Below are 115,343 nucleotides of genomic sequence, written 5' to 3'. Positions count from 1 at the left end.
CCGCCCGGCTACCCGCCGTACCCGAAGGCCACCTGCATTTCCGTCAACGACGTCATTTGTCACGGCATCCCCGGCGATAAGGTCGTCAAAAACGGCGATGCGCTCAATATCGACATCACCGTCATCAAAAACGGCTACTTTGGCGATACGAGCCGGATGTTCATTGCAGGCGAAGGCTCGATCCTGGCAAAACGCCTCATCCAGACGACATACGAATGCATGTGGCTCGGCATCGAGCAAGTGCGCCCCGGCGCCCGGCTCGGCGATATCGGCCACGCTGTTCAGCGTCACGCGGAAGCTCAGGGTTATAGCGTCGTGCGCGAATACTGCGGCCACGGCATCGGCACGGTCTTCCACGAAGATCCGCAGGTGCTTCACTACGGCCGCCCCGGCACCGGGCTCGAGCTTCAACGCGGCATGATCTTCACCGTCGAGCCGATGATCAACGCCGGGCGCCGTGATATCCGCACAATGCCGGACCAATGGACCGTCAAGACCCGGGACCGCAGCCTGTCAGCGCAATGGGAGCACACGGTGCTCGTCACCGAGACCGGCTTCGACGTGCTGACGGTCTCCGCGGGCACGCCCGAACGGCCGCGCCTGCCCGTCGCCGCTTCGTCCTGAGCCGGCATCGGCGCCACGCATGGCGAACCGGCCTGCCGGATGTACCGCGCGCGGCAGGCCGGTTCGCGCTTTCGCCTGATTTGTCGTCGGGCCTTTCGTTAGACGCATCCGAATCACCACGCTTATGAGCGTCCCCGCTGCCCGGCCCGATCCCATGTCGCTCAAAGCGGATTACCGCGTCGCCAAAACCGCGTTGCTCGAACGCTTCGAGGCAGCCAGCAACGTCGACAGCGCGATGCGCGCACTGTCACGCGCCACCGACGATGCACTGCGCCGCGCCTGGCGCACCTGCGATCTGCCCGCCTCGCTCGCGCTCGTTGCTGTCGGCGGCTACGGACGCGGCGAGCTTTCGCCGTACTCCGACATCGACATTCTCGTGCTGATGCCCGAGCCGCCGGCGCCGGAACTGGAAGCGCGCATCGAGCGCTTTATCGGCATGGCATGGGACCTCGGGCTCGAATTGGGCAGCAGTGTACGCACGGTCGGCGAATGCATCGACGAGGCCGAGCGCGATATCACCGTCCGCACTTCGCTGCTGGAGGCGCGCCGCATTGTCGGCAGCACGACCGTCTTTCAGCGCTTTGCACTGCGGTTCAACGAAACGCTCGACGCTCGCGCATTCTTTCAAGCGAAAGTGCTCGAAATGCGTCAGCGTCACGCGAAATTTCAGGATTCGCCGTACAGCCTGGAGCCGAACGTCAAGGAAAGCCCGGGCGGCTTGCGCGATCTGCAATTGATTCTTTGGATCGCCCGCGCAGCCGGGTTCGGCAGCAGTTGGCGAGAACTCGACGAACGCGGTCTGATCACGGCGCGCGAAGCGCGGGAACTGCGCCGCAACGAGGGTTTTCTCAAAACGCTGCGCGCCCGGCTGCACATCATCGCGGGGCGGCGCCAGGACGTGCTCGTCTTCGATTTGCAAACCGCCGCTGCAGAGAGCTTCGGGTACGGCTCGACGCATGCCCGTCGCGCAAGCGAACAGCTGATGCGCCGTTATTACTGGGCGGCCAAGGCCGTCACTCAGCTCGCAACGATTTTGATCCAAAACATCGAAGCGCAGCTTTTTCCACGCACAAGCGGAATCACGCGCGTGCTGTCGGAGCGCTTCGTCGAAAAGCAAGGGATGATCGAAATCGTCAGCGACGACGTATTCGAGCGCACCCCCACGGCCATTCTTGAAGCGTTTTTGCTGTATGAAGCGACGCCTGGCACCAAGGGGCTCTCCGCACGTACGCTGCGGGCACTTTACAACGCGCGCGAAATCATGGATTCCCATTGGCGCAAGCACCCGGAAAACCGGCGCCTTTTCATGGCGATTCTGAAGGAGCCGCAAGGCATCACGCACGCATTGCGGTTGATGAACCAGACCAGCGTGCTCGGACGTTATCTGCTCAACTTTCGCCGCATCGTCGGGCAGATGCAGCACGATCTTTATCACGTCTACACGGTCGATCAACACATTTTGATGGTGCTGCGCAATCTGCGCCGCTTTGCCATCGCCGAGCACGCGCACGAGTATCCGTTTTGCAGCCAGTTGATGGCGAACTTCGAGCGGCAGTGGGTGCTGTACGTCGCCGCGCTCTTTCACGACATCGCGAAAGGACGAGGCGGCGACCACTCGACGCTCGGCATGGCCGATGCACGGCGTTTTTGCCGCGAGCACGACATCGTGGGCGATGACGCCGCGCTTGTTGTCTGGCTCGTGCAGCAGCATCTGACCATGAGCCAGGTCGCGCAGAAGCAAGACACGAGCGACCCCGCCGTTATCGCGCAATTTGCGGCGCTCGTGGGCACGGAGCGCCGTTTGACCGCGCTTTACCTGCTCACGGTTGCCGACATCCGCGGGACCAGCCCAAAAGTATGGAACGCCTGGAAGGGCAAGCTGCTCGAGGACCTTTATCGAATGACGCTTGCCGTGCTCGGTGGGGCACGGCCCGATCAGCACTCCGAACTCAAAACGCGCCAGGAAGAAGCGCTTGCGCTGTTGCGGCTCGAGACCGTGCCCGAACATGCGCACGACCCGCTATGGGAGCAGCTCGATGTGGGCTACTTCCTGCGCCACGATGCGGCCGATATCGCCTGGCAAACGCGCGTGCTCTATCGCCACGTCGCAGCCGACGCGCCGATCGTGCGGGCACGGCCGTCGCCCATTGGTGAAGCGCTGCAGGTGCTCGTCTATGTGCGCGACCGGCCGGACCTCTTCGCTGGTATCTGTTCCTACTTCGAGCGAAACGGCCTGTCGGTACTCGACGCGCGTATCAACACCACGCGTCACGGCTACGCACTCGATAACTTTATCGTCGCCCAACCCGAAGGCGACGTACAGTATCGCGACATCGCCAACCTCGTCGAGCAACAGCTGTCCGGTTGGCTGTCCTCGGGCACGCCGTTGCCGGAGCCGTGCAAAGGCCGGCTGTCGCGGCTGTCGCGGACTTTTCCGATTACGCCGCGCGTCGATTTGCGTGCCGACGAGCGCGGCCAATATTACATCCTGTCGGTGTCGGCGAACGATCGCCTGGGCCTGCTCTATTCGATCGCACGCGTTCTGGCCGATCATCGGGTTGGCGTGCACGCTGCGCGGATCGACACGCTCGGCGAGCGCGTCGAAGACGTTTTTCTACTGGACGGGCGCGAGCTGTCGGATAACCGACTCCAGATCCAGGTCGAAACCGAGTTGCTGCGCGCGATCGCGCTCTAATCCGTTTTTCAGGCCGCCAAGCAGCCAGGCGGCCAAACGCTTTTTCTCGAGACTCTATGCGCGTCAAACTGACAGCCAAGCATCCGCGACCGGCCACCCCGGATCGCGCCCCCGTTCGCCCAGGCAACGCGCCCGCGCGCAAGCCGGCGCGGTCAGCACCAGCGCGGCCAGCCGCGAGCGTACGGCCAGCCGCTACGAGTGCGCCTTCGACAGCGAAAGTGCCACGGCCCGCCGGAAAAGACGCCGAGCGTCGCTCGTCTCCGAAAAGCCCCGCAGGGAAAACGGGGAATGCGGCGCGAGGAACGGACACGCGGGCGGAACGTAGCGAGCAAGTCGATCGTAACAAGCGCACCGAACGCGAAGACTGGCCAGCCAAGGCACCAAGGACTAACCGAGCCGATCAGGCATCGGCGGGAAAAAACGCCGAGCGCCGCGAATACGGCGAACGTGGCCCACGCGTGCGCAGCGAAGGCGGCACGCGCAATGCCGCTGCGCCCGCAACTGGCAAGCGCAGCAGCAGCCCCCGAACGCCCGGCGCCGACCGACCCGCTGGGCGGTCATACAACGACCGCGCCACATCGAGCGCAACGGGCGAGCGACCCGCCCGGCGGGCCGCGCCGCAGGCTGGTGCGAGCGCGAGCGGCGACGCATATGGTCCGCGTGCCGGCAGCAAGTCAAGCGGGCCCGTAAAGCGCGAAACCACAGAGCGCGCGCCGCGGACCTCACCCTCGGGCCATGCCGCGCGCCGAACGCGGGACGAACCCGCCACCGCTCAAAGACGTCCACCGCGCGGTGGGCCCGCATCCGCGGCACCCGTAGCCGTAGCGTCAACCGCACGAGGCAAGCCGGCCGCGCCCCGCCGGCCCGCGACAAACCGCGAGCAACCGAGCAAGACGCGCGTCGCAGTGGCAGCGCCAGCCACATCCGCCCCAAGGCCAGACACCGACGACACGTTGCGTCTATCCAAACGCATGTCGGAACTCGGTCTTTGCTCGCGTCGCGAGGCCGATGAATGGATTGAGAACGGTTGGGTGCGCGTGGACGGCGTGCGCGTCGATACACTGGGCGCACGCGTGCGGCCCGATCAGCACATCGAGGTCACCCGTGATGCGCAGGTGGCCCAGGCCCGGCAAGTCACGATTTTGCTGCATAAGCCGGTCGGCTACGTTTCGGGCCAGCCGGAAGCCGGCTATGATCCCGCCGTCACGCTCGTCACAGCCGACAGCCACTGGGATGGCGACGGCTCCACCCAGCGCTTTTCGCCGAGCCATTTGCGCGCGCTCGCGCCCGCGGGCCGTCTCGATATCGACTCGACTGGTCTGCTTGTGCTGACACAAGACGGCCGTATCGCGAAGCAATTGATCGGCGAGCAGTCAGGCGTGGAAAAGGAGTACCTCGTGCGTGTCAGCTACGGCGAGCATACGACCGATGTCTCCCGTCACTTTCCCGCCGACAAGCTCGCCCTATTGAGGCACGGCCTCTCGCTCGACGAGGTCGCACTCAAACCGGCCAAAGTGAGCTGGCAAAACGGCGAGCAATTGCGTTTCGTACTGCGCGAAGGCAAGAAGCGGCAGATACGGCGCATGTGCGAGTTGGTCGGGCTGCAAGTGGTGGGGCTAAAGCGTGTGCGCATCGGACGCGTAGCGCTCGGGCCATTGCCGCAAGGCAAGTGGCGGTACCTTGCGGCGGACGAGGCGTTTTGACGGCGATGGCGCGCCAATTCCTCCAGGAACGGCGCGCCGGCGACTGATTCAATCGTCGCTGTTGGGCTCCAGGTCGGGGAACAACACGTCGGTGAAGCCGAATTTAGAGAAATCGGTGATCCGCATTGGATACAGCTTGCCGATCAAATGATCGCATTCGTGCTGGACCACGCGCGCATGGAACCCTTCGGCCACCCGATCGATCGCCTGCCCGTATTGATCGAACCCGTGATAGCGAATCATCGAAAACCGGCCTACCACGCCACGCATGCCCGGCACGGAAAGACACCCTTCCCAGCCCTCCTCGGTATCTTGCGACACCGGCGTAATCGTCGGATTGATGAGCACCGTCTCCGGTACGGGCGGCGCCTCCGGGTAACGTTCGTTGTACCCAAAACCAAAAATGACCACCTGAAGATCGACGCCGATCTGCGGTGCGGCAAGCCCTGCGCCGTTCGCCGCATGCATCGTTTCGAACATATCCGCAATCAACGCGTGCAGTTCGGGGTTGTCGAAATGGTCGATGGGCTGGGCGATGCGCAGCAAGCGCGGATCGCCCATCTTGAGAATTTCGCGAATCATGGGTTATGGCCCTCCAGGAGCTTGCGCATACCGTCTTCGTCGACTACAGGGACGCCGAGTTCCTCGGCTTTTGCGAGCTTGCTGCCCGCCTCCGCCCCCGCCACCACGTAATCCGTCTTTTTCGACACGGAGCCGGACACTTTCGCACCGGCCGCCTCGAGCATTTCCTTCGCTTGCTCGCGTGACAGGCTAGGCAATGTACCCGTCAGCACGACTGTTTTGCCGGCCAGCACGCCCGGCGGTGCGCGCGGGGCGGGCGGACCTTCGGGCCACGTCACCTTGTCAGGCGCGCGCAACTGCTCGATGACCGTTCGATTGTGTTCTTCGGCAAAGAACTGATGAACCGACTCGGCGACGACAGGCCCCACATCGTTCACTTCGAGCAGTTCTTCCGTCGACGCGTTCATCAGCGGATCGAGCGCACCAAAATGGTGGGCCAGATCTTTTGCCGTCGATTCCCCCACGTGGCGAATCCCGAGCGCGTAGATAAAGCGGGCCAGCGTCGTATGCTTCGCTTTCTCGAGCGAATCGAGCAGATTCTGTGCGGATTTTTCCGCGAACCGCTCGAGCTGCGACAGCGTGGCAAAACCCAGGTTGAAGAGATCAGCTGGGGTGCGTACAAGGCTCTGTTCGACGAGCTGATCGATGATTTTCTCGCCAAGCCCGTCGATATCGAGTGCGCGCCGCTGTGCAAAATGCCAGATGGCCTGCTTGCGCTGGGCCGGGCAGACGAGCCCGCCGGTGCAGCGGGCGACAGCTTCATCCGGAAGCCGCTCCACCCGCGAGCCGCACACGGGGCAGGTGTCCGGCATCACGAATTCCCGCGCGTTCTCGGGACGCTTGTCGAGCATAACCGAGACCAACTCAGGAATGACATCGCCCGCGCGCCGCACGACGACGGTGTCACCAATGCGCACGTCTTTGCGGCGCACTTCGTCCTCGTTATGCAACGTTGCGTTGGTCACGGTAACGCCGCCAACGAACACCGGCTTGAGGCGCGCCACCGGCGTAATGGCGCCAGTGCGTCCGACGTTGACATAGATGTCGAGCAACTCCGTCATGGCCTCTTCGGCAGCAAATTTGTGTGCCAGCGCGAAACGCGGCGCGCGCGAGACGAAGCCGAGCCGGTCTTGATCGTCGCGCCGATTGACCTTGTATACGACACCATCGATTTCGTACGGCAGCGACCGGCGCTTTTCGCCAATACGGCCAAAAAATTCGAGCAGCCCCTGGGCACCTGCGACGACGGCGCGCTCGGCGCACACCGGCAGCCCCAGTTCGACATACCACTCGAGCACCGCGCTATGTGTCTTGGGCATCTCGATTCCGTCGAGTTCGCCGATGCCATATGAAAAAAACGACAAAGGCCGCTGCGCGGTGATTCTCGGGTCGAGCTGCCGAAGACTACCCGCCGCAGCATTGCGCGGATTGGCGAACTCGCGCTGGCCCGCTTCGCGCTGACGCGCGTTGAGCTTCTCGAAATCGCGCTTGAACATCAACACTTCGCCGCGCACTTCAACCACCCGCGGCAGGTGTGCGCCCTTTAGCTTGAGCGGGATAGAGCGGATCGTCCGCACGTTTTGCGTCACGTCCTCGCCCGTGGCGCCATCGCCGCGCGTCGCGGCGCGCACCAGCCGCCCATCCTCGTAGCGCAGCGCAATGGCGAGCCCATCGAACTTCAGCTCGCACGCGTATTCGACATCGGAGCGGCCGAGTGTCTCTGCGTTACGTCGGTCGAACGCCCTCACGTCATCGTCGGCGAAACCGTTGTTGAGCGACAGCATCGGCACTGCATGAATCACTGGTGCGAAACCGCTAGCGGCCTGGCCACCGACGCGTTGGGTCGGAGAATCAGGGGTGATCAGGTCTGGATGCTCGTTCTCGATGCGCTGGAGTTCGAGAAACATCCGGTCGTACTCCGCATCGGGCAACTCAGGCTGGTCGAGCACGTAGTACTGATGATTCGCGCGATCAAGTTCCGTGCGCAACCAAGCTGCGCGTTCGGCGGGTTTGTCTGTGGGCGGTTCGACGATCGTTCGGGCCATGCTGGGAGCGCGTTTGTTCGCATTGCGGATAACCAGGGCATTATCGCAGCAAGGCGCGCGATGCGCGCACGGCCCGTCAACTCATTGGCTAAACAGCCTACGCGTCGCAGGCGAGCCCGCAGGAATGCCCGCCTCCTCGAGTTTCGCGTAAAGCGTCATCAACTGTTTTTCGATCGCAAGCAGTGCCGTTTCGGGCAACGGCCGGCACTGATCGTCGACAACGCGCCCCCCGATGCGTTCGGCCAGCGACTTCGCGTAATCGCACATGAGCCTGAATGGCAGGATGTCTTCGTCGGCAACCGGCACATCCAGGATCAGGGTGATCATCTGCCCACCCTTGTAGGTGAGATCGTCGCGCAGAAAGTTGGTGTCGCCGAATTGCAGCATGAAAACGGGGCTTTGCTTCGCATCGAGCTTGACAAAGCGCGTGCCGTCGCGCGAAAGCAGCAGACCGTCTTGTGAGGCGACCGCCTGCACGTAATTCGCTGACCACGGCGCACCGTCCGAGAGGACGTTGACCGAGAGTTGCGCGTCGCATTGCGCGGCGAAGCCATCGAGTTCGCGCGCCATCGACACCGTCTCGAGCATGTCGGGAAACTCCGGCGCACCATCGATCGCATCGGCGAATTGCTGCACCCCCGAGACGAATTCCGAAAACTCCAGCTCGTTCAGCGCACCACTGCGGTTGGCCAGTTGCACCGCCGCGCGCAATTCGTCGTAGCGCTGGCCGCTTTGCAGCAACTCCCACCCGCTTTCCCCGTCGGGCCTGCCTTCGACGTACACGGGCTTGCTACCCGCGCGACGCAGCCGCTGCGCCAGCGGCATTGCCTTGTCGCCGGCAATCGGCGCACCGAGCCTGATCTGTACAACGGAATCGATACGGCGGTCCACCACGTGCGGCGGCGCCGACGAAATCGTCGTGGCGGCAGGCGCGATCGGCTCTTCGGCATGCCCCGCTTGCCCGGCATCCGCGCCCGGCGGGGCCGTCGCCGCGTCGGGCGCTGTGGCTTCGGCCTGCAAATCCGCCGCGGTGTCCGGCGGGGCGATACCGAAGCTAGGCTCGACGCGCGCCCCGCCGTCCGCTGCAGACGTGTCCGACAGCGCTGGTTCGCGGCGCACGCTTGCGCGCGCCGGTTCGATAAACGGCCGCTCCTCCTCGTGGTCGTGGCGCGCAAGCGCCTCGGCCGCATCGGTCGGCATCGCTCTTGGCATCCTGCGGCGCACCTTCGCCCCCTGCCACGCGTTGTATCCGACCACTCCCACCACCACCACGGCGCCTGCGCCGATCAATCCGAGTGTCAACTCGTCCATGCACGCTCCATGAATCACATTCCGCTCGAGTTCGCTTGGGTTCGCTCGAATTCGTTCGAGTCCGCTTGGGTCCGCCTCGGTCCGCGCACCGGCGGCGCAACCGGTGCCGCTTCGTTGCGCCGCGCCCGCTCGTTCAAGCCGTATTCTGGGCGAAACCCGCAGCGGTTTCCATGTCCACGGCCACGATGCGCGAGACCCCTTGCTCCTGCATCGTCACGCCAATCAGTTGCTGAGCCATCTCCATCGCGATCTTGTTGTGCGAGATGAAGAGAAACTGCGTCTTTTCCGACATCGCACGTACGAGATTGGCAAAACGCTCGGTGTTCGCGTCGTCGAGCGGCGCGTCCACCTCGTCGAGTAGACAGAAAGGCGCCGGATTGAGCTGGAACATCGCGAACACGAGCGCCGTCGCCGTTAGCGCTTTCTCGCCGCCCGAAAGCAGGTGGATCGTCGAATTCTTCTTGCCCGGCGGTTGCGCCATCACCTGCACGCCAGCATCGAGAATCTCGTCGCCCGTCATGATCAGCTTTGCCTGCCCACCACCGAACAACCGCGGGAACAGCTCGCCGAAATGCCGGTTGACCTCGTCGAACGTGCCTTGCAGCAACGTGCGCGTCTCCTGGTCGATCTTGCGAATAGCGTCTTCGAGGGTATCGATGGCAGCGGTCAAATCCGCCGATTGGGCATCGAGGAACGTCTTGCGCTCGCCGGCGGCCGCCAGTTCGTCGAGCGCCGCCATGTTGACCGCGCCGAGCGCGGTGATCGCATTGTTGATGCGCGTCACCTCGCCCTGCAAGTAAGACGGCTTCATATCCGGCGTCAGCTTCGCTTGCAACTGTGCCTCGTCGACGCCCGCTTCGTTCAGTTGCTCGACAAACTGTTCGCCCGCGATGCGCGCGGCCTGTTCCTTGAGCTGAAGCTCGGTGATCCGATCGCGCAGCGGCTGTAACGATCGTTCGGCCGTCAGGCGCATCTCGTCGGCATGGCGCAGCTTAGCGGTTAGATCGTCGAGCTCTCTGCGCGCCGCGCCGAGTGCCGCCTCTTTCGCGGCGCGAATCTCGAGCGCGTCTTGCAGACCCGTGTGCGCCGTCTGCTCGTTGATGGTTTCCAATTCCGCACGCGCATCCTCGAGTGACGCCGCCACACGCTCGCTTTGCTCGTGCGCCACCTGGATGCTGCGCGTCAGTTCGTCGATGCGATTCGCCATGTTGCGCGCCGCGAAGCGCGCATCGGTGGCCGCCCGCTCGAGATCGCGCGCCTCGGTGCGCGCCGCGCTCAACGATTCGTCGAGCGCTTCGAATGCAAGCTGATTGTCTTCAAAGCGCGCTTGCAAGCCGGCGAGCTCACCATCGTGGCGCTCGAAGTTGGCCTCGGATTCCGCCCGCTGCGCACGCTGCTCCTCGATTTGCGCCGTGATTTCGTCGAGTTCCTCGCGAATTTGCGAGCTGCGTTGCGTGTAGCGCTCGTGGGCTTGTGCAAGCTTGAGAACGTCTAATTGCAGCGCGTGCACGCGTTGCGTCGCGCGCTCGGCCTGTGCTCGCGCATCGGTCAACGTCTGCGCGGCTTGGGTGTGAGCTGACTCCGCGCGAATGGCGGCTGTCTTGGCTTCATCCGCCAGCAGTGCTTGCGCACGCAATTGGCGCGCAAGGTTTTCGATCTCCTGCTGGCGTGCCAGCATGCCTGCCTGCTCGGAATCGGCAGCATAAAGCTGCACACCCACCCGCGTGACCACATGCCCCGCCTTGACGACAAGCGCACCACCTTCCGGCAGTTGCGCCCGCATCGCAAGCGCCTGCGGCAGATCGTCGGCGACATAGACGCTCTCGAGCCAGTCGGCAAGCACGGCACGCAAGCCCGCATCGTCGATGCGCACGAACGAAAGCAGCGGCTGCAGCCCGGCCGGCACCTCGCGCGGTGCCGCAGCCGTTGGCGGAGCATAAAAGGCGAGCTTGGCGGGCGGCGCATCGGTCGCAAACGCCTTCACCCAATCGAGATTCGAAATTTCCAGCGCAGCCAGGCGCTCGCGCAGTATCGATTCGAGCGCCGTTTCCCAGCCCGCTTCGACGTGCAGCTTTTTCCATAGGCGAGGCAGACCGGCCAGTTCATGCTTGTCGAGCCAAGGCTGGATCTTGCCCTCGGTCTGGACGTTTTCCTGCAATTGCTTGAGTGCGACAAGCCTCGCTTCCAACTGATGAATCTGCGCCGTTTCGGCCTGCACGCGCTCGTGCGCCTCGCGGCGCGACGCATCGAAGCCCGGCAGCGCGTCCTGCGCGTCGGCAAGCCGCGCTTGCGCCTCGCGCAGCACTTCCTCATGCTCGGCAAGCTGCATGCGCTGCTCTTCGAGCAGCGCTTCGTCGGGTGCGTCGAGCCCGCCCGCCTCCGCCTTCAGCCGCTCATGGCGCTGCTGCAACTGCTGCAACTGCTGATCGGCGTTGCGCTGATGCGCCGCTTCGAGCTTCAGCGCCTGCTCGGTCTGCGCGATGGCGCCACGTTCGTCGTTGAGCCGCGCCTGGGCATCGCGCCAGCTCGCTTCGAGCGCAGGCAACGCGTCGTGCTTGGCGGCCGCCTGGTCTTCGGCAAGCGAGGCCTTTTCTTCGGCGATGGCAAGCTGCGTCTGCGCGTCTTCGAGATCGCCGCGCGCCTTTTCGGCCTGCATCAGCCACTGTTCGCGCTGCGCCGTCAGCGCAGCAATCTGCGCCTGCACGCGATTGCGCGATTCGATGATGAACTTGATCTCGGCCTCGAGCCGGCTCACTTCCGCATTGGCTTCATACAGCGAGCCTTGCGCACCTTGCATCGCGTCGCTCGCGGCGTAGTGCGCCACGCGCAGCGTCTCGAGCTCCGCCTCGACCTCGCGCAGACGCGCCGTCTGTGCTTCGAGGTCGATCTGCGCCTCGGCGATCGCCCGCTGCTGGCGCGCCTGTTCGCCGGCCGCCTCGTTCTTGCGCAACAGCCACAAAAGCCGCTGCTTTTCCTCGCCTTCGGCCTGCAACGTCTTGAATTTGGTTGCGACCACGGCCTGCGCTTCGAGCTTTTCCAGATTGGCGCTCAGCTCGCGCACGATATCTTCGACGCGGATCAGATTCTCGCGCGTGTCGTGCAGCCGGTTCTCGGTCTCGCGCCTGCGCTCTTTGTACTTCGAGACGCCCGCCGCCTCTTCCAGGAATACGCGCAGCTCTTCGGGCTTCGCCTCGATGATGCGCGCGATCATGCCTTGCCCGATGATCGCGTAAGCACGCGGGCCAAGGCCCGTGCCGAGGAAGATGTCCTGGATGTCGCGCCGGCGCGCGGGCAGATTGTTGATGTAGTAGCTCGAGGTACCGTCGCGCGTGAGCACGCGCTTGACGGCGATCTCGGCATACTGCCCCCACTGGCCGGCTGCACGGCCGTCGGCGTTATCGAACACGAGTTCGACGCTCGCCCGGCTGCCGGGCTTGCGCGAAGTCGAGCCGTTGAAAATGACGTCCTGCATGGACTCGCCACGCAGCTCGGACGCGCGCGACTCGCCCAGCACCCAACGCACGGCATCGATGATGTTCGATTTGCCGCAACCATTGGGGCCGACGACACCGACGAGCTGGCCGGGTACCTGGAAATGGGTGGGATCGACGAAGGACTTGAAGCCAGCGAGTTTGATCGAGGTCAGACGCACGGCGATATCGCTGTTTGAGTGTAACGGTCGAACGGATCGCGCACGGATAACCTCCCCGCCGCAATGCTCAGAAATCAGGCTGCGGGCCATACGCAGACGGCAGATCGCAATCGGCGCCGGGCTCGCGAGCAAATGGCAATCATACCATCGCCTACGCGCGCGTCTGCTCAGGATCGGTGTTCGAGCAACGCCTCGCCGGGGCTCGAGGCGGCTATAATGGCCCGCTTCATGCCGCTGTATGCGTTTGTCGTACGCAAGCGCGCTTTGTTCGCGCGCCGCCAGCCTTCTTCGGCATTTCCCGCATTTCGCCCGCACCGCCGAGCCCAACGTGAATCCTCGACTCGACCGACTCCAACCGTATCCATTCGAAAAGCTGCGCGCGCTGCTCAAGGACGCCACGCCGCCCGCCGCGTCGACTCACATCAGCTTCGGCATCGGCGAGCCCCGGCACGCCACGCCAGCGCTCGTCACCGAGGCCATCGTTGCCTCGCTCGGCACGCTGTCGAGCTACCCGGCCACGGCTGGCTCTAGCGCGCTGCGGGAAGCCATCGCGCATTGGGCCACGCAGCGCTATGGCCTGCCGGCGCTCGATCCGGCCGCGCAGGTGTTGCCCGTGTCGGGCTCGCGCGAAGCACTTTTCTCGCTTGCGCAAACGGTGGTGGACGGCTCGCGGCCCGGCGCCATCGTGCTCTGCCCGAACCCGTTCTATCAAATCTATGAAGGCGCGGCGTTGCTCGCCGGCGCCGAGCCTTACTTCGTGAACAGCGATCCGGCTCGCAACTTCGCCTGCGACTACCGAGCGGTGCCGGACGATATTTGGTCGCGCACCCAGCTGCTGTACGTTTGCTCGCCGGGCAACCCGACCGGTGCCGTCCTCACGCTCGAAGACTGGCACGAGCTTTTTGCGCTAGCCGACCGGCATGGCTTCGTGATCGCCTCCGACGAGTGCTATTCGGAAATCTATTTCGACGAGGGCAAGCCGCCGCTCGGCGGGCTCGAAGCCGCGCACCGCCTGGGCCGCGGCTTCGAGCGGTTCATCATGTTGTCGAGCCTCTCGAAGCGCTCGAACGTACCGGGCATGCGCTCGGGCTTCGTGGCGGGCGACGCCGAACTGCTCAAACGTTTTTTGCTCTATCGCACTTACCATGGGGCCGCGCTCTCGCCGGTCTACCAAGCCGCGAGTATCGCCGCGTGGAACGACGAAACGCACGTGCGCGAAAATCGCGCGAAATACGTCAGCAAATTCGCGAAGGTCACGCCGATGCTGACCGACGTGCTCGACGTACGGTTGCCCGATGCGGCGTTCTACTTGTGGGCCAATGTCGCGCGCACTGGCCTTTCGGATACCGAATTCGCTCGGCGCCTTTACGCCGACTATAATGTGACGGTTTTGCCCGGCTCGTATCTCGCGCGCACTGCGCATGGCACGAACCCTGGCCGCGATTTCGTCCGCCTTGCGCTCGTCGCCGGCGTGAACGAATGCGTCGAAGGCGCGCAACGCATCGTCGATTTCTGCCGTTCGCTCGCGCCTTGAGCCTGCGCGCTGCGTCGAGCAACCCATCCCGACTCCCGAGTCCATCTAGCGAAAGAAAGAGAGACCATGTCGCAACAACTTCAGCACATCATCGACACCGCCTGGGAAACCCGCGCCGAGCTTTCGCCGAAGGCCGCATCGACCGAAGTTCGCGAAGCCGTCGCACACGCGATCGAGCAACTCGATAAAGGCGCGCTGCGCGTGGCCGAAAAGAAGGACGGTCAATGGGTCGTCAATCAATGGCTGAAAAAAGCCGTGCTGCTGTCGTTCCGGCTCGAAGACAACGTGCCGATGCCCGCAGGCGGCTACTCGCAATTCTACGACAAGGTGCCTTCGAAATTCGCCAGCTATACGGCTGAAGACTTCGCTGCCGGCGGCTTTCGCGTCGTCCCGCCGGCCATCGCGCGCCGCGGGTCGTTCATCGCGAAAAACGTCGTGCTGATGCCGTCGTACACGAACATCGGCGCCTATGTGGACGAAGGGACGATGGTCGATACCTGGGCCACCGTCGGCTCGTGCGCGCAGATCGGCAAGAACGTCCATTTGTCGGGCGGCGTCGGCATTGGTGGCGTGCTCGAGCCGCTGCAAGCCAACCCCGTCATCATCGAGGACAACTGCTTCATCGGCGCACGCTCGGAAGTGGTGGAAGGCGTGATCGTCGGCGAGAATTCGGTCATCTCGATGGGCGTCTATCTCGGCCAAAGCACGAAGATTTTCGATCGAGAGACGGGCGAAGTCAGCTACGGCTATGTGCCGCCCGGCTCCGTCGTCGTCGCCGGCAACCTGCCATCGAAGGACGGCACGCATAGTCTCTATTGCGCCGTGATCGTCAAGAAGGTTGACGCTAAGACGCGTGCAAAAGTCGGCCTGAACGAGTTGCTGCGAGGCGATTGATGAGCGCGGCGCGCACCGTCGTCTACGGCATTCCGAACTGCGACACCGTGAAAAAAGCGCGCGCATGGCTGGAGGCGCGCGGCGTGTCGTTCGAGTTTCACGATTTCAAGAAGGCCGGTCTCACCGCCTCGCTCGTGTCGGCGTGGCTCGCCGACGTGCCGCTCGATGCGCTCATCAATCGTCACGGCACGACGTGGCGCGGCCTGTCGGACGCAGCGAAGGCAGCCGCGCAAAGCGAAGCGGGTGCAATCGCGCTGATGGTCGAGAAGCCGTCCGTTGTGAAGCGGCCCGTGGTGGTCGTCGACGGCAGCGTGAAAACACTTGGCTTTTCGCCCGAACAGTACGAAACGCTGTTCGACTGACCGAACTGCGCGACCGCCGCATGGCATGCAGTTGCCGGCCGTTGCAAGCCGGCATTTTTTATTGATACGGGTCACATTCATGTCCGGCACCCTCGCCCTCACCGAAGAACTGATTGCGCGCGCGTCCGTGACGCCCGACGATCAGCATTGCCAGCAATTGTTGATCGACCGCCTGAGCGCGATCGGCTTCGACTGCGAAACGATTGCATCGCACGGCGTCACGAACCTGTGGGCCGTCAGGCGCGGCACCGACGGCACCAACGGCAAGCTGCTTGCATTCGCCGGCCACACTGACGTCGTCCCCACGGGCCCGCTCGAACAATGGAGTTCGCCGCCGTTCGTGCCGACGCACCGCGACGGCAAGCTCTATGGCCGCGGCGCCGCGGACATGAAAACGTCGATCGCCGGTTTCGTCGTCGCCACGGAAGAGTTTGTCGCCGCGCACCCAGACCACCGTGGCTCGATCGCGTTCTTGATTACAAGCGATGAAGAAGGCCCCGCCGCCTACGGCACCGTCAAGGTCGTCGAAGCACTGAAAGCACGCAATGAAAGGCTCGACTATTGCGTCGTCGGGGAGCCGACGTCGGACGCCACGCTTGGCGACGTCGTCAAAAATGGTCGGCGCGGTTCGATGTCCGGCAAGCTCACGGTCAAAGGCGTGCAAGGCCATATCGCTTATCCGCATCTCGCGAAAAACCCGATCCATTTGCTCGCGCCCGCCCTTGCCGAACTGGTGTCAGAGCATTGGGACGCCGGCAACGAACACTTCCCGCCGACCACCTGGCAAGTGTCGAATTTGATCAGCGGCACCGGTGCCAGCAATGTGATTCCCGGGCGAGCGGAGTTGACATTCAATTTTCGTTTTTCGACGGCGAGCACCGTCGACGGACTGCAGCGTCGTGTGCATGCGATGCTCGATAAGCACGGCCTCGATTACGAACTCGACTGGACTGTGAGCGGGCTGCCGTTTCTAACCCCGCGTGGCGACCTGTCGAACGCGCTCGAGCAGGCCATCAAGGACGAGACAGGTCTCACGACGGCGCTCTCTACGACAGGCGGCACATCGGACGGCCGCTTCATCGCGCAGATCTGCGAGCAAGTCGTCGAGTTCGGGCCGCCCAACGGCAGCATTCACAAAATCGACGAGCATATCGAGTTGGCCTTCGTCGAGCCGCTCAAGAATATCTATCGGCGCGTGCTCGTTGCGCTGGTCGCGTAATGCATCACGCGTCAAACGTATAGCGTCAAGGGAGCCATCATCATGACCACGCCGTTCACTACCGTACGCGACCTGCTGCGCTATTCGGTTTCGCGGTTCAACGCGGCCGGGCTCGCGTTCGGCCATGGCAGCGCGAACGCTTACGACGAAGCCGCCTATCTGATCCTGCATACGCTGCATTTGCCGATCGATACGCTCGAGCCGTTTCTCGATGCACGTTTGCTGCCAAGCGAAATCGACGAGGTGCTCGGCATCATTACGCGTCGCGCCGACGAGCGGCTACCCGCCGCCTACCTCACGCACGAGGCATGGATGCATGGCTGCCGCTTTTACGTCGACGAGCGCGTGATCGTGCCGCGTTCGTTCATCGGCGAATTGCTTGACGACGGATTGCAGCCGTATGTCGCGGACCCGGATGAGGTGAGCGCGGTACTCGAGCTTTGCACGGGCTCCGGCTGCCTCGCTATTTTGGCGGCGCACGCGTTTCCGAACGCGGACGTCGATGCCGTCGATATCTCCGCCGATGCGCTCGAGGTTGCCCGCATCAATGTCGCCGAGTACGGACTCGACGAGCGCATCGCACTGTTCGAGGGTGACCTTTTCGCACCGCTCGCGCAACGGCGCTACGACGTCATCATCGTGAATCCGCCTTACGTGAACAGCACTTCGATGGACGCGTTGCCAGCCGAATACCGCCACGAGCCGGCGCTCGCGCTGGCGGGCGGCGAAGACGGCATGGATGTCGTGCGCCGTATCATCGACGAAGCGCGCGGCTGGCTTACCGACGAAGGCGTGCTCGTCGTCGAGATCGGCAACGAGCGCACCAACGTGGAAGCGGCGATCGGCGGTCTCGATCTCGTTTGGCTCTCGACGAGCGCCGGCGAAGACAGCGTATTTCTGATCCAGGCAGGCGACTTGCCGGCACACTGACGTGCCGTCCATGCGCCGACCCACGCCGGAGCCTAAGCCACAGCCATACGCCGAAGCTCGCGATCAGGCGCAACGCCTTTGGTTCATCGCGGGGGCGGCGGCGCTCGCCTATGGCGTGTCGCTGCGCGATGCGCCCTATCCCGATCAGGCCGCGGCAAAAGTGCTGATGTGCGCGCTGCTCGTGCTCGCGGCAGCCCGTCACACGCCAATGCGAGAGCGCCGGTGGTTGTGCGCTGCGCTCACCGCCTGCGCGATAGGTGACGCACTGCTGGCGTTGCCGCAGTTGCCGCTTTCGTTCATCGGCGGTCTCGCCGCCTTCGGGCTCGCCCATCTCGCTTACAGTGCGCTGCTTTGGCCGCTCGCCAGCCCTTGGCGCGCCGTGACGGGCTGGCGGCGAGCCGCGCTGCCGTTGCTGTGGCTTGTCGCGCTCGCACTCTATGCCTGGTTCTTTCCGCATCTGGGCGATCTCGCGCTGCCGGTGGCCGCTTACATGGCAGCGCTTTGCCTGATGGCAAGCCTCGCCGTCGCGGCGCGCTTGCCAAGCGCCGTTGCGGCATTCGGCGGCCTCGCTTTCGTCGCCTCAGACACGATGATCGGCATCGAGCGCTTCATCGGCCCATTCGCCGGCAGCGCCTACGCCATTTGGGCAAGCTATGCGGTCGCACAGCTCGCATTGTCTCGGGGGATACTGCTGAGCCGGCAGCGTTAGGTAAGATGCAGGCACGCAAGCGGCTCGAAGCGGCTCGCTCGCGCGGCAATGAACGGACGGAACCGGCTGTCTCACGCACTCTCATGCACTTCGAATTCAACTGGCTTTCTCTCGGCAGCCTGATTTTCGCCGCCCATGCGCTCGGCGCGATTGCGGCTTGCCACGCGATTCTCAATACGCGGACGTCGCAAGGCGCTATTGCGTGGGCAGTCTCGCTCGTGTCGATGCCCTACTTCACGTTGGTCCCCTATCTCTTTCTTGGCCGCAGCAAGTTCTCGGGCTACGTCGACGCGCGCCGGCTCGAAAACGAGTTGTTGCGTTCGCGTGCGCATCCGAGCGCCTGGGATACGCACGGCTCGACTGCCGGACGCCCCGCACAAGCGCTTGGACACAATGTCGTACGCTCGCTGGCCGGACTGAGCGGCATGCCGTTTCTGCCCGGCAACGCTGTGCGCACGCTCGTCAACGGGGATGCAACCTTCTCGGCGATCCTCGACGCGATCGAACAGGCACGCCATTACGTGCTCGTGCAATTTTTTATCGTGCGCGACGATTCGCTCGGCGAAATGCTGAAGAACCTGCTTATCGCGAAAGCGGCCGCGGGCGTGCGCGTGTGCTTCCTTTACGACAGCATTGGCTCGTTCGACTTGCCGCAACGGTATGTCACAGCCCTGCTTGCGGGCGGCGTCGAAGTCCATCCGTTCGCCACGAGCAAGCGTTTCGTGAACCGCTTTCAGCTCAATTTCCGCAATCATCGGAAGATCGTCGTCGTCGACGGTGAGCGCGCGTTTGTCGGCGGCCATAACGTCGGCGTCGAATATCTGGGCGGCAACCCGCGGCTCTCGCCCTGGCGCGATACGCATATCGAACTGCGTGGGCCGGTCGTCGCGAGCGTGCAATTCGTCTTCATCGAAGACTGGCATTGGGCGACGCAGCAGTTGCCGCATCTGGAGCCGTCGCAAGCCGAAACGCCTAAAGCGGCGGACGCTGCCGATATGCATTGCTTAGTTGTCGCACCGGGGCCGGCCGACAAGGAAGAGACGGGTTCGCTCTTCTTCGTCGCGGCGATCAACGCCGCTCAAACGCGTATTTGGATCACCACGCCTTACCTCGTTCCCGACGAAGCTGTATTTTCGGCGCTGCGTCTTGCCGTCATGCGCGGCGTCGACGTGCGCATTCTGATTCCATGTCGCCGCGATCACTACGTCGTCTTCGAGGTATCGAAGTTATACGCCTACGAACTCGTGCGCGCCGGTGTGCGCATCTTCCGTTACCAGCCCGGGTTCCTTCATCAGAAGGTGGTGCTGATCGATCAGGTGGCTGCCGCCGTCGGTAGCGCGAATCTCGACAACCGGTCCTTTCGACTGAACTTCGAAATCATGGTGCTGACGGTCGACGATGCATTCGCCGCCGAGGTCGAAGCGATGCTGCTGCGGGACTTCGCCGAAGCACTCGAGGTCGACCGCCAAGAATATCGCGATGCGCCCGCGCTGCGGCGGGTGCTGATGCATGTTGCACGGCTTTTCGCGCCGATCCTCTAAACGCCCAAGCACCGGCGCCGGCGCCGGCGCCGGCGAAGCGATCGACCAATCTACAACAGCGATTCGATATCGTCCTGCAACGCTTCGGGCTTCGTTGCCGGCGCGTACCGCTTGACCACGCTGCCACGACGATCGACCAGAAACTTCGTGAAGTTCCACTTGATCCATTCGGTGCCCAGCACGCCGGGCGCTTCACCGGTCAGATAGCGAAAGAGCGGATGTGCATTCGGCCCCTTGACATCGACCTTGTCGAACATCGGAAAACTGACGCCGTAGTTCGTCTGGCAGAAGCTGCCGATCTGCGCGGCGTCACCCGGTTCCTGCGCGCCGAACTGGTTGCACGGAAAACCGAGGATTTCGAAACCTCGCGCCGAATAGCGCTCGTAGAGTTGCTGCAAGCCGGCATATTGCGGCGTGAATCCGCACTCGCTTGCCGTGTTCACGATCAACAAAACCTTGTCGCGATAACGGTCGAGTGTGACTGTTTGTCCGTCGAGCGTGCGGGCCGAGAAACCGTAAAGCGCATCCAACGACATTTCGTTTCCCCTTGTACGAAAAGATGCAGTCTATGTGAAACAGCGAGTAACGTGAATGCCATCCGCAGCAAGCCCGTGCGCGCGGCGCTTCGAATTCGCCGAGCCGCAACTTGCCCGCGCCGTCTAAAATAGCGCTTTTCGAGCCGCCAAGCCCTTCCGTGATCCGTTTCAATCAATTTAGTCTCGCCCGCGGTGTGAAGCCGCTTTTCGAAGCCACGACGTTCGCGCTGAACCCGGGCGAAAAAGCCGGCCTCGTCGGTGCCAATGGTGCCGGCAAATCGACCCTTTTCTCCGTTTTGCGCGGCGAGCTTCATGCCGACGCCGGAGATTTTTCGCTGCCGCCCGCCTGGCGCATCGCGCACGTCGCGCAAGAGACGCCGGCGGCCGAGCGTTCCGCGCTCGACTACACGCTCGATGGCGACGCCGCACTGCGTGAAATCGAAATGTGCATGGCCGCCGCCGAAGCCGCACACGACGGCGAAACGCTCGCCCACGCGCACACTGCGTTTGCCGACGCCGACGGCTATACCGCACCCGCACGCGCCGAAGCGCTGCTGCTCGGGCTCGGCTTTACGCTGGCGCAAACGCGCGAGAGCGTGGCGAGCTTTTCAGGCGGCTGGCGCATGCGGCTGAACCTGGCGCAGGCGCTGATGTGCCGCTCCGATTTGCTGCTGCTCGACGAGCCGACGAACCACCTCGATCTCGATGCCATCGTCTGGCTCGAAGACTGGCTGCATCGTTATCCCGGCACGCTCGTCGTCATTTCGCACGACCGCGAGTTCCTCGACTCGATCTGCAACGTCACGCTGCATCTCGAAAACCGGCAGATCAAACGTTACGGCGGCAATTATTCGCAGTTCGAGATCCTGCGCGCGCAACAACTTGCGTTGCAGCAAAACGCTTACGAGAAGCAGCAAAAAACGGTGGCGCATCTGCAAAGCTTCATCGACCGCTTCAAGGCGAAGGCGACAAAAGCCCGCCAAGCCCAAAGCCGGATGAAAGCGCTTGAAAAGATGGAGCTGATCGCCCCGGCGCACGTGGCCTCGCCTTTCACGTTCGAATTTCGCGTGCCCGACGCCGCGCCGAACCCGATGCTCGTGATGGAGGACGTGCGCTGCGGCTACCGGAGTCATAGCGGCAATGACGGCGATCAAGGCAACGACGGCGCCGAGATTCCGATTCTCGACGCCGTCTCGCTGTCGATCCAAAATGGTCAGCGCATCGGCCTGCTCGGCGCCAACGGTCAGGGCAAATCGACGTTGGTGAAGACGCTCGCCGGCACGCTCGCCCCGCTTTCGGGATCGATGCGACAGGGGCGTGGGCTCAAGATCGGCTACTTTGCCCAGCATCAGCTCGAAACACTGCGGCCCGACGATTCGCCGCTCGCTCACTTGGCGCGCATTGCGCCGCAAGCACGCGAGCAGGAGCTGCGCGACTTTCTGGGCGGGTTCAACTTCTCGGGCGATATGGCCAGCGCGTCGATCGCACCGTTTTCAGGCGGTGAAAAAGCGCGGCTTGCACTGGCGCTGATCATCTGGCAAAAACCGAATTTGCTGTTGCTCGACGAGCCGACGAATCACCTCGATCTCGAAACGCGTCACGCGCTGACGATGGCACTGGCGCAGTTCGAAGGTACGCTGATCCTCGTGTCGCACGATCGGCACTTGCTACGCGCGAGCACCGATCAGTTCATGCTCGTTGCGCATCATCGCGTGCAGCCGTTCGACGGCGATCTGGACGATTACCGCGATTGGCTCCTCGAGCATGCCGCGCAGGCGCGCAGCGCGGCCAAGGCGGCCGCCGCCGAAACAACCGATTCGGCAACGAACGGCGCCGGCGCGCGCCGCGATCAGCGCCGCCAGGAAGCGCAGACGCGACAGAAACTGGCGCAGTTGAAAAAGCCGCTGCAAACGCGGATTGCCAAGATCGAAAAAGATATGGAAGCATTGAACGCGAAGAAGTCGACGCTGGACGCGTTCGTTGGAGACCCAGCCAGCTACACGCCCGAGATGAAGGCCAAGCTGAGCGCAACGCTCGCCGAGCAGGGCAGCGTGCAGGCCCGGCTTGCCGCGCTCGAAGCCGAGTGGCTCGAAGCGCACGAGGAATTGGAGCAAATCGGGGAGCAAGCCGGCTAGCACGCGCGCCGATCGGGCACGGGCGCTGCGCCATCATCGACCGACAGGAGGTTTAGTTGACGACGCATGCTCCGCTACAAGGTCTGCGTGTGCTCGATCTCACGCGGCTGCTGCCCGGCCCGGTTGCGACGCTGCGGCTGGCGGAGCTCGGTGCCGACGTGCTCAAGATCGAAGAGCCCGGCGCCGGTGACGGCGCGCGCTCGATGATGCAAAGCGCCGCCGACCGGGCCGCGGGCAAGCCAAGCGCCTTTTATCGCCTCGTCAATCGCGGCAAGCGCGAAACACGGCTCGATCTGAAGACCGAAACAGGCTGCACGGTGTTGCGCGCGCTCGTGAAGGAGTCTCACGTGCTCGTCGAGAGCTTCCGGCCTGGCGTGATGGCAGGCCTGGGGCTCGACTACGCGAGCCTCGCGAAGGTCAATTCGCAACTCGTCTATTGCGCTATTACCGGCTATGGGGCGCACGGTCCGTTTGCGCATCGGCCCGGACACGACATCAACTATCTCGCGTACGCGGGCGTGCTCGATCAGATGGCGGCAGCCGACGGCAAACCCGTTATCCCGAACGTTCAGATCGCGGATATCCTCGGCGGCGCGTCGACGGCCGTCGCGCAGATTCTCGCCGCACTTTGGAAAGTCTCGCGCGGCGGCGACGGCGCATTCCTCGATATCTCGATGACGCATGCTATCCGCGCTTGCAATATCGTCGCGCAAGCCTCGCTCGACAACGCGCAGAACGAGCCCACCGCGCTCGCACATTTGCGCGCGGGCCAGGGGCTCCTGAACGGCGGCGCGCCCTGCTACAACGTCTACCGCACAGCCGACGAGCGATGGCTGGCGCTGGGTGCGCTGGAACTCAAGTTTTGGGAGCGGCTATGTCGCGCGCTAGGGCGCGAAGACTGGACGACCCGTCACTGGAGCCTCGGGCAGGCAACCGGCGGGCCCGATGCAGCCGCGCTGACGCGCGAGTTGGCCGAACGGTTTGCCACGCAGCCGCTGTCGGCGTGGCTTGAGCTACTGGAGCCGCTCGAGTGCTGCGTGTCGCCCGTGCTGAGCGCCGAGGAGGCGCGCCGCCACATGCTTTTCGCCGAGAATGGCGCCGAATAGCGGAATAGCGGAATAGCGGGACTGCCACATAGCCGAACCGGCCACCCGAGAGCGACGCTATTCGAGTTCCCTGACCCGATCGATCGCTTGTTCGATCCGCTCGACAGCCACGACCTGTAAACCGTCGATTGGCTGCTTCGGCGCATTCGCCTTCGGTATCAGCGCGGCGGTAAAGCCTAGCTTGGCGGCCTCCTTGAGCCGCTCCTGGCCGCGCGGCGACGGCCGAATTTCGCCCGCGAGGCCCACCTCCCCGAATACGATCAACCCCTTGGGCAGCGGCTTGTTGCGCATCGAGGAATGAATCGCGAGCAGCACCGCCAGATCGGCAGCCGGCTCGGCGATCTTCACGCCCCCGACGGCATTGAGAAACACGTCCTGATCGAAGCACGCGATGCCGGCATGCCGATGCAGCACGGCGAGCAGCATCGCGAGCCGGTTCTGCTCGAGACCCACCGCGAGCCGCCGCGGGTTAGGCACGTGCGCCATATCGACGAGCGCCTGGACTTCGACCAGCAACGGCCGCGACCCCTCCTGCGTCACGAGCACACACGAACCGGGCACGACCTGCTCGTGCTGCGACAAAAAGAGCGCCGACGGATTGGCGACGCCACGCAAGCCGCGCTCCGTCATCGCAAATACGCCCAGCTCGTTCACCGCGCCGAAACGATTCTTGAAGGCCCGCACGAGCCGGAACGACGAATGCGTGTCGCCTTCGAAGTAGAGGACCGTGTCGACGATGTGTTCGAGCACACGCGGCCCGGCGAGACTGCCCTCTTTCGTCACGTGCCCCACCATGACGATCGTGGTGCCCGTTTGCTTGGCGATGCGTGTGAGCTGCGCGGCGCATTCGCGCACCTGCGCGACGGAACCCGGCGCGGACGTGAGCGCCTCCGAATAAATGGTTTGGATTGAATCGACGACGGCGACATCAGGCCGCTCCTCGGCGATGGCCGCTTGAATCTTTTCGAGCTGGATTTCAGCGAGCAGTTGAAGCTCGGACGCCTTCGAGCCGGGCTCGAGCAACGCGAGCCGCTGCGCGCGCAGGCCGATTTGGGCCGCGGACTCCTCGCCGCTGACATAGAGCGCGCGCCGATCCTCGGCCAGCGAGGCCAGCGACTGCAATAACAGCGTCGACTTGCCGATGCCCGGGTCGCCGCCGATCAGCACCACCCCGCCCGCCACAAAGCCGCCGCCCAGCACGCGGTCGAATTCGCCGATACCGGTGGAAAACCGCGGTACATCCGCCGCTTCAATATCAGCCAGGCGCTGCACCGGTGCACTTTTGGTCAGCGATTGAAAGCGATGCGCGCCGGCTGCCGGCGCCACCGTCTCCAGCAGCGTGTTCCACGCCCCGCAGGCCGGACATTGGCCTTGCCACTTGGGCGATTGGCCACCGCACTCGCTGCACGTATACGTCGTTTTTTGTTTTGCCACCAATCAAGCCTTATTCTGCGCGTACGGGCACGCGTTGGGCCACGGCGCACATCAACTCGTAGCCGATCGTCCCGCATGCGCCGGCGACGTCGTCGATGGGCAGCTGCGCGCCCCACAACTCCACGCGGGAGCCGACGCCTGCTGTCGGGCACGGGCTCAGGTCGACCGTGAGCATATCCATCGAGACCCGCCCGACCACGCGCGTGCGCACGCCGTCGACAATGATCGGCGTGCCTTCGGGCGCGCAGCGCGGATAGCCGTCGGCGTAACCGCACGCGACGACACCGATCCGCATCGGGCCGGGCGCCGTGAATATCGAGCCATAGCCGACCCGCTGCCCGGCGCTCAGCGTCTGCACGGCGATCAGCTCGGAGGCGAGCGTCATGGCCGGCTGCAAACCCAGGCCGGCGATGGCCGCCGTCACGCCCGAAGGCGACGCGCCGTACAGCACGATACCGGGACGAACCCAATCGAAATGGGCCTCCGGGTGCCAAAGCGTCGCGGCGGAATTGGCCAGGCTGCGGCTACCCGCGATACCTTCGGCGCCCCGCTCGAACACCGCCATTTGCTCGGCTATGCCGCGCTCGGCGTCGGCGTCGGCAAAGTGCGTCATCAGGACGATTTGCCCGACGCCCGGGCACGCGCGCGCGCGCTCCCACGCGGCGCGGAACTTCTCCGGCGTGTAGCCGAGCCGGTTCATCCCCGTGTTCATCTTCAATTGCACGTTGATCGGCTTCGAAAGGCGCGCCATTTCGAGCATGCGCAACTGCTCGTCGCAATGCACCGTCGTGGTCAGGCTGTAGCGGTCGATCACATCGATATCAGTGGGCCGGAAGAAACCCTCGAGCAGCAGGATCGGCCCGGCCCAGCCGAGCTCGCGCAACTTGGCCGCTTCTTCGAGATCGAGCAGCCCGAAACCGTCCGTGGCGCGCAAACCGGGGAACGCGCGGGCAAGCCCGTGGCCATAGGCATTGGCTTTGACAACTGCCCAGACCTTCGAATTCGGCGCGTGGCGGCGGGCAACGGCGAGATTATTGGCTAAGGCGGCGGTGTGAATCGTGGCGAGAAGCGGGCGCGGCATGGACGTTTTCGTAAGAACTTAAGGGTAAAACGGGCGCCCACGGCGCTCCTTTGGCACGGGCGAACGGCTGCGCGCGAAAATTGGGGCAATGCGCCGGCCGTCCGAAGGCACCTATTTTCGTGATATAAAGCCGTGCGCACAACCCATTTCGAACGGCATAGGCCTAAATGCGTCCCTCGCGGACGCCTGCTCACGAGGCGCAGCGAGGACAGCACTGCATCAGATGAAAAAAGGTTTTTATTCCATCATGGCCGCGCAGTTTTTCTCGTCGCTGGCCGATAGCGCCCTTCTGATCGCCGCCATTGCACTGCTCAAAGACCTGCACGCCCCCAATTGGATGACGCCGCTGCTCAAGCTGTTCTTCGTCCTCTCGTACGTGGTGTTGGCGGCATTCGTGGGCGCTTTTGCCGACTCCCGCCCCAAAGGGCGCGTGATGTTCGTCACCAATACGATCAAGATCGTCGGGTGCATCGTCATGCTGGTCGGCGCACACCCGCTGCTGGCTTACGGCATCGTCGGTTTCGGCGCCGCCGCCTACTCGCCGGCGAAATACGGCATCCTCACGGAACTGTTGCCACCCGAGCGGCTCGTTGCCGCCAATGGGTGGATCGAGGGCACGACGGTGGCCTCCATCATTCTGGGCACCGTGCTCGGCGGCGCGCTCGTGAGCCCGCACATCGCCGCGCATATCCTGCGGCACAAGCTCCCGTACGTCGCCACGCCGGCCGAGGCGGCCATGGTGATCATCGTCGGCATCTACGTCGTGGCCGCGCTATTCAATCTGCGTATCCCCGACACCGGCGCGCGCTACCCGCGGCAGCAACATGGGCCCATCAAGCTCATTACCGACTTCGCCGATTGCTTCCTGACGCTGTGGCACGACAAGCTCGGACAAATCTCGCTCGCCGTGACAACGCTCTTTTGGGGCGCCGGCGCTACGCTGCAGTTCATCGTGCTGAAATGGGCCGAGGTGTCGCTCGGCATGTCGCTTTCGGAAGGCGCGATCTTGCAAGCCATCGTGGCGGTGGGCGTGGCGGTCGGAGCCATGGCGGCAGCCGCCAAAATCCCGCTCAAGAAGTCGCTGACTGTGCTGCCCGTCGGCATCATCATGGGCATCGCCGTCATGCTGATGGCGTTCTATACGCGCCATATCGTGCCGGCGAACTGGGGGCTGTACTTCGGGCGGCTGCACGTCCCCGGCTATCTGATCGTCGCCTATTTGTTTCTGATGGTGGTCGGCGCGCTCTCGGGCTTTTTCGTCGTGCCGATGAACGCACTGTTGCAGCATCGCGGGCACGTGCTGTTGTCGGCCGGGCATTCGATCGCCGTGCAGAACTTCAACGAGAATCTGTCCGTGCTCGTGATGCTCTGTCTTTATGCGGTGCTGGTATGGCTCGACGTTCAGGTGTCGATCGTCATCGTGCTGTTCGGGACGTTCGTCTGTCTGATGATGTGGCTCGTGATGCGGCGGCATCAGGCCAATCAGCGCGCGTTCGACGCCGTCGCGCTGATCGGCGAAGTCAAACATTGAGTCGCGGCCGGCGGCTGCCCCCCTGAAACCTCCCACCATGTCCCGCACCATCCCTAACGTGCTGACGATCGCCGGTTCCGATTCCGGCGGCGGCGCCGGCATTCAGGCCGACCTCAAGACGTTTTCGGCGCTCGGTGCCTACGGCGCGAGCGTCGTTACCGCGCTTACCGCGCAGAATACGCACGGCGTCGTCGCAGTCCACGTGCCCGATCCGGCATTCGTCACGGCGCAGCTCGACGCTGTCTTCGGCGATATTCAGTTCGAAGCGGTAAAGATCGGCATGCTGGCCAATGCGCAGATCGTGCGGGCAGTCGCGCATGCGTTGCGCCGATATCGTCCGCCTTACGTCGTGCTCGATACCGTCATGATCTCGAAGAGCGGGCACGCGCTGCTCGCGCCCGACGCCGTCGCTGCGCTACGCAGCGAGCTGATGCCGCTCGCGACGCTCGTCACACCGAATCTGCCTGAAGCGGCCGCGCTCGTCGATGCCGAACCCGCCGCCGACGAAGCCGCGATGCTCGAGCAGGCCCAAACGCTGCTCACGTTGGGTGCGCGGGCTGTGCTGATGAAAGGCGGCCATCTGCCAGCGTCCGAAAGCCCCGATTGGCTCGTTCAAGCGGACGGCGTCCAGCGTTTTGGCGCCGCCCGGCTCCCGGTGCCGCACACGCATGGCACGGGCTGTACGCTATCGGCCGCTATCGCCGCCTTGATGCCGCAGCGCACCGACTTAGCCAACGCGATTGCGGACGCCAAAGCGTATCTGCTCGATGCTATGCGCGAAAGCGAGCGGCTTACCGTCGGCAGCGGCATCGGGCCGCTCCATCATTTTTATCGCTGGTGGTAAGCGCCCTGGGCAAACGCGGCGGCCTGCTCGGGCCAGTCGTCCGGCACCACGAAGCCACGCCTGCTTTCATGCCACGGCTGAGCGCTGCCCGCGCGCGCGAACGCGGCAACCATCGTCGGACCGTTTGCGTTTAGTTCGGCGAGCCTCGCTGCCAACACATCGGCGCTCATCAACGCATCGGCCCCCTGCTCGTAGCGACGCGGCGCAAGCCACGCAAGACGCGGCAAGACCGTCCACCTCTCCCTATTGTTATGGTGATGGTCAGCCGCAAACTCTGCCCACTGAGAATGTGTGACCCAGAACCCTTGGGCATGGGAGGCGTGCACCGCGCCCGGCACCGGCGGCAGCACGGCTGCGTCAGCGAGCGGGCACCATCGATAAAAAAGCCAGCCCTTGATGAACATCTGAGGCTCCCACGGACCGATGTGGCCGAGCGACGAGAATTCCTCGCGCGCGGAAAGCGGCAACTGATGATCGAGCAAGTGGGCGAGCTTGAGATCGAAGCGGTCTTGCAGACTCGGGCCGACGTAGTCCGCCAACGAAGCGCGTTCGCCACCCGCATGCAGATAGCATTTGACAGCGAGCTCCCAATGAAGACGATCACCGCGCGCGGTTTCGACAAGGAAATCGCATTCGCCCAAGGTGCGCCCCGCACGTCGCAGCGCCACGTTCGCCGCGACGAGCCGCAGCGCGGGCCCGTGCCGCAAGAAAAACGCGAGCAAACATTCGGCGTAGCGCCCAAGCCGCGTGAGCCGTAACGCGCCGATGTGCTCGCGCAATGTCGCGGGATCGCGATCGAGCGCAAGCAGCCAAGCCATTGTGGCCGCCTCTTCCTCCGCCGATTCGAACGGCACCGCCAGTTTGCCGATCGGAGACTGCGCCCGCAGCAGCGGCGCGCTGAGCAGCAGCCACGCCAAGTCCCGCACGATCGGGTCGTTAAACCGATCGAGTGATATGTCGACCGATGTGCCGACTGATGCGCCGAGCGCGGCATCGGCGGCCGGCCCGGGCGGGTTCACCGCGCCGCCCCATCAGCCAGCGCCTGCCGATAGGTATCGTGCGCGAGGCACAGGTCAACCCACGCTTTCGCTTTGTCGGGCAGGCTTCGCAGCAAATAGGCGGGATGGTAGGTCACGATGACCGGCACGTCCTCGTAGCGATGAATGCGCCCCCGCAGCGATGAAATGCTCGCGTCGGTCTTCAGCAGGTTTTGTGCAGCCACGCGGCCCAGCGCGACGATCAGCTTCGGCTTGAGCAACGCCACCTGCTGTCGAAGGTAAGGCTCGCAACGGGCCACTTCGTCAGGCTCGGGATTGCGGTTGCCCGGTGGCCGGCATTTGACGACGTTGGCGATATAAACGTTGTCGCCCCGCGCGAGCGAAAGCGCACGCAGCATGCCATCGAGCAACTTGCCCGCTTGGCCGACGAACGGTTCACCGAGCTTGTCTTCGTTTTCGCCGGGGGCCTCGCCGATCAGCATCCAATCGGCTTGCCGGTCGCCCACCCCGAAAACGGCATTCGTTCGCTTTTCACATAGGCGGCACCGCTCGCAGCCGGACACGCGTGCCTCAAGCGCATCCCAGCCGAGAGCATGAACGGGATCAGCGCTCGGTCCCGCAGGCGGGGCATCGAGCACATCCGACGTCACCGCCGGCTGCGCACGTTGCAAATCGGCCTGGGGTGCAAGCGGCTCGCCCACCGGTGCATCGCCGACAATATCGGCATGCGGCTGCGCACCGCGCTGGGACCAGAGCGGCGCAAGCCCGAGTATGTCGAGCGCGGTTTCATCGAGCGCCATACGCGCCCTCCGCAGGAAACATGAATCGCATGACAAGTGCATCCTCACGGCCGCGGTGCCGGGCCGGATAGTAGTTCTTACGGCGACCAATCGTCATGAAGCCGAACCGCTCGTAAAGTTTCACAGCGCGCACATTGGAGGGCCGGACCTCCAACAGCAGGCCGGCCAAGCCCTTGCCGCGCGCTATGCGGGCCGCTTCGCGCAATAGCGCGAGGCCGGCCCCGTTGCGCTGCGCCGGAGGCGCGACGCACAAGTTCAGCAAATGCATTTCGTCGACCACCGGCATCAGCACGCAATAGCCAATGAGCGTGCCCGTCACATGCCGCATGCACACACCGAAATAGCCGTTGCGCAGGGAATCCTCGAAGTTACCGCGCGACCACGGAAATTCGTAAGCTTCCCGTTCGACCAACGCGACTTCATCGAGATCCGCATCGGTCATAGGCGACATGTACCGGTCTGCGAGCAACACACCGCTCATCGCCCACGCTCCCCCTGCTGCATCGAGCGCGCGGCAAGCCGCTCCGCCGTTGTTTGCGCGACCTTGTCACGCACGTACTCGGGCGCCGCGCGGTCCGCCGGCACCGTCCGGCCGGCGTGATAGGCACGCAGCGCCACGTGCGCCAGCGGTGTCGCATCGGGCACGGCTTGCTCGTCGACGACGCGCGCCGCGCTCAACGCCAAGCCCAGACGCGAACCGAAAGCCGCCGCGGCATTGCCCGCCAGCGTGAACGGCACGTCTGGCACCACGATGGCAGACGGCTGACCAAGCGCTGGTGCCGCGAGCGTGCGCCATTCGCCGGCCGCTTCGTCCCAATCGTATTCGGCCCAGTAGATCTCGTCCATGCGCGCATCGAGCGCCGCGAGCACGCGACGCGCGGCTGGGTCGCGCAAGCGCGCACTTTCGGCACAGGTAAGCAGCGTGCTCACGGGCACGACGGGCAGCGACAATCCAAATGCGAGACCTTGCGCCACGCCCGTGGCGGTGCGCAGGCCGGTAAACGAGCCGGGGCCCGCGCCGAACGCGACGGCGCTGCAATCGCTCAACACGAAGCCAGCTTCGTCGCACAATTCCCTGACGGCGGGCAGCACGCGCGCACTCGAGACCGCGCCGGTTTTCTGATGACGCGCCCAAACGCGCGGCGCCAACGAACCGGGAGCACGAGCCGCGTCGGCCGGCGAATCGGAGCACAGCAGCGCGACCGAACAGTATTCGGTCGACGTATCGAGAGCAAGCAAAACGGTTCGAGTCATGGCCGCTATTGTAATGCGGCGCAAGCGGCTTCCGGCATGGACGATGCGTACCTCATGCGTGCCTCTGCTTCCTGTTTGGAGGCGTCGCTCCACTTTTTGACCGATCTCGCTTGCTATGATCGGGCGCCTTAAGGCCACACCAGGAGAATGATATGAGCACACTCGATGCGCGCTTCGAACAAGCGCAGGTCGACGTCAAAACACTGACCGAAAAGCCAGGCAACATGACCTTGCTGCGCCTTTATGCGCTCTTCAAGCAGGGCACCCAAGGCGATGTGAGCGGCGAAAAACCGGGCTTCGCCGACCCCGTCGGAAAATACAAATATGATGCGTGGGCCTCGCTCAAGGGCACAGCACAGGACCAAGCCAAAACGCAATATATCGAGCTCGTCGAATCGCTGAAAAGCGGGACGGGGGGCTGACACGCGGGAGTTGGACGGCCGGTTTCGCAATCGAAGCAACGGACTCTGTCGAAACGACTCGGTCGAAACGGTGGCGCAGCGCAGCAATAACCGTTATACTGCGCGCTGTGCCTCGCACGAGCGGTTGCCCCTGGCGCCGTTTGGCCGATGTGCTCCGTAGCGTTTTGCTCCAATCCAGTTTAGAACTGTCCCCTTCTGCCTAGGCCCCGCGGGCCGTCTCATACCAGGCTGGCGGCGATGCCATGATCGGCATCCCGTATCCGATACAGCTTCTAACGAAAAGCTCGCCGCAATTTGCGGGCTGCCCCCGTTTTTCGATTTGCTCGCTGCTGTTTTGCATGCTGAATCCGACGACTTGGGTGATGCCGATTGGCGCCGACGTTCCTTTCCTGCGTTGTTCCAAGGATTCTCATGACTTCGAGCTTTACTTCCCCGCTTACCGCCGTCGCCGATCGCGCACTTGCCCTCGATATCGCGTTGCCCGAAGCAGCCAGTGCTGCCGGCTCCGCTATTGATCTGAGCGAAACCGATGCGGCACCGGCCGGCGCGGGCTTTGCCGCTCTCGGCTTGTCGCCCGAGATCGTGTCGGCACTGATGGCCGCGGGCTATGTCAGCCCGACGCCCGTGCAAGAGCGCGCGATCCCGGCCGGTATCGCCGGCCGCGATCTGCTCGTTTCGAGCCCCACCGGCTCCGGCAAAACTGCCGCGTTCATGCTGCCCGCCATCGAACGGTTTGCTCAGTTGCAAAAGACGTCGGCCAGCCAGCCGCGCGAAGCCACTGGCGAGCAGCGCACGCGCCGCGGCCCGCCCGTCGCACGCCCCGGCATGCTCGTGCTCACGCCCACGCGCGAACTCGCGATGCAAGTGACCACGGCCGCATCGACCTACGGCAAACACCTGCGCCGCTTGCGCACCGTCAGCATTCTCGGCGGCGTCGCATACGGCCAGCAATTGACGCTGCTCGCAAAGAACCCCGAGATCCTCGTCGCCACGCCGGGACGCCTGCTCGACCATCTCGAACGCGGCCGCATCGACCTCTCGCAGTTGCAACTGCTCGTGCTCGACGAAGCCGATCGCATGCTCGACATGGGCTTCATCGACGATATCGAGACGATTGTCGCTGCCACGCCGGCCACGCGCCAGACGATGTTGTTCTCGGCCACGCTCGACGGCAAGATCGGCTCGCTCACGGGCCGTCTGCTGCGCAACCCCGAGCGTATCGAGATCGAACACCGTGCCGAATCGCGCGCCAACATCGCACAGGCCGTGCATTACGTGGACGACCGCGATCACAAAGACCGCCTGCTCGATCACCTGCTGCGCGACTCGGCACTCGATCAGGCCATCGTCTTTACGGCGACGAAGAGCGAAGCCGACCAACTGGCCGGCCGCTTGGCCGACGCAGGCTTTGCATCGGCCGCGCTGCATGGCGATTTGCCGCAAGGCGCGCGTAATCGCACGATCCGCGCATTGCGCGAGCGCCGTGTGCGCGTGCTCGTGGCAACCGATGTCGCCGCGCGTGGAATTGACATCCCCGGCGTCACGCACGTGTTCAACTACGACCTGCCGAAGTTCGCCGAAGACTACGTGCACCGCATCGGCCGCACAGGCCGCGCCGGCCGCACGGGCACCGCGGTGAGCCTCGTGCATCACGCGGAGACGGGAACGCTCAAGCGCATCGAACGCTTCGTGCGGGCCTCGTTGCCAGTCAATGTCGTCGTGGGTTTCGAGCCGCGCAAAGCGCCGCCGGCGAATAGCCGCGGCGGGCTCGGCGGCAGCGGCGGCCGTGGCCGTCCTGGCGGTAACAGCACCGGGCGTCGTTTCGGCTCCAGCACGGGCAGCCCAGCGCGCGGCAACGGCACGTCGTTCGGCCATGGCGACAGCCGCGGCAACGGCGGCCCCCGCCCGGCCGGCGGCTCGCGCGACGGCTATCAGGGCCGACGTGGCGACACGGCGCGCGGCGCGCGCCGCGGCAGCTAACGAACGCGGCAAGCAACCTAGCAACTGACGTCTTTTGACGTCTGACACGAGACCGGCGCCCCAAGCGCCGGTTTTTTTTCGTCTTCGCGCGGCATTTCACAATGCGGTAAATTCTTTTGTGTCGTAAAAAGTTGTGCTGCGTGGCACAACAAACGGTGTTGCGGCATGAAAAACAGCATTTCACATCTCGAAATATATAAGACAAGCATTTGATTTAAAGAGACAATAAATGTCTCAAAAAGACGGCGACATGACTGTTGTCGCGCTCCAGGTTTGCCTAGACTCTTATATAAGACTTCGCCACCGGCACGAGCCGATGAACAGCGAATTGGGCTTTTTTCTCTTAAAGCAACCGGGAGCACGCCATGTCACGTCAAAAGCAAGCACAAGCACTTCAGCAGCAATGGGAAACGGATGCACGTTGGAAAGGCATCAAGCGCACCTATACCGCGGACGACGTGGTTCGCCTGCGCGGCTCGCTGCAAGTCGAACATACGCTGGCCAAGCATGGCGCTGAAAAACTGTGGGACGCGATCAACACGCAGCCCTTCGTCAATGCGCTGGGCGCGCTGACAGGCAACCAGGCCATGCAGCAAGTCAAAGCCGGGCTCAAGGCCATCTATCTGTCGGGCTGGCAAGTCGCGGGCGATGCGAATGTCGCCGGCGAAATGTACCCGGACCAATCTCTTTATCCGGCGAACTCCGTGCCGCTCGTCGTGAAGCGCATCAACAACACGCTCACTCGTGCGGACCAGATCCAATGGTCCGAAGGCAAGAACCCGGGCGATGAAGGGTATATCGACTTCTTTGCGCCGATCGTCGCCGATGCGGAAGCCGGTTTCGGCGGCGTGCTGAACGCGTTCGAACTGATGAAGGCCATGATCGAGGCTGGTGCTGCCGGCGTGCATTTCGAAGATCAACTTGCATCGGTCAAGAAGTGCGGCCACATGGGCGGCAAGGTGCTCGTGCCGACGCGAGAAAATGTCGCGAAGCTGACGGCAGCGCGCCTGGCAGCCGACGTCTGCGGTGTGCCGACTGTGCTGATTGCGCGAACCGACGCCGAAGCGGCCGATCTCGTCACCTCGGACGTCGACGAGAACGATCGTCCGTTCCTGACGGGCGAGCGCACCGTGGAAGGCTTCTATCGCACGAAACCGGGCCTCGAGCAGGCTGTGTCGCGTGGGCTCGCGTACGCGCCTTATGCCGACTTGATCTGGTGCGAAACCGGCAAGCCTGATCTTGAGTACGCGAAGAAGTTCGCCGAAGCGATTCACAAGCAATTTCCCGGCAAGCTGCTTTCATACAACTGCTCGCCGTCGTTCAATTGGAAGAAGAACCTCGACGATGCGACCATCGCCAAATTCCAAAAGGAACTGGGCGCGATGGGCTATAAGTTCCAGTTCATCACGCTCGCCGGTTTCCACGCGCTCAACTACTCGATGTTCAATCTTGCGCACGGTTATGCGCGCACACAGATGAGCGCGTTCGTCGAGTTGCAACAGGCCGAGTTCTCCGCCGCGGAAAAGGGTTTCACCGCCGTCAAGCATCAGCGCGAAGTCGGCACGGGGTACTTCGATGCGGTGACGCAGACGGTCGAGCGCGACGCATCGACGACGGCACTGCATGGCTCCACCGAAGACGAGCAGTTCTTCGATGCAAAGAAGGTTGCTTGAGCAAGCCGAGGAAGCCGAGCAAGCGATCAGGCTAGCGATTAAGCGGCAAACGGCGCAGCGCGTAAAAGCGCTGCGCGCCGCGTTATCGGTAGACCACAACGGGGAGCTTGGTGTGCGTGAGCACGCGCTGTGTCTCGCCGCCGATCAGTACACCGCCAAGCCCACGCCGCCCGTGAGAGGCCATGAAAATCACGTCACAGCCGCCGCGTTCGGCTGCGTCGATGATGCCGAGAAACGGTGACGGGTGGACGCTGACCAGACAAGCGCACGCCACCCCAACGCGCTGCGCGGCATTTTCGATCTCATGCAAGTGCGATTGCGCCTCACGCTCGCTGCGCGCCTGGAAATCCTCCGGCGCCTCCGCGGGCACCTCCGGGAACGGCGAGTACGGATACTGCGGCAGACACGTATAGGCCGTCACACGCGCACCAACGGTTCGCGCCAGATCGATCGCGCCATCGATCGCCTTTTGCGACAGCTCGGAACCATCGGTCGGAACGAGAATGTGCTTGAACATGGCCCTTTCCCCTAGTTGGCGGCATTGCTCGACGCCGGCCGACGCTGCGTCGCCGCCCCGGCGCACGGGTGCGCGTCAGATCGATTGTAGTGCCCAGGCCGCGCCGGTTTCGCCGCCCTACGGGACACTCCGCATATCGAAAACCCGCCTGACACTATTGCCAGTAGTCGGCCGCGGCATAGGTGTGCTTGAGGAAATCGAGAAAGAGCCTCACGCGCAAAGGCAAGTGACGCCGCTGGGCAAAGACGGCATGAATACCGACAGGCGGCGCCTCGAACCGATCGAGCACGCTCAGCAGGCGGCCCGCGGCGATATCGGCGCCGACTTCCCACCACGAGCGCCAAGCGAGCCCGTAGCCCGCCAGGCACCATTCGTGCAGCACGGCACCATCGGAGCACTCCATCGTGCCGGACACCTTGATCGATACCGCTTCTCCCTCGCGCATAAAGCTCCACGCGCGTTGCTGGTTCGCATTCGCTGCGAGCGCAAGACAGTTATGCCGCGCGAGTTCGTCGAGCGTTGCAGGCACACCGTTCCGTTCGAGGTAACTGGGCGCCGCAACGCACACGCGCCGGTTCTCGCCGAGCTTCAACGAAACGAGCGAGGAATCGGGCAACTCGCCGAGCCGGATCGCGCAGTCGAACCCTTCGTTGACGAGGTCGACGAGCCGATCGGACAAATCGAGCGTAACCGTGACGTCCGGGTGCGCCGAGGCGAACAGCGGCAGCAGCGGTGCAACATGTTTGCGGCCGAATCCGGCTGGAGCCGACACGCGAAGATGGCCGCTGGCCTTGACGCCGCCGGCCGATACGCTCGCTTCGGCGTCGTGCAGCTCGCGAAGGATACGCTGACAGTCTTCGAGAAATGCGGAGCCTTCGAACGTCAGTGTCAGCTTGCGCGTGGTGCGCACGAACAGTTTCACGCCGAGCCGCTCTTCGAGCGCATCAAGCCGACGTCCGATCATGGCCGGAGCTATGCCCTCGGCCTGCGCGGCCGCCGAGAGACTGCCCTTCGCCGCCACGGCCACAAAAGTTTCAATCTGCTTGAACCGCGCCATGGAATCCGCCGAATGCCCAAAGGGCGATGCATGGAGACGCCGAGATTATGCAACAAAAAGTCAAAGATCAAGTGACGATAGCTGGCGTTTTGGTCATAAACAATTACTAATAGAATCGATAACATCCACTCCGACGAGCAAAACAATGCCTATGTCCGCCAGCTCTCGCAGCCTTCCGAAAGCAGTGCTGTTCGACGCCTACGGCACGCTATTCGACGTGTATTCGGTCGTCGCCGCAGCCGAACAGCTTTACCCGGGCAACGGCGTGACACTCTCCCAACTGTGGCGCACGAAACAAATCGAGTACTCGCAGCTTCGAACGCTGGCTGATCCGGATGGCGGCCGCTATCGCCCGTTCTGGGACATCACGCGCGATGCGTTGCGCTACGCCGCGCGTCGACTCGAACTGCCGCTCGACGCGGCCGGCGAAAAACGCTTGATGGACGAATATGCGTGCCTGTCGGCGTATCCCGACGCGGTACCGGCTCTGCAAAAGCTGCGCGCATGCCGGGGGGCCGACGGCGAACCGATCAAGCTCGGCATTCTGTCGAACGGCAACCCTCCGATGCTCGACGTGGCTGTCAAAAGCGCCGGCATGACGGGCCTGTTCGATCACGTGCTGTCGGTCGACGCGGCGCGGGCGTACAAACCGTCGCCGCGTGCTTACGCGCTCGGCACTCGCACGTTCGATGCACGCGCGCAGGACATCGTCTTCGTTTCGTCGAATGGCTGGGATGTCGCGGGCGCGGGCTGGTTCGGCTACACCACGTTTTGGATCAATCGTGCGAACGCGCCCACTGAAGCGCTGGGCATCGAGCCGCACGCGAGCGGCAGCGACATGGCCGCGCTGATTGCATTCATCGAACCGGCGAAGCGAACCCACCACACATGAAGTAACCGCATTTTTTGCCATCTGACCGACCAAGGAGAAACTCATGGCGAACCCGCTGTCGCTGCCGCAAGGCATCGAAATCACCGCCCCCATCGAACCCGGCTTCGAAACGATCCTGACGCCCGATGCACTGACATTGGTAGCGACACTGCATCGTGCATTCGACGCGCGCCGCCGCGAGTTGCTCAAAGCGCGCCAAGCGCGCACGCGGCGACTCGACGCCGGCGAGCGGCCTGACTTCCTGAGCGAGACCAAGGCCATCCGCGAAGACGACTGGAAGATTGCCGCGCTGCCGCGTGATCTGGCATGCCGTCGCGTCGAAATCACCGGGCCCGTCGAGCGCAAGATGATCATCAACGCGCTCAATTCGGGTGCCGATGCGTACATGACCGATTTCGAAGATTCGAACACGCCGAACTGGCACAACCAGATCACCGGTCATTTGAATCTGATGGATGCGGTGCGTCGCACGATCTCGCTCGAACAAAACGGCAAGCAGTATCGGCTCAACGATAAAACCGCCACGCTGATCGTGCGCCCGCGTGGCTGGCACCTTGACGAAAAGCATGTGAAAGTGGATGGCCAGCGCGTGTCCGGCGGGATCTTCGATTTCGCGCTCTACCTCTTTCACAACGCAAAGGAATTGCTTGCGCGCGGCAGCGGGCCCTACTTCTATCTGCCGAAACTCGAAAGCCATCTTGAAGCGCGGCTGTGGAATGACGTGTTCGTGGCCGCGCAAGAAGCGTTGGGGCTGCCGCGCGGCACGATTCGCGCGACCGTGTTGATCGAGACCATTCTGGCCGCGTTCGAAATGGACGAGATCCTTTACGAACTGCGCGAGCATAGCTCGGGGCTCAATGCGGGCCGGTGGGACTACATCTTTTCGGCCATCAAGAAATTCAAAAGCGACAAAGATTTCTGTTTGGCCGATCGCAGCCAAATCACGATGACGGTGCCTTTCATGCGCGCCTATGCGCTGCAATTGCTAAAGACTTGCCATAAACGCAATGCGCCGGCAATTGGCGGCATGAGCGCACTGATTCCGATCAAGAACGATCCCGCAGCAAACGAAAAAGCGATGGCGGGTGTGCGCTCCGACAAAACCCGCGATGCCACCGACGGCTACGACGGCGGCTGGGTCGCCCATCCGGGCCTGGTGCCGATCGCAATGGAAGCGTTCGTGAACGTGTTGGGCGATCGGCCAAATCAAATCGCAAAGCTTCGCGACGACGTGCAGGTCACGGCAAAAGATCTGCTCGACTTCCGGCCCGAAGCGCCGATCACCGAGGCCGGCTTGCGCAATAACATCAACGTCGGCATCCACTATCTCGGCTCGTGGCTGGCCGGCAACGGCTGCGTGCCGATCCACAATTTGATGGAAGACGCCGCGACGGCAGAAATCTCGCGCTCGCAGGTGTGGCAATGGATTCGCTCGCCGAAGGGCAAGCTCGACGACGGCCGCAAGGTGAGTGGTGAACTCGTGAGTGCGCTCGCGAAGGAGGAGCTCGAAAAAGTGAAGCAGGCCGTCGGCGGCGATATCACGCCCTACGAGCGGGCTGCGCAAATCTTCGAAAAGATGTCGACGTCGGAGCAATTCACCGAATTTCTGACGTTGCCGCTTTACGAGGAAATCTGATGACGGCGTGCCGCTCAGCTGCCGTATCTGAGCGGCCGTTCGACATCGCGTGCCAGGCGATATTGGACCCAATCGCCGTTTTCGATGCGCGGGTGCGCGCCAACCGAGCCCGCGTCGATCGGATAAAAAAGACATCGCAATTCCGCGCCCGCGACTTCGACGGTGATCGCACTCGATTTAAACAGGCCATCGACGCCGGGATAAATCTCCTCGATTTCGTCGAGTACCGGCACGAGCGCGTCCTCGATCTGATAGACGTCTCCCCGCGTGAAGCCCGCGCCGGCATCGATCACGAGCCCCGGATAGCTGCCGAAATCGTAGAGCCGGCCACGCACCGAAGCGGCGCCGATCAAGCGCGGCGGCGCCATGCCGTGGCGCGCAGCCGCCAGGCTGATGTCGTTCGCCTCGCCGGCGCGCAATGTCCCATAGATGAAAATACATTGCATCAGCGCTCGTCCTATTCGAATGATTGCTGGAAGCGCATTATGCATGCCGCATGGCCCGGATGCGAGCCCCGGTATCGTGCGGCGCCCCGTGCCGCCCGCCCGGCTGCGTCGGCAACCTCTACAATAGCGGCAACCCCATGAGCTGCATTCAAACGCCGCGATCGTGCGCCGTTTCCGCTGGCGTCATCCAACCATGACCGATTCCGTGCCTTCGCCGCGTTCGGCTCGCGTGCGCTTCGTCGATATTCCGCCCGAATTCGCGCCCACGCGCGAGCATCCGATTCGCGTGCGTTCGCGGCCCGTGCTGGCCGGCGAACGTATTGCCTTGCATATGCATGCCTGGGCGCAGGTTGCCTACGCGTCGCGCGGCGTAGTGCGGCTCGCTGTCGAAAGCAGTACCTGGATCGTGCCGCCGTCACGGGCTATCTGGGTGCCGCCGCACGTGCCGCATGAAGTCGTCGTGGTCGAAGACGCGTATCTGCGCACGCTCTATATCGATGAGTCGACCGTTCCCGAAGGGCTCGAAAACTGCCGCGTGCTGGAAGTGTCCGCGTTGCTACGCGAAGTCATTGCGGCAATCGACACGCAAGCGCTCACGCCTGCGCGGGAAAAGCTGCTTGGCGCGCTCGCGCTGGACGAAATCACGCGTTCCATGCCGTTGCCACTATCGGTGCCGATGCCGCGCGAAAAGCGTCTGCGCGCGTTATGCGAGGCGCTGCTTGCCGACCCCGGCAATGCCGATTCGCTCGAATTCTGGGCCTCGAGTGTGGGCGCGAGTACGCGGACGATTGCGCGGCTCTTTCGCCAGGAACTCGGAATGAGCTTCTCGCAATGGCGGCAACAAGCGGTCCTTGCGCGCGCCATTCCGTTGCTCAATCAAGGGCGGCCGCTTTCACAGATTGCACAACAACTGGGGTACCAAAGCCAAAGCGCTTTTTCTGCGATGTTTCGGCGGGCTTTTGGCCAAAGCCCGCGCGCTTTCATGGTGCGCGGCCCCGAGCAAGCCGCAGAGCATCCGGGCGAGCCGGACGACGAAATCGCGGACTTGTCCCGTTCACACGGCCGATAAATAGTTGGATTGAGCGTCGAAAATGGCTTAAACGCGCCGCATCATGTGTCGGATGGCGCCGAGTTCGGCAAGCCGAGGGCCCACTGCGCGATAGCCCATTCGCAGATAAAGACGCGCTGCGGGATTATCGACGAACACGCGAAGCTGCAGCTCGCGCAGCCCTCGTTCGCGCGCCCAACGGTGACAGGTCTGGAGCAAATAGGTGCCCGCGCCCTGCCGCCGATGGCCCGCGGCGATCTGCACGTCGCGGATATGCAGCGAATCGCCCTCTTCGGTCATACGCAGCACGCCGATCGGCTCCTCACCGGCTTCAAGGATGAAGTTCTCGGAATCGCGCCAGCTCGCATAGAAAAGGTCCGCGCGCCAGACGAGATGATGGCGCTCGTAGTAGCCGTTCATATTCGAGCGCGTGAGCGCTTCCGCGAAGACAAAGTCGTCAGGCGTGGCTTCGCGAAGATGAAACGGCAACGGGACGTCAGACGGATCGAACATCGCACGCGGGAAACGGAGGGCAGTGGAAAACACGGTAAGGCAGCACGGCGCGGCTTGCAACTAAGATTTGCCCGGCACCGCCGCGCGGTTCACGCGATTTCATTCGATTATCGGGCGACCATTGCGCCGTAACGAGGGTGGTTGCCAAATAAAGAAGCCCGTTCGAGCTGATACTCGAACGGGCTTTCTAGTTTGGCGGAGTGGACGGGGCTCGAACCCGCGACCCCCGGCGTGACAGGCCGGTATTCTAACCAACTGAACTACCACTCCAGGTCTTGCTTGTTTTGACGCGTTTGGCGTCCCCTAGGGGATTCGAACCCCTGTACTCACCGTGAAAGGGTGATGTCCTAGGCCTCTAGACGAAGGGGACAAAACTTGCCGCCGACTAACGGCTTACACCTTATTAAAAAAGCCCGTTCAAGCATGAATGAACGGGCTTTGTCTGGCGGAGTGGACGGGACTCGAACCCGCGACCCCCGGCGTGACAGGCCGGTATTCTAACCAACTGAACTACCACTCCAGGTCTTGCTCGTCATGACGCCAGCGCGGCATGTGCGACGCTGGCAGCGCAACGCCTGATAAAAGCGCCGCGTGACGTTTGGCGTCCCCTAGGGGATTCGAACCCCTGTACTCACCGTGAAAGGGTGATGTCCTAGGCCTCTAGACGAAGGGGACAAAAATCTCGTCGTATTTCCTGCGCGTGTTTCCGCGTGCTGCAGATTACTTCTCGGTACTCCGCGCTTACTGCTTGCATTCGCGACCAACTTTCGTCGAAAGCGAAGAACGGCATTCTATCTTCCTGCACCGTATTTGTGAAGCGTTTTCTTAGCAACCACAGCGCGCTTGGATCGAAAACCGGCCAAAAACCGCTGAAAACGCACCCCATACGTAGAGCCAGAAATTATACGCACGAGTTCTCGTCGCCAGCAAGGAATTTATGCCGCGGCACTTACACCGAGACACTCACACTGCGAGCGATTTCAGCAAAGCATCGACACTCGCCTTGGCATCGCCGAACAACATGCGCGTGTTGTCCTTGTAAAAGAGTGGGTTGTCCACGCCCGCATAGCCCGACGCCATGCTTCGTTTGGAGACCACCACGGTGCGTGCTTTCCATACTTCGAGCACGGGCATGCCCGCAATCGGGCTCGCAGGATCTTCGAGCGCGCCAGGGTTGACGATATCGTTAGCGCCGATCACAAGGACGAGATCCGCATGGGAGAAATCGTCGTTGATCTCATCCATCTCGAGCACGATGTCATACGGCACCTTCGCTTCCGCGAGCAGCACGTTCATATGTCCCGGCAAGCGGCCGGCGACAGGGTGAATGCCGAAGCGCACCCGCACCCCCATTGCGACGAGCTGGCGTGTGATCTCGCTGATGGTCGATTGCGCCTGCGCCACCGCCATACCGTAACCGGGCACGATGATGACGTCCGATGCGTCGCGCAGCAGCACGCCGACTTCGTCGACCGACGCCGCAATCACCTCGCCCCCTGCCGCTGCGACACTGACCGCTTTCGTCGTACCGAATCCGCCGAGGATCACCGAAATGAAGCTGCGGTTCATCGCACGGCACATGATGTAGCTGAGGATCGCACCGCTCGAGCCGACGAGTGCCCCGGTCGTGATAAGCAAGTCGTTGTCGAGCATGAACCCGGTGGCCGCGGCAGCCCAGCCCGAGTAGCTGTTGAGCATCGACACGACGACGGGCATGTCCGCCCCGCCGATGGCCATCACCAGATGCACGCCGAGCAGCCCGGCAACGACGATCATCGTTAGGAGTGCTAACAATCCCGCTTGAAGCGATGGTGCGGTGAGGAAACGATAGCCGAGCACCACTGCGAGCGCGACAAGTGCAAGATTCAACGCATGCCGGCCCGGCAACATGAGCGGCTTGCCGCCGATGGTGCCTTGCAACTTCAAGAACGCGACGATCGATCCCGCGAACGTGACCGTGCCGATCAACGCGCCAAGATAAATCTCGCACTCGTGGATTACCTGCTCCGCGCCGCTCAAGCCCGCAACCGGCGCGAGGTAGCTGTTCACGCCCGTGACCACCGCTGCAAGCCCGACAAAACTGTGCAGGATAGCGACGAGCTGCGGCATCTGCGTCATCGCGACGCGTTGCGCCAGCAACGCACCGATGGCGGCACCCGCGGCGGCACACACGAGCACGATAACGAGGCTCACATCGGGCGCAATCATCAGCGTTGCCGCCACCGCGATCAGCATGCCAAGCATGCCGTATAGATTGCCTCGGCGCGCAGTGGCCGGGTGGCTCAAACCACGCAGACTCAAGATGAATAGCGTGCTCGCGCCGAGATACGCGACATTGCCGATTCCGTTGAGCATTGATAAGGACTCCTTAATACTTAATCAGTTCTTAGTTTCGCTGGAACATCTTCAGCATGCGTTGCGTGACGAGAAAACCGCCGGCGATATTGATCGTGGCAACGAACAAGGCCAGCCCGCCAAGCGCCGCGACCAGCGGATTCGATGTACCCAATTGCAGCAATGCCCCAATTACGATGATTCCACTGATGGCATTGGTCACGCTCATCAGCGGCGTATGCAGCGCCGGCGTGACGTTCCAGATGACCTGATAGCCGATGAATACCGCAAGCACGAATACGGTCAGATGCGCGACGAACGAAGCCGGCGCGACCGCGCCCAGTGCGAGCAATGCCACAACTGCCGTGCCAATGAGCATGGTGCGCGTCGCCATCGAGCGTGCAGGATTGCCTTTGTTGTCGTCCCCCGTTGCCCCCGTTACCGGCACGGCTGCGGCAACCTGCGATGTGCCCGCCGCGGGCGACCGATTCGATGCAAGTGGCGGCGGCGGCCAACTTACCGAGCCGCCATGCACGACGGTAGCGCCGCGCACGACATCATCGTCCATCCGAATCTGCAACACGCCGTCCTTGTCCGGTGTCAGCTCGGTGAGCAGATGCCGGACGTTGGTCGCATAGAGCTGACTCGACTGCGTGGCCATGCGGCTCGGCAAATCGGTATAACCAACAATCGTCACGCCGTGCACACTCACCGCTTCGCCGGGACGCGTCAGCTCGCAATTCCCGCCCTGCTCCGCCGCCATGTCGACGATCACGCTGCCCGCACGCATCGATGCCACCATCTGCGCTGTGATCAACTTCGGCGCGGGCTTGCCCGGAATCAGCGCCGTCGTGACGATGATGTCGATTTCTTTCGCCTGAGCCGCGAAAAGCGCCATCTCGGCCTCGATATAGCGGGCGCTCATTTCCTTCGCGTAGCCGCCGCTGCCGCTGCTGCCGCCTTCCTCTTCGATATCGACCGTCAGAAATTCGGCGCCCATGCTCTGCACTTGCTGCTCGACCTCCGGCCGCGTGTCGAACGCCCGCACGATTGCCCCGAGGCCGCGCGCCGCACCGATCGCTGCGAGCCCGGCCACCCCTGCGCCGATGATCATGACCTTCGCGGGCGGCATCTTGCCGGCCGCTGTGATCTGCCCGGTGAACAAGCGGCCGAAATGATGCGCAGCTTCGATGATGGCGCGATAGCCAGCCATATTCGCCATCGAGCTCAAAGCATCGAGCTTTTGCGCACGCGAGATGCGCGGCACGCAATCCATTGCGAGCACATTCGCGTGGCGCGCCGCGAGCGCGTCGACGAGAGACGCATGTTGCGCGGGCCAAATAAAGCTGATCAGCGTGGCGCCCTGTTTCAACAGCGTCGCCTCCTCCACGCCGAGTATCGAGTGGAATTCTGGCGGGCGAACCTTGATGACAACATCCGCATCGCGCCACAGCATGCGAGGATCGGCTATCACTTCGGCGCCGGCCGCACGGTAAGCGTCGTCATCGAAGGACGCCGCCATCCCCGCACCCGTTTCGATCGTCACCTGATAGCCAAGCTTGCGCAAGTGGCCAACCGTATCGGGTGTTGCGGCAACACGGCGCTCTCCCGCATGCACTTCACGCGGCACTGCAATTGTCATTGCCATGTCAGCCCTCCGCTGCGCCGCTCGGGGTACGCCGAAGCTGCAGCACGTTCGACAACGCGCCGATTCCGTCGATCGATACGCTGACGGTCGCACCATCCTTGATCGAACCGACGCCGACTGACGTGCCGCACGCAATGACATCGCCCGGCATCAGCGTCATGTCCTGCGAAATGAGGCTCACTTGCTGCGCGGGAGAAAAGATCATGTCGCTAAGCGGATAGTTCTGACGTTCGACGTCATCGAGCCGCGTCACGACGCGCGCGCTCTGCCAATCGAAGTCACTGCGAATGGCGGGGCCGATGCAGCTGAAGGTGTCGAAGCCCTTGGCCCTGCACCACTGCGCGAAGTTGGGGTCTTCATTGAGAAGCTCGGCGGCCGTGACGTCGTTCACGCACGTATAGCCGAAGATATAAGCATCGGCCTCTTGCACCGTCACGTTGCTACAGCGCTTGCCGATGACAATGCCGAGTTCGCCTTCGTAGGCAATCTTTCCGTCATAGCATGCGGGTCGCACAATCGGTTGGCCGTGACCGATAACGGACATCGGCGGCTTGATCAGAAACAGCGGATGGCTTGGCGGCGCCTTGCCGAGCTTCTCGGCCAATGCGTAGAAATTGTTCCATAGCGCCACGACCTTGCTGGGCGCACATGGGCTCGTCAGCGAGATCTGATCGAGATGCCGCTCGATGCCGATCGAGCGCGCAGTGCCGAACATGTCGCCCTCGTACTCGATGACGCAGTCGTCCTCGAGCACACCAAAGCCGAACTTTTCATCGGCCGATTGAAAGCGTATCCACGACGTCATCGGGATATCTCCTGGAGGTAGAAAAATGGCGCTAAGCGGCGCGCGGCTCATGACGAGCGGCGCCGCAGCTAGGGCCTGTTCACGCTAATTACAGGCTTGCGAACGTGCCTTGCCGGGCGCAGTGCAAGGAGTGAGGAGGCGCAATAGCCATTGCTATTGCAACGACGAACAACGCCGCAATGCGCCCGGCAAGGCACGTTCCCCTGATCTATAAAATCCTTCGCGGGGCTGGCCGCCAGAAGGGCCGATCGCCGCGTCATGCTCCTTGTGAATACGTCGAGTATTCCCTTCGTCACATTCCTTGCGCTCGGCCCTTCTGGCGGCCAGCGCAAGCCTGTAATTAGCGTGAACAGGCCCTAAGCAGGACCGCGCGCGAGCGCGGCGCGGATCGAATCAGATCAGATCGCGCCGAGCGCGCGCAGCGTGGCAACTTGGTCAGCCGAAAAACCCAGCTCGGCCATGACCTCATCGGTGTGCTCGCCGAGTAGCGGCGAACGCGTGACGACAGTGGGGCTATCGGAGAGCTTGATCGGGTTGCCGACTGTCAGATACGGCCCGCGGACCGGATGATCGACTTCCACGATCGTGCCCGTCTTGCGCAGCGATTCATCCTCGGCAATTTCTTTCATCGAAAGAACGGGGCCGCACGGAATGTCGTAGCGGTTCAGTATCTGCATCGCCTCGACCTTGGTCTTCGTCATCGTCCAACGTTCGACCTCCGCGAAGATGTCCTTCAAATGCGGCAAACGGGCCTCGGGCGTGGCGTAAGCGGGATCCGTCGTCCATTCTTCCTTGCCGATCACGTTGCAGATCTTGCTCCATACGGGCGCTTGCGCAATGAAGTAGATGTAGGCGTTATAGTCCCACTCCCAGTCTTTGCAGCGCAGGATCCAACCCGGTTGCCCACCGCCTGACGCATTGCCGGCGCGCGGAACGGCCGGCCCGAACGTTCCCTTCGGATGCTGCGGATACTCGCGCAGCACACCGGTGCGATCGAGCCGCTGCTGATCGCGCAGCTTCACGCGGCACAGGTTCAGCACGGCGTCTTGCATCGCCGCCAGCACATACTGGCCGCGGCCTGTCACCGTGCGCTGGTAAAGCGCAGTGACGATGCCAAGCGCAAGATGCAAGCCGGTTCCGCTATCGCCGATTTGAGCACCACTCACGACGGGCGGCCCATCGTCGAAGCCCGTCGTCGATGCCGCGCCCCCCACACATTGGGCTACGTTCTCATAGACCTTGCAATCTTCGTAGGGGCCGGGGCCGAAGCCTTTGACCGAGGCCAGAATCATCCGCGGGTTCAACTCCTGAATGCGCTCCCAACCGAAGCCCATCCGTTCCAATGCGCCCGGCGCAAAGTTTTCCACCAGGACGTCGCATTGGAGAATCAGCGCCTCCAACACTTTCTTGCCTTCGGGATGCTTCGCATCGATCGTGACCGAGCGCTTGTTGTGGTTGAGCATCGTGAAGTAAAGGCTGTCGGCATCGGGAACGTCACGCAACTGTTCGCGTGTGACATCTCCCGCCCCCGCCCGCTCCACTTTGATGACGTCCGCACCGAACCAGGCCAACAGCTGCGTGCAGGTCGGCCCGGATTGCACATGCGTGAAGTCGAGGACACGCACTCCTTTCAACGCCTTGCCCACTTCATGTCTCCCAAATGCGTTCGTCTCGCGATCTTCCGCAAATGATCAGTAGTACTAAGTTAGTTTTATCCAACCAAATCATCCGCCGTACAACTGCTGCTTTCGTTAGGGCGCCGCATTGGCCGACACGATGAGTGCCATCGCCACACGTCGCGCGGCTGCGAGCGCCGCTGCCTCGCTTTCGAACACAGCGTCGTCGGCCATGCGTTGATATGGCAACAGGCCTGCAGGCTCGCGCGGCGCCTCGTCATCCGTGCTACGCAACGCGGCGTATGCCGCCCATCCACCGTTGTCGATCAATTGCATCGCACACAATTCGAGGCGAAAACGCCCTAGTATTTCCACATGCATCGCCTGCCTCTTTCGTTGCGGTTTATGCGCCGACGCGCGCCTCCAGCTCCGCCAAGCGCTTGCGCAAATTGCGCTCTTCCTGGAAGCGCGCGGTTTCGTCGCGAATCACCGCGACGATGCCGGTCAGCGCGCCGTTTTCCGCATGCAACAACGCAACGGTGAACGCAATCGACAGCGAGCGCCCATCCTTGTGTACTGCCGGCACTTTGAGCACGTCATTGCCATAGCGCGTGAGGCCGGTTTCCATCGTCTTTTGGTAGCCGTCCCAGTGACGTTGCTGCAAACGCTGCGGAATGATCAAATCGAGCGACTGGCCAAGCGCTTCGTCTTCGGTAAAGCCAAAGATGCGCCCGGCTGCGCCGTTCCAAAGCGTGATCTTGCCGGCGGCGTCGGATACCACCACCGCATCGCCGATCATCGAGACGAGTTGCTCCAAATCGACTGTCGTTTGCATCGCGCTTATCCATTCATAGAGATAAAGGAGGGCAACGGCCCGGCATCCGCAAAGCACCTTCCCGCCAACCATCACCCGCCCATCACGCCGCAAGATCGCGCCTTAGATTGCGCCGTTAGACCGCACCGATCCCGCGCATCTGGAACACCTGTTCCTTGGTGTAGCCGAGTTCGAGCAGCACTTCGTCCGTATGCTCGCCCAAAAGCGGCGACCCGGTGATCTCGGGCTTCAAGTCCGAAAACTTGATCGGGCTGCCCACCGTCAGGTACGTGCCGCGCTCCTTATGCTGCACTTCGACGATCGACCCGGTCTTGCGCATCGACTCATCGTAGGCCAGATCTCTCATGCTCAGCACCGGCGAGCAAGGAATGTCGAACTTGCGCAGGATATCCACCGCTTCGTACTTCGTCTTGTCGGCAAGCCACTCCTCGATCTTGGCGAAGATGTCGAAGATATGCGGCTGACGCGCTTCGGCGGTGTTGTAATCCGGGTCATCGATCCACTCCGGCCGGCCCAGCGCACGGCAGATCGGTGCCCAAGCGTGCCCTTGAATCGTGAAGTAAATATAGGCGTTCGGATCGGTTTCCCACCCTTTGCACTTGAGCACCCAGCCCGGCTGGCCGCCACCACCGGCATTGCCGCCGCGCGGCACCGCATCGCTGAACGTGCCGTTCGGATATTGCGGATACTCCTCGAGATAGCCGACGCGCTCCAGGCGCTGCTGGTCGCGCAGCTTCACGCGGCAAAGGTTCAGCACAGCGTCTTGCATTGCGACAGCAACCTTCTGCCCCTTGCCCGTCTTCTCGCGGCCGATCAGCGCGGTGAGAATGCCGATGGCCAGATGCATGCCGGTATTGCTGTCACCGAGTGCGGCGGCGCTCACTGTCGGCGGGCCGTCCCAGAAACCGGTGGTCGATGCGGCACCGCCCGCGCACTGCGCAACGTTCTCGTACACCTTCAGATCGGAATAATGGTGCCCTTCGGAGAAGCCCTTCACCGATGCGACGATCATCTTCGGGTTCAGCTCGCTGATGCGCTCCCATGAAAAGCCCATCCGGTCGAGCGCGCCGGGACCAAAGTTCTCCACGAGCACGTCCGATTCGCGAATCAGCTTTTCGAGCACTTCCTTGCCTTCGGGCTTTTTTGTATCGAGCGTCAACGAGCGCTTGTTGCTGTTGAGCATCGTGAAATAAAGCGCATCCACACCAGGAATATCACGCAATTGCGTGCGCGTGACATCGCCCGAGCCGGGGCGTTCGACCTTGACGACGTCGGCACCGAACCAGGCGAGCATCTGCGTACAGGCGGGGCCTGCCTGCACGTGCGTGAAATCGATGATCTTGATGCCTTCCAAGGGTAAGCTCATGTTTCGTTCTCCTAAAGAATATCGAGGCGTTACTTCTTGTTCGCCGAGCTTTGCGGATTGAGATTCGTCAGTCGGCCGCTTTCGGTACCGGCCGATTCGTCGATGACGGCATTGATCAGCACCGGCTTGCCGAGCGCAATCGCTTCGACGAGCGCCTTTTCAAGCTCGGCCGGTGTCGTGACGTGATAGCCCTTGCCGCCGAACGCCTCGATCATCTTGTCGTAGCGGGCACCTTTGACGAATACCGTCGGGGCCACGTCTTTCGTGCCCGAGGGGTTCACGTCCGTGCCGCGATAAACACCGTTGTTATTGAAGACCACCGTGCAAACCGGCAGGTCATAGCGGCAGATCGTCTCGAGCTCCATGCCGCTAAAGCCGAACGCACTATCGCCCTCGATGGCAATTACCTGCTTGCCCGTTTCGACTGCTGCGCCGATCGCGAAACCCATGCCGATGCCCATGATTCCCCACGTGCCGCAGTCGAGGCGCTTGCGCGGCTCGTACATGTCGATGATGCTGCGCGCGTAATCGAGCGTGTTGGCGCCCTCGTTGACGATCGTGATGTCCGGATGTGCCTTCACGATGTCGCGCAGCACACGCAACGCACTGTGGAAATTCATCGGCTTCGGATCTTGCGCCAACGTCTGCGCCATCTTTGCCAGGTTCTTGTTCTTGCGTTCGGCGACGGCCGCGAGCCATTCGGGATTCGGCCGCGCGAAGTCAGTGCCCAAACCTTCGACGAGCGCCGAGACGCACGAAGCGATGTCACCGATCACGGGTGCGGCAATCGCGACGTTGCTGTCGATCTCGGTCGGTGAAATGTCGACCTGAACGAACTGCTTGGGGGCACCCCAGGTCTTGCCTTTGCCGTGCGCGAGCAGCCAGTTCAAGCGTGCGCCGATCAATACGACGACATCGGCTTCGGCCAGCACAAACGAGCGCGCGGCCGACGCCGACTGCGGATGGTTGTCGGGCAAGAGCCCCTTCGCCATCGACATCGGCAGATACGGCACGCCCGTTTTTTCGACGAACGCACGAATCGTGGCATCGGCCTGCGAATAAGCGGCGCCTTTGCCGAGCAGAATCAGCGGACGCTTCGCACGCTTGAGCAGCTCGAGCGCGCGCGTGACCGACTCCGGCGCCGGCAATTGGCGCGGCGCTGCATCGACGACCTGAATGAGCGAGCTTTTGCCCTTCTCGGCCGTCAGCGTCTGCGCAAGCAGCTTCGCCGGCAGATCGAGATAAACGCCGCCGGGCCGGCCGGAGACGGCTGCACGAATAGCTCGTGCGATGCCGATGCCGATGTCCTCGGCATGCAAGACGCGGAACGCAGCCTTGGCATGGGGTTTGGCGATGTTGAGCTGATCCATCTCCTCGTAATCGCCCTGCTGCAAATCGACGATCTCGCGCTCGCTGGAGCCGCTCACCAGAATCATCGGAAAGCAGTTGGTCGTCGCGTTCGCAAGTGCGGTCAGCCCGTTCAGGAAGCCCGGCGCCGAAACCGTCAGGCACACCCCTGGCTTTTGCGTGAGATAACCTGCAGCAGCCGCTGCATTGCCTGCGTTTTGCTCGTGACGAAAGCTGATGACGCGCATGCCCTCGGCTTGCGCGAGTCGCGCCAGATCGGTGACGGGAATCCCGGGCAAGCCGTAAATCGTCTCGATGCCATTCAGCTTCAGTGCGTCGATGACGAGATGAAAGCCGTCCGTCATCGGCGGTGTTTCGATTGCGGGGATCGTCTCCGGCTCAATTGTCCCAACGACTTCTGCCATGTCTTGCCTCCTTGGCGCAGATATTTTGCGGCATCTGTGATATACAATATTCCACACACAGTATTAGATCAAGCGCTTTTTGCTGCTGTGGTCCCTACCGTTACCCAGGGTCTTCCCTGCCTTACCGCTTCTTTACGACTGCGCGCTCATGCGTTCAGTCAAGGAAGTGGCCATGTGCTTCGACAAACGTGGCGAGATCGAGCGAGTGCTGACGCACGAGCCGCTCGGCGCGTTCCGTGTCGCGCGCTTCGAGCGCTTCGATAATGCGCATGTGATCGCTGATTGAGCGTGAAGCGCGGTCGCTCTTGGCGATCGTCATGCGGCGAATCGCCCGCACGTGAACGAAGATGTTTTTGATCGTCTCGACGAGCACCGTCGATTGCGACAACTCGACAAGCGACTGATGAAACGCGATGTTCGCCTCCGAGTACTCCTCCAGATGATCGGCCGGCGCGGCTTCGCCAAAGTCGTCGAACAAGCGCCGCAGCCGGGCAATGTCGGCATCCGACGCACGCGACGTAGCAAGCCGGGCCGCCATACTTTCCAGGGCGGCCCACATCTGGATCATCTCGACCACTTCGAGCTTCGTCTTGCGCAGGATGTAGACGCCGCGCCTCGGCACTGTCCTCAAGAAACCTTCCTGCTCGAGTAGCGTCATGGCCTCCCGCACGGGCGTACGGCTGACGCCGAGCGCTTCCGCCACTTCCTTCTCGTCAAGCCGAATTTCCTCGCGCGAGTGATAAATGTCCGTCTCCGCGATCGCACGCTTCAAGCTCGCATAGGCACGGTCGCGCAACGAGACCGACGCGCCGATCGGCGCAAGCACCAATGCGATCGGCGTTCCCTCGCTCTCAGCTTGCGTTTGCATGACAGATGTCTCCTCGCCTCTTCGATATGTTGAATACTGTATATCAGATATCAATAAGAACCGAGAGGAATGTTGTGCGTGTCATTGATGGGCGCTTCAATGCGTCCCGATCAATAGTTATTCGTTTATGGATTTCAAATAAAACTTTAACTATCGTCTATCGTCTTGCCGCCCTATGCTTTAGCCCATCACCGAATGCTCGAAGGAGGAGACAATGAACCCGTCATCTGTTGATGAGCGCGACAGCGCTGCCGGCCGCGATCTGCACGCGCATGTGTGCGCCTACAACATGGCCTTTGCGGAGTTGGGCCTGCGTTTTCGCTGGGACACCGAAACGCTTGCAACGCTGCTGTCAATCGAAGACGAGGCACAACGGATCGTCGCGTATATCGAAGCACACCAGCCGCATCTGCTCACCGCATACAGCGCCGAATTTCTGAGCCAGGCAATCCTCGCCAGGAAAAACGCGCTGCGGCCCGAGGCACTGCCGAGCAGCAGCATTGCCGCCATCGAAACCAACCGCCCGTCTGCCGTGCAAACCCGCATTCGCGGCTCGCAGCTCCCGGCGGACCATGTTTTGCCGACGCTCGCCGGCGCCTGATAAATCGTTAGTACTCCTAACTAAACCGCCAACGCCGCGCAGATTCACGCGCGGCGTTTTGCATTCATCCAATCGCCAAATCACCAAGCCAAGTCACAAAAAAACAAGCGCCTTGCCCGTCGTCGAGCAAGGCGCCCTTTCGTTCCAATCAATGCGTAAGTGTCGAGGAAGAGCTGCTTGCGGCGGGCACGAACGGCTGCTCATCGCCTTGCGCGCCGATCCAGCGGGCACGTAGCGGCGCGAGCACGAATTTGGCGGAGATACCCGCTGTGATCGTGATGCCGGCGGCGACGAGGAAGACAGCGTTCCATCCCCCCGTTGTGGCAAGAATCGAAGCCAGCGGTACGAGCAGTGAAGCTGTGCCCTTGGCCGTATAAAGCAAGCCTGCGTTGCCGGCGGCGAACTTGCTGCCGAACGTATCCGCGCAAATCGCCGGGAAGATCGAGAAGATCTCGCCCCAGCACAGGAAGATGAGCGCGGCGAACGTCATGAACGCATAGGGATTCGTGCCGTATTGCATCATGCCAAGCAGCGCAAGTCCTTCACCGATAAAGACGATGAACATTGTGTTTTCACGCCCGATTCTGTCCGATACGAAGCCGCACAGCGGACGCGTGAACCCGTTGCAGATGTTGTCGATCGACAGCGTCATCGTCAGCAGCGGCAGCGTCAGCCCAAAAAACGACATCGGCAGACGGGCGAGCCCGAGATCCTTCGCGATCGGCCCGATTTGCGCCGTGGCCATCAACCCGCCCGCGGCGACCGCCACGAACGACAGGTAAATGACCCAGAACACCGGTGTGCGCGCCATTTGCCCCGGCGTGAGATCGACCTTCGTCACGGCAAACTTGCGCTTGGGAGCGACACGGCCTTGCGCCGTCGGCTTTCTAAGCAGCATCGCGAACAGGAAAATGCAAGCGCCCTGCAAGATGCCGAAAAAGAAGAAGGCATGTTCGTAACCCGAGCGCGCGATCATATTGGCGATCGGAATCACCGTCACCGCTGCGCCCGCGCCGAAACCTGCCGCGGTCAAACCAGCCGCCAGCCCACGCCGATCGGGAAACCACTTCAGCGCGTTGCCCACGCACGTGCCGTAGACGCAACCAGCGCCTACACCGGCGATGACCGAAGCAACATACAGTTCAGGCAACGTCGAAGCAAACGAATAGACGACCCACGCCACACCGGCGCAAATCGCACCCAGCGCCACGACGGGCCGCGGCCCGAAGCGGTCGACAAGCCAGCCTTCGACCGGCACGAGCCACGTCTCGGTAATGATAAAGATGGAAAACGCCAGTTGAATGGACGCGGGCTCCCAATGATGTCTTGACTGCATGGGTGCCACGAAAAGTGTCCAGGCGTATTGCAGGTTCGCAACGAGCGCCATACATAGCATGCCGATGACAAGCTGCCACCACCGGTTTTTCCAAAACGCAGGCGCGTCCAGGGCGGTTCCGTCCATGTGCTTCGTCTCCATCAGTCTAATTATCGAAAACTTAAGGCGCAAAATGGCTGCACTCGCTGATCGGCACATTCCTCGGGAGAATGCGACTGATCACGTACTCATGAGCATTAGCCGATGATGCGAGACGCAATAAGCCAAACAGTCAGCACATAAAACGTCGCTCAATGCCCGACGCGGCGCACGCGCCTCGATCATCGCCTGGAACGTTCTTGTGATGGGATCTGCTTGATTGCATATACGCATGCTAGGGGCACCGATCAATTACCGATAATCAAAGTTTATTACCGTGTCGATTCACGTTAGCTTATAGGTCGACTGTGCTATCCACCCGCCGCCGTCCCGCACGTCACCTGCGCGTTAAACCTGTGGCATCGAACGCCTGCTGATGGGTCGCCCAGGCCCGCGGAGTCGCGATTCGCCTCGATAGCAGAACGCATAACATGGGCAATAACCACCGCATCTAGGGGTCTGTGCTAGGTTGGGAAAATTTTAAGTTTGTTAGGATAACGATCTAGTTTTGCTTATACACCGGACGGTTCATGACAATCAGAAATGCAACGCTCCGGCAGCTGAAAGTGTTCGAAACAGTCGCTCGCTTGCTCAGCTTCTCGCGGGCTGCGGAGGAATTGCATCTGACGCAGCCGGCCGTCTCGACCCAGGTCGGTCAATTGGAAGAGCACGCGGGCCTGCCGCTTTTCGAGCAACTTGGCAAGAAGATCTACCTGACACCGGCCGGCGCCGAAATGCTGCAGTTCAGCCGCACGATCTTGCAGCAGTTTCAGCAAGAAGACGAAGCGATGAGCCAGCTCAAAGGCATCTCGGGCGGCACCTTGAACGTCGCCGTGATCAGCGCGGGCGATTACTTCTTCCCGCGGTTGCTGGCCGAATTCACGCGGCGCTATTCGGGCGTCACGTTTAATCTCGCGGTGCACAACCGCGAAGAATTGCTGCAACAGTTGTCCACGAATCAAACCGACCTCGCCGTGATGGTGCGCCCGCCGGTCGGCATCGACGTCATCACCGAGCCGTTCGCGCCGCACCCTTACGTGATCGTCGCCGCGCCAACGCATCCGCTCGCGCAAAAGCGCTTCGTCACGATGGCGGAGCTGGCGACCGAGCCGTTTATCGTCCGCGAGCGCGGCTCCGATACATGGAACTCGATGCAAGAAGGCCTGGCAGGCCGGCTTGAACATCCGAAGATCGCGATGGAGATCAAGAGCACGGAGACGATCAAGCAAGCGGTGATCGCCGGCATGGGCATCGCATTTCTCTCCGCGCATACGATCAGCCTCGAACTGCAAGTGGGCAATCTGGTCGTGCTCGACGTAGAGGGTTTCCCGGTCATGCTCAATTGGTATGTCGTGCATCGCAAGAACAAACGCTTGCCGCCCGTGGCCGACGCATTCAAGCGGTTCTTGATCGACGAGGGCGCCGCGTTGCTCGAACAGATTACGCGGGTCAATGCGTTGACGGTGAAGCGGGCTTGAACGGTGTCTGGCGTCAGGATAGCTCTTCCTGCATCAATACGATCGCTGTTTGATTCGCCAGCGGCCGTCGTCATACGTGACGACCCATAAGTTTTTATGCATGGTGATGATCGCGCCGTCGACTCGATTTCGTGAGTATCCGACGAAGTCGCGCGCCAAATCGTCGAAAAAGTTCGGTGGCAGATTGCCCTTGCTTTGCCAAATAATCAGCTTTTCGGCTGAAAGGACGGCATGAGGAAAATGCAAAAGGGCATCCATCCCTGCGAGGAACAGCGGCGACGGTTTCTATGAAAGCACGCAAGGTACCGTTGGCTTGTTTCATCTTCTCCTTGAGGGAAGCCGTGCGCAGATGGGGCGCAGAGGCGAGCGGCCTGTGCGCCAGACACGGCTCGTCAAGGCAGCTTGGCGATAATCGCACTGACTTCGTCCTTCGTGAGCGCACGCAGCGATTGCGTACGGATGTTGCCAAGGGAGCAGAGCGCGTAGCAGAATGCGGCGGCGCTTTCATCATCCGGGGCTTCGGTGATGGTGACGATATCGTATTCGCCGAACGTCCAGTAGATCTGTTTCATTTCGCAGCCGAAAGTCTTGGCCAGTTCGGCGGCTTGCGCGGCCCGTTGTGGGCTGTTCTTAATTGCGCGGATCCCCTGGTCCGTAAACTTCGAAAGCACGACAAAAGTTGCCATGGCGACTCTCCTTGCGGTTGATGCGCGACGGGATTCGAACCCGCGAACAATCGCGCAAGCGCTGCTGCGCCTGGCCGGAATCGTTCCGCGCGCAACTTGATTCTAGGCAAAGGGAATCGTGCAAAACGGACCGTTTGGCTGCTTCGAGTGTCAGATTGGGCGCGCGTTCAGGCTGGAAAGAGGCGGTCTACCGGTTTACGTCTGACGGTAGTGGTTCGCGAATCGGCTAGCCGACGGCGTTAGCGTCGGATGGCGTCGCGTTTCGATACCCCTCCGGTTCGGTCCCAGCGCGAAGGTCCATTGTGTGGGCGGAGCGGCCTTTTGAATGTCTGTCTGAGCGCAGTTGCAATTGGCCGCTACTGGCCGATTCTGTTGAAAAACTCGGTTTGCGCGCCGCCGCCGTGGCAATTTGGCGGCGTTTCTGCTTAGCCGAGGAGATCGGCGACGGCGTTAGCGCGAAGGGGGCGAGTGCCCCGGCGCCTCTCAAGTTGGGGCTGTTTCTACTGGTTCACTAACCGGCATCAACCACTTAGCCATTCGCCGTAAGTTCTGCGCAGTCGCAGCCAACAAGAATTCGTCGTGTGCACCGCTGAGTCCGTGCAATCGCAGACGGTCCAGCTTTAAGATCCGCTTCAAATGAGCGAATAGCATCTCGACTTTCTTGCGCTCGCGGCGTGAGCGCCTATAGGCCGGCGTGTTCGCAATAGCTCTGGCCTCATCTCGTGCGGCCTCATGAACGCTGCGCGCAATTTTGCGCATTGGTGTGTTTGGACAACACTGTTGCTTCATTGCGCATGCGGCGCAGTCCGTTTGACTCGATCGATAGATGATCGTATCGGCCTTCGTAATGCGCGAGCGCGGCTCTTTGAACTGTCGCCGGTCACTACGCAGAGCGTGCCCAGCTGGGCAGCGATACTCGTTAGCCTGCTCGAGCCACTGGAAGTCGCTATTGGGGAACGTGCCATCGCTGCGTGGCGGACGCTGCCAGACTGGCACATGTGGTTCAATGCGCTTCTCCTGAACCATCCAGCCAAGCATTGCCCCCGTTCCGTACGCCGTATCGCCCACCAGGCGTTTGGGTTTGAGGTTAAAGCGCTGCTCGACTCGATCGACCATTGTCTTGGTGGACTCGACCTCCTGCATCAGATTTGCCGGTGTCGCTTCGACATCGACAATGATTCCCGCGTGCAAGTCGATTAAATAGTTTGTCGAGTAGGCGAAGAATGCGGGTCCCCCGGGCGCTGCGGTGTAACGTGCGGCCGGATCAGTTAGCGAGATTCGTTTCGGCGCTGTCGTCGGCTCGACGTCATCAGAAGGCGTCGGGTTCTCCGTTTCCAGCGCGCTCAGATACTCTTGAACCGCCCGGCTCGGCCCATCACCCTGACGCCAATCGATCACGTGCGCTCCTGCTACCCCACGCGCACGATTTGCGTCTGCCTTGACCACACTTGCATCAACAGCGAAGCCTTCGCCTTCAACGAGGCCTTCGTTCATGCAGCGACGCAAAACGGACTCGAAGACATGCCGCAATGCTCCGCTGTCACGAAACCGCCCGTGTCGATTCTTGGAAAACGTCGAGTGATCGGGTACAGCGTCTTCCAGGCCTAAGCGACAGAACCAGCGATATGCAAGGTTGAGATGAACCTCTTCGCACAAGCGGCGTTCGGAGCGAATGCCGAAGCAGTAGCCCACGATCAGCATGCGGATCATGAGCTCAGGGTCGATAGAAGGCCGGCCGGTATTGCTGTAGTGCGGCGCGAGATGTTCGCGAAGTCCGCGGAGGTCGAAGTACCGATCAATTCCGCGCAAGAGATGCGTGCGCGGAACGTGCTCATCAAGGTTGAATGAGTAGAAAAGTTGGTCCTGCACGCCACCTTGACGACCCATCATAAGAAGCGCTCCCCAAGATTGATGAACCAATCATAGGAAACGCGTCGCGGTTTCGGGGGGGTGTTTTTCAACAGAATCGGCCGGGTGCGGCCTCTTGCAACGTTGAACCCGCGACCCTCACCGGGACAGCGTAACGCCCAATGCAATCGAACCACTACAGTTCCGGCGCGACCGCACTACCCGCTCAATCCAAAAAATCGCAATTTGCGTCGACATATGCCGCGAGATCGAGCGAATGCTGGCGCACGAGCCGCTCGGCAAGTTCGGTATCGCGCTGTTCCAATGCTTCGATGATGCGCAAATGATCGACGATCGAGCGAGCGGCACGATCGCTCTGCGAGATGGTCATGCGGCGAATCGCTCGAACGTGAACGAAAATGTTCTTGATGGTGTCGAGAATGATCTGCGACTTCGATAGCTCGACAATCGCCTGATGAAACGCAATGTTTGCGTCCGAGTACTCTTCGATGTGCTCCGCGGGCGTCGTATCGCGGAAGTTATCGAACATGTGCCGCAGCCTTGCGATCTCTTCGTCTGTTGCATTCAGCGTGGCAAGGCGCGCGGCCATACTTTCGAGCGCGGCCCACATCTGGATCATCTCGACGACTTCGCGCTTGCTCTTGCGCACGATGTAAATACCGCGCCTGGGCACCGTGCGCAAAAAGCCTTCTTGCTCGAGCAATGTCATCGCTTCGCGAATCGGTGTGCGGCTCACGCCCAATGTTTCGCTCAGCATGCGCTCGTCGAGCCGCACGGGCTCGTGCGTGGCGTAGATGTCTGCGTCGGCAATGGCCTGGCGCAACATCGCATACGCCTGATCTCGCAAACTGACACTCGCGCCAATCGACTTCAATGACAACGTGAGCGGCGCGGACGTGCTCTTAGTTAGCAGTTCTAATGACATTCAATGCCTCGTGCTGAGTCCGACGGCCAAGCGGCGCAGCCGGCATACCAAAACGCTCGACTTCTCCAAGACCGACGAAACGACCATGTTCGGCCGCCAGATTCGCTACCGTTGCGTCTTGCCACTGAGCCATCAGGTAGGTAATCGCGCCGCCAATACCGAGTGCAACCACCGCAAGCAATGCCAAGGAAGGAAGGTCCATTTCCGAACTCCATAAGGGTTATCCATCAGAGGACCTCATCTTAATGCTGCGCCGCGGTAATCGTCAATATTTTGTATGTGATATTTCACTGGCGTCGTTTTTTTCATACGCAAGTACGTACGTATAGATGACGCCGGAACCCGCAAGGATACCGCGTCACGGGTCAGTCCGTGCGGCAGCGTCCATTCGGGAAACGTGTTTCGGCGGAAAAGACAGATAGCGGGGATGGCGCCCTGAATACGGCGGGCAGCAGCGGCAAAGCCGTCGTCACCGCGGCTTGAAACGACGGGCCGCGTGACGAGGAAAGGATAGGAGGTGGATTGTCAGGACGAGAAGCGAGCGAAAGGCAATTGCTACGCCGCGCCGAGCGCTGCGGCGCTCGATGTCCATACCTGTGCAGGAGGTCGAAGCGCTTCTTGGGCTGTTTGCTCTCTGAGTTTGATCAGCGCCAATACGGTATCGATGGTCGGTGTCGGCTGGCCGACCAGGCGTCCCATTTCGTGAACGACCGTCAATAGCGGATCGATCTCCATCGGGCGTCCCTGTTCGAGATCCTGCAGCATCGAGGTCTTGTGCGCACCGACGGCACCTGCCCCATCGATACGGCGCTCGACATCGACACGAAAATGAACGCCGAACCGGTCTGCAATCGACTTGGCTTCGAGCATCATCGTTCGCGAGACGGCGCGCGTGTCAGGGTTGCGCGTGATGACGTCGAGCGTGGCATGCGTGAGCGCGCTGATCGGGTTGAAGCAGAGGTTGCCCCAAAGCTTGAGCCAGATTTCATCACGGATGTCCTCGCGAATCGGCGCATCGAAACCGGCGGCTTCCATGATTTCTTGCAGCTTGAGGATGCGCGAGGTCTTCTCGCCACTCGGCTCGCCGATCGGAAATTTCTTGCCGTAGACGTGCCGAACGACGCCGGGCTCGACGATCTCCGCTGCCGGATAAAGGACGCAGCCGATCGCACGCTCCGGGCTCAGGCGCCTCCACTGTGTGCCGCCGGGGTCGACGCTGTCGAGCATCGTGCCGGCAAACACGCCGCCGTGACGATAGAAGTACCAATATGGAATGCCGTTGACGGCGGTGACGATTGCGGTGTCGGGGCCAAGCAGCGGTTGCATTGCCTCGACCACGCTGGGCACCGAGTGTGCCTTGAGCGCAATGATGACGTAGTCTTGCGGGCCGAGCTCGTTTGCATCCGAGGTGCACCGCACCTTGACGACGCGTTCGCCCTCCTCCGTCAACAGCCGCACGCCGTTTTTCTGCATAGCCGCGAGATGCGGTCCGCGCGCGATAAAGCTTACGTCGGCTCCCGCCGCCGCAAGCTTCGCGCCCATGTATGCGCCGATCGCTCCGGCGCCATATACGCAGATCTTCATATCTTGTTTCCTATGGTGTAGTCACGAATCGGGTCCAACCGTGCGAAACAATCGAAGCATGCATCGGCGTGCGCGCAATCCGTTATTTCGCACTCCTAAATTTAGGCGGGCGTCAATGCATCGCGATGATCAATCAGCGATGTATGGACGATCTCGCGCATGGTCGATGCATGCTCGCTATCCAGCGCTGCCAAAATCGCACGGCGCATACGCGGCTCCCAAAAGCGATGAATATGGTCAGCGATGCCGGCCATCGCCTCATTGCGATCAGGCATCGACTCGAAGAATTCGCCGATCCGGTTGGCCATCTCGATCAGGTGGTGTTCGTTCATCGCGGCGGGCTCACTTGTTACTTTCCACGTTTGCATTAGCCAGCGTGCGCTCGCGCAACAGCGTCAATTGCGTATCGCTAAAGCGCGTGTACGCGCGCTGCCACTGCGAAGGCTGTTGCACCGGCTGCACCTGCACGGCCGTCACTTTGTACTCGGGGCAGTTCGTCGCCCAATCCGAGCTGTCCGTCGTGATCACGTTCGCGCCCGACTCCGGGAAGTGGAACGTCGTGTACACCACGCCCGGCTGCATGCGCTCGGTCACCAACGCACGCAACACCGTTTGCCCCGCGCGCGATTCGATGCCCACCCAGTCGCCCGTCTTGATGCCGCGCTCCTCGGCGTCGTGCGGATGCAGCTCCAGCCGATCCTCTTCGTGCCACTGCACGTTCGCCGTGCGCCGCGTTTGCGCGCCCACGTTGTACTGCGACAGAATCCGCCCGGTCGTCAGCAACAGCGGGAAGCGCTTGGTCACCTTCTCGTCGCTCGCCACGAACTTCGTGATCACGAACTTGCCCTTGCCGCGGACGAACTCGTCCACGTGCATCGTCGGCGTGCCCTGCGGCGCGGCCTCGTTGCACGGCCATTGCACGCTGCCCAACTCGTCGATCAGCGCATACGACACACCATGAAACGTCGGCGTGAGCCGCGCAATCTCGTCCATGATCTCAGACGGATGCGCATAGTCCATCTCGTAGCCCAGCGCACGCGAGAGCAACGCCGTGACCTCCCAGTCCGCGTAGCGCGCCAGCGGCGACATCACGCGCCGCACCCGCGAGATGCGCCGCTCCGCGTTCGTGAACGTGCCGTCTTTCTCGAGGAACGACGAACCCGGCAGGAACACATGCGCATACTTGGCCGTCTCGTTCAGGAAGATGTCCTGCACGACGATGCACTCCATCGCCGAAAGCGCCGCCGTCACATGCTGCGTATCGGGGTCCGACTGCACGATGTCCTCGCCCTGGCAGTACAGCCCCATGAAGCTGCCGTCGAGCGCCGCATCGAACATGTTCGGAATGCGCAAGCCCGGCTCCGGCTGCAACGACACGTGCCACGCCGCTTCGAACTGCTCGCGCACCTCGGCGCCGCTCACATGCCGGTACCCGGGCAGCTCGTGCGGAAACGAGCCCATGTCGCACGAGCCCTGCACGTTGTTTTGCCCGCGCAGCGGATTGACCCCCACGCCCTCGCGCCCGATGTTGCCGGTGGCCATCGCCAGATTCGCGATGCCCATCACCATCGTCGAGCCCTGCGCATGCTCGGTCACGCCCAGCCCGTAGTAAATCGCGGCGTTGCCGCCCGTCGCGTACAGGCGCGCCGCGGCGCGCACTTGCTCGGCCGGCACGCCTGTGATCGCTTGTGTTTGCTCGGGCGCGTTCTCCTCGCGCGCGATGAACTCGCGCCACTGCGCGAACGCCACCGGCTCGCAGCGCTCGGCCACAAACGCTTCGTTCACGAGCCCCTCGGTCACCACCACATGCGCGAGCGCATTGATCAGCGCCACGTTCGTGCCCGGGCGCAACTGCAAGTGATAATCGGCCTTCACGTGCGGGCCGTCCACCAAGTCGATGCGCCGCGGATCGGCCACGATCAGCTTGGCCCCCTCGCGCACGCGCCGCTTGAGCCGCGAGGCGAACACTGGGTGCCCGTCGGTCGGGTTCGCGCCAATCACTACGATCACATCACACTGCTCGATCGAGGCGAACGTCTGCGTGCCGGCCGATTCGCCCAGCGTCGTCTTGAGCCCATAGCCGGTGGGCGAATGACACACCCGCGCGCAGGTGTCCACGTTGTTGTTGCCGAACGCCGCACGCACGAGCTTTTGGACCAGGTACGTCTCCTCGTTGGTGCAGCGCGACGAGGTGATACCGCCGATCGAATCGCGCCCGTGACGGGCTTGAATGCGCCGGAATTCGGCCGCCGCATAGGCGATCGCTTCTTCCCAGCTCACTTCGCGCCACGCATCGGTGATCTTCGCGCGAATCATCGGCTTGGTGATGCGGTCCTTATGCGTCGCATAGCCCCACGCAAAGCGCCCCTTCACGCACGCATGCCCCTCGTTGGCCTGGCCATTCTTGTGCGGCACCATGCGCACGACCTGGCTGCCCTTCATCTCGGCCTTGAGCGAGCACCCGACGCCGCAATAGGCGCACGTCGTGATCACCGAATGCTCGCGCTGACCCAGCTCCACCACGCTTTTTTCCATCAGCGTGGCCGTCGGGCACGCCGCCACGCACGCGCCGCACGACACACATTCCGAGTCCATGAACGGCACGTTCTCGCTGGCCGCCACGCGAGACTCGAACCCGCGCGCCATGATCGTCAGCGCGAACGTGCCTTGCGTTTCCTCGCACGCGCGCACGCACCGGTTGCACACGATGCACTTGGACGGGTCATACGTGAAGTACGGGTTCGACTCGTCTTTGGCCTCGCTCAGATGGTTCGCGCCGTCAAAGCCGTAGCGCACCTCGCGCAGACCCACCACGCCCGCCATGTCCTGCAGCTCGCAGTTGCCGTTGGCCGGGCACGTCAGGCAATCGAGCGGGTGATCGGAGATATAGAGCTCCATCACGTTGCGCCGCAACGCTTGCAGCCGCTCCGTTTGCGTGGACACGCGCATGCCTGCTTCGACCGGCGTCGTGCACGAGGCCGGGTAGCCGCGCTTGCCGTCGATTTCCACCAGGCACAGCCGGCACGAGCCAAACGGTTCGAGCGAATCGGTGGCGCACAGCTTCGGCACGTTCACGCCCGCCACCGCGGCCGCGCGCATGACCGAGGTGCCCGCGGGCACCGTCACTTCGCGCTCGTCGATCGTCAGCGTCACATCGGTGTCGGCGTGACGCTGCGGCGTGCCGTAGTCGGTCTCGTCGAGCGGGTTGCGCAGGGCCGCGCTTTTGCAGGCGCATTGGCCCGAGCCGCAGCCGCCGGTTGGCGCGGCGAGTGCCTTCGAGGGGTGAGCGAGTGCCTCAGACATGAATCACAACTCCATCAAGCCGCAGCCGCGTGGGGCTGAACGGGGCGAAGACCGAAGTCCTCAGGAAAATGTTCGAGCGCCGAGAGCACCGGGTACGGTGTCATGCCGCCCATCGCGCACAGCGAGCCCGACACCATCGTGTCGCACAGATCGCGCAGCAACTGCACTTGCTTGACCGAGGTGTCACCGCCGCGCATGCGCTGGATGACTTCGACGCCGCGCGTCGAGCCGATCCGGCACGGCGTGCACTTGCCGCACGATTCGAGCGCACAAAAGTGCATCGCGTATTGCGCCAGTTCCGCGAGATTGGACGTGTCGTCGTGCACCACGATGCCGCCGTGACCCACCACCGCGCCCACCGCCGCGTACGCTTCGTAGTCCAGCGGAATGTCCCACTGGCTTTCGGGTAAATAGGTGCCCAGCGGCCCACCCACCTGCACCGCGCGCACCGGACGCCCGCTCGCGGTGCCCCCGCCGTACGTCTCGATCAGCTCGCGCAGCGTCACGCCGAAGGCCAGCTCCACGAGCCCGCCGTGCAAGATGTTGCCGGCCAGCTGAAACGGCAGCGTGCCGCGTGAGCGGCCCATGCCGAAGTCGCGATAAAACGCCGCGCCGCGCGCGAAGATGATCGGCACCGTGGCGAGCGTGATGACGTTGTTGATCACCGTGGGCTGACCGTGCAGGCCCGAGAGCGCGGGCACGGGCGGCTTGGCGCGCACGATGCCGCGCTTGCCTTCGAGCGACTCGAGCAGCGCCGTTTCCTCACCGCACACGTACGAGCCCGCGCCCTTGGCCACTTCCAGCTCGAACGCGTGGGCACTGCCCAGCACGCTCGCGCCGAGCCAGCCCGCGCTGCGCGCCTTCGCGATGGCCGCGTTCAGCGTGGCAATCGCATGCGGGTATTCGCTGCGCACATAGATGTAGCCTTGCGTGGCGCCTGTAGCCACCCCGGCGATGATCATCCCTTCGATCAGCCCGAACGGGTCGCCTTCCATCGACAGGCGGTCCGAGAACGTGCCCGAGTCGCCTTCGTCGGCGTTGCATACGATGTACTTTTGCGCGGCAGGTGCTGCGCGCACCGTGCGCCATTTGATACCAGCTGGAAAGGCCGCACCGCCGCGCCCGCGCAAGCCCGATTCGAGCAGCGCATCGCACGCCGCGTCGCCGCTCATCGCTAGTGCCGCCTTGAGACCGGCCAAGCCTTCGTGCGCGAGGTAATCGTCGATCGATAGCGGGTCGGTCAGGCCCAGTCGCGCGAACGTAAGCCGCTGCTGGCGCTTGAGGTAGGGCAATTCGTCAACCAGACCGACTGCGCGTGCATGGGCAATGCCTGTACCTTCGCTCGTGAGCCACTGCCCATCGAACAGCGACGCGATGTCCGACACCTGCACTTTGGCGTAGCCTGTGCGTCCTTGCGGCGTTTGCACTTCGACGAGCGGCTCGAGCCACAGCAGCCCGTGCGAGCCGTTGCGCACGATCTCGATTGCCAAGCCGCGCGCGGCCGCTTCATCGGCAATGGCCTGCGCCACCGCGTCGGCGCCCAGCGCGAGGGCCGACGAATCGCACGGCACGAAGATGCGCACCGCTTGCGCTGCCGAATTCATAAGGACTCCTGATTATTTGCACTCGCCTTCGCATTCGTATTCGATTCACATGCGACGCCCGCTTGTTCGCAGGCGGCATCGAATAGCGCATCGAAGCGCGCGGCGCTGATCTTCGCGTACAGCGTGCCGTTGATCGTCATGGCCGGCGACAGCGCGCACTGGCCCAGGCAGTACACCGATTCGAGTTCGACGTCGGCGACATGCGTGTGCGCACCGCCTTGAGCATGCTGGGCATCGAACCGGCAGCCCGTGTGCGATTCGATATGCTGCGCGAGCGCTTCGGTGCCCATGCTGCGACACGCTTCGGCGCGGCACAGCGCTACGCTCACGCGCGCCGGCGCTCTCGTGCGAAAGTGATGGTAGTAAGTCAGCACGCCATGCACCTCAGCGCGCGACAAGTTCATCGCGCGCGCCAGCGGCGCCAACGTCTCGGCCGGAATGAACCCGACTTCGTCTTGTATCTGATGCAGCACCGCGAGCAGCGAACGCCCTTCGCCACGGTGCCGCTCGATCAATCGATCGACATCGAACACGATGTGTCTCCTTCCAAGCGGTACGGAATGTTTTGTTGAGAGCCGTGTCGGTAACGCGTCAGGACATTCGACGCGCTACGTTTTCGGATTCCGGCAATCCATGCTGCCGGCCGCCCGCATGAGGCATAGTGCGTGAGTCGATGTATTAGCGAAAGTTAAAGTTTTTTATCGTGTTAATTAGCTATCCTGAATGGATAAAGAGAAGCCAGACCAAGCCAACAGCGAGCGCTGCTAGGCCGCGACCCGCTGCGGGGTACGCATCTGGCAATACAGGCCCCAGATCAAGTCGAGCTGGTTGATCGTGCCGACGAGCCGGCCGCTTTCGTCCGTCACCGCAATGCGCTCGCACGCGTGGTGTTTGAAGTGCGGTGCGAGTTCGGAGATCGGCGTGTCGCCGCCCACCGCGCAGACAAAAGCATGTTTATCAGGCAACGTCGGGCGGCCCACCGGCGACATGATGTCCGCACAGGTCAGCTCATCGAAACCATGCGGACGCACGTGCTGATGCGCGTCGTTATGCAGCCACTCGAAAGCCACTGGCTGGGTACCGGCTAGCGCGCCATCCGCAGCGGCATCGCCCGAGAAGCGCTTGCGCGACAACGTCGACGCCATTCGCTGCCATAGCGATCTCAAGCCCGCAACACCCGCGCCGCGCACATGCGGATAGCGATGCCCCGAGAACAAGTGAAAGACCAGCGCCGCTATCAGCAGCGCACTCGACTGCAGCGCAATCGGCACGAGCACGAAGCGGTAACCAAGTTCATGAATCGCCGGGCCACCCAGCACGGCGGTAAGCGCCACCGCGCCCGAAGGTGGATGCACACAGCGCAATGCGAGCATCACGCTGATGGCCAGCGCCACCGCGGTGGCTGCCGCGACAACGGGTGTGCCGATCAGCTTCGCGCACGCCACCCCGACGACCGCCGCCACGATGTTGCCGCCGATGATCGACCACGGCTGTGCGAGTGGGCTTTCGGGTACCGCGAACAGCAGTACCGCCGATGCGCCCATCGGTGCAACTAGCAACGGGGTATCCGCGGCAGCGCCGAGGAAGACATGCGCGACCCAACTCGTGAATGCGATACCGAACAAGGCACCCAGGCACGATCGAAAGCGTTTCGCTTCGGCGGCGGCTCCGTTTCTCATCAAACTGGCTCGTTCACTGATCCGATAGGCTCGACGGGTCTCTTACCCAGTGTCGCGAGCATACGGACAGCGCATCAACGAAGACAGTCAATATTTCTTTGCATATCGATAACGTGATTGTTATGGCTTTTTTTATCGTTATCGGCATCTGAAAACGATCGCAACGGGCGTGGCATCGTTCGATGGAACATTGCTTCGCATCGGCGCGTGCAACCATTGCGCACGAGCCGATCATCAAAGCTCTTGTCACTCGATGACGAATTGCATGAACCCTATGTCCAATGCGTTTCTGAAAGCCGTCGTGGCAGCGGCACTCGCGGGGTCGATCTCGATCAGCGCGGCTGCAGACACGACGCCCCATATGCAACCCGTGGATTGGTACACGAATGCGGTGACCGCGAACGACGCGCGAAACCGTGAGAGTGCCGACCGGGACTACTACAACCGACAGTATTACAACCAGCAGTACTCCAACCGCGAGTACGAGAACCAACGCTACAACCAGCAGTACTACAACCGGCAATACTACAATCGTCAGTATTACAACCGGCAGTACTACAGCCGTCATCGGTAGCGTTCAGACCGGGCGCACCAAAAAATAAAGCCCTGATTGCTCAGGGCTTATTTGAATGACGCGAACTACGTTGCCGCTCTGCTATCGCTATCGATCTGATGGTGGAGGTAAGCGGGATCGAACCGCTGACCTCTTGCATGCCATGCAAGCGCTCTCCCAGCTGAGCTATACCCCCTGAACAGAAACGAGATTGTAGAGAGCGGCTCCACGTTTGTAAATACCCTTCGCTCGTTACTGCATGATTTTTTTCGTCGTCGCTTGCGTGCGCAGTATCGCGCACCGCATAGACGTCACACGGACGCACCACGTTCGAGACGGCCGACGACGACGTCGCGACCAAGCAGCGCGAGTACCGCATCGATCGACGGCGTGTGCGTCGTGCCGACAACGAGAAGCCGCACAGGCATCGCCAACTGCGGCATCTTGAGCTTGTAATCCGCAAGCGTTGCCTTCATGGCTGCCGCGATACCCGTCTTGCTCCACTCGGCCGTCGCCAGCGCAGCGGCGAGTGACGTGAGCGCGGGCCGCACCGCTTCGGTCACATGTTGTTCAAGCGCCGAGGCATCGGGCGACGGCAGCCGGTAAAACATGGCGACATTCTCGGCGATTTCCTTGATCGTCGTCGCACGGTCTTTCATTAGCGCGATCACATCGGCCAACGGCGCGCCGTTCGCAAGCGACGCCGCATCGATACCCAGTTCCGCCAAGAAGGGTTTCGTCAGCTCGGCAAGACGTGCGTTATCGGCTTCCTTGATGTAGTGATTGTTGAGCCAGTTCAGCTTGTTATGGTCGTACTGCGCAGGCGATTTACCGAGGTGATCGAGATCGAACCATTCGATGAATTGCTCGCGCGAAAAGATCTCCGCATCGCCGTGCGACCATCCGAGCCGCGCCAAATAATTGAGCACCGCCTCGGGCAAATAACCCGCGTCGCAATAACCGGTCACGCTCATCGCGCCGTGGCGCTTGCTCATCTTCTCGCCAGCTTCGTTCAGCACCGTTGGCAAATGCGCGTAGACCGGAGGCTCGGCGCCGAGCGCACGCAAGATGTTGATCTGCCGCGGCGTGTTGTTCACGTGATCGTCGCCGCGAATCACATGCGTGATGCGCATATCGAGATCGTCTACGACTACGCAGAAGTTATAGGTGGGTGTGCCATCGGGACGCGCGATGACGAGGTCGTCGAGTTCCTCGTTCGAGATTTCAACTCGCCCTTTCACGGCATCGTCCCAAGCAACCACACCGGTCAACGGATTTCGGAAACGAACGACCGGTGTCACGCCGGCAGGCGGCACAGGTAGTGTCTTGCCGGGCTCGGGGCGCCATGTGCCATCGTAGCGAGGCTTCTCGCCGGCCTCGCGCTGACGATCGCGAAGCGCATCGAGCTCTTCGGTCGACATGTAGCAGGGGTAAGCCAGGCCTTGCGCCAACATTTGCGCGACGACCTCGCGATAGCGATCCATGCGCTGCATCTGATAGAACGGACCCTCATCGAAATCGAGTTCGAGCCATGCCATGCCTTCGAGAATAGCGTCGACCGAAGCCTCCGTCGAACGCTCTACGTCGGTATCTTCGATGCGCAGCACGAACGTCCCGTTCATCTTGCGCGCGAACGCCCAGGGATACAGCGCAGAGCGAATGTTGCCGAGATGGATAAAACCGGTGGGGCTCGGTGCGAAGCGGGTACGGACGTTGGACATGAGCGGGAGTTCGCGCGCGACGAGGCGGCAAGGCAAATCGAAGAGACCGCAATTATAACCGCCCGCTTTGCCTTATGATGTGCGCGCATCGCTTTGCATCGCAGCCGCAGGAGATTTCGTTGAAACCCTCTTTCCCCCGCTTATCCAGATCCCGTCGCAATTTTTCTCTCGCGTGCGCTTCGGTGCTCGTCAGCGCTTGTGCATCCCCATCATTGAGGAATGCTAACGAAACGCCGAAACCACCGCCCATCGCAAACGCTGCTGAGAGGCCGTTACGCATCGGACTCGCGCTCGGCGGCGGTGCCGCGCGCGGCTTTGCTCACATCGGCGTGATCAAGGCGCTCGAGGCGCGCGGGATCAAAGCCGACTTGCTGTGTGGCACGAGCGCGGGTTCTGTTGTCGCCGCGCTGTCCGCATCGGGCATGAGCGGCATTGCCATCAACCGGCTTGCATTGACGATGGATCAGGCATCGATCAGCGATTGGGCCATGCCCTTTCGCACACGCGGCCTGCTACAGGGCGTAGCCCTGCAAAACTATGTGAACACGACGCTCGGCAACCGCCCGATCGAAAAGATGGCCAAGCCGCTTGGCATCGTGGCGACCGATCTGCGCACCGGGCAGCCTATTCTTTTTCAACGCGGCAATACCGGCATCGCGGTGCGCGCTTCGTGCAGCGTGCCTTCGATTTTCGAGCCGGTCAAAATCGGCGGCCACGAGTATGTGGATGGCGGGCTCGTGAGCCCGGTTCCGGCAGCCTTTGCGCATAAGATGGGCGCTGACTTCGTCATCGCGGTGGACATCTCGGCCGACCCGGAAACCGCGCTCACGCAGAATTCGTTCGATGTGCTGCTGCAAACGTTCACGATCATGGGTCAAACGATCAAAACGTATGAACTCGAAAAGTATGCGGATTTCGTTATTCGCCCCAATCTTGCCGCTATGAGCGGCAGCGACTTCGGTCAACGCAATGCGGCCATTCTGGCCGGCGAGGAAGCGGTTGCGAAGGCCTTCGCGCAGCTTGATCAGAAACTTGCTGCGAGCCGCGCACGCGCTGCCTGAGCCTTGCTCCTCGGCAAAAACCACGCATAGAAAAAACGCTGCGCGTCTTCTTCACGTGCAGCGTTCTTTTGCAAGCGGACCAGTGCTCGATTAATTGCCGCCTGTCGCGTCCATGGTGGCGCTCACGCGCTGGCGCAAATCATCCGCCTTGACCGGGAAATGCGATTCGATGCGGCGCGCACCGGTGAAGTGCTTTTCCCAATAGCGGTCGTCGAGATCATCGACGCGGATCGTGCTGCCCGTCGACGGCGAATGCACGAACTTGTTGTCGCCGATATAGATGCCGACGTGCGAGAACGTGCGGCGCATCGTATTGAAGAACACGAGGTCGCCCGGCTTGAGTTCGCTGACGCGAACCTTTTCTCCGACACGGCTCATTTCCTCGGCGCGGCGCGGCAGTGCAAGCCCGAGCGTGTCTTGGAAGACGTAGCGGACGAACCCGCTGCAATCGAGCCCCGAATCGGGCGAGTTACCGCCCCAGCGATAGCGCACCCCGATCATGTTGAGCGCACCAACGACGACGTCGCCGGCTTTACCCGCCATGCCCGACAAAAATGACTTGGCGCGGCCGCCGCTTTGAGTGGACGCAGCTTGCGTATCGAGAGAAGAACCGGAGGACGAAGCAGAGGAAAGAGGGGTCGATTCGGAGCGAATCGAAGTTGCGGCGCTTTGCGAGAACATGTTCGCTTCGTCTGCGAACGCACTGCCTGCTGCGCTCATCAATACGCCAACGAACATTCCAGTGACGACGCGCGCGCAAGCATGGGCAAAGTATCGGTGCTGCATCGGTCGGTAGAATTTGCTTAAGAATCAGGGATCTGCGATGGACTGCGAAAAGTTTGGACGATACTAGCCAGGATGTAACCAATTGTCAAAACAAATTAAAAAAAACAATCGGGGTACCGTCATAATTGCCGCGAATCAACCTTGCATGCTCGTGGCGATGAGCTTTTGCGTATAAGAATGGGCCGGTTTGGAGAATATCCTTTCGACGTCGCCCGTCTCGACGATCGCGCCGTCTTGCATAACGGCAACGCGGTGTGCCATTGCCCCGATCACCGCGAGGTCATGGCTGATAAAAATAAAAGTGAGGTTGTATTTGTGCTGCAGCGCGGCCAACAACGCGAGCACCTGCTGCTGAATCGATACGTCCAGCGCGCTTGTCGGCTCATCCAGCACGAGCAAACGGGGCTCGAGCACCAGCGCTCGGGCAATTGCGATGCGCTGCCGTTGGCCACCGGAGAACTCATGCGGATAGCGCGCCAATACCGTTCGGTCGAGCCCCACTTCGCGCAACATCGCGATCACTTTGTGCTGCCGCGCTGCTGCGCCGAGTTGGGGTCGATGCAGCGCCAGGCCTTCGCCGACGATGCGCTCGATGGTCTGTCGCGGCGAAAGCGAACTGAATGGATCTTGAAAGACGACTTGCATACTTGAGCGCAGCACGGTCTGCTCGCGCCCTTGATAGCTGGCGAGCGGGCGGCCTTCAAACGCGATCGAGCCCGCCGCCGTGCGCTGCAAACCAAGCAATGCCATCGCCAGCGTCGATTTACCTGAGCCCGATTCGCCGACGATACCCAGCGTTTCGCCCTGGCGCACCGTGATGCTGACATTCGATACAGCGGGAAAGCGGCCCGAGCGAAACCAGCCCGCCAAGCCAGGTAGTTTCGTCTTGAACGCCACTGACACCTCGTTCGCCTCGAGCACGACGGGCGCGATCGGCAGCACCGGCTGGACCGTCCGCCGCGGCCGGCTTTCAATGAGCCGGCGTGTGTAGGGGTGCTGCGGATCGGCGAAGATCCGCTCGACCGGCCCGCTTTCGACGAGCACGCCCTGCTCCATCACGGCCACGCGTTGTGCAAACCGGCGCACGAGGTTCAGATCGTGCGTGATGAGCAGCACCGCCATGCCGCGCTTGGCCGCTTCCTCGCGCTGCAATTCGAGAAGCAAGTCGACGATCTGGGCGCGAATCGTCACATCGAGTGCGGTGGTCGGCTCGTCGGCCAGCAACAGCCGCGGCCGGCAGGCCAGCGCCATCGCAATCATCGCGCGTTGACGTTGCCCACCCGACAATTGATGAGGATAACTAAGCGCCCGTTTGCCGGGTTCCGCGATGCCCGTGCGTTCGAGCAACGCGACCGCGCGCCGACGTGCTTCGAGCGCGCGCACACCGTCGTGCGTCACAATCGTCTCGGCGATCTGCTCGCCGACGGTATACAGCGGATTGAGCGCCGTCATCGGCTCTTGAAAGATCATCGCGATATCGGAGCCGCGCAGCCCGCGCATGTCGCGTTCGCTTTTCGTCGAAAGATCGACGCCGGCAAAGCGAATCGCCCCGCTTACCCGCGCATCGTGCAAGAGCCGCAGAATCGCCAGCGCCGTGACGGTCTTGCCCGAGCCCGATTCGCCAACGAGTGCGACACGTTCGCCGCGCGCAATCGACAGTGTCACGTCCTTGACGGCGAGGATCTCGCCGAACGCAACCCGCACGCCTTCGAGCGACAGCAGCGGCTCGCCGCCACCCTCGTGGTCTGCGGCCATCCCGCTCATTGATTGCCTCCCGCGCGCATCGCATCGGCAACGCGCGTGTCGAGCGCATTGCGCAGCGCATCGCCCATGAAGGTCAGCAACAATAATGTCGCGACCAATACGCCGAAAGTCGCGAGCGAGATCCACCATGCATCGAGATTGGCCTTGCCTTCGGCCAGCAGCTCGCCGAGGCTCGGCGTGGGCGGCGGCACACCGAGCCCAAGAAAGTCGAGGCTCGTGAGCGCGAGAATCGAGCCGCTCATGCGAAACGGCAAAAACGTGATGACGGGCGTGAGGCTGTTCGGCAGCACATGGCGCCAGATGATCTGCGCGTTCGACAGCCCCATCGCACGCGCGGCGCGCACATAGTCCTGCGTCCGGTTGCGCAGGCATTCCGCACGCACGTAATCCGAAAGACCAATCCACCCGAACAGCGATAGCAGCACGATCAGCAACGCGAAACTAGGCTCGAAAATCGACGCAAAGATGATCAGCAAATAGAGCTCCGGCAGCGCACTCCATATCTCGATGAGCCGCTGGCCAACGATATCGATCCGGCCTCCGAAATAACCTTGCACTGCGCCCGCAACGATGCCGAGCAGACTGCCGATCATCGTCAGGACGAGTGCGAACTCGACCGAAATACGGAAACCATAGAGCAGACGAGCGAACAGATCACGGCCCTGTTGATCCGTACCGAGCCAATTTTCATGCGACGGCGGTGCCGGATTGGGCGCCTTCGAAAAGTAATTGAGCGAGTTGTAGTAATAGTGATTGAGCGGATAAATCGCGAAATTGCCGGGCAGCTCGAAGCGATGGCGCATGTAAGGGTCGAGGTAATCGGCAGGCGCGGGGAAGTCACCGCCAAACGTTGTTTCCGCGTACGTTTTCACGAGTGGGAAATAGAGTTGGCCCTGATACCGCACGACCAGCGGCTTGTCGTTTGACCATAGCGGGCCCGCCAGGCTCGCGGCGAAAGCCACGACAAAGATGACGAGGCTCCAATAGCCGAGCCGTTGCGCCTTGAAACGCCGCCACACGCGGCGCATCGGCGATGGCGAGACGAATGCATCCGGCATGCCGCTGCGCGGCAGCGCGTCTTGTCCGATGCGACGACGGAGTCGGCTCACATCAACGCTCCAGTTGTTCGAATTGAATGCGCGGATCGACCCAGACGTAGCACAGGTCCGACACCAGCTTCGTCGCAAGCCCGATCAGCGTGAAAAGGTAAAGCGTGCCAAGCACGACCGGGTAATCCCGTCGCACCACCGACTCATAAGAGAGCAGTCCGAGGCCATCGAGCGAGAACAGCGTCTCGATCAACAGGCTGCCCGTGAAGAATGCGCCGATGAATGCCGCGGGAAAACCGACCACGAGTGGCAGCATCGCGTTACGAAAAACGTGCTTCCACAGCACGCGTTTTTCGCTCAAGCCTTTCGCTCGGGCCGTCAGCACGTATTGCTTGTTTATTTCGTCGAGAAATGCGTTTTTGGTCAACATCGTAATGATGGCGAAACTGCCGACGACCGATGCGGTAATCGGCAACGTAATGTGCCAGAGGTAATCGACAATCTTGCCGCCAAGCGAAAGCTGCGCAAAGTGATCGGAGACGAGCCCACGTAGCGGAAAGATCTGCAGGAACGTCCCGCCGCCGAACAGCACGAGCAACAGCACACCCAGCACGAAGCCTGGAATGGCGTAGCCGACGAGCACCACGAGGCTCGTCGCCACATCGAACGGCGAACCATTGCGAACGGCCTTTGCAATACCCAGCGGCACCGAGATCAAATAGGTCAGAAAGAAAGTCCATAGGCCGATGCTGATCGACACAGGCAGTTTCGACACCATCAACGACCAGACGCTGCGGTGATGAAAGTAGCTTTGCCCGAGATCGAAGCGCGCAAAGCGCGAGAGCATCAGCCAATAGCGAGCGAGCGGTGGCTTATCGAAGCCGTAAAGCGCTTTGAGCTGCGCGATCTGCTGCGCATCGACACCGTTGTGCGCGCGCAGTCCTAACGGCGCCTGGCCCTCTTGTGCCGCCCCTTTGCGCAGCTCGTAAGCAGCCTGCTCGACCGGCCCGCCCGGCACGAACTGAATGACGACGAAGGTCAAGGTGAGCACGCCGATGAGCGTTGGGATCATCAGCAACAGCCGCCTGAGAATGTAGGCCCACATAGTTGGTTATCCGTCGAAACGTGTATCGGCTCGCCACCCGCTTAACGGCTACTGCGGCGCAAGCCACCATGTCGATACGATCCAGTCCTCGGCCGAATAGTACAGCGGCAGCGTCGACGGATAATGCAGGTCGCGCTTGTACGCAATGCGGTGCGTCGTGCTGAACCATTGCGGCACGATGTAGTGGCCATGCATCAGCACACGGTCGAGCGCCCGTGAGGCATTGACCAGTTCGTCTTTTGTCTGGGCGCGCACGAGCGAGCGCAAGATCGCGTCCACGGCGGGCGACTTCAAGCCGCTCATGTTGTCCGAGCCCGGCGTGTCGGCCGATTTGCTGCCGAAACGCGACACCTGCTCTACGCCGGGGATTTGCGTGCCCGGATTACGGATGATCGTCACGTCGAAATCGAATGCGTCATAGCGTTTCTGAATCAACGCGAAATCCACGGTCCGATAGATGGCATGAATGCCCAGCTTCGCGAGATTGCGGATATAGGCGGCGATGACAGGTTCCATCGATGCTCCCTGTCCCGAATCCTCGAGGATTTCGAATTGGAACGGCTCGCCTTTCGCATTGCGCAGCGCGCCATCGCGATAAGTCCAACCCGCTTCGGTCAAGAGCGCGCGTGCCTTGAGCAAATTGGCGCGTAGCGAATTCGGCGGATCGGTGCTCGGCTGAATCGTCATCGGCCCAAACGCTTCGGGATTTAGTTGTGCGCGCAACGGTTCGAGCAACGCGCGTTCGCCGGGGCCCGGCAGGCCCCTCGCCTGCAGTTCGCTGTCGGCGAAATAGCTGTCGAGCCGCGTATAAGCGCCGAAAAAAAGGCGGCTGTTCAGCCATTCGAAATCGAATGCAAGATCGAGCGCTTTGCGTATGCGCAGGTCCTGAAAGAGCGGGCGCCGCAGGTTAAGCACGAAGCCTTGCATGCCCGCGCCGTTGTGCTGCCGGAATTCGCGCTTGATCAGCTCACCGTTGTCGAAACGTTTGCCGACGTCGCGTCGCGCCCAATTGCGCGCGATATATTCGACAAGCGCATCGTATTCACCGGCCTTGAATGCTTCGAGCCGGGCAATACTATCGGCGTAAAGCTTGTACGTGACGCGCTCGAAATTGTTGATGCCCGCCCGCACGGGCAACGCGGCCCCCCAATAAGATGGGTTGCGTCGATAGGTGATCGTATGGCCGCTGTCGTAGCGTTCGATCAGATAAGGGCCACTGCCGATCGGCGTTTCAAAGGCGAGCTGATCGAATCGGACACGTGTGCCGTCGGGGCGCAGGCCCCACTTGTGCGAGAACACCGGCACGCCGCCCGCGATCAACGGCAACTCGCGATTGGCTTGCCGAAACTCGAATCGCACGGTTTTTGGATCGAGCACCACAGCGCGCGCGATATCGGCGAAGTAAGCTGCGAATTGCGGCGCTGCTTGCGTGCTTTTCAAAGTATCGAACGAGTATTTGACGTCGTCAGCGGTGACCGCGTCGCCGTTGGAAAAGCGTGCGCGCGCATTGATGTGGAATGTGACGGACAGGCGATCGGGCGCAATGCGGATATCGTCGGCCAACAGGCCGTAAGCGGAAGCGGGTTCGTCGAGGCTGCCGGTCGTCAAGCTCTCGAACAGCATGCCGATGCCGGGCGCCGCATTGCCGCGCAATGTGTACGGATTGAACTTGTCGAAGCTCGTCAGGCGGCTCGGGTTCGCCAGCACGAGCGTGCCGCCCTTCGGCGCATCGGGGTTGACGTAATCGAAGTGCTTGAAGCCAGGCGGATACTTAGGAGTGCCAAATTGTGCAATCGCATAGGCCGCTTCGACGGACGCGGGCGCGCCGAACGCATACACGCAACATAAGGCAAGCAGCAAACGCAGCGCGGTGGTCCGTCGCAAAGCTGTCGTCATAGGCACCTTGTGGTCGCTCGGGAATGGCGATGTGAGAGAATTGTACTTAAAATCCTCCGCCGGCCACCCCACGCGCGTTACGCGCTTGCGGCGCGCGGCGCTGCTCACATTAGGAGAGTTCATGGGCTTTCTCGCTGGAAAACGCATTTTGCTGACTGGTCTGCTGTCGAATCGCTCGATTGCTTATGGCATCGCGCAAGCGTGCAAACGCGAAGGCGCCGAGCTCGCGTTCACCTACGTCGGCGAACGCTTCAAAGACCGCATCACCGAGTTCGCTGCCGAATTCGGCAGCGAGTTGATCTTTCCATGCGATGTGGCAGACGATGCGCAGATCGACGCGCTTTTCACAACGCTCAAGACCCACTGGGATTCGCTCGACGGGCTCGTGCACTCGATCGGCTTCGCGCCGCGCGAGGCAATCGGGGGGGATTTCATCGAAGGCATCACGCGCGAAAACTTCCGCATCGCGCACGATATATCCGCTTATAGCTTCCCCGCGCTCGCCAAAGCGGCGTTGCCGATGCTGTCGCAAGACGCGTCGCTGCTCACGCTCTCGTATCTCGGCGCGGAAAAGGTCATTCCGAACTACAACACGATGGGGGTGGCGAAGGCTGCGCTCGAAGCCTGCGTCCGCTACATGGCGGGCTCGCTCGGCACGAAAGGCATTCGCGTCAATGCGATATCGGCCGGGCCGATCAAAACGCTCGCCGCAAGCGGCATCAAAGGCTTCGGGAAGATCCTCGACTTCGTCGAGCAAAATGCGCCGCTCAAGCGCAATGTGACGATCGAGCAAGTGGGCAATAGCGCCGCGTTTTTACTGTCCGATCTCGCGAGCGGTGTGACCGCCGAGATCATGCACGTCGATAGCGGCTTTCATGCCGTGGTTGGCGGAATGCTGCCAAGCGTTAGCGAATAACGCGCGCGGCGTTTGCGGCCCGCATAAGAAAACTGCCCGCCGGACAATGTCCGGTGGGCAGTTTCGTTTCCGCTATCGAATCGGTCTATCGTTCGCAGTGCTCGCTCAATCGTCGTGGCCATGGCCGCGGCCATGGCCATGCCCACGGCCGTGGTCCCAACCCGGGCCGCGACCGTGATGACGATAATAGTCGTCGCGCTCCCAATAACGGCGCCCGTCCCAGTAACGATCACCATGCCAGCCGATGATGACCACCGGAGCCGGCGCGTAGACAACTGGAGGCGGCGGCGGCGCATAAACCGGGGCCGGCGCGACATAAACAGGCGCAGGCGCGCCGATATTGACCCCGACATTGACACCGGCCATCGCGACACCCGACGCACTCAGAACAAGCGCGGCTCCGAGGCTGCCAACCATATACGTGATTTTTGTCATGACAACGACCTTTTCCCGTCAGACGGATAGTTCGATGTGCTAACTATAGCGCAGCGCCCGCAAATGCATATTTCAGACTTGTAAATGTTGCTGCATGTTCTCGTAGCAGTTATGGCACGAACACCAGCAAAGCTTGCCGCCGCGCCGCAAGCCATCAGCGGCAGCGAACTGAGCACGGTCGAAGGTCGGCACGTGCCGATATTGACGACGTTGCGGATAGGCCGATCCGTGAGACCGCGCTGTCCCTCACCCGTTGGATTGCCCTTCTCCAGCATGGTGCGCTTCGGGGCGATGCGCCCAATGAGATCTTTGCACGACTTGTCGAACGCTTGCGCCCCTTCGCGCGCGGCGTAAGCACCTTTTTCATCGCGCCTCTGGATCCCTCCATCGCCTGCGTCGGGAGAGCGAGCCAGAGTCCGCTGGTACGAGCAGGTTTGGAACAGCAGAGTCGCACGGAGGATAGGGTAAGTCTGTACGGTGACGTTCAGATCGGTAAAAACAAGAGGACCAGGTCCGCCTCCATCTTGTCGAGTGGATTCGCCAGGTACCTTTTCGGTGCCCGGTACGGCACCGTACCGATTTCTCATCCTGGTTGCCTGCATTGTTGCATCGTCACCGCCGGGCGCTCTCGATCTACGTTTTCAATACCCCGGCTCAGGGGAGGCGGCTTTTCGCCATTCCGTGGAATGCGCTGACCGTAGACACGGCCGAAAAGTGGTTCCCGCTGGACGTCACCGCGGAACGCATCAAGAATGCACACGCCGAGAATCGCCCGCTCGAACACTGAAACGCACTCCGCAACCGCACAGGCGAGAGATATGGATAACTGATGATGTTCCCGGAATACCGCTTCATCCGCTGCACCCTGTCAGAGCCTGACGGCAAGCGACAGCCGCGTCATCCACAGATCAGCTACGTATTGGAGATTCACCATGAACAAGGATCAAGTCAAGGGGACTGTGGGGAAGGTAAAGGGCAAGATAAATGAAACCATTGGCCGAGCCACCGGCAACACGAAACAGGAAGTCAAGGGCGATATTCAGCAAGCGGTCGGCCAGGCGCGAAAGAATCTTGGCGACGCCAAGGAAGCCGTCAAAAAAACCTAATTGACCAGAAAGGCTCTCGCGGTCGCTGGCTGTCCGCACCGCGAAGAAGCCCGTTCGGAGTTTGATGGCAGCCAGCCGCGATCCCCCGTAGCCAGTCGCATGGGAAAACATGCTCAATGCGACCCAATGGCCGAACGGCGTAACGCGCAGTCGAAGCAGATGGATCAACCTGCGGAGCGCAAATGGCAGCCTGTACGCTGACGGACCGACACGTACCGGCATTGCGCGTATAAAAAATTCTGGCCAACACGCGGACTATTCCTGTGCCGCTGGCCGGTGGTGCCGGACACACCGAATCGTGTCGCTTGCAAACATGGGGTATCGAAATGAACACTAGTCGAATATTTTCAAAAGGCCCGTTGGTGCTCCAGGTGGTCCTGGTCACGGTTGGGCTGACGGCTTGCTCCGGCATGTCCCAACGAGGCGTCGACACAGCGGCCGGTGCTGGGATCGGCGCCGTCGGCGGAGCTCTGCTAACAGGCGGCAGCCCAGTCGGTACGGTTGGAGGTGCGGTCGTCGGCGGCGTAGTCGGCAACCAGATCGGCAAGTAGCCGGGTGCCGCAGCGGGGAACGGCGTTGCCGTTGAATGTCGCCCGCTGCAATGGCACCACGCTCGGCGCTTCACGGAGTGACCGGCCAGGAGGATGCCCATGCTGGCTTTGCAGACGCGGTGAGCGATCCTCGTCCGCGCTCTCGTGCTAACAGCACGTTACCGGTTGCACTCAGCGGCCTGCTCGATCTGCACGACCGCGCGACTGGGCGTGGTTTCGCCCCCTGAAGAGTGCAATGCCCCCCTTCATTGCCAACGATTGCAATCTCGGCAGACGAGACGCCCCGTCCTCCATCAGATACAGCAGGGAGATGATCGCAGTCGACGGGCAATTGACGTGATAGAGGCGGTGGCTGGATTCTCGAGCACCTGCCCCAGCGGCATATCCACCTCCACCATATGTGGGCCAATGCGTTTCCACCCCGCTTCTGGCAAGACCGCAAGCAGGCTGTTCCGGCGCCTGCCTCTGGCGAAGACCGTCGACGACTACGACGCGTTGCTTCCCTGGAAAATGCCGGCCGACCTCCGCTGACCCGCATCACTACCACACCTCACGTGCTCCGCCACCTTACTCTGAGGGGCGTCGTTCCACCGCCATCAACATCAGCTCGGCCTCCATTTCCGTCAATGGCTTCGCGTGTCGGCCGACATCTTTCAGCTTGCCGGCCTTCGCCGCGCGCACTCAGTTTGCCAGTGCCTTGATGAGGATCGACCACTGCCGAGAAGCTTCCGATACTCCAACACCTTCAGCCAACGCCGGCTTGACCGCTTCGTCGCGAAGCTCCTTCGTATAGACCGCTCGTGGAATTCGAGTCACGCACGCCTCCGTGTCTCCATGTTACGGCGGAAGGTACGAAATCCAACACGTACTTGCGCCCTACCGACAAGAAACGGAACGTTCGAGCCAAGGGGGTCGCTCACAGCAAGTTTTCGTGCGCATAAGGGAAGACGCGGCTTCCATTGCATCCATAGACTCGACGTAGTGCCGCGCAGCCGGTTTCGATCATCGCCTGCAACATGCGCGGCACTATCGTGCCTCCACGCCGACTGGCACGTAACGCCGGGGCAGTGCACGTCTGCTCCAATTCGCCTTTCCGTCTGTCATTACGACGCGCAATTTTCAGGAGGTGTCAGTTGAGACATTCGCAAAACAACATCGCGAAAAAAGCGATCTTCGAACCAGCCCGTTACCGGCCGACCTCACGATCAACCGAACCTTCGCTCGACCACCTATCGCCGCTCCGACGGCACAAATCTGTTTTTCACCTCGTCGATCGGGGCACGATTGAAAGCCATTCCATCTAAGTACGCGCGCCATCCCGGCGTCCCTGATGCATGCCGCAAAAAAAGGAGATACGCATGACCTCGTTGGAAAAGGAAGCTACTCTTGGCGCCGTAGCGATTGAGGACAAGACATCCTCAGCGTTCAAACGACGCTTCATGATAAGGATGATCATTGTTCTTACCGGCGGTACGTTTCTGGACGGCTATATCCTCGGGATCGTCGGCCCAGTGTCCGGCCAGATGACCGCCGAGCTCGGCATATCGCCAGTCTGGGAGGGCCTGATCGCGGCTGCCGCGCTGTTCGGAATCCTCGTCGGCTCGCCACTGGGCGGGTGGGCTGGCGACAAGTTCGGCCGCAAGCCACTGTTCATGCTCGACATGGGACTGTTCGTGATCGCGTCGGCCATGCAGTTCTTCATCGGCTCCACGCAATTCTTGACCACATCACCGCTGCAACTGTTCGTGGTGCGCCTGTTGATGGGCATCGCGATCGGCGCAGAGTACTCCGTCGGTTGGCCGATGCTGTCGGAATTCTCCCCTTCCCGGATCCGTGGACGGCTCATGGGCCTTACCCTCATCGCGTGGTATGCCGGCTTCATGATCGCCTTCGTCGTGGGCTACCTGCTGAACCGGTATACGGACCTCGGGTGGCGGAATATCCTCGGCACCAGCACGTTCATCGCGGTGGCGTTGTTCCTCGGCCGGCTTGGCATGCCCGAATCGCCGCGATGGCTGTGGAGCAAGCGTCGTACTCACCAAGCCCGCTCCGTCGCTCATCGGTATATGGAAAGCGCCTCCGATATGGCCGACGTGGAGCAGGAAGCTGTGCACACCGGCGGCTTTGGGATGCTGTTCTCCCGTCAGTACTGGCGCGCCACGCTGTTCGTGTCGCTGTTCTTTTTTTGCGTCGTCACACCGTATTTCGCCATCGCCACGTTCGCCGACAGCGTGCTGCAGAAATTTGGCCTCGGCGGCGGGCTCGCCGGAGGCGTCGGACTGTCCGCGGTTGCTTTGGCCGGGAGTGTGGCCACGGTCCTGCTGATCGACAAGGCCGGCCGGCGTGTGCTGACCGTACCGCCACAGTGGATCATCACCGTGATCCTCGCAATTCTCGGCTTGTGGACCGATGCGCCCGGGATGGTCGTGCTGGGCCTGTTCCTCGCGTTCTCGTTCTTCAACGCAGGCTGCGGCACGCTGACGTGCATCTACCCAGGCGAGGTATTCCCGACCGAGATCCGCGGGATCGGAACGGGCTTCGCCGCCGCCTTCAGCCGGATCGGGGCGGGCCTCGGCACGTTCCTGATGCCCTGGTCCATGATCAATCTCGGCCCCTCGGTGACCATTTTGATCGCCGCCGGCATCGCCGCTATCGGTGCTGGCGTGTCGCAATGGCTAGCCCCCGAAACCAAGGGCAAGAGCCTCAGCGAAACGGCCTCCGGGTTTTCGCATTAGCACCAACGGGAGTTTTCTGCAAAGCCTGGTTCGGGACAGCGGGAAATTTCCAGAAAAACGGGCTGTTCTTTCGTATGCAATGGGAACGACGCCCCTCACTAGAAGGGCGTCGTTCCTTGATCGCAAACCGTCAAGCACCGTTGGACGACCTGCGTTACAAGGGTTGCGCGCCTCTGCACTGTACGCTGTCGTACCGCATTCGCAGGCTCGATGGCGTAGCTTCACATTGATTCCGCGAGATCGCGAAGGATGCCATCGTGCTTACCGCCGCGTTCCGGCTGTCGAAAGCCGTTGCGCGCTCCGCGTTGCTGTCAACGCGCTATCCGGGCTGTTCATGCTCCCCCGCAATAGCCGAAATCACCCACGAAAATGAGCGCATTTGCGAGCACCGGCAGTTATGTCCAAGTCGATGGAACCGCCTCCTACGAGGCCGGCAACGCCAGTCGAGCCGCCTGAAGCGCGCGGCGTGCAAGGGTTGGTCACCCTCGCCGTCGGGTTAGCGGTCGTCGCGAGTCTTTATTTCGCGCGGGAGATTCTGATCCCTGTCACGTTCGCTGTGTTGTTGAGCTTCCTCGTCTCCCCCCTGGTCAATTTTCTGATCCGCATCAGGCTCGGACGTATCGCTTCGGTTCTCGTCGCAGCATTGATTTCGCTCTCGGTGATCATCCTGCTTGGCGGCGTCATCGCCACCCAGTTGACCAACCTCGCCCTCGGCATTCCTCAGTATCAGGCGGCGATAGAAACAAAGATCGATGCCGCACGCGCGGTGACGTTTGGAAAATTGAACGATCTGGTCGGCGCCGCTGGCGATGCGCTTCAACAGGTAACAATCGGTCATCGGCAACCCATTCGCGAGCCCGCTTCTGCTTCGTCCGCGAGCCAATCGACCGCCGCGCTTCCGGTCGAGGTGCGTGAGCCGGTTCCCACCGCCTTCCAGCTTATGCGGCGCGTGCTGGCTCCCGTTGTCCGCCCGCTTGAAACGACCTTCATCGTATTCATCGTCACCATTGTCATTTTGCTGCAGCGCGACGATCTGCGGGATCGAGCCATCCGGTTGTTCGGCTCAAGAGATCTGCACAGGACGACGACAGCCATGGACGAGGCCGCACGCCGCCTCAGCCGGTATTTCCTCTCGCAACTCGGCGTGAATGCCGGAGTGGGCGTGGTGATCGGCGCAGGCCTGTTCTTCATCGGCGTGCCCAACCCCATGCTGTGGGGCATACTGGCCGCGCTGTTGCGCCTTGTACCCTACGTAGGCATTTGGATATCGGCACTTCTGGCTACCGTACTTGCAGCTGCAGTCAGTCCTGGGTGGTCGATGGCGATCTGGTCATTAGCGCTTTTTTTTACTGTCGAGCTGCTGGTCGGTCAAGCCGTCGAGCCGTTGCTATATGGACATAGCACGGGCCTCTCCCCGTTTTCGGTCGTCATTGCCGCGATTTTCTGGAGTTGGATATGGGGGCCTGTCGGGCTCATCCTGTCCACCCCGCTGACGCTTTGCGTTCTAGTTCTCGGTCGCCATATCGCCCGGCTCGAATTTCTCGATGTGCTACTCGGCGACCAACCGGCATTGACCCCCATTGAAAACTTCTACCAGCGAGCGCTCGCCGGCGACCCGGATGAAGCACTGGAGCAAGCGGAGATTCTGCTGCGCGATCGGTCGCTCTGCACCTACTACGATCAGGTCGCAGTCAAGGGATTGCAGCTTGCAGCCAACGATGTGACGCGCGGCCGCGTAACAGCCGCACAACTGGCCCGAATTCAGAACGCTGCGAATGACCTCATCGAGGGCCTGGACGGCTTCGAAGATACTGATCCGGCACCGGCCGCTGCCAAAGACAACTGGAGCGCGTTGGCCCCCTCCGGCGCTGAACGCGATGTGCCGCCCCCGCTCATCCCTCCTATCCCGCCGACGAACGCGCAAGCTTCAATCGCGCAGCGCGCCGACAACCAGGTTCTTTGCATAGCAGGACGGGGCCCGCTCGACGAATCAGCATCGACCATCCTCGCTCAGCTTCTGGGAAAGCACCATTGCGAGTGCCGGGTAATCCCGAATGATGCCGTCTCTCGCGCGCGGATCGACAGTCTGGACATCACCGCGGTGACGATAGTGTGCATCTTCTACCTCAACATAGACGGCATCCCATCACATCTGCGCTACCTGCTGCGACGCCTACGGCAACGCTTGCCAGACGCGTCGATCGTAGTAGGCCTCTGGCCCACGGGCGGCACGGATCAGTGGAGCAAAGACCTTCAGAGCGCGATCGGCGCCGACCACTATGTGACTTCCGTTCGAGAGATGGTCGACGTATGTCTTGCCTCGACGAGATCGGTCGGGGCAATCGGCCCTCAGCCTCGAGATGAAGGCGCGGCGGTGTAACAGTCCGGCTGTATCCGGCTTGGCCGAGGCGTCATCCAAGGGACCTCCACGCTACTGCACTGTCTGCTGGCGCCGGTATTCGTCGTATTTCATCTGCAGGTACTCTTGCCGATCCATTTCGTGCAGTTGTCGCCGATATCGCTCGCTGGCAGCGAACCAGGCAGCCAGGCGTTGCTCCAGTCGCTTCTCGGGCGGGCTGGATAGCGCACCGAGATACGCATCGATGGCCAGGTAGTAGCGCATCGTGTTGCGCTCCATGAGGCCGCGCATCCCGCCGATGTATTTCGGCTGATCCGCGGACGGATCGGCAATCTCGGTGAAGCCGACCTTGCCGCGACCGAAAGCGGCTAGATAGACCTTCATGGCAAGACGCCCGATCATGTCATAGCTGTAGGCGTAGGTCAGATGCAGGAATGTGCGGTCATCGCCAAGCGCTACCGCTTCCAGCGCGATCCGATAGTCCCGGGTGTTCAATGGTCCTTGGTCCGCATGAAGCTTTACCTGCAAATATCCGGGACCGATGGTCGCCGCGTCGTATTCGAGTTGCAGCCGGTAGGTCGCGCTGAGCTCTTCGGCAACTTCCTTCTTGCTGACGTTCACGATCAGCGTATTGCCGCCGGTGGTATGACAATACTTGATGTTGGGATGCAGAATTAGCACATCACACCAATTCAACGGGCCTTGCGACGGATCATTGAACGCGCCGCTGACTGTCGCGAAGGGGTACGCCATCACCGCGTAGACCTCGCCCTTGAGCGTGGAGGACGATTCCTCCGAATCGAGATACATCTGTCGGTTGAACTGATTGCGCTCGAGCCGGGGAATCAGCTTCTGGTACGTATCGAGCAAGGTGGCCGCGCCGTTCGCGCCGTTAGCCGGCGCTCCTCCCAGGCATAGCTGCCAGCACGCCATCAGTATCGACGCCATCAGCACCGCCTTGAGCAGCGCGCGGGTGGTTGGGCGTCCGGCAAGTACACTCATCGGTATGCTCCAGCTCGTGACGGCAGATGGGGGATCTTGCCGACCGCGCCGCCTCTGCCCTCCGAATGCCGCAGTCAGGTTTGGGAACTGTAAATCGGCGACGGCTTCCTAACGAGAGTAATCGAGCGATCCGGGGCTTGAAAGCGTGCTGCCAGTCAGTCCCTGTCGCTGCGCATCGTTCGAAATCACGCCGTCCTCCAAGATCGCGCACATCGCGACGAGCAGCGCGAACGCGACTGACACGAGAGCCGCATAGCCGACGATCCTGAGCGCCTTCATTTTGCTTCCTACGATATATGGTGGCTGTGCCGACTGAAATCATTTTGCGGTTTCACCGCAAAATATGTAATCGCAGTCGTTGGTCGGCCATCGCGTGACAAGCAGGTGAACGAGACGTTTATCTCAATCCGAAATAGCCGAGGGCGAACACAATGATGACCACGGCTCCAATGATCCACACAATGTTGTTCATGACAACTCCCTTCAAGTGAGGAACCGGACTATGTGCGCAAGCGGTACGCCTCGACTTTCGTCAGGTACTCGGCTACGCGCCTCCCGAACCATGGTTTTAAAAGACATTCTCATATCAACGAGATCATGTGTCTGTACGCTGTAGGACTCTTGCGGAGGCGGTCTCAATGGCGGATCGGCGTCGCCATCGGGAATCTCGGGGGTGATATCGGGTACACTGCCGGACCGGTTACGCCGGCTCGGCAATATCGGTTCCGTATCGAGCGCGCGTGGTCGTGCGCACGTCGTTGAGACGCGTATCGACACTATAATTTTTGCAGGTCAATTCGGGGTCGAACCGCCATCGTCACCCGCGCAGACGTGCAGGAGCCAAGCATGCCGGACACCCCGTTCTTTATCGAAAATCATCTGCTTGCCGTGCTACCGGAAGAAGCGCGTGTCCGCATCGGCCCGCACCTGACGCTTGTCGAGATGCCGTTGGGAAAAGTGCTGTACGAGTCGGGCGGCCAGCTCCATCACGTCTACTTTCCGACCACATCGATCGTTTCCCTGCTGTACGTGATGGAAGACGGCTCGTCCGCGGAAATCGCGATCGTCGGCCACGAAGGTATGATCGGCGTGTCGCTGTTCATGGGCGGCGAAACGACGCCGAGCCGAGCCGTCGTACAATGCGCCGGGCAGGCCTATCGGCTCGACGCGAGCATCCTGAAAGCAGAATTTCGGCGCGGCAACGCGATGCAGCGTATGTTGCTGCGCTATACGCAGGCGCTCATCACGCAGATGGCTCAGACCGCGGTGTGCAACCGGCATCACTCGATCGATCAGCAACTGTGTCGCTGGCTGCTGCTCAGCCTCGACCGTCTTCCTTCGAACGAACTGCGCATGACGCAGGAACTGATCGCCAACATGCTGGGCGTGCGTCGATCGGGCGTGACGGAAGCTGCATTGAAGCTGCAGGACGCGGGCCTCATCCGCTACAACTACGGCCATATCGAAGTACTCGACCGGGCAGGGCTCGAGAAACGCGTGTGCGAATGCTACGCCGTGGTCAAACGCGAATTCGACCGCCTGCTTCCCGATTTGAAGCGACTCTAGCGGTCATTGCTCCGATGGCGTGGACGACTCGAATACTCCATTTCGTGGCCATGCGACTGTCGGCTTGACGCAAGGTCTACCTGACATGGTCTCATTCGGCTACCCAGTACGGCGTCCGGTTGTAGTACTGGTGAAGCGACAAACCCCACGGTGATCGCGTCATCACCGGCCAATGCTCCTCGTCGAAGCCCGGGGTGCCTTTGACATGAGCGGCTGTCACATCGAGATGGAAACATTTGTCGCCGGTATCGTATTTCATCGCATTCCACGGAATGGCGCAAAGCATCTCGCCAATGCCTCCGCTGGAAGCAACCGCGTAGGCAATTCTTCTGTCATGCAAATCGAGCACGATGTCGAAGACATTTCCGATATCCTCACCGTCCAACGCGATGATCTTGCTGCCCTTTAGTGCATTCGCGGTCGTGAGCACATGACCGGGTTCATCAACGACGTTGCGTTCGACAAGCGTGCCCCTCTTGCTGTCATCCCCAGACCGATCGGGGGTGTGGCGCCTCCTCATATGTCCTCCTTGGATAAGCTCCAGGAATACCCATTGCGTGAACCGTCTCCACATTGACAACGGCACTGAACGCACGAGAAAACGCTGCGCTTACAGGCATCGGAAGTCAGTACGGTTCCGTACCTGAATGATGATCTGCTTTGAGTTCCCTAGGCTTTATCCGGCGAGGCGAGCACAAGGTTATCCATCGGCTCCCGAGCGTCGCGCCACCAGCCTCAGGTGTCGTCGCCGTGCCCGGAGGCCAGTGGCTTGTGCTGCTCGTCGCCTACCCCGGGAAAGAACGCGTCCCACGCGTCTCGGACACCTTCCGCCGCGATTGCATCCCCGGCAATTGTCTCGGATTCGCCCGACTTGGCAGGATCGGCGCGCAAGCCTCGCCAACGAGTAAAGGTAAGCATGGGCTTTTCGGTCCATTCGCCATTGCTGAACTTCGCAAATGCCGTATCCCCGCTCACAAGTTGAACCTCATACCATCCGTCGCGCACAGGCGCGTATTGGTCGAGCGGAAACCACCAGGTCGCTTGGGTTTTCATAATTTCCTCATATGTCTATGGAACGTCGTACACGGTAAAACTTCGGTCCCGTGTCTTCAAGATATTCCAATGTGCTGACCAAATCGGCCGCACCATATAGCGACGACCGCCTGACGCGGAACCAAGCGGTTCGACACTTAACGAGTGCGAGCTACCCGGCGCACCGATTCAGCCACAGTCGACCGGCGGCCGTCATACCGATCGAGCCGTCGATGCGCGACTCGTACGCGAGCCCGTGAGTCAATAGTTCGTCGGCTATGGGGCGCGGTATATCGGCTTGCGAATCCGGAATTCGATCAAGCGACCTGAGCGTTTCCACGACCTCGGGTGAAAGTGGGATGCACATGGCCGTCTCCTAGGTATCGGCTCCAGCATGAACCGGGCCACTCACTTTCGTCTGTACGCTATCGACAATTCAGAGGACCCTGATCCCGAAGTATGCTTAGTCATCTGACGGCTTTGCTTGCGCCATCGACATCAAGCGCACCCACTTCGAACACCTGCCAGTTTACGCCAAGGCATCGATGCCCTCGAATCCTAGCCAAGCACAGCACGAACGATCGCTTTGTATTGGGTACGGAGCCGTACCGACTTCACTCAAGGTTGCGCGCACCGTGCCTATAAGAAGCGCGAAACCGGTGCTTTCTCGCTCGACAGGCGGACTATGCGTTGGTGGGGAGCGCCGCCACCCAAATGGGCGATCCGTTTACACAGTCTTGATCTATGAAGAAAGACAGCCCACACCGAGTACTCCGCGAAAAGCACGGCGGCAAACACGCAAAAGCACGGGCAAAACAAGGAACAAGGAGAAACATCATGCTAGGAACGATACTGGTTGTATTGCTGGTGCTCATGTTGATTGGGGCCGTGCCGACGTGGCCTCACAGCCGTTCGTGGGGTTATATGCCCAGCGGCGTGCTCGGTACGCTGTTGGTCGTCGTCGTTGTGTTGCTGCTACTTGGCAGGATATAAGCCGCGGGCTCATAGGGGGTGCCGACGAGAGTTTCAACGGCAAGCCCCGTGACTAGTGTCTGAGCCTTAAATGGTTCCGCAGCCGGATGAAAGTGACGATTCGCGAACTCATCGACGCGGGGACGTTAACCGACCTTCTTGCGTTTGCCGGTGCATACTCGACCGAATTCCACGTCGGGCCTGTCGTCAGGTGTGGTCTTCGAGGACGGTAAGCGAAGGTCGGGGGCTTACGGCCTTCCATGTAAGAGGGGGGCTGCAGCTAGCGCTAAAAACAAGGCGCGGGCTAGCTTTCCATCAGCTTATGCCTATATTCAATGTGGCGGCTCCTGTTCTCATCTCAGTCAGCGCTGCTCTCATGGACGACGAACGCAAGCGGGAACTGTCTCGCCATTCAACCCATTAATGCTGCGGGATGCGCGGCCACTCGTGTGACGCGGAGAAATGATATGAACGCCTCCCACCCGTGAGAGGTGGAAGCGAAGAAGGAGGGTGGACCCTCACGGGCCGACGGCATCGAAGTGCCCAAGGTGGAAGATCATCAAGGTCTTCACAGGCAAACCGGAGGGTCCGAAATGAAGCTTACGACAGTTGGTGTGGACATTGCAAAGAACGTGATCCAGCTCCATTACATCGACGCTGAGACAGGCGAGATTGTGAACAAACCGATAAAGCGGGCGGCGTTTCTCGAGCATTTTGCGAACCTGCCGCCGTGCCTGGTCGGGATGGAGGCGTGTGGCGGTTCGCAGCACTGGGCCCGCAAGCTCACGGCGATGGGCCACCAGGTGAAGCTGATGCCGGCGAAGTTCGTCAAGGCGTTCGTGATGGGTAACAAGAATGATGCGGCTGATGCGCGAGCGATCTGGATGGCCGCGCAGCAACCGGGCAAGTCAGTTGCGGTGAAGACCGAGACGCAGCAGGCAGTGCTGGGGCTGCACCGGATGCGCGAACAGCTGGTGAAGTTTCGCACGATGCAGATCAACAGTCTGCGCGGCCTGCTGACCGAATACGGTGAAGTGATGGGCAAGGGTCGAGCTGCGCTGGACAAGGCGATACCAGATGTATTGGCGCGACTGGTGGACCGTCTGCCGACGATTCTGATCGACACGCTGCGCGAGCAATGGAACGGCTTGACGGATCTGGACCGGCAGATTGCCGAAATCGAACGGCGCCTGCAGACATGGCTGAAAGAGGACAAGGCGTGCAAGGCAATCGTTGCGATACCGGGTGTCGGTCTGCTGACGGCGACTGCGGCGATCGCGACGATGGGGGACGCGAAGACGTTCAGATCCGGGCGTGAGTTCGCAGCCTGGATTGGGCTGGTCCCGAGGCAAACGGGGTCGGGCGGCAAGGTTCAGTTGCTGGGCATCAGCAAGCGAGGCGATACATATCTGCGCAAGCTGCTGATCCACGGTGCGCGCAGCGTGCTCTTCCACTCGAAGGAGCCGGGGCCGTGGCTTGAGCAGATCAGGACACGCAGGCCGATGAATGTAGTGGTCGTGGCGCAGGCCAACAAGATGGCCCGCACGATCTGGGCAATCCTGGCACATGACCGGCCATATGAAAAAGGTTACGTGAGCGTGAAGCCGATTTGAATGGCGAACGACGCGCAGAAAGATCAACTTTTACAGGATGACACGTCGAAAGGTTGCGCTGGCAATCGTATGTAATGACAAGACAGGTCGGACCGGGACTCGCTAAACCTGAATCATCGCTCGAGCTTCAAGCTCGCCGGAGAAATGAGGTGCGGGTCAGCGGATTTCATGGTGGGCCGCAGCGCATCGGGCTGCAACAAGCCCGGATATAAAGCTGCAACCCATCCTGTCGTAGTCGCAACACACGAAAAACCTTCGCAAACGGGAGGCGTTCATATAATGATGATGGCAACCCCCACCTGGAAGATCAGCGGTCAATACTACGAGACATGCAGTTGCGACTTTATCTGCCCCTGCCTGCCTGGACAGATGGCGGTCAGGCCGAGCAAAGGCTCATGCACGTTTGCCATGGCATTCCAAATCGATCGCGGCCAGTACGAAACGGTTCCCGTCGACGGTCTCGGGTTCATCGTTCTCGGATTGACACCAGAAGCGATGGCAAACGGGAACTGGTCCGTGGGCCTCATTGTCGACGAGCGGGCCAGCACGGAGCAGCGCGACGCGATCACAGCAATTACCAGCGGCACGGTAGGCGGACCGATGGCGGCTCTGTCGCCGCTCGTCGGATCGTTTGTCGGGGTCCAATCCGCGGCGATTCGCTTCGACCGCAATGGGACGAAGTGGTCTGTCACATCGCCGCAATTCGTCGACATGGCCGCTGAAGGCGCGATGGGCATTAATCCGAACGCGACCGAGCCGCTTCATCTGGAAAATACCGGCCATCCGGCCGCCGATCGCTTGGCACTAGCTCACGCCTCGCGCAGTCACGTCCACGCGCTCGGCTTTGAGTGGGATGACGTCAGTGGGCACAATAATGGTCAATATGCGCCTTTTTCCTGGCAAGGTGCATAAGCGGGCTACCTCTTCTCGCGCACCCAGTCCTGGCTCGGTCGCGAGCCTCTCAAGGCGCGAGCGCATTCTCATTCTGGGTTGCGTGGCCGCGGTCGGGACACTGTCGTGGGGATATCTCTTCTATCTCGATCATCTGATGCTGCCGGCAGGACAGCGCGACAGAATGATGATGGAGATGGGCATGTCGATGGCGGCGGCACCTTGGACGACCGCCGACGTTTTCTTCACGTTCGCAATGTGGGTCGTCATGATGGTGGGCATGATGGCTGGATCGGCGATGCCTGTATTGCTTCTTTTCGCAGCGGCGCATGTGCGGCGGGGCGTAGGCCGGGCGCCGCTCATCGTTCTGACGTTCGCCTTGGGTTACCTGGCTGTGTGGGTTGGCTTCAGCGCATGCGCGACACTTGCGCAGTGGGCGCTGCACCATGCCGCGGTGCTGTCACCGGAATTGGGGGCGTCAAGCCCACCGGTGGGTGGTGCGATTCTTTGCGCGGCTGGCCTGTACCAATTGACGCCGTTCAAGCGAGCGTGCCTCATGCACTGCCGAAGTCCGCTGGGCTTCCTGATGACTCGCTGGCGCGACGGGGCGCCTGGCGCGCTGCGGATGGGCATGGGTCATGGCGCGTACTGCCTCGGGTGTTGCTGGGCGCTGATGTGCGTGCTGTTCGTTGTAGGGGTGATGAATCTTGTCTGGGTGGCGGTGCTGGCGCTGTTTGTTTTCCTGGAAAAGATCGGGCCGGCGGGTGCCGTTTTGGCGCGCGTGGCCGGTGTCGCGATGATTGCCGTCGGGGTTTCGCTGTGGGTTGGCATCCTGTAGATCTTGCTGCCGCAGAGGACTTCAATGGCGGCCTAGCGCCAGCCGCGAGCGGGCAGGTTGCGGCCGAGTCCGTGCGAAAAAAGGCAGTAAAGCCCGAATTATGACGATTAGGATTCCGGTAACGACGTGGGCAGTCCCGCTTGCCCTTGTGTGCGCGACTTCGCACAACCCGACCGACGTTGCGCCGCGATATCGCCGCTTCTGTCATTTCACGACGAGCTTGAGCGCGCGAGGCATGCGGAAAACCCCTTGTGCAAGCATCTGGCGCCGGGCCAGTTGGGTCGACGTGGCGTTGAACACGCCTTCTCGTTCGGCCCTTCGTTCGCGGCTTCTGCCTCGCCGGCTGCCCCGCTCCCTACTATGGCCGCTGCTGACTCCTCGCTCCGGCCCGACGCCTTCACCCTTTCAGGCATGAGGCGAGGTATCGGCAGGTAGGAGCATTCCTTCATCGCACAATCGCCGCATCTGCGCCGCTTCGCTTCGGTCACAAGAGCCTTACTTTACGGTCTTTCGCCCGCTCGCCCTGCTTGGCAGCGCCTCTATGCGCTCTTTGCTAATCGGCTCACGATTTATGCTCCACGCGTCCGCCCCACACGCGGTCGCCCACGCTGTTGCGCTTTACTTCATTCGCTGTGACCAGCTTATGGCGGGACTTGCACCCACAGGAGTGCGCCCATGCTGGGCGCACAAACAAAAACCCCGCAGAACCGAGGTTCTGCGGGGTTTTGCCGCCATCACTGGCGGAGACGGAGGGATTCGAACCCTCGATCCAGGTTTTGGCCCAGATGCTCCCTTAGCAGGGGAGTGCCTTCGACCTCTCGGCCACGTCTCCCAAAATCGCCGTTGCGCCGGGAGGCAGCGCAATGAGTCAAAGATAATAACGGGAACGGATACGAAGGTCAATTTTTGCGATGCATTTTTTTACCGCCAACGCACCACCGCGCATCCGCCGCCCGACACTCAAACTTGATCGAGCTCGAACGCCTTATGCAGCGCACGGACGGCGAGCTCCATATACTTCTCGTCGATCAGTACCGAAATCTTGATTTCGGAGGTGGAGATCATCTGGATATTGATGCCCTCTTCCGACAGCGTGCGGAACATCGTGCTCGCAATGCCCACGTGCGAGCGCATACCAACGCCCACCACCGACACCTTCGACACCTTCGGATCGCCAACCACTTCTTCGGCGCTCACATGGCCCTTCACCTGGTTCAACAGGATATCCATCGCGCGCTGATAATCGCTGCGCGCCACCGTGAACGTGAAGTCGGTCTTGCCCTGCACGCTCTGGTTCTGAATGATCATGTCGACGTCGATATTCGCGTCCGCCACAGGGCCGAGAATCTGATACGCAATGCCCGGCTTGTCCGGCACGCCTCTCACCGCAATTCTGGCCTCATCGCGCTGAAAGGCGATGCCCGAGATGACTGCTTTTTCCATGGTCTCATCTTCTTCAAAAGTAATCAGCGTGCCGGAGCTCATTTCCTGTTCGAGCCCGATCATCGGGTCAGTCAGGCTCGACAACACACGCGTCTTCACACGGTACTTGCCGGCAAACTCGACCGAACGAATCTGCAACACTTTCGAGCCAAGGCTCGCCATTTCCAGCATTTCCTCGAACGTCACGCGATCGAGACGGCGTGCCTCTTCAACGACACGGGGATCCGTCGTATAGACACCGTCGACGTCGGTGAAAATCAGGCATTCATCGGCTTCGAGCGCCGCGGCAATCGCCACAGCGGAAGTGTCGGAGCCGCCGCGACCGAGCGTCGTGATGTGACCTTCGACGTCCACACCCTGGAAACCGGTGATCACCACCACCTTGCCGGCGTCGAGATCGCGCATGATGCGCTCGCTGTCGATCTCGCTGATGCGCGCTTTCGTAAACGCGCTATCGGTCTTGATCGGCACTTGCCAGCCCGCATAGCTGAGCGCATCGACACCCGCATCCTGCAATGCGATCGACAGCAGTCCCACGCTCACTTGCTCGCCTGTCGCGGCGATAACGTCGAGCTCGCGCGGATCGGGCTGGCTCGTGATTTCTTTCGCAAGCCCAAGCAGTCGGTTCGTTTCGCCGGACATCGCGGAAGGCACGACGACCATCTTATGGCCTGCCTTATGCCATTTCGCGACGCGCTTGGCGACGTTCTTGATGCGCTCGACCGAGCCCATCGAGGTGCCGCCGTATTTATGTACGATGAGTGCCATTGTCGTTCTGAACTTGGGGAATAGCTGCGCCGACTAGCTTAAGCACCGCAACCGCGGATGTGCCGTTCGGTCACGCGGCCTCGTGAGCGCAGGACGGCGGCGAAAGATGGCGGCAAGTGTTGGCGGTACGTGCATCGAGCGCGATGCAGCGCGGATCGTATAAAAGCACCGAAGCTGCTGCAAACGCCGGTCGGACAAGCGTTCGAGCGTACTCGATCGACGCGCCAAAAGTCAAGCGCCCGAAGTTTCGGTATCCAAGCACCAAACGGCCCAGCGGAGCCCAGCGCCCCGCTACGCCATCAATAAATCCGCTCGCCATTCAAGACGTCGGCGCGCGCCGCGCGATCCGCTCGGCTGCTGAGCGCCCGCGAACGCGCCGTTCAGGCCGAGATGGGGAACGAAGAGCAGGCGCTCGCCCAGATAAATGAGCGGCACATCGCGTTGCCACGCCGGAACGCCCGCTTCCTGAAAGAGATTCTTGAGGGTGCGCGCCGGTGCGCCGGGCGCACGGCGCATCCGTTCGCCGCCCACGCGCGCGCGCGCCGTAAGCGGCGCACTTTCGAGCAACGCTTCCGCAATGGTATCGGCCAAGTTCAAATCGATTTGGCCATCGTTGGCTGCCTCGCCCTCAGCAACCGGCACGAATACAAGCGAACCGCGCCATTGCGGCAACTGCCAAACGTCCTGCCGGCGCCAGATCAAGACGCTCGGCTCCTTGATTGCAACCGTCGTCTGCGGATCAGCGGCCGGCACGCGTTCTTCAATGCTTTCCCAATGGATCGAATCGCGATAAAGCCGCAAACAACGGCCCGCATGCTCGATGCGCAACGCGTGTTCGGCGCGCACCTCGCGCAATTGCCGCAGCATTTCCGCGAGGCGAGCGGCAGACGGTGCCGGCAGACCAGCCAATCGTATCCACCACCGCATCGCGTTAGCAGCACGCGCGCTATCCAACGCGAGCAACGCCTCGCGAGAGAGCGCAGCGCCCTCCTCGCACGAAATGGCCTCTGAATCGATCTTCGCGAGGTCATCCAGCAAGCGCTGCGCGCTCGCCGCATGCGCCGCCGTTCTCGCCAGCGCGTCTCGAAAACCGGGGAAATGCACGGTAAGCGCGGGAATCACATCGTGACGCAGCGCGTTTCGCGCATACCGCGTATCGGCATTCGATTCGTCTTCGATCCACCGCAACGCACGCGACCTTGCATACCGTTCGAGCTGCGCGCGCAGCAGCGGCAAAAACGGCCGCACGCGCGGAATAGGAATAGCTGCCGCGCCGTCGACTCGATGCGGTGCCATAGCCGCCAGCCCGGCAACACCTGCGCCGCGCAGCAATTGCAGCAAGACGGTTTCCGCCTGGTCGTCGGCGTGATGGGCGAGCCACAGCGCGCAAAGCCCCTGGCGCATACACATCGCGTCGAGCGCTCGGTAGCGTGCATCGCGTGCCGCGGCTTCGATGCTCTCGCCTGCCCGACGCCGCACGTCGACACGTTCGACATCGAAACCAGCGCCAAGTGTGCGCGCGGTGGCTTCGCAGTGTGCGAGCCAGCGGCTCGCGTTCGGGCTCAAGCCGTGATGAACATGTAACGCGGTGCAGCGTTGCGCGCCGACCACGCGTACCGCTGCATCGAGCAGCACGCTCGAATCGAGCCCTCCGCTGAATGCAATGCCAACGCGCGCATCGTGCGGCACGCTCGAAAGCACGCCGCCGAGCGCATCGAGAACGATGCGCTCGGCGGCGGGGTCGAGAAGAGAAGTCACGGGTTCAATCCAGCAGGCGTGCAATACGCCTCATGCGAATCATGGATGCTTACGCATGCGGCCACCAAACGGCGCACCGGGTTCAAGCGCCCGGCACCGTCTCTTTGAACTTGCCGTACGCCATCAATCGTTCGAAGCGACGTTCGCGCAACTCTTGCACGCTCATCCCCTGGAACTGTCGCAATGAATCGGCGAGTGCTCGGCGCAGCAGTGCAGCCATGCCTTTCACGTCGCGATGCGCACCGCCGAGCGGCTCGTTCACGATCTTGTCGATCAGGCCGAGCGCCTTGAGTCGATGCGCGGTCAAGCCCAATGCCTCGGCCGCCTCTGGCGCCTTCGCTGCGCTCTTCCAGAGGATCGACGCACAGCCTTCCGGCGAAATCACCGAATAGGTCGAAAACTGCAGCATCAGCACGCTATCAGCAACGGCGATCGCCAATGCCCCGCCCGAGCCGCCTTCACCGATGATCGTCGCGACGACAGGCGTCTTGAGTTCGGCCATCACATAAAGATTGCGGCCGATCGCTTCGGATTGACCGCGCTCCTCGGCGCCGACACCGGGATACGCGCCCGGCGTATCGATAAACGTGAAGATCGGCAGTCCGAACTTTTCGGCAAGCCGCATCAGCCGTTCGGCCTTGCGATAGCCCTCAGGGCGAGGCATGCCGAAATTGCGCGCGGCTCGCTCTTTGGTATCGCGGCCCTTCTGATGACCGATGATCATGCACGGGTGACCGTTGAACCGCGCCAAACCGCCGACAATCGATTGGTCGTCGGCGAACGAGCGGTCGCCATGCAATTCGTGGAAGTCGGTAAAAAGCTCGCTGACGTAGTCGAGCGTATAGGGACGCTGCGGATGTCGGGCGATTTGCGAAACCTGCCAAGGCGTCAGGTTCGCGTACAAATCTTTGGTCAGTTGCTGGCTTTTCTTCGATAGCCGTTCGATCTCTTCAGAGATATCGACAGCCGAGTCGTCCTGCACGAAACGTAACTCTTCGATTTTTCCCTCGAGCTCGGCAATCGGCTGCTCGAAATCCAGAAACGTCGTTTTCATAAGTTGCAATCCTGGGGGGCGTTCGGCAGCGCGTATTCTAACCGCCGCCGCGCACATCAAAATCGATCCAAACTATCAACAGCGTTTATTGATAGCTCATTGTCCAGGTGAAGCGTCGAGACTGCGCCACATGTACCACGTTGCCACGGTCCGCCACGGCTCCCAATTAGCCGCGACTTCGCGCGCTTCGCTACGCGTCACGGGTTCGCCGCTGAAATAATTCGTGCTGATCGCGCGAATGAGTCCGAGGTCGTCCAGCGGCAAGACGTCCGGCCTCGACAGATTGAAAATAAGAAACATCTCGGCTGTCCAGCGGCCGATGCCGCGAATTTGCGTCAACTCGGCAATGACGGCTTCGTCTTCCATCGACATCCACTTGTCGACATGCAACGCGCCCGACGCGAAGTGCTGCGCGAGGTCGATCAGGTATTCCGACTTGCGCTTCGAGAGCCCGCAGCCTGTCAGCTTTTCCAAGCCCAGCTTCACGAATTGCGGCGGCGCGAGCTTCGGACATGCAAGCTCCACGCGCTGCCACACGGCCTGCGCCGCGGGCACGGAGATCTGCTGGCCGACGACGGCGCGCGCAAGCGTGACGAACGGGTCGCTGCCGTTGATCAGATGCACGGGCCCGAACTGCGGAATGAGACGCTTGAGAATGCGATCGCGTTTCACGAGATCGGCGCATGCGCGGTCCCAATATGCCGGGCGCGTCACGGCTGGCTCGAGCCCGCCGATCTGCACCGGCACCGACGCCTGCTCGCTCGCGCCGGCGCGCGACTTGCGGACGATCTCACCCTCGCGCGTGCCGCTTTGGAACTGGTTGACATCGGACACCGCCGCGCCGTTGAGCTTCGCGCGCGCGCCGCGGGCCGACACGGCCTTGGGCCGCGCCGAGCCGTTCGCCTCATTCGAGGCACGGGTGTTATTCGACGCACGCTTGCGCAGCGCGCCTTCGTCGACGCCGTTCTCAGCTTTGCCACGCTTGCTGCTCGCGGGCGCACTCACGCCGCGCGTGCGCACCGCGTTTTTCACCGCCGCGGTTCGTTGCGGCGCGGCTCTTTTTGCCGGCGCCTTCCTGGCCGTTGCCATCTTGCCTCCTGCCTGGCGAGTCGGTTAGCGCGTCGCGCGAATCACGCTCATACGCGGCGCCACTCAGTAAGCCCGCCCGGTTTGTCTTCAAGCGCAACCCCGGCTTCGAGCAACTCGGCTCGAATCCGGTCTGCCTCGGCATAATTTTTCGCCTGTTTCGCCGCGACGCGCGCGGCGATTTTCGCCTCGATCGCCGCCTCGTCCAGCGTTTGTCCCGCGTCACCGGCCGCGCTTTGCAAAAACACCCGCGGCTCGCGACCCAGCAAGCCGAGCGTCTGGGCAAGCGCGCGCAGTTGCCGCGCCAGCGCCGCATCGCGCGTGCGATTGACAAGACTCGCCAACTCGAACAGCACCGCCACCGCCACCGGCGTATTGAAGTCGTCGTTCATCGCCGCGCGAAAACGCCCGGCATGCTCTTCGCTCCAATCCACCACATCTGCCACGCCCACATCCTGGCCGACATCCTTGAGTGCCGTATAGAGCCGCGTCAGCGCGGCGCGGGCATCATCGAGGTGCACATCGCTGTAATTGAGCGGCGACCGATAGTGCGCGCGCACGATAAAAAAACGCACGACTTCGGGATCGTACTTCACGAGCACGTCGCGGATCGTGAAGAAGTTGCCGAGCGACTTCGACATCTTCTCATTGTCGATCTGCACGAACCCGTTGTGCATCCAGTAGTTGACGAACGTTTGCCCGGTCGCGCCCTCGGTTTGCGCGATCTCGTTCTCGTGATGCGGGAACTGCAGATCTTGTCCGCCGCCATGTAGATCGAAATGCTCGCCAAGCAACGCACAGCTCATTGCCGAACATTCGATGTGCCAGCCGGGCCGCCCGCGTCCGAACGCCGAGTCCCAGTTGGAATCCGCCGGCTCCTCGGGTTTCGCCCGCTTCCAGAGCACGAAATCGAGCGGATCGCCTTTCGCTTCGTTGGCCGTGACGCGTTCGCCGGCACGCAGATCCTCGAGCGACTTGCCCGACAAGGCGCCGTAATGCGCGAACTTGCGCACCGCGTAATTGACGTCGCCATCGGTTGCGCGATACGCGTAGCCGTTCGCTTCGAGCTTCTCAATCATGCCGAGCATCTGCGGGATGTAATCGGTTGCGCGCGGCTCGATGTCGGGGCGCGCCACGCCGAGCGCATCGGCATCTTCGTGCATCGCTGCAATGAAACGATCGGTGAGCGACTTGATCGTTTCGCGGTTCTCGAGCGCGCGGCGAATGATCTTGTCGTCGATGTCGGTGATGTTGCGCACATAGGTCACGCGAAATCCGAGCGCGCGCAGCCAGCGCTGCACGATGTCGAATACGACCATCACGCGCGCATGACCGATATGACAGTAGTCATAAACCGTCATGCCGCAGACATACATTCGCACTTCGCCTTGTTGGCGCGGCACGAAAAATTGCTTGTCACGCGCGAGCGTGTTGTAGATGCGCAGTGATTCCATAGAGACGATGCGTGAGCCCCGAGCCATCCGCGCCAGCGACGTGCGCGCAGGCGCTCGCCAGAACCGCACGAGGCACCTCGCACGGACGGCCCGCAGTTGCAAACGGCGCCGATGAACGGATATCCGCTCGGCGCCGCTCCGGGCTGCGATCGGGGTAATGACGACCACGACCGGTGGAAGACAGTCTGCCGTTCGAGGAAACGAGCAAACCTTTTGTTAGAATGGGCCGGAGTATAACACCTCGACCTTAGCCTATGAAACCTCCAAGCGGCCGCTCCCGGCGCACCGCGGCCCTCGCTGCAACTGCTGTCTACGGCTTTGCCCTAGCGGTATTGCCGTGTTCGGCGACGTATGCGCAAACACCGCGCCCCACCACTGACGGCACGCCCCAAATCGATGCGTCGATCGCCTCCCGAAATTGGAGTGCGGCCCTCTCGGACCTCGATACGCGCATCGCTTCGAATCCGCGCGACGCGCAAGCAAAGTTCAAGCGCGGCACTGTGCTTGCACACTTGCATCGCGACGACGACGCCATTCAACAATTCGTCGAACTGACGCAGATATACCCCGAGTTGCCCGAGCCTTATAACAACCTCGCCGCGCTTTATGCGAAACACGGCCGCTACGAGGAAGCACGCACCGCGCTCGAAACGGCAGTGAAAGCGAACCCGGGCTACGGCCTCGCCTATGAAAATCTCGGCGATCTCTATCTGCGCTTGTCGGCTGAAGCGTACAAGCGCGCGCAAAAGATCGGGCAGACAAGCGGTGCGACATCTCAACGGCTCGCCGACATCGAGCGAATCGTAGCGCCACGCCCTGCGACGAAGGCGTCGCGCCGCAGCGGGGCCACGGACGACGCAGTACGTACGCTGCCGCCGATGTCCGTACCGGCTGACGCGGGTGCGACAAGCCCGTTTGTCACCCCTCCTTACGTCGCGCCGTCGAACTGAGCGCGGTTTTCGTTTTCTTCCACGCATGAGGATGCACATGAAACGCTTCTGGTTGGCGCTCGGTGGCGCCGCTCTGATTGCGAGCGCGCCTGCGTTCGCCCAAACAGCTGCCCCGGCCGGGCACCCGCAAGTGCTGTTGAAAACGACGGTCGGCGATATCCGAGTCGAACTGTATCCGGAGAAAGCGCCGAAGACGGTCGCCAACTTCCTCGACTACGTCAGCTCGGGGCAATACACTGGCACCATCTTTCACCGCGTCATTCGCGGCTTCATGATCCAAGGCGGCGGCTATACGCAGAGCTATCAGGAAAAGCCCACTCGTGCGCCTATTCCACTCGAAAGCCGTAACGGTTTGAAAAACGCTGCCGGCATGCTCGCCATGGCACGCACGAGCGATCCGAATTCGGCCGCCGCGCAGTTCTTCATCAATACCGTCGACAACGCCGGCCTCGACTACCCCAACCCCGATGGCAACGGTTACGCGGTGTTCGGCAAAGTGATCGCTGGCATGGATGTCGTGAAAAAGATCGAGGCCACGCCCACCGGCACACACGGGCCGATGAGCGATGTGCCGCAAAAGCCGGTCGTGATCGAATCGGCGACGATCACGGCGAAATAACAGCTCACTCACCGCCTGCGCCTCGCATGGCGCGGCACTTTTCAAGCGAAGGAATTCATCATGGTCGAACTGCACACGAACCACGGCGTCATCAAGCTCGAACTCGACGCCGAAAAGGCCCCAAAGACTGTCGAAAACTTTCTGAACTATGTGAAGAAAGGTCATTACGACAACACCGTGTTTCACCGCGTCATCAACGGTTTCATGATTCAAGGCGGAGGTTTCGAACCCGGCATGAAGCAAAAGCCAACCGATGCGCCGATTACCAACGAAGCCAATAACGGCCTCAAGAACGTCACGGGCTCGGTTGCGATGGCACGTACGAACGACCCGCACTCGGCCACCGCGCAGTTCTTCATCAACGTCAACGACAACGATTTCCTGAACCACTCGTCGCCGACGCCACAAGGCTGGGGCTACACCGTGTTCGGCAAGGTGGTCGAGGGCTTGGACGTCGTCGAGAAGATCAAGAGCGTGAAGACGGGTTCGAAGGGGTTCCATCAGGACGTGCCCGCCGAGGACGTCATCATCGAAAAAGCGGTTGTCGTCGATTGAACACGGGCATCATCCGCGGCGCGGGGGTGCCGACGCACCCCGACGCGCCGCCTCGCAGCCATGAATCGACCGTGCCGTCCGAGCACGCGCACGAGCGCGGCCACGCGCCGCGCCCACTGCTGTTCATCTCCGATCTCCATTTGAGCCCGGCCATCCCGCGCACGGTGGCGGCTTTCGAACACTTTGTGCTGATAACGGCGGACAGCGCCGATTCCGTTTTCGTGTTGGGCGACCTGTTCGAATATTGGATTGGCGATGACATGCTGAGGGTCGATCCGTTCGCCGCGCGCATCGCCGAGGTGCTGCACACGCTCAGCGAGCGCGGCATCGCGCTTTACATCATGCATGGCAACCGCGATTTTCTGCTGGGCAAGCGATTCATGCGAGCCGCGGGCGCCATCTTTCTGCCCGATCCGTTCGTCGTGACGGCATTCGGCGCGCGCATCGTGCTCGCGCATGGCGATGCCCTTTGCACGAGCGATCACAAATATCAGACGTTTCGGCGCATCGTGCGCTGGCGGCCAGTGCAGTTGCTGTTTCTTGCGTGGCCGCTCAAATGGCGCCGCGCGCTCGCGGAGCGAATGCGCGTATCGAGTGAAGCCGGCCGCACGCGACCGCCTTCACCGGCATACGACGTGACGGACGAAGGCGTCGCCGCGCTTTTTAAAAGAAGCCGTACGACGGCAATGATTCACGGGCACACCCACAAGCCCGCGCGCCACCTGGAAAAAGACGGCACACGCTGGGTCCTGCCCGATTGGGATCTCGATCACGGCACACGGCGCGGCGGCTATTTACGCGTGGATGCCGAGGGTATCCACGCACTGCCGCTCGACTGAGGATCGGCCCGCGCGCGTCAATCGCGCACGACTTCCCCTTCGATCGCAGCCGAAAGCCGACGCAAATCCGAAAGCGCGCCGTGTGTACCATCGAGTGCTTGCAGCCGCTCCCCCAAGCGATCAAGCGCCGCAACGATCTCGTCGACGCGCTGACTTTCCTTCGCCGCGTGGTCGATGAGGCCATGCACCGCGAGGGAAACCGGGTCTTCGGCGTTCGGCGTGATGCCGTACGCACAAAAGGAGGCACGCCCCGGCTCGCGCTTCACATCGGCGGGCATGACGATGCGCGCCGGATTGCCGACCGCCGTGCCACCCGCAGGCACCGGCTTGACCACGACCGCATTGGAACCGATCTTCGCTTCTGCGCCAATGGTGAAGCCGCCGAGCACCTTCGCGCCGGCGCCGACGATCACGCCACGCTCGAGTGTCGGATGCCGTTTGGTGCCGCGCGTGAGCAGTGTGCCGCCGAGCGTCACGCCCTGGTAGATCGTGCAGTCGTCGCCGATCTCCGCCGTCTCGCCGATCACCACGCCCATGCCGTGATCGATGAAGACACGCCGACCAATGGTGGCGCCCGGGTGAATTTCGATACCTGTGAGAAAGCGCGCGAACTGCGAAACTGCACGCGCGAGCCAGCGACGCCCCGCATGCCAGCACGCATGCGCCAGGCGGTGCAGGATCAGGGCGTGCAACCCTGGGTAGCAGGTGAGCACTTCCCAGGCACTGCGCGCGGCCGGATCGCGCGCCCGAATGGAGGCGATGTCTTCGCGAAGTCTCTGAAACATGGTGATGGCTCGCTAAAAATGTACGCTGCTCGCTCGCGCACTGAGGCTGCGCGCCGATATGACCCTGGGCGATTTGCTTATGACTTTGATGACCGACCGCTCGATTGTAGGGGCAAGCGGCTCGGTTTGCCGGGACCGCTTTTTTCGCCCTTTTCGGGACAGGGACATTCGACGGCTAGCGCGGCTAGCGACCGCCGGGAGGAACCTTGAGCAGGATATGCTTCGCGATGCCTCGCACAATGTTGACCTCTTCACGCTCGAGCCCAGCACGCGAAAAAAGCCGCCGCAAGCGCGACATCAGCTTCTTCGGATGGGCCGGGTCGAGAAATTCGAGCGAGATCAGCGCGTTTTCGAGGTGAACGAACATCCGCTCGATTTCCTCGCTCGATGCGCGCGGCCCCAGCGTTTCGCTCGATGTAGCCGTGCTGCCGGCGTGGCCGGCGTGGCCGGCGCGGCCGGTTTGCGCTGCGTCGCCCGCCTCGTCGCTGAAATAGGCCACGCGCAACTCGTAGGCGAGCACTTGCACCGCCTGGGCGAGATTCAGCGAGCTGTAGGCCGGATTGGCCGGAATATGCGCCAATACACTGCACCGCTCGACGTGCTCATTCGATAGGCCCGTGCGTTCGTTGCCGAAGACAATTGCGATATCGCCCGCGGCGGCCTCGCGACAGGCCTCGAGCGCGACGGTACGCGGCGGCATCTGCGGCGGCCCATATTCGCGCACGCGCGCCGTCATCGCGACCGACCACTGGACGCCCGTCAACGCGTCTGCAAGGGTGGGCACGATGCTCGCGGCGGCCAGCACATCGTCCGCACCGCTCGCCATCGCGATGGCCTCCGGGTCCGTCTTGACGTGTGCGACGCGCGGCGCCACCAGCACAAGGCGCGAAAAGCCCATTGTCTTGAGCGCACGCGCCGCCGCGCCGACATTGCCCGGGTGACTCGGCTCGACGAGAACGAAAACTGTCGAGGTAAAGCCGCCGTGCGGCCCGGACATGGCGGGGTCGGCACTCGATGCGGGCGTGATGGAATGCGATGGATTCAAGATGCGCTGGAAGGTTCGACGAAATGGGCGTTCGGCCTATATCGGCCGTCAGGCGCTATGGTATCGCCAACCGGGCGCCCGGCGCATGCCGCATCGGTCCGGACTCGGGTAAAATCACGGCTATTCACGCGTACTCGAGTACGCATATCGTTCTTCTCCAATTCGTTTTCGTCGACGAAGTTCATGCGCCGGCATGGGTTTCGGGCGGTTTTGGTTCATCGCGGCGGCATTCGCCGTTGTCGCGGCACAAGGAATTTGCACATGCATCCCATGCTCAACATCGCTGTCAAGGCCGCTCGCCGAGCCGGGCAGATCATCAACCGCGCGTCGCTCGATCTCGATCTCATTCAGGTCAGCAAGAAACAGCACAACGATTTCGTCACGGAAGTCGACAAGGCAGCAGAAGCGGCCATCATCGATGCACTGCGGACCGCTTACCCCGATCACGCCATCCTTGCCGAGGAATCGGGCAAGTCGGAGAACGAATCCGATTATCAATGGATCATCGATCCGCTCGACGGCACGACCAACTTCATTCACGGCCTGCCGTACTACTGCGTGTCGATTGCGCTCGCGCACAAAGGCATCGTCACGCAGGCCGTCGTCTACGATCCTACCCGCAACGATCTCTATACCGCCTCGCGTGGTCGCGGCGCGTACTTGAACGATCGACGCATCCGCGTCGGCCGGCGCGACCGGCTTGCCGATGCGCTGATCGGCACGGGCTTCCCATTTCGCGAAGCCGACCGGCTCGAAGCGTATTGCCGCCTGTTCGCGGAAATGACGCGTTCCTGCACTGGCCTGCGCCGCCCGGGTGCCGCCGCGCTCGACTTGGCGAATGTGGCAGCCGGCCGTATGGACGGCTTCTTCGAGCAGGGCATCAGCGCCTGGGACATGGCTGCAGGCAGCTTGCTCGTCACCGAGGCAGGTGGGCTCGTCGGCAATTACACGGGCGACTCGAACTTCCTGCATCTCGGCGAAATCGTCGCGGGCAACCCGAAGGTATACGCGCAGATGGTGCCGATTCTGACGCAGTACAGCCGGTTGAATCAGCCCAGCTGATCTGCCGAGGCCCGTTGCTCGCAGAGGCAACGAGCAATGCAGCGTAAGACGGGGCGGCTTCGGCCGCCCTTTGTGTTTTTATCGGTTCTGCGCGGATATGCCCTGACCTGTTCCACGTTTCACGCTCAACGTTCGACGTGCGATTGCATCGGCATGCGTGAACCCTTCGCCGTCTTGGCTCATGACGTCATGAAGAAAGGTTTTTATACGATCATCGCCGCACAGTTCGTGTCATCGGTTGCCGACAACGCGCTGCTGATTGCCGCGATTGCGCTATTGAGCACGATGCGGGCCGCGAGCTGGCTCACACCGATGTTGCAAATCTTCTTCACGATTTCGTATGTGTTGCTCGCGCCCTTCGTCGGCGCCTTTGCCGATGCGCTGCAAAAACGCCATGTGATGTTTTCGGCGAACGCCGCCAAAGCGATCGGCTGCGCGATGATGATTGTGGGCGTGCATCCGATTCTCGCCTATGGCGTCGTAGGGCTGGGCGCCGCCGCTTATTCGCCGGCCAAGTACGGCATTCTCACTGAATTACTGCCGGCGGAACGGCTCGTCGCAGCGAACGCATGGCTCGAATCCGCAACGGTGGTCTCGACCATTGCAGGCACCGCACTCGGCGGTGCGCTTGTCAGCGACTACGCCGAGCACCTTGCCGTGCGACTTAATCTGCCGTTGACGTCACACGCGCCGCAATTCGCCATGCTTGGCGTGATGCTCGTTTATTTGGTTGCCGCGCTGATCAACATCGGCATTCCCGACACCGGCGCCCGTTATCCGAACCGGCTACGCGAACCGGAGCGCCTCGTCACCGATTTCATGCATTGCTTCGATACGTTGTGGGCCGACAAGCTCGCGCAGATCGCGTTGGGCGTGACAACGCTGATGTGGGGCGCCGCCGTCACACTGCAGTTGCTCGTACTGAAGTGGGCCGCGGTCAATCTGGGGCTTGGGCTATCGAAGGCGGCGCTGATGCAGGGGGCAACCGGCATCGGCATCGCGATCGGCGCGGCGGCTGCCGCGGCGTGGGTGCCGCTCGTGCGCTCGCTGCGTGTGCTGCCGGTAGGCATTGCTGCCGGATGTCTCGCGGGCGCGATGGCGTTTTACAGCAAGGGGCTATTCCCAGCCGGCGATGGTGTGCATTTCGGGCAAGCGTTTATGCCGTTATACATCCTGTTCGCCTACCCGCTCATGATCGCGCTCGGCGGGCTCGCCGGCTTTTTTATTGTGCCGATGAACGCGCTGCTTCAGCATCGAGGCGCGACCTTGATTACCGCCGGGCATTCGATTGCCGTGCAGAACTTCAATCAGAATATTGCGGTGCTGCTGATGCTCGGCGCCTATACGTTATTGCTCGCGGCAAAAATGCCGGTGAACTGGATCATCGTCGTGTTCGGCGTTTTTGTTTGCTCGATGATCTGGCTCGCCAAACGGCGCAGCGATGCGAATGCGCGGCAAACCGATTTGCGAGCGATGATCGGGGAATGAAATGAATGTCAATTAACCGGGGGGCTTCGAATGCAACGTCAAGTCGATACAACGAAAGGTTACAGCGACGATGCTGCCGCTTTGGCGCAGCAATATGAGCGGATTCGCTTTGACCAACTGCATCGCGACGTGCTGCCGTATTTCCCCTCGCCGCCGAGCGATGTGCTCGACATTGGCGCAGGCTCCGGCCGCGATGCGGCCGCGCTCGTGCGGCTCGGACATCGCGTTGTTGCCGTCGAGCCGACAGCAGCTTTGCGTCGCGAAGGGCAGCGCATTCATGCATCGCTGCCGATCGAGTGGATCGACGACGCGCTGCCGACGCTAACGCGCGTCCTCACGCAGCATCGCGTCTTCGATCTGGTGCTGCTGTGTGCCGTCTGGATGCACCTCGATCGCGACGCGCGAGCCGCTGCCATGCGTTCAGTTGCGGCGCTGCTCGCGAAAGGCGGCATCGTTGCCATGTAGTTGCGGCACGGGCCGGTGCCCGCGGGGCGCACGATGTTCGACGTGTCTGCCGAGGAGACTATCGCGCTCGGACGCGACGCGGGCCTGGTCGAGCAATATCGCGGGACGCGCGACGACGCGCAGGGACGCAGCGGCGTGACGTGGAGTGTCGTGGTAATGCGCCGCTAGCGCACGGCGACATTCACGACGTTCGCTTCAATTCCATTGAGTTCATTTGAAACTCGACATATGAATCTGGCGCCCGACGGCGGCAAGCTCGTCGTTATGCGTAATGCAAAGAATCGTCACGCCGCGCGCATTCAGTTCGCGAAGGAATTGCACGACCATGCGCGTGCGCTCCGGATCCAATCCCGCGGTAGGCTCGTCCATCATCAGAATGCCGCTCCGCTGCGCATCGCTTGCCATGACGATCGGCAAGGCAGCGCGAATCAGGCTAAAGCGCACCTTCTCGCCACCGGACAACGACTTGGGGAATTCAGCATGCAAATCGAATTTGTCCGCCGAGAGTCCCAGTTTTTCCATCAGCGCAACCATCTCGTTCTCGCGCCGGATCAGCTCGTCACGGTCTGTCGATCGCGGCATGTCCATCAGGAGGTTGTGAAACAGCGTGCCCGGGAAAAACGACGAGTGCTGACTTGCGTAATGCATCAGAAAGAGTAGCGAGTCATCGCCGTAGTGCTTGATTTCGCCCAGCGGTGTTCCACCGAGGGCAATCTCGCCCGCGCTCGGCACCAGAATTCCGCCCAGCATTTTCATCAGCGTCGTCTTTCCTGATCCCGACGGGCCTAGCAGCGTCACGAATTCGCCGGGCGCGATAGTGAGGCTCACCGACGGCTCGAGAACGGTCTTGTTGTTGCCCGCTGCGTCCACCGCGCTAAAGCCAACGTCACGGAAGGCAATTTCGAGGTTGGACAAGGCAGAGACCGGCAGGCGCGTGTGCTCGAGCGGACCGCTTGGCGGATCGATCGCATCGAGCGAACCGACCCGATCGCGCAATTCGATGATATCGAGCACGTGGCGAGGGAATTCGTCGAAATACTTGTTCGATAAGCGTTGGATCGGGTAAGTCAGATTACCGAATGCCATTGTCGAGGCCAATATCTCGCCAGCAGGCAGGCCTAATTCGAGCCCGACCGTCACCGTACCCAGCATCCCGAGGTTCATCGGCAGATAACTCCAAAACCATTGCCAGGCTTTGCGATAGCTGACATATCGGGCGAGTGATCTTTCCTTGTCGAATTGCTGCGCGACGTCGTCCAGCGCGGCTGACATGGTCGTCAGCATTCGCAAGTCTTGCTCGCCATCAAGGTAGCGGCGATTGTTTTCCGAAGTTCGGTCGATTTCCTGATTGCTCTCGCGATAAAGTCGCTCCATTTTCGAATTGTGATGCTTGGCCCAGAGGTACATCATCGGCAAACTGATAAGACCCGTCACGCCTAGCCGCGGGTCGAAGCCCGAGAGCACCGCGGCAGCGGCCGTCAGTTGCACGAGGCCCGGCGCACCGATATTCAACGAGTCGGTAATCAGCTTGCTGGATGCCTCTCGCCCTCTCGTCAGCGCATTAAAGCGCTTGTCGAAGCTCACCCGTTCCTCGTCCCCGTAGAACGCCTTTTGCATCCAGCGGCGCTGAATGTAGCCGTCCATCCGCTGCATCGATTTTTCGACGCGAGCCGGACCATAAGAACCCAGAAGGTCGTTGCCCAGGTAGTACGTGGCCCAATATTCCGAATAGACGCTTAAGTTAAATCTGCCGCCTTCGAGCACACCGGCATAGATGAGCGGCGCGATACCGCGAACGATACCTTGCGTGATGAAAGTCGCGACGAGGGCGATCAGATTCAAGCGCTGCTCGCGCAAGTTGCCGAGCTTTGCGATCACCTTCATCACGCGCCAAAGCGTGCGAGGCGAATATTCGATCAGATCGAGATCATGACCTTCAAGCAACTTTTTCAATTGCGAGCGCGCCAAGCGATATTGCGCCAGATGGCCATACACTTCGCCCTTCATGCGCGTTTTGCCGTCATCGAATTCGTCGATATCCTTGAGCAACGACGCTTCGTTCAGTTCTTCGCTGTGTACGACGAAATGTAACCAGACTAGCGCTTCGATTTGCACGCGCATGTCGGCAGATAGTGCGTCGCTGTCATTCCGCTCGTTGGGCTCGCCACTTGCGAGCAGCTTGCGGCTTTCATTCAGCCAGTCGCATAGCTGATCGATCCAGCGATCGATACCTTTTGCCAATGCCTCGTCCCCGTCGTCGTTATAGACGTCGACGTACTCGCGTTTGGGATGAGCTTTGCTCACCCTCGCCATCGCAATCATTTCCCTTTTCAGGTGTCGATATTCGTCATAGATAGGCTCAGGCAACAGCGCTTTAAGGCTTGGCGCGTGCGTGTCATTGTCGCGCTGCGAATCATTTCCGAGGCAGTCACGAATACACAAGCGCAACGCCATCATTACGTCGGCCGCATTCTTGATTTCCGCTTCGGGTAGATTTGTCGAATCCGCGTACATCGAAGCAAAGCGCTGACGCTGTGCAAGCTCATTACCGGATATGGCATTGCGTCGCATGATGTCGCGAGCGAGCGATGCCGATCTCGCGCCAGTCGATGTGGCATCGTCTCTTGTTTCGATCTTGAGTTTCGCAACCGACACAATGGGGCTTTGTTTAGCCTGCTTTTGCGCGGGGCGAAACCTGCCTGTTCCCGAGTGTCGACCCTTATCATGCCGGCCAAGCACGACAAGATCGAGCAGTGTTTCGAACTCGGCAGAGACTTCAACCTTCGATCGCTTGCGCAAGCGCAAAGAAGTCTCCTTCGTGCCGTTCTCGCTTGGCGCTTGTTCGCTGCACGCGAGCGTTACGTAGTCGGGCAGAGCCACCTCATTGCTGACACGCGGCTCGTGCCGTGCGCGAAACAGTAATGCGGGATCGGACACCGCCTGCGGCGTGACGACGAAGTAGATCGACTTGCTGAGCGGCCGAATGAGATCAGTTATCGAAGGATTGGGAGCGGACCAGTTGAGTTCGCCGCCTGGCTCGCCATCACGCGCCGGCTCGACGTTTGCCCAACGTAGCGTGGTGACGCCCTTCCCGATTTCGGGACTGCGCTGCAATACATACACGTAATGGCCGACCGGAATTTTGCCCGCTTGCACATTTCGGTAGAGGTCTAACACGTCGCATCCGCGATAACGCCGGGCCCCCACTGGCGGCAATGCAGTGAAGGGGGACTCGGTGAGCGCGAGTTTGCGCTCACCGGTGCTCGTCAGGGCCCCCGATGCTCCGCCGGCGGACCAGTCGGTAGCGCGACGACGTTGGGGCAGCGGGCCCCGATAAGGACTGCCGGCGACGGGCGCCAGGCTGAGACCTTTAGCGTTGCCTCCACGCGCAGGGCGATTAATCTGCGACTCGTCCAGGGCATGATTCAACAGCCCCGGATCCCCCGGCAAACCACTCCACGAAAAATACATTGGTGACCGTAGCGAGAATTTTGTTAGTGCGGGAACATTCCCGAGACGGGATTTTATCGATCGTCGTGGGTAATGCAGGCACTGAATCCGAACTTACGGACAGCTAAGCGCAGAGCGATTTTCAGCTATTTATGTATGCTGATCGAGTATATTGGCGTCGTACGCGCTCGGTGTTAATCGCCGGCTGCTGCGCGCTCTATCGCGGCGATATCGATCTTCTTCATTTTCATCATCGCGTTCATTGCGCGTCCAGCGGCATCGCGATCGCGCGCGTTGACGAGTTCGAGCAGCCGCCTGGGCGTGATTTGCCACGAAAAACCCCAGCGGTCCTTGCACCAGCCGCAGGGCGCTTCCTGCCCGCCATTGCTGATAATGGCATTCCAATATCGGTCGGTTTCTTCCTGAGTATCTGTCAGAGCCATGAAGCTTACCGCCTCGGTTGGCTTGAAACCCGGTCCGCCGTTCAGTCCGACGAAGCGCCGGCCGAGGACAGTGAATTCGACCGTCAACTCGGAGCCCTGACCTACGCCCTCTATCGGAGCAGTATGTCCCGCATCGACGTGGCTGTCGGGGAAAGTGGCAGCGTAAAATTCCGCCGCCTCGCGGGCAGCGCCTTCATCGAACCACAGGCATGTTACGAGCTCGGTCATCGCAGTCTCCTTGGGAGCGAGGGTTTTTGGGATGGTCGGATCATAGCTTGATTGGCGGTGGTGGTTCGGACAAGTGCGCGAATGCGTTCAGAACTCGCAACGATGTCAGTTCCCGGAACAGCGATGCGCGCATACGGCACGGTGGATGTCCAATGAAACGCCTTTCACGTATCGCGCTTAATGGCATAACGACAATCGTTATTGCGCTTGGCGTCGCACGCATCCTCGGCGCTATTCCATTTGGGCCATCGGCGACGGACGCACTGATCCGCTTCGCCGCGTGGTTCGGTGCGCACGGCGATGAGCAAGTCGATGACGTCTACATGGTCACTAGTTTGCTCGCTGCCTTAGTAATAGCTGCGCTTCTCGTCTGGGTCGTCAATAGGCTGCTGGTGCGGCGCCGCGCTTAACCCCGGCACGAGCAGTCCGTCCGCCTTACAGGGCGGTTCGAATTCGCCCTTAGGCACGAGTCGAACCTCATATCGGAAGTCGGCTGATCCTTCACGTGCGAACACTCGCAGACCCTCAGAGTCATAATCTTGAGCCACAACTGTCCCACGTGCCGAGACGATACCTTTTTCGCATCACGTAGCTCACCGAAGCTCTCCAAGCCGACACGAGTCCCACTTCTTATCCAAAGCAGCGCGATGAAGCATCGCAAGCCCAATCGGCTCGCGATCGACGCTATGGGGCTTACACAGGACAACTCGCCGAAATAGCGAATAAAGGCCGCCCTCGCCTTCCATCAAGAAATATCGATGGAAATCAAAATCACCGGTATCGACAGAGAATCGCTCAAAAAATTGCCCCATGAACTCATTCGCGTCATCGCCAGTCTGCCCGAGGTCCTCCCACAGCCGGGTAGCCGGAGAAAGCACCTTCGCCTCTCGCAGCCCTAACTCTTCGCGCACGAACGTCTCTAATTCGGCCCAAGATACGTTTCCCATCAGAAAATCCGGTCTTCCGGCTTAACAAAGCGGTTGCACTTAACCACCGTATTGTGGCCGATAACGGCCACATCTCGCGCAAGCGGGTTTTCCCCGCCGCATCCCGATCTCCCCACCAAAGCTCCCCTTAGCCATCCGGCCGACTGCCCGAGCGCGCCGTCGCGGTACACTCTCGCCCTATACTCGCAAGCACACGAACAATTCAGATGGGCAATTCAATCGAAGCAGCCGGCGACGCCAGCACCGTCGCTCACACTCCCATGATGACGCAATATCTGCGCATCAAGTCCGAGCACCCCGGCACACTCGTCTTCTATCGGATGGGCGACTTCTACGAGCTCTTTTACGAAGACGCGGAAAAAGCTGCCCGCCTGCTCGATCTCACGCTCACGCAGCGTGGCGCGTCGGCCGGCAATCCGATCAAGATGGCCGGCGTCCCGCATCACGCCGTCGAACAATATCTCGCGAAGCTGGTAAAGCTCGGGGAATCGGTCGCCATTTGCGAACAGATTGGCGATCCTGCTACCTCGAAGGGCCCGGTCGAACGCAAAGTCGTGCGCGTCGTCACACCAGGCACGCTCACCGATGCGGCCCTGCTCTCCGATAAAAACGACGTCTATTTGCTCGCGCTATGCCCCGCTCACAACAAGCGCGGTGTCGTGACAGCCGTCGGGCTCGCGTGGCTGAACCTGGCAAGCGGAGCACTGCGGCTCGCGGAAGTCGCGCCGAACCAACTGGGTGCCGCGCTCGAGCGCATTCGCCCCGCGGAAATTCTCGCGGCGGACGCGCACGCCGAGTTCCT

Annotated in this window: 100 protein-coding genes, 6 tRNA genes and 2 pseudogenes (2 of these 108 running past the window's edge); 44 read left to right on the top strand and 64 right to left on the bottom strand. The window is 61.6% G+C overall.

Annotated elements, in window-relative coordinates; translation table 11 throughout:
* From map to ACSQ20_RS08230, 3 genes are all read left to right on the top strand, one after another.
* On the top strand, positions 1-624 hold the 3' portion of the coding sequence (gene map, locus ACSQ20_RS08240) for a type I methionyl aminopeptidase (protein ID WP_436018812.1). 189 nt of this gene lie to the left of the window's left edge; the window shows 624 of its 813 coding nt (coding positions 190-813); the start codon falls outside the window, past its left edge; the stop codon is at positions 622-624.
* Between the two features lie 124 nt (positions 625-748).
* Positions 749-3,319: a [protein-PII] uridylyltransferase gene (locus tag ACSQ20_RS08235; protein ID WP_436018810.1), complete on the top strand. Its 2,571-nt coding sequence runs from the start codon at positions 749-751 to the stop codon at positions 3,317-3,319.
* A gap of 56 nt (positions 3,320-3,375) precedes the next feature.
* Positions 3,376-5,022: a pseudouridine synthase gene (locus tag ACSQ20_RS08230; protein ID WP_436018808.1), complete on the top strand. Its 1,647-nt coding sequence runs from the start codon at positions 3,376-3,378 to the stop codon at positions 5,020-5,022.
* A 48-nt stretch (positions 5,023-5,070) separates the two neighbouring features.
* On the opposite strand, the gene def is transcribed toward ACSQ20_RS08230, so the two are convergent.
* The 4 genes from def to smc form a co-directional block, all read right to left on the bottom strand.
* Positions 5,071-5,604, bottom strand: coding sequence for a peptide deformylase (gene def / locus ACSQ20_RS08225; protein ID WP_436018806.1), 534 nt, complete (start codon positions 5,602-5,604; stop codon positions 5,071-5,073).
* The gene (ligA, locus tag ACSQ20_RS08220; RefSeq protein ID WP_436018804.1) at positions 5,601-7,649 is read right to left on the bottom strand and encodes an NAD-dependent DNA ligase LigA; all 2,049 of its coding nucleotides are present in this window, start codon (positions 7,647-7,649) and stop codon (positions 5,601-5,603) included. Before ligA ends, def begins: the two co-directional genes overlap by 4 nt.
* A gap of 81 nt (positions 7,650-7,730) precedes the next feature.
* Positions 7,731-8,960 carry a cell division protein ZipA C-terminal FtsZ-binding domain-containing protein gene (locus tag ACSQ20_RS08215; RefSeq protein ID WP_436018802.1) on the bottom strand — a complete coding sequence of 410 codons (1,230 nt, stop codon included), beginning with the start codon at positions 8,958-8,960 and terminating at the stop codon, positions 7,731-7,733.
* A 133-nt stretch (positions 8,961-9,093) separates the two neighbouring features.
* Positions 9,094-12,612, bottom strand: a complete 3,519-nt coding sequence (smc, locus tag ACSQ20_RS08210) for a chromosome segregation protein SMC (RefSeq protein WP_436018800.1) — start codon at positions 12,610-12,612, stop codon at positions 9,094-9,096.
* 328 nt (positions 12,613-12,940) lie between these two features.
* Here smc and dapC point away from each other — a divergent pair, with 328 nt between their 5' ends.
* From dapC to cls, 7 genes are all read left to right on the top strand, one after another.
* The gene (gene dapC / locus ACSQ20_RS08205; RefSeq protein ID WP_436018798.1) at positions 12,941-14,146 is read left to right on the top strand and encodes a succinyldiaminopimelate transaminase; all 1,206 of its coding nucleotides are present in this window, start codon (positions 12,941-12,943) and stop codon (positions 14,144-14,146) included.
* A 66-nt stretch (positions 14,147-14,212) separates the two neighbouring features.
* Entirely contained in the window at positions 14,213-15,040 is an 828-nt protein-coding gene (gene dapD, locus ACSQ20_RS08200; protein WP_436018796.1) for a 2,3,4,5-tetrahydropyridine-2,6-dicarboxylate N-succinyltransferase, read from the top strand.
* Positions 15,040-15,402 carry a Spx/MgsR family RNA polymerase-binding regulatory protein gene (locus ACSQ20_RS08195; protein WP_436018794.1) on the top strand — a complete coding sequence of 121 codons (363 nt, stop codon included), beginning with the start codon at positions 15,040-15,042 and terminating at the stop codon, positions 15,400-15,402. The genes dapD and ACSQ20_RS08195 overlap by 1 nt, the downstream gene beginning before the upstream one ends.
* A gap of 79 nt (positions 15,403-15,481) precedes the next feature.
* Positions 15,482-16,621: a succinyl-diaminopimelate desuccinylase gene (gene dapE, locus ACSQ20_RS08190; RefSeq protein WP_436018792.1), complete on the top strand. Its 1,140-nt coding sequence runs from the start codon at positions 15,482-15,484 to the stop codon at positions 16,619-16,621.
* A gap of 42 nt (positions 16,622-16,663) precedes the next feature.
* Positions 16,664-17,551, top strand: a complete 888-nt coding sequence (gene prmB / locus ACSQ20_RS08185; protein WP_436018790.1) for a 50S ribosomal protein L3 N(5)-glutamine methyltransferase — start codon at positions 16,664-16,666, stop codon at positions 17,549-17,551.
* 10 nt (positions 17,552-17,561) lie between these two features.
* Positions 17,562-18,260, top strand: coding sequence for a lysoplasmalogenase (locus ACSQ20_RS08180; protein ID WP_436018788.1), 699 nt, complete (start codon positions 17,562-17,564; stop codon positions 18,258-18,260).
* 83 nt (positions 18,261-18,343) lie between these two features.
* On the top strand, positions 18,344-19,801 hold the full coding sequence (gene cls, locus ACSQ20_RS08175) for a cardiolipin synthase (RefSeq protein WP_436018786.1): 1,458 nt from the start codon (positions 18,344-18,346) through the stop codon (positions 19,799-19,801).
* Positions 19,802-19,851: 50 nt separating this feature from the next.
* Here the strand turns inward: cls and ACSQ20_RS08170 are convergent, their stop codons facing one another.
* Complete coding sequence (locus tag ACSQ20_RS08170; protein WP_436018784.1) at positions 19,852-20,337, bottom strand: glutathione peroxidase; 486 nt, start codon at positions 20,335-20,337, stop codon at positions 19,852-19,854.
* Between the two features lie 158 nt (positions 20,338-20,495).
* Here ACSQ20_RS08170 and ACSQ20_RS08165 point away from each other — a divergent pair, with 158 nt between their 5' ends.
* Positions 20,496-22,472 carry an ATP-binding cassette domain-containing protein gene (locus ACSQ20_RS08165; protein ID WP_436018782.1) on the top strand — a complete coding sequence of 659 codons (1,977 nt, stop codon included), beginning with the start codon at positions 20,496-20,498 and terminating at the stop codon, positions 22,470-22,472.
* Positions 22,473-22,528: 56 nt separating this feature from the next.
* A complete protein-coding gene (locus ACSQ20_RS08160) occupies positions 22,529-23,578 on the top strand; it encodes a CaiB/BaiF CoA transferase family protein (protein WP_436018780.1) in 1,050 nt (349 codons plus the stop codon).
* Positions 23,579-23,635: 57 nt separating this feature from the next.
* Here the strand turns inward: ACSQ20_RS08160 and radA are convergent, their stop codons facing one another.
* Complete coding sequence (radA, locus tag ACSQ20_RS08155) at positions 23,636-25,012, bottom strand: DNA repair protein RadA (RefSeq protein WP_436018778.1); 1,377 nt, start codon at positions 25,010-25,012, stop codon at positions 23,636-23,638.
* Positions 25,013-25,022: 10 nt separating this feature from the next.
* Positions 25,023-26,093 carry an alanine racemase gene (alr, locus tag ACSQ20_RS08150; protein WP_436018776.1) on the bottom strand — a complete coding sequence of 357 codons (1,071 nt, stop codon included), beginning with the start codon at positions 26,091-26,093 and terminating at the stop codon, positions 25,023-25,025.
* Positions 26,094-26,316: 223 nt separating this feature from the next.
* On the opposite strand from alr, the gene lplT (ACSQ20_RS08145) reads away from it, so the two are divergent.
* Together lplT (ACSQ20_RS08145) and thiD are read left to right on the top strand one after the other, a co-directional pair.
* Entirely contained in the window at positions 26,317-27,624 is a 1,308-nt protein-coding gene (gene lplT / locus ACSQ20_RS08145; protein ID WP_436018774.1) for a lysophospholipid transporter LplT, read from the top strand.
* Positions 27,625-27,661: 37 nt separating this feature from the next.
* Positions 27,662-28,468 carry a bifunctional hydroxymethylpyrimidine kinase/phosphomethylpyrimidine kinase gene (gene thiD / locus ACSQ20_RS08140; protein WP_436018772.1) on the top strand — a complete coding sequence of 269 codons (807 nt, stop codon included), beginning with the start codon at positions 27,662-27,664 and terminating at the stop codon, positions 28,466-28,468.
* On the opposite strand, the gene ACSQ20_RS08135 is transcribed toward thiD, so the two are convergent.
* From ACSQ20_RS08135 to tsaB, 4 genes are read right to left on the bottom strand one after another with little or no spacing between them, the layout of a single operon-like run.
* Complete coding sequence (locus ACSQ20_RS08135; RefSeq protein ID WP_436018770.1) at positions 28,453-29,487, bottom strand: DUF1853 family protein; 1,035 nt, start codon at positions 29,485-29,487, stop codon at positions 28,453-28,455. The two genes, thiD and ACSQ20_RS08135, sit on opposite strands and share 16 nt — an antisense overlap.
* Positions 29,484-30,266, bottom strand: a complete 783-nt coding sequence (locus ACSQ20_RS08130; protein WP_436018768.1) for a uracil-DNA glycosylase — start codon at positions 30,264-30,266, stop codon at positions 29,484-29,486. Before ACSQ20_RS08130 ends, ACSQ20_RS08135 begins: the two co-directional genes overlap by 4 nt.
* Entirely contained in the window at positions 30,253-30,747 is a 495-nt protein-coding gene (gene rimI, locus ACSQ20_RS08125; RefSeq protein ID WP_436018766.1) for a ribosomal protein S18-alanine N-acetyltransferase, read from the bottom strand. Before rimI ends, ACSQ20_RS08130 begins: the two co-directional genes overlap by 14 nt.
* On the bottom strand, positions 30,744-31,520 hold the full coding sequence (tsaB, locus tag ACSQ20_RS08120; RefSeq protein ID WP_436018764.1) for a tRNA (adenosine(37)-N6)-threonylcarbamoyltransferase complex dimerization subunit type 1 TsaB: 777 nt from the start codon (positions 31,518-31,520) through the stop codon (positions 30,744-30,746). The genes rimI and tsaB overlap by 4 nt, the downstream gene beginning before the upstream one ends.
* Before the next feature lie 152 nt (positions 31,521-31,672).
* Here tsaB and ACSQ20_RS08115 point away from each other — a divergent pair, with 152 nt between their 5' ends.
* The 3 genes from ACSQ20_RS08115 to aceA all read left to right on the top strand — a co-directional run bounded on the left by ACSQ20_RS08115 (position 31,673) and on the right by aceA (position 35,595).
* Positions 31,673-31,942, top strand: a complete 270-nt coding sequence (locus ACSQ20_RS08115) for an acyl-CoA-binding protein (RefSeq protein WP_436018762.1) — start codon at positions 31,673-31,675, stop codon at positions 31,940-31,942.
* Between the two features lie 411 nt (positions 31,943-32,353).
* Positions 32,354-33,922, top strand: a complete 1,569-nt coding sequence (locus ACSQ20_RS08110; protein ID WP_436018760.1) for a DEAD/DEAH box helicase — start codon at positions 32,354-32,356, stop codon at positions 33,920-33,922.
* A 365-nt stretch (positions 33,923-34,287) separates the two neighbouring features.
* Positions 34,288-35,595 carry an isocitrate lyase gene (aceA, locus tag ACSQ20_RS08105; RefSeq protein WP_436018758.1) on the top strand — a complete coding sequence of 436 codons (1,308 nt, stop codon included), beginning with the start codon at positions 34,288-34,290 and terminating at the stop codon, positions 35,593-35,595.
* 82 nt (positions 35,596-35,677) lie between these two features.
* Here aceA and ACSQ20_RS08100 read toward each other — a convergent pair whose 3' ends face one another.
* Positions 35,678-36,112, bottom strand: coding sequence for a universal stress protein (locus ACSQ20_RS08100; RefSeq protein WP_436018756.1), 435 nt, complete (start codon positions 36,110-36,112; stop codon positions 35,678-35,680).
* A 154-nt stretch (positions 36,113-36,266) separates the two neighbouring features.
* Positions 36,267-37,169, bottom strand: a complete 903-nt coding sequence (locus ACSQ20_RS08095; protein WP_436018754.1) for a LysR family transcriptional regulator — start codon at positions 37,167-37,169, stop codon at positions 36,267-36,269.
* Positions 37,170-37,320: 151 nt separating this feature from the next.
* Between ACSQ20_RS08095 and ACSQ20_RS08090 the strand changes: the two genes are divergently transcribed.
* Both ACSQ20_RS08090 and aceB read left to right on the top strand, forming a co-directional pair.
* Positions 37,321-38,061, top strand: coding sequence for a haloacid dehalogenase type II (locus ACSQ20_RS08090; protein WP_436018753.1), 741 nt, complete (start codon positions 37,321-37,323; stop codon positions 38,059-38,061).
* A 43-nt stretch (positions 38,062-38,104) separates the two neighbouring features.
* Positions 38,105-39,697, top strand: coding sequence for a malate synthase A (gene aceB / locus ACSQ20_RS08085; protein WP_436018751.1), 1,593 nt, complete (start codon positions 38,105-38,107; stop codon positions 39,695-39,697).
* A 14-nt stretch (positions 39,698-39,711) separates the two neighbouring features.
* On the opposite strand, the gene ACSQ20_RS08080 is transcribed toward aceB, so the two are convergent.
* Complete coding sequence (locus tag ACSQ20_RS08080) at positions 39,712-40,143, bottom strand: gamma-glutamylcyclotransferase family protein (protein WP_436018749.1); 432 nt, start codon at positions 40,141-40,143, stop codon at positions 39,712-39,714.
* Positions 40,144-40,336: 193 nt separating this feature from the next.
* On the opposite strand from ACSQ20_RS08080, the gene ACSQ20_RS08075 reads away from it, so the two are divergent.
* The gene (locus ACSQ20_RS08075; protein ID WP_436018747.1) at positions 40,337-41,212 is read left to right on the top strand and encodes a helix-turn-helix domain-containing protein; all 876 of its coding nucleotides are present in this window, start codon (positions 40,337-40,339) and stop codon (positions 41,210-41,212) included.
* Positions 41,213-41,239: 27 nt separating this feature from the next.
* Here ACSQ20_RS08075 and ACSQ20_RS08070 read toward each other — a convergent pair whose 3' ends face one another.
* From ACSQ20_RS08070 to ACSQ20_RS08005, 14 genes are all read right to left on the bottom strand, one after another.
* On the bottom strand, positions 41,240-41,704 hold the full coding sequence (locus ACSQ20_RS08070; protein ID WP_436018745.1) for a GNAT family N-acetyltransferase: 465 nt from the start codon (positions 41,702-41,704) through the stop codon (positions 41,240-41,242).
* Positions 41,705-41,897: 193 nt separating this feature from the next.
* Positions 41,898-41,974 (bottom strand) — tRNA-Asp (locus ACSQ20_RS08065).
* A 24-nt stretch (positions 41,975-41,998) separates the two neighbouring features.
* A tRNA-Glu gene (locus ACSQ20_RS08060) sits at positions 41,999-42,074 on the bottom strand.
* A 73-nt stretch (positions 42,075-42,147) separates the two neighbouring features.
* A tRNA-Asp gene (locus ACSQ20_RS08055) sits at positions 42,148-42,224 on the bottom strand.
* 79 nt (positions 42,225-42,303) lie between these two features.
* Positions 42,304-42,379, bottom strand: a tRNA-Glu gene (locus ACSQ20_RS08050).
* Positions 42,380-42,667: 288 nt separating this feature from the next.
* Entirely contained in the window at positions 42,668-44,059 is a 1,392-nt protein-coding gene (locus tag ACSQ20_RS08045) for an NAD(P)(+) transhydrogenase (Re/Si-specific) subunit beta (RefSeq protein ID WP_436018742.1), read from the bottom strand.
* A 31-nt stretch (positions 44,060-44,090) separates the two neighbouring features.
* A complete protein-coding gene (locus ACSQ20_RS08040; RefSeq protein WP_436018740.1) occupies positions 44,091-45,686 on the bottom strand; it encodes a Re/Si-specific NAD(P)(+) transhydrogenase subunit alpha in 1,596 nt (531 codons plus the stop codon).
* Position 45,687: 1 nt separating this feature from the next.
* On the bottom strand, positions 45,688-46,491 hold the full coding sequence (locus ACSQ20_RS08035; protein ID WP_436018738.1) for a fumarylacetoacetate hydrolase family protein: 804 nt from the start codon (positions 46,489-46,491) through the stop codon (positions 45,688-45,690).
* A 398-nt stretch (positions 46,492-46,889) separates the two neighbouring features.
* Positions 46,890-48,137, bottom strand: coding sequence for a formyl-CoA transferase (frc, locus tag ACSQ20_RS08030; protein ID WP_436018736.1), 1,248 nt, complete (start codon positions 48,135-48,137; stop codon positions 46,890-46,892).
* A gap of 105 nt (positions 48,138-48,242) precedes the next feature.
* The gene (locus tag ACSQ20_RS08025) at positions 48,243-48,443 is read right to left on the bottom strand and encodes a hypothetical protein (RefSeq protein ID WP_436018734.1); all 201 of its coding nucleotides are present in this window, start codon (positions 48,441-48,443) and stop codon (positions 48,243-48,245) included.
* A gap of 67 nt (positions 48,444-48,510) precedes the next feature.
* On the bottom strand, positions 48,511-48,942 hold the full coding sequence (locus ACSQ20_RS08020; RefSeq protein WP_436018732.1) for a PAS domain-containing protein: 432 nt from the start codon (positions 48,940-48,942) through the stop codon (positions 48,511-48,513).
* A gap of 115 nt (positions 48,943-49,057) precedes the next feature.
* Complete coding sequence (gene frc, locus ACSQ20_RS08015) at positions 49,058-50,308, bottom strand: formyl-CoA transferase (protein WP_436018730.1); 1,251 nt, start codon at positions 50,306-50,308, stop codon at positions 49,058-49,060.
* A gap of 29 nt (positions 50,309-50,337) precedes the next feature.
* A complete protein-coding gene (gene oxc, locus ACSQ20_RS08010; protein ID WP_436022987.1) occupies positions 50,338-52,020 on the bottom strand; it encodes an oxalyl-CoA decarboxylase in 1,683 nt (560 codons plus the stop codon).
* 214 nt (positions 52,021-52,234) lie between these two features.
* Positions 52,235-52,948, bottom strand: a complete 714-nt coding sequence (locus tag ACSQ20_RS08005) for a GntR family transcriptional regulator (protein ID WP_436018728.1) — start codon at positions 52,946-52,948, stop codon at positions 52,235-52,237.
* Between the two features lie 214 nt (positions 52,949-53,162).
* On the opposite strand from ACSQ20_RS08005, the gene ACSQ20_RS08000 reads away from it, so the two are divergent.
* On the top strand, positions 53,163-53,549 hold the full coding sequence (locus ACSQ20_RS08000) for a hypothetical protein (protein ID WP_436018726.1): 387 nt from the start codon (positions 53,163-53,165) through the stop codon (positions 53,547-53,549).
* A 148-nt stretch (positions 53,550-53,697) separates the two neighbouring features.
* Here ACSQ20_RS08000 and oxlT read toward each other — a convergent pair whose 3' ends face one another.
* Positions 53,698-55,011: an oxalate/formate MFS antiporter gene (oxlT, locus tag ACSQ20_RS07995; protein WP_436018724.1), complete on the bottom strand. Its 1,314-nt coding sequence runs from the start codon at positions 55,009-55,011 to the stop codon at positions 53,698-53,700.
* A gap of 542 nt (positions 55,012-55,553) precedes the next feature.
* Here oxlT and ACSQ20_RS07990 point away from each other — a divergent pair.
* Positions 55,554-56,501, top strand: coding sequence for a LysR family transcriptional regulator (locus ACSQ20_RS07990; protein ID WP_436018722.1), 948 nt, complete (start codon positions 55,554-55,556; stop codon positions 56,499-56,501).
* Positions 56,502-56,893: 392 nt separating this feature from the next.
* Here the strand turns inward: ACSQ20_RS07990 and ACSQ20_RS07985 are convergent, their stop codons facing one another.
* The 10 genes from ACSQ20_RS07985 to ACSQ20_RS07940 form a co-directional block, all read right to left on the bottom strand.
* A complete protein-coding gene (locus tag ACSQ20_RS07985; protein ID WP_436018720.1) occupies positions 56,894-57,187 on the bottom strand; it encodes a GYD domain-containing protein in 294 nt (97 codons plus the stop codon).
* A 483-nt stretch (positions 57,188-57,670) separates the two neighbouring features.
* Positions 57,671-59,077, bottom strand: coding sequence for a transposase (locus ACSQ20_RS07980; RefSeq protein ID WP_436018718.1), 1,407 nt, complete (start codon positions 59,075-59,077; stop codon positions 57,671-57,673).
* Positions 59,078-59,261: 184 nt separating this feature from the next.
* Positions 59,262-59,981, bottom strand: coding sequence for a GntR family transcriptional regulator (locus ACSQ20_RS07975; protein WP_436018716.1), 720 nt, complete (start codon positions 59,979-59,981; stop codon positions 59,262-59,264).
* On the bottom strand, positions 59,959-60,183 hold the full coding sequence (locus tag ACSQ20_RS07970; protein ID WP_436018714.1) for a hypothetical protein: 225 nt from the start codon (positions 60,181-60,183) through the stop codon (positions 59,959-59,961). Before ACSQ20_RS07970 ends, ACSQ20_RS07975 begins: the two co-directional genes overlap by 23 nt.
* A gap of 353 nt (positions 60,184-60,536) precedes the next feature.
* Positions 60,537-61,565 (bottom strand): 2-dehydropantoate 2-reductase, encoded by a 1,029-nt coding sequence (locus ACSQ20_RS07965; RefSeq protein ID WP_436018712.1) that lies wholly within the window; start codon positions 61,563-61,565, stop codon positions 60,537-60,539.
* A gap of 101 nt (positions 61,566-61,666) precedes the next feature.
* Positions 61,667-61,897, bottom strand: a complete 231-nt coding sequence (locus ACSQ20_RS07960; RefSeq protein ID WP_436018710.1) for a formate dehydrogenase subunit delta — start codon at positions 61,895-61,897, stop codon at positions 61,667-61,669.
* Positions 61,898-61,907: 10 nt separating this feature from the next.
* Positions 61,908-64,868 (bottom strand): formate dehydrogenase subunit alpha, encoded by a 2,961-nt coding sequence (gene fdhF / locus ACSQ20_RS07955; RefSeq protein WP_436018708.1) that lies wholly within the window; start codon positions 64,866-64,868, stop codon positions 61,908-61,910.
* Between the two features lie 14 nt (positions 64,869-64,882).
* Positions 64,883-66,472 carry a formate dehydrogenase beta subunit gene (locus ACSQ20_RS07950; protein WP_436018706.1) on the bottom strand — a complete coding sequence of 530 codons (1,590 nt, stop codon included), beginning with the start codon at positions 66,470-66,472 and terminating at the stop codon, positions 64,883-64,885.
* The gene (locus tag ACSQ20_RS07945; protein WP_436022985.1) at positions 66,469-67,008 is read right to left on the bottom strand and encodes an NAD(P)H-dependent oxidoreductase subunit E; all 540 of its coding nucleotides are present in this window, start codon (positions 67,006-67,008) and stop codon (positions 66,469-66,471) included. The genes ACSQ20_RS07950 and ACSQ20_RS07945 overlap by 4 nt, the downstream gene beginning before the upstream one ends.
* Before the next feature lie 228 nt (positions 67,009-67,236).
* Positions 67,237-68,151 carry an HPP family protein gene (locus ACSQ20_RS07940; protein WP_436018704.1) on the bottom strand — a complete coding sequence of 305 codons (915 nt, stop codon included), beginning with the start codon at positions 68,149-68,151 and terminating at the stop codon, positions 67,237-67,239.
* Between the two features lie 265 nt (positions 68,152-68,416).
* Here ACSQ20_RS07940 and ACSQ20_RS07935 point away from each other — a divergent pair, with 265 nt between their 5' ends.
* On the top strand, positions 68,417-68,725 hold the full coding sequence (locus ACSQ20_RS07935) for a hypothetical protein (protein ID WP_436018702.1): 309 nt from the start codon (positions 68,417-68,419) through the stop codon (positions 68,723-68,725).
* 99 nt (positions 68,726-68,824) lie between these two features.
* Here ACSQ20_RS07935 and ACSQ20_RS07930 read toward each other — a convergent pair.
* Both ACSQ20_RS07930 and gltX read right to left on the bottom strand, forming a co-directional pair.
* Positions 68,825-68,900: transfer RNA gene (locus ACSQ20_RS07930), tRNA-Ala, on the bottom strand.
* Between the two features lie 115 nt (positions 68,901-69,015).
* Entirely contained in the window at positions 69,016-70,425 is a 1,410-nt protein-coding gene (gltX, locus tag ACSQ20_RS07925; RefSeq protein WP_436018700.1) for a glutamate--tRNA ligase, read from the bottom strand.
* Positions 70,426-70,499: 74 nt separating this feature from the next.
* Between gltX and ACSQ20_RS07920 the strand changes: the two genes are divergently transcribed.
* Complete coding sequence (locus ACSQ20_RS07920; RefSeq protein ID WP_436018698.1) at positions 70,500-71,486, top strand: patatin-like phospholipase family protein; 987 nt, start codon at positions 70,500-70,502, stop codon at positions 71,484-71,486.
* Between the two features lie 90 nt (positions 71,487-71,576).
* Here ACSQ20_RS07920 and ACSQ20_RS07915 read toward each other — a convergent pair whose 3' ends face one another.
* The 5 genes from ACSQ20_RS07915 to ACSQ20_RS07895 form a co-directional block, all read right to left on the bottom strand.
* Entirely contained in the window at positions 71,577-72,272 is a 696-nt protein-coding gene (locus ACSQ20_RS07915) for a C40 family peptidase (protein ID WP_436018696.1), read from the bottom strand.
* Positions 72,273-72,407: 135 nt separating this feature from the next.
* A complete protein-coding gene (locus ACSQ20_RS07910; protein WP_436018694.1) occupies positions 72,408-74,036 on the bottom strand; it encodes an ABC transporter ATP-binding protein in 1,629 nt (542 codons plus the stop codon).
* Positions 74,033-75,094 (bottom strand): ABC transporter permease, encoded by a 1,062-nt coding sequence (locus ACSQ20_RS07905; protein WP_436022983.1) that lies wholly within the window; start codon positions 75,092-75,094, stop codon positions 74,033-74,035. Before ACSQ20_RS07905 ends, ACSQ20_RS07910 begins: the two co-directional genes overlap by 4 nt.
* Before the next feature lie 52 nt (positions 75,095-75,146).
* The gene (locus ACSQ20_RS07900; protein ID WP_436018692.1) at positions 75,147-76,190 is read right to left on the bottom strand and encodes a microcin C ABC transporter permease YejB; all 1,044 of its coding nucleotides are present in this window, start codon (positions 76,188-76,190) and stop codon (positions 75,147-75,149) included.
* Positions 76,191-76,238: 48 nt separating this feature from the next.
* The gene (locus ACSQ20_RS07895; RefSeq protein ID WP_436018690.1) at positions 76,239-78,086 is read right to left on the bottom strand and encodes an extracellular solute-binding protein; all 1,848 of its coding nucleotides are present in this window, start codon (positions 78,084-78,086) and stop codon (positions 76,239-76,241) included.
* A gap of 121 nt (positions 78,087-78,207) precedes the next feature.
* On the opposite strand from ACSQ20_RS07895, the gene fabI reads away from it, so the two are divergent.
* Positions 78,208-79,002, top strand: coding sequence for an enoyl-ACP reductase FabI (fabI, locus tag ACSQ20_RS07890; protein ID WP_436018688.1), 795 nt, complete (start codon positions 78,208-78,210; stop codon positions 79,000-79,002).
* Positions 79,003-79,107: 105 nt separating this feature from the next.
* Here the strand turns inward: fabI and ACSQ20_RS07885 are convergent, their stop codons facing one another.
* Positions 79,108-79,437: a hypothetical protein gene (locus tag ACSQ20_RS07885; protein WP_436018686.1), complete on the bottom strand. Its 330-nt coding sequence runs from the start codon at positions 79,435-79,437 to the stop codon at positions 79,108-79,110.
* 932 nt (positions 79,438-80,369) lie between these two features.
* On the opposite strand from ACSQ20_RS07885, the gene ACSQ20_RS07880 reads away from it, so the two are divergent.
* Positions 80,370-80,543, top strand: coding sequence for a CsbD family protein (locus ACSQ20_RS07880; RefSeq protein ID WP_436018684.1), 174 nt, complete (start codon positions 80,370-80,372; stop codon positions 80,541-80,543).
* Positions 80,544-80,869: 326 nt separating this feature from the next.
* Positions 80,870-81,094 (top strand): glycine zipper 2TM domain-containing protein, encoded by a 225-nt coding sequence (locus ACSQ20_RS07875; protein ID WP_436018682.1) that lies wholly within the window; start codon positions 80,870-80,872, stop codon positions 81,092-81,094.
* A 188-nt stretch (positions 81,095-81,282) separates the two neighbouring features.
* Here the strand turns inward: ACSQ20_RS07875 and ACSQ20_RS07870 are convergent.
* Together ACSQ20_RS07870 and ACSQ20_RS07865 are read right to left on the bottom strand one after the other, a co-directional pair.
* A pseudogene (locus ACSQ20_RS07870) lies at positions 81,283-81,540 on the bottom strand (Crp/Fnr family transcriptional regulator); the annotation flags it as partial.
* 157 nt (positions 81,541-81,697) lie between these two features.
* Positions 81,698-81,910, bottom strand: a pseudogene (locus tag ACSQ20_RS07865) (transposase); the annotation flags it as partial.
* 542 nt (positions 81,911-82,452) lie between these two features.
* On the opposite strand from ACSQ20_RS07865, the gene ACSQ20_RS07860 reads away from it, so the two are divergent.
* Together ACSQ20_RS07860 and ACSQ20_RS07855 are read left to right on the top strand one after the other, a co-directional pair.
* Positions 82,453-83,829, top strand: coding sequence for an MFS transporter (locus ACSQ20_RS07860; RefSeq protein ID WP_436018680.1), 1,377 nt, complete (start codon positions 82,453-82,455; stop codon positions 83,827-83,829).
* Between the two features lie 397 nt (positions 83,830-84,226).
* Entirely contained in the window at positions 84,227-86,209 is a 1,983-nt protein-coding gene (locus ACSQ20_RS07855; protein ID WP_436018678.1) for an AI-2E family transporter, read from the top strand.
* Positions 86,210-86,260: 51 nt separating this feature from the next.
* Here the strand turns inward: ACSQ20_RS07855 and ACSQ20_RS07850 are convergent, their stop codons facing one another.
* Together ACSQ20_RS07850 and ACSQ20_RS07845 are read right to left on the bottom strand one after the other, a co-directional pair.
* Positions 86,261-87,190 (bottom strand): hypothetical protein, encoded by a 930-nt coding sequence (locus tag ACSQ20_RS07850; RefSeq protein ID WP_436018676.1) that lies wholly within the window; start codon positions 87,188-87,190, stop codon positions 86,261-86,263.
* Positions 87,191-87,298: 108 nt separating this feature from the next.
* Positions 87,299-87,469, bottom strand: a complete 171-nt coding sequence (locus ACSQ20_RS07845; protein WP_436018674.1) for a hypothetical protein — start codon at positions 87,467-87,469, stop codon at positions 87,299-87,301.
* Positions 87,470-88,036: 567 nt separating this feature from the next.
* Between ACSQ20_RS07845 and ACSQ20_RS07840 the strand changes: the two genes are divergently transcribed.
* Positions 88,037-88,756, top strand: coding sequence for a Crp/Fnr family transcriptional regulator (locus ACSQ20_RS07840; RefSeq protein ID WP_436018672.1), 720 nt, complete (start codon positions 88,037-88,039; stop codon positions 88,754-88,756).
* A 91-nt stretch (positions 88,757-88,847) separates the two neighbouring features.
* Here ACSQ20_RS07840 and ACSQ20_RS07835 read toward each other — a convergent pair whose 3' ends face one another.
* Positions 88,848-89,276, bottom strand: a complete 429-nt coding sequence (locus ACSQ20_RS07835) for a PRC-barrel domain-containing protein (protein ID WP_436018670.1) — start codon at positions 89,274-89,276, stop codon at positions 88,848-88,850.
* A gap of 215 nt (positions 89,277-89,491) precedes the next feature.
* Complete coding sequence (locus tag ACSQ20_RS07830) at positions 89,492-89,809, bottom strand: hypothetical protein (protein WP_436018668.1); 318 nt, start codon at positions 89,807-89,809, stop codon at positions 89,492-89,494.
* 816 nt (positions 89,810-90,625) lie between these two features.
* Between ACSQ20_RS07830 and ACSQ20_RS07825 the strand changes: the two genes are divergently transcribed.
* The 4 genes from ACSQ20_RS07825 to ACSQ20_RS07810 all read left to right on the top strand — a co-directional run bounded on the left by ACSQ20_RS07825 (position 90,626) and on the right by ACSQ20_RS07810 (position 94,102).
* The gene (locus ACSQ20_RS07825) at positions 90,626-90,781 is read left to right on the top strand and encodes a DUF3309 family protein (protein WP_436018666.1); all 156 of its coding nucleotides are present in this window, start codon (positions 90,626-90,628) and stop codon (positions 90,779-90,781) included.
* A 572-nt stretch (positions 90,782-91,353) separates the two neighbouring features.
* Positions 91,354-92,373, top strand: coding sequence for an IS110 family transposase (locus tag ACSQ20_RS07820; RefSeq protein WP_436018354.1), 1,020 nt, complete (start codon positions 91,354-91,356; stop codon positions 92,371-92,373).
* A 279-nt stretch (positions 92,374-92,652) separates the two neighbouring features.
* Entirely contained in the window at positions 92,653-93,285 is a 633-nt protein-coding gene (locus tag ACSQ20_RS07815) for a DUF1326 domain-containing protein (protein WP_436018664.1), read from the top strand.
* On the top strand, positions 93,257-94,102 hold the full coding sequence (locus ACSQ20_RS07810; protein WP_436018662.1) for a DUF2182 domain-containing protein: 846 nt from the start codon (positions 93,257-93,259) through the stop codon (positions 94,100-94,102). The genes ACSQ20_RS07815 and ACSQ20_RS07810 overlap by 29 nt, the downstream gene beginning before the upstream one ends.
* 738 nt (positions 94,103-94,840) lie before the next feature.
* Here the strand turns inward: ACSQ20_RS07810 and ACSQ20_RS07805 are convergent.
* The 6 genes from ACSQ20_RS07805 to cysS all read right to left on the bottom strand — a co-directional run bounded on the left by ACSQ20_RS07805 (position 94,841) and on the right by cysS (position 101,665).
* Positions 94,841-94,934, bottom strand: a tRNA-Ser gene (locus ACSQ20_RS07805).
* Positions 94,935-95,062: 128 nt separating this feature from the next.
* The gene (locus ACSQ20_RS07800; RefSeq protein WP_436018660.1) at positions 95,063-96,313 is read right to left on the bottom strand and encodes an aspartate kinase; all 1,251 of its coding nucleotides are present in this window, start codon (positions 96,311-96,313) and stop codon (positions 95,063-95,065) included.
* Positions 96,314-96,604: 291 nt separating this feature from the next.
* Positions 96,605-98,071 (bottom strand): tRNA lysidine(34) synthetase TilS, encoded by a 1,467-nt coding sequence (gene tilS / locus ACSQ20_RS07795; protein ID WP_436018658.1) that lies wholly within the window; start codon positions 98,069-98,071, stop codon positions 96,605-96,607.
* An 82-nt stretch (positions 98,072-98,153) separates the two neighbouring features.
* Positions 98,154-99,125 carry an acetyl-CoA carboxylase carboxyltransferase subunit alpha gene (locus ACSQ20_RS07790; RefSeq protein ID WP_436018656.1) on the bottom strand — a complete coding sequence of 324 codons (972 nt, stop codon included), beginning with the start codon at positions 99,123-99,125 and terminating at the stop codon, positions 98,154-98,156.
* Positions 99,126-99,221: 96 nt separating this feature from the next.
* Positions 99,222-100,214 (bottom strand): DNA-3-methyladenine glycosylase family protein, encoded by a 993-nt coding sequence (locus ACSQ20_RS07785; protein WP_436018654.1) that lies wholly within the window; start codon positions 100,212-100,214, stop codon positions 99,222-99,224.
* A 47-nt stretch (positions 100,215-100,261) separates the two neighbouring features.
* The gene (gene cysS, locus ACSQ20_RS07780) at positions 100,262-101,665 is read right to left on the bottom strand and encodes a cysteine--tRNA ligase (RefSeq protein WP_436018652.1); all 1,404 of its coding nucleotides are present in this window, start codon (positions 101,663-101,665) and stop codon (positions 100,262-100,264) included.
* 254 nt (positions 101,666-101,919) lie between these two features.
* Between cysS and ACSQ20_RS07775 the strand changes: the two genes are divergently transcribed.
* The 4 genes from ACSQ20_RS07775 (at position 101,920) to ACSQ20_RS07760 (ending at position 104,628) form a co-directional block, all read left to right on the top strand.
* Complete coding sequence (locus tag ACSQ20_RS07775) at positions 101,920-102,615, top strand: tetratricopeptide repeat protein (RefSeq protein WP_436018650.1); 696 nt, start codon at positions 101,920-101,922, stop codon at positions 102,613-102,615.
* A 37-nt stretch (positions 102,616-102,652) separates the two neighbouring features.
* On the top strand, positions 102,653-103,234 hold the full coding sequence (locus ACSQ20_RS07770; RefSeq protein ID WP_436018648.1) for a peptidylprolyl isomerase: 582 nt from the start codon (positions 102,653-102,655) through the stop codon (positions 103,232-103,234).
* 60 nt (positions 103,235-103,294) lie between these two features.
* The gene (locus ACSQ20_RS07765) at positions 103,295-103,789 is read left to right on the top strand and encodes a peptidylprolyl isomerase (RefSeq protein WP_436018646.1); all 495 of its coding nucleotides are present in this window, start codon (positions 103,295-103,297) and stop codon (positions 103,787-103,789) included.
* Between the two features lie 71 nt (positions 103,790-103,860).
* Entirely contained in the window at positions 103,861-104,628 is a 768-nt protein-coding gene (locus tag ACSQ20_RS07760) for a UDP-2,3-diacylglucosamine diphosphatase (protein ID WP_436022981.1), read from the top strand.
* Between the two features lie 17 nt (positions 104,629-104,645).
* Here the strand turns inward: ACSQ20_RS07760 and cysE are convergent, their stop codons facing one another.
* On the bottom strand, positions 104,646-105,413 hold the full coding sequence (gene cysE, locus ACSQ20_RS07755; RefSeq protein WP_436018644.1) for a serine O-acetyltransferase: 768 nt from the start codon (positions 105,411-105,413) through the stop codon (positions 104,646-104,648).
* A 184-nt stretch (positions 105,414-105,597) separates the two neighbouring features.
* A complete protein-coding gene (locus tag ACSQ20_RS07750) occupies positions 105,598-106,410 on the bottom strand; it encodes an RNA methyltransferase (RefSeq protein WP_436022979.1) in 813 nt (270 codons plus the stop codon).
* 309 nt (positions 106,411-106,719) lie between these two features.
* Between ACSQ20_RS07750 and ACSQ20_RS07745 the strand changes: the two genes are divergently transcribed.
* The 4 genes from ACSQ20_RS07745 to ACSQ20_RS07730 all read left to right on the top strand — a co-directional run bounded on the left by ACSQ20_RS07745 (position 106,720) and on the right by ACSQ20_RS07730 (position 109,641).
* Positions 106,720-107,520: an inositol monophosphatase family protein gene (locus tag ACSQ20_RS07745; protein WP_436018642.1), complete on the top strand. Its 801-nt coding sequence runs from the start codon at positions 106,720-106,722 to the stop codon at positions 107,518-107,520.
* A gap of 189 nt (positions 107,521-107,709) precedes the next feature.
* Positions 107,710-109,008, top strand: coding sequence for a lysophospholipid transporter LplT (gene lplT, locus ACSQ20_RS07740; RefSeq protein ID WP_436022977.1), 1,299 nt, complete (start codon positions 107,710-107,712; stop codon positions 109,006-109,008).
* Positions 109,009-109,038: 30 nt separating this feature from the next.
* Entirely contained in the window at positions 109,039-109,473 is a 435-nt protein-coding gene (locus ACSQ20_RS07735) for a class I SAM-dependent methyltransferase (protein WP_436018640.1), read from the top strand.
* 33 nt (positions 109,474-109,506) lie between these two features.
* A complete protein-coding gene (locus ACSQ20_RS07730) occupies positions 109,507-109,641 on the top strand; it encodes a hypothetical protein (RefSeq protein WP_436018638.1) in 135 nt (44 codons plus the stop codon).
* 42 nt (positions 109,642-109,683) lie between these two features.
* On the opposite strand, the gene ACSQ20_RS07725 is transcribed toward ACSQ20_RS07730, so the two are convergent.
* Together ACSQ20_RS07725 and ACSQ20_RS07720 are read right to left on the bottom strand one after the other, a co-directional pair.
* Positions 109,684-112,650: an ATP-binding cassette domain-containing protein gene (locus ACSQ20_RS07725; RefSeq protein WP_436018636.1), complete on the bottom strand. Its 2,967-nt coding sequence runs from the start codon at positions 112,648-112,650 to the stop codon at positions 109,684-109,686.
* Between the two features lie 467 nt (positions 112,651-113,117).
* Positions 113,118-113,594, bottom strand: coding sequence for a VOC family protein (locus ACSQ20_RS07720; protein WP_436018634.1), 477 nt, complete (start codon positions 113,592-113,594; stop codon positions 113,118-113,120).
* A 152-nt stretch (positions 113,595-113,746) separates the two neighbouring features.
* On the opposite strand from ACSQ20_RS07720, the gene ACSQ20_RS07715 reads away from it, so the two are divergent.
* On the top strand, positions 113,747-114,004 hold the full coding sequence (locus ACSQ20_RS07715) for a non-ribosomal peptide synthetase (protein ID WP_436018632.1): 258 nt from the start codon (positions 113,747-113,749) through the stop codon (positions 114,002-114,004).
* Positions 114,005-114,187: 183 nt separating this feature from the next.
* Here ACSQ20_RS07715 and ACSQ20_RS07710 read toward each other — a convergent pair whose 3' ends face one another.
* Positions 114,188-114,505, bottom strand: coding sequence for a DUF1493 family protein (locus ACSQ20_RS07710; protein ID WP_436018630.1), 318 nt, complete (start codon positions 114,503-114,505; stop codon positions 114,188-114,190).
* Positions 114,506-114,747: 242 nt separating this feature from the next.
* Between ACSQ20_RS07710 and mutS the strand changes: the two genes are divergently transcribed.
* Positions 114,748-115,343 carry the beginning of a DNA mismatch repair protein MutS gene (gene mutS / locus ACSQ20_RS07705; RefSeq protein WP_436018628.1) on the top strand. It continues 2,065 nt past the right edge of the window, so the window shows 596 of its 2,661 coding nt (coding positions 1-596); its start codon is at positions 114,748-114,750; its stop codon lies off the right edge, out of view.

The sequence above is a fragment of the Trinickia sp. LjRoot230 genome, assembly GCF_964253315.1.
Classification (GTDB): domain Bacteria; phylum Pseudomonadota; class Gammaproteobacteria; order Burkholderiales; family Burkholderiaceae; genus Trinickia.
The sequence above is the reverse complement of the archived record's forward strand: the minus strand, read 5'-3'. Positions and strand labels throughout refer to the sequence as shown.

Bases quoted from the DNA above. Each gene is read 5' to 3' on its own strand.
- cysS (WP_436018652.1), bottom strand. From the start codon at position 101,665: ATGGAATCACTGCGCATCTACAACACGCTCGCGCGTGACAAGCAATTT.
- ACSQ20_RS07715 (WP_436018632.1), top strand. From the start codon at position 113,747: ATGAAACGCCTTTCACGTATCGCGCTTAATGGCATAACGACAATCGTT.
- ACSQ20_RS07920 (WP_436018698.1), top strand. From the start codon at position 70,500: ATGATGTGCGCGCATCGCTTTGCATCGCAGCCGCAGGAGATTTCGTTG.
- fabI (WP_436018688.1), top strand. From the start codon at position 78,208: ATGGGCTTTCTCGCTGGAAAACGCATTTTGCTGACTGGTCTGCTGTCG.
- ACSQ20_RS08180 (WP_436018788.1), top strand. From the start codon at position 17,562: ATGCGCCGACCCACGCCGGAGCCTAAGCCACAGCCATACGCCGAAGCT.
- ACSQ20_RS07885 (WP_436018686.1), bottom strand. From the start codon at position 79,437: ATGACAAAAATCACGTATATGGTTGGCAGCCTCGGAGCCGCGCTTGTT.
- ACSQ20_RS08035 (WP_436018738.1), bottom strand. From the start codon at position 46,491: ATGACGTCGTGGATACGCTTTCAATCGGCCGATGAAAAGTTCGGCTTT.
- ACSQ20_RS08000 (WP_436018726.1), top strand. From the start codon at position 53,163: ATGAACCCGTCATCTGTTGATGAGCGCGACAGCGCTGCCGGCCGCGAT.
- ACSQ20_RS08100 (WP_436018756.1), bottom strand. From the start codon at position 36,112: ATGTTCAAGCACATTCTCGTTCCGACCGATGGTTCCGAGCTGTCGCAA.
- oxlT (WP_436018724.1), bottom strand. From the start codon at position 55,011: ATGGACGGAACCGCCCTGGACGCGCCTGCGTTTTGGAAAAACCGGTGG.
- ACSQ20_RS08235 (WP_436018810.1), top strand. From the start codon at position 749: ATGAGCGTCCCCGCTGCCCGGCCCGATCCCATGTCGCTCAAAGCGGAT.
- ACSQ20_RS07735 (WP_436018640.1), top strand. From the start codon at position 109,039: ATGCAACGTCAAGTCGATACAACGAAAGGTTACAGCGACGATGCTGCC.
- ACSQ20_RS08110 (WP_436018760.1), top strand. From the start codon at position 32,354: ATGACTTCGAGCTTTACTTCCCCGCTTACCGCCGTCGCCGATCGCGCA.
- frc (WP_436018730.1), bottom strand. From the start codon at position 50,308: ATGAGCTTACCCTTGGAAGGCATCAAGATCATCGATTTCACGCACGTG.
- ACSQ20_RS07815 (WP_436018664.1), top strand. From the start codon at position 92,653: ATGATGATGGCAACCCCCACCTGGAAGATCAGCGGTCAATACTACGAG.
- ACSQ20_RS07975 (WP_436018716.1), bottom strand. From the start codon at position 59,981: ATGTCATTAGAACTGCTAACTAAGAGCACGTCCGCGCCGCTCACGTTG.
- fdhF (WP_436018708.1), bottom strand. From the start codon at position 64,868: ATGTCTGAGGCACTCGCTCACCCCTCGAAGGCACTCGCCGCGCCAACC.
- ACSQ20_RS07835 (WP_436018670.1), bottom strand. From the start codon at position 89,276: ATGAGGAGGCGCCACACCCCCGATCGGTCTGGGGATGACAGCAAGAGG.
- dapD (WP_436018796.1), top strand. From the start codon at position 14,213: ATGTCGCAACAACTTCAGCACATCATCGACACCGCCTGGGAAACCCGC.
- ACSQ20_RS08020 (WP_436018732.1), bottom strand. From the start codon at position 48,942: ATGCAAACGACAGTCGATTTGGAGCAACTCGTCTCGATGATCGGCGAT.
- ACSQ20_RS08070 (WP_436018745.1), bottom strand. From the start codon at position 41,704: ATGTTCGATCCGTCTGACGTCCCGTTGCCGTTTCATCTTCGCGAAGCC.
- ACSQ20_RS07965 (WP_436018712.1), bottom strand. From the start codon at position 61,565: ATGAAGATCTGCGTATATGGCGCCGGAGCGATCGGCGCATACATGGGC.
- ACSQ20_RS07905 (WP_436022983.1), bottom strand. From the start codon at position 75,094: ATGCCGGATGCATTCGTCTCGCCATCGCCGATGCGCCGCGTGTGGCGG.
- ACSQ20_RS08005 (WP_436018728.1), bottom strand. From the start codon at position 52,948: ATGCAAACGCAAGCTGAGAGCGAGGGAACGCCGATCGCATTGGTGCTT.
- rimI (WP_436018766.1), bottom strand. From the start codon at position 30,747: ATGAGCGGTGTGTTGCTCGCAGACCGGTACATGTCGCCTATGACCGAT.
- ACSQ20_RS07855 (WP_436018678.1), top strand. From the start codon at position 84,227: ATGTCCAAGTCGATGGAACCGCCTCCTACGAGGCCGGCAACGCCAGTC.
- ACSQ20_RS07900 (WP_436018692.1), bottom strand. From the start codon at position 76,190: ATGTGGGCCTACATTCTCAGGCGGCTGTTGCTGATGATCCCAACGCTC.
- ACSQ20_RS07915 (WP_436018696.1), bottom strand. From the start codon at position 72,272: ATGCAGCACCGATACTTTGCCCATGCTTGCGCGCGCGTCGTCACTGGA.
- ACSQ20_RS08045 (WP_436018742.1), bottom strand. From the start codon at position 44,059: ATGCTCAACGGAATCGGCAATGTCGCGTATCTCGGCGCGAGCACGCTA.
- ACSQ20_RS07720 (WP_436018634.1), bottom strand. From the start codon at position 113,594: ATGACCGAGCTCGTAACATGCCTGTGGTTCGATGAAGGCGCTGCCCGC.
- ACSQ20_RS08090 (WP_436018753.1), top strand. From the start codon at position 37,321: ATGTCCGCCAGCTCTCGCAGCCTTCCGAAAGCAGTGCTGTTCGACGCC.
- ACSQ20_RS07750 (WP_436022979.1), bottom strand. From the start codon at position 106,410: ATGTCCGGGCCGCACGGCGGCTTTACCTCGACAGTTTTCGTTCTCGTC.
- ACSQ20_RS08080 (WP_436018749.1), bottom strand. From the start codon at position 40,143: ATGCAATGTATTTTCATCTATGGGACATTGCGCGCCGGCGAGGCGAAC.
- ACSQ20_RS07830 (WP_436018668.1), bottom strand. From the start codon at position 89,809: ATGAAAACCCAAGCGACCTGGTGGTTTCCGCTCGACCAATACGCGCCT.
- ACSQ20_RS07785 (WP_436018654.1), bottom strand. From the start codon at position 100,214: ATGGCAACGGCCAGGAAGGCGCCGGCAAAAAGAGCCGCGCCGCAACGA.
- ACSQ20_RS07850 (WP_436018676.1), bottom strand. From the start codon at position 87,190: ATGAGTGTACTTGCCGGACGCCCAACCACCCGCGCGCTGCTCAAGGCG.
- def (WP_436018806.1), bottom strand. From the start codon at position 5,604: ATGATTCGCGAAATTCTCAAGATGGGCGATCCGCGCTTGCTGCGCATC.
- ACSQ20_RS07765 (WP_436018646.1), top strand. From the start codon at position 103,295: ATGGTCGAACTGCACACGAACCACGGCGTCATCAAGCTCGAACTCGAC.
- ACSQ20_RS07935 (WP_436018702.1), top strand. From the start codon at position 68,417: ATGAACCCTATGTCCAATGCGTTTCTGAAAGCCGTCGTGGCAGCGGCA.
- ACSQ20_RS07790 (WP_436018656.1), bottom strand. From the start codon at position 99,125: ATGAAAACGACGTTTCTGGATTTCGAGCAGCCGATTGCCGAGCTCGAG.
- ACSQ20_RS08075 (WP_436018747.1), top strand. From the start codon at position 40,337: ATGACCGATTCCGTGCCTTCGCCGCGTTCGGCTCGCGTGCGCTTCGTC.
- ACSQ20_RS07910 (WP_436018694.1), bottom strand. From the start codon at position 74,036: ATGAGCGGGATGGCCGCAGACCACGAGGGTGGCGGCGAGCCGCTGCTG.
- gltX (WP_436018700.1), bottom strand. From the start codon at position 70,425: ATGTCCAACGTCCGTACCCGCTTCGCACCGAGCCCCACCGGTTTTATC.
- ACSQ20_RS07980 (WP_436018718.1), bottom strand. From the start codon at position 59,077: ATGATGGGTCGTCAAGGTGGCGTGCAGGACCAACTTTTCTACTCATTC.
- ACSQ20_RS07940 (WP_436018704.1), bottom strand. From the start codon at position 68,151: ATGAGAAACGGAGCCGCCGCCGAAGCGAAACGCTTTCGATCGTGCCTG.
- aceA (WP_436018758.1), top strand. From the start codon at position 34,288: ATGTCACGTCAAAAGCAAGCACAAGCACTTCAGCAGCAATGGGAAACG.
- ACSQ20_RS07895 (WP_436018690.1), bottom strand. From the start codon at position 78,086: ATGACGACAGCTTTGCGACGGACCACCGCGCTGCGTTTGCTGCTTGCC.
- ACSQ20_RS07950 (WP_436018706.1), bottom strand. From the start codon at position 66,472: ATGAATTCGGCAGCGCAAGCGGTGCGCATCTTCGTGCCGTGCGATTCG.
- ACSQ20_RS07860 (WP_436018680.1), top strand. From the start codon at position 82,453: ATGACCTCGTTGGAAAAGGAAGCTACTCTTGGCGCCGTAGCGATTGAG.
- ACSQ20_RS07775 (WP_436018650.1), top strand. From the start codon at position 101,920: ATGAAACCTCCAAGCGGCCGCTCCCGGCGCACCGCGGCCCTCGCTGCA.
- cysE (WP_436018644.1), bottom strand. From the start codon at position 105,413: ATGTTTCAGAGACTTCGCGAAGACATCGCCTCCATTCGGGCGCGCGAT.
- ACSQ20_RS07845 (WP_436018674.1), bottom strand. From the start codon at position 87,469: ATGAAGGCGCTCAGGATCGTCGGCTATGCGGCTCTCGTGTCAGTCGCG.
- lplT (WP_436018774.1), top strand. From the start codon at position 26,317: ATGAAAAAAGGTTTTTATTCCATCATGGCCGCGCAGTTTTTCTCGTCG.
- dapE (WP_436018792.1), top strand. From the start codon at position 15,482: ATGTCCGGCACCCTCGCCCTCACCGAAGAACTGATTGCGCGCGCGTCC.
- ACSQ20_RS07990 (WP_436018722.1), top strand. From the start codon at position 55,554: ATGACAATCAGAAATGCAACGCTCCGGCAGCTGAAAGTGTTCGAAACA.
- ACSQ20_RS07970 (WP_436018714.1), bottom strand. From the start codon at position 60,183: ATGGACCTTCCTTCCTTGGCATTGCTTGCGGTGGTTGCACTCGGTATT.
- aceB (WP_436018751.1), top strand. From the start codon at position 38,105: ATGGCGAACCCGCTGTCGCTGCCGCAAGGCATCGAAATCACCGCCCCC.
- ACSQ20_RS08040 (WP_436018740.1), bottom strand. From the start codon at position 45,686: ATGGCAATGACAATTGCAGTGCCGCGTGAAGTGCATGCGGGAGAGCGC.
- tsaB (WP_436018764.1), bottom strand. From the start codon at position 31,520: ATGACTCGAACCGTTTTGCTTGCTCTCGATACGTCGACCGAATACTGT.
- ligA (WP_436018804.1), bottom strand. From the start codon at position 7,649: ATGGCCCGAACGATCGTCGAACCGCCCACAGACAAACCCGCCGAACGC.
- ACSQ20_RS08025 (WP_436018734.1), bottom strand. From the start codon at position 48,443: ATGCAATTGATCGACAACGGTGGATGGGCGGCATACGCCGCGTTGCGT.
- ACSQ20_RS07960 (WP_436018710.1), bottom strand. From the start codon at position 61,897: ATGAACGAACACCACCTGATCGAGATGGCCAACCGGATCGGCGAATTC.
- ACSQ20_RS08115 (WP_436018762.1), top strand. From the start codon at position 31,673: ATGAGCACACTCGATGCGCGCTTCGAACAAGCGCAGGTCGACGTCAAA.
- ACSQ20_RS08130 (WP_436018768.1), bottom strand. From the start codon at position 30,266: ATGGCGCTCGATGAAACCGCGCTCGACATACTCGGGCTTGCGCCGCTC.
- ACSQ20_RS08215 (WP_436018802.1), bottom strand. From the start codon at position 8,960: ATGGACGAGTTGACACTCGGATTGATCGGCGCAGGCGCCGTGGTGGTG.
- ACSQ20_RS07770 (WP_436018648.1), top strand. From the start codon at position 102,653: ATGAAACGCTTCTGGTTGGCGCTCGGTGGCGCCGCTCTGATTGCGAGC.
- ACSQ20_RS07985 (WP_436018720.1), bottom strand. From the start codon at position 57,187: ATGGCAACTTTTGTCGTGCTTTCGAAGTTTACGGACCAGGGGATCCGC.
- ACSQ20_RS07730 (WP_436018638.1), top strand. From the start codon at position 109,507: ATGTTCGACGTGTCTGCCGAGGAGACTATCGCGCTCGGACGCGACGCG.
- ACSQ20_RS08230 (WP_436018808.1), top strand. From the start codon at position 3,376: ATGCGCGTCAAACTGACAGCCAAGCATCCGCGACCGGCCACCCCGGAT.
- ACSQ20_RS07820 (WP_436018354.1), top strand. From the start codon at position 91,354: ATGAAGCTTACGACAGTTGGTGTGGACATTGCAAAGAACGTGATCCAG.
- thiD (WP_436018772.1), top strand. From the start codon at position 27,662: ATGTCCCGCACCATCCCTAACGTGCTGACGATCGCCGGTTCCGATTCC.
- lplT (WP_436022977.1), top strand. From the start codon at position 107,710: ATGAAGAAAGGTTTTTATACGATCATCGCCGCACAGTTCGTGTCATCG.
- ACSQ20_RS08170 (WP_436018784.1), bottom strand. From the start codon at position 20,337: ATGTCGTTGGATGCGCTTTACGGTTTCTCGGCCCGCACGCTCGACGGA.
- ACSQ20_RS07800 (WP_436018660.1), bottom strand. From the start codon at position 96,313: ATGGCACTCATCGTACATAAATACGGCGGCACCTCGATGGGCTCGGTC.
- ACSQ20_RS08195 (WP_436018794.1), top strand. From the start codon at position 15,040: ATGAGCGCGGCGCGCACCGTCGTCTACGGCATTCCGAACTGCGACACC.
- oxc (WP_436022987.1), bottom strand. From the start codon at position 52,020: ATGACGGACGGCTTTCATCTCGTCATCGACGCACTGAAGCTGAATGGC.
- ACSQ20_RS08095 (WP_436018754.1), bottom strand. From the start codon at position 37,169: ATGGCGCGGTTCAAGCAGATTGAAACTTTTGTGGCCGTGGCGGCGAAG.
- ACSQ20_RS07825 (WP_436018666.1), top strand. From the start codon at position 90,626: ATGCTAGGAACGATACTGGTTGTATTGCTGGTGCTCATGTTGATTGGG.
- alr (WP_436018776.1), bottom strand. From the start codon at position 26,093: ATGCCGCGCCCGCTTCTCGCCACGATTCACACCGCCGCCTTAGCCAAT.
- ACSQ20_RS07810 (WP_436018662.1), top strand. From the start codon at position 93,257: ATGCGCCTTTTTCCTGGCAAGGTGCATAAGCGGGCTACCTCTTCTCGC.
- cls (WP_436018786.1), top strand. From the start codon at position 18,344: ATGCACTTCGAATTCAACTGGCTTTCTCTCGGCAGCCTGATTTTCGCC.
- ACSQ20_RS07880 (WP_436018684.1), top strand. From the start codon at position 80,370: ATGAACAAGGATCAAGTCAAGGGGACTGTGGGGAAGGTAAAGGGCAAG.
- ACSQ20_RS07840 (WP_436018672.1), top strand. From the start codon at position 88,037: ATGCCGGACACCCCGTTCTTTATCGAAAATCATCTGCTTGCCGTGCTA.
- ACSQ20_RS07745 (WP_436018642.1), top strand. From the start codon at position 106,720: ATGCATCCCATGCTCAACATCGCTGTCAAGGCCGCTCGCCGAGCCGGG.
- ACSQ20_RS07875 (WP_436018682.1), top strand. From the start codon at position 80,870: ATGAACACTAGTCGAATATTTTCAAAAGGCCCGTTGGTGCTCCAGGTG.
- prmB (WP_436018790.1), top strand. From the start codon at position 16,664: ATGACCACGCCGTTCACTACCGTACGCGACCTGCTGCGCTATTCGGTT.